Raw genomic sequence first — 115,343 nt, forward strand, 5'->3', positions numbered from 1 at the left:
TAAAAAACGGATTTTGATTGCTTTGAACATAAAGAAAGAGAGAACGAAGTTCGTCATCTCTAGGTGTTAGCTTTTCATCTACCCACTACAGTTGACAAAGAGCCGAAAAAACCTACCACATTAAGTGATAGGTTTTTATTTTGATTGGAAACTCTATTATTTAAGAGTAACTGAAGCGCCTGCTTCTTCCAATTTAGCTTTGATTTCTTCAGCTTCTGCAGTTGCAACGCCTTCTTTAACCATAGCTGGTGCACCGTCAACAAGCTCTTTAGCTTCTTTAAGACCAAGACCAGTGATTTCACGTACAACTTTGATAACGCCAACTTTTTTGTCACCAGCAGATGTCAATTCAACGTCGAATGAATCTTTAGCTTCTTCAGCAGCACCACCAGCTGCAGCAACAGCTACAGGAGCAGCCGCAGTTACACCAAATTCTTCTTCGATAGCTTTAACAAGGTCGTTAAGCTCAAGGATAGTAGCTTCTTTAATTTCAGCAATAATGTTTTCAATGTTCAATGCCATTGTGATTTTCCTCCAATTTAGGTTTTTAAATAGTTTGTAGCACTAAGCAGCTACGCTCTGACGCATTAAGCTGCGTCTTCTTTTTCTGCAACAGCTTTGACAGCGTATGCAACGTTGCGAACTGGCGCTTGAAGTACAGAAAGCAACATAGAAAGCATGCCTTCGCGGTTTGGCAATGTAGCAAGTGCTTCGATTTCTTCTTTAGAAGAAACTTTACCTTCTACAGCACCACCTTTGATTTCAAGAGCATCAGCAGTTTTCGCGAAATCGTAAATTGTTTTAGCTGGAGCAACTGCATCGTTTGAGAATGCAACTGCAGATGGACCTACAAACAATTCTGCAAGACCTTCAAGACCAGCTTGCTCAGCAGCACGACGCAAGATTGAGTTTTTGATAACTTTGTACTCAACTTCTGCACCACGCAAGTTACGACGAAGAACTGTATCTTGTTCTACTGTCAAACCACGAGCGTCTACAACAACGATAGATGTTGCAGCTTTCATTTGCTCAGCAACGGCATTTACTAATTCCGCTTTTTTAGCGATAATAGCTTCACTCATTTTTTTACCTCCGTTTTTATTTTGGGCTAGGCACAAAAAAAAATCGCACCTAAACCTAGACACGAAAGTACAAATACGTTTATCTCAATAATCGTTTTGTGCCTCGGTAGGATGTTTATGAGTCCAGCTCCCCTACTGTCTTAGGTCAGTTTTTTCAAACCTTAATTATCATAACACAGTATTTTCAATAATGCAAGACTTTTCTCCTATTTTTTTAATATTTTTTTCAAGCAGCATTGCCGTTTAGTTCGTTTTAGTTGTAGAGATCAGACTTGGAATGTGAAACACGAATTGCTGTGATTTGCTTCGCAAATCTTATCTCCAACCTTTTTACCTCGATTTTTTCATTTCTAAGCTCAGGATGAAACAGTTCACTGAACAGTTTCACTCCACTGGCCTGTTAAACCCAATCAACCACTGCACTGAGAAGTGACTTTGAACTTTTTGACCAGCCTCATTTAAAGTTGAAAATAAGGAAACGAAGTTTCCTCGCTTGTCGAAGTAAGCTAAGATAAACTAAACATGACTCTAAAAAACAACTGCCATTCCCTTGAGAATAGCAGTTTAATCTTATTTAATCTTGTCTTCTTCGTAGTCACCATTTGGACAGACAACTTGTTTACCACCACCACGAACTTTTTTCTCAACGAGATAGTGGTCGCATTTCGGACAAGAACGCCCGACTGGCTTGTCCCAAGAAGTAAATTCACACTCTGGGTAGCGATCGCAACCATAGAAAAGACGATTGCGTTTACTCTTGCGTTCAATCACTTGCCCTTTTTGGCAAACTGGACAAGTCACACCGATTTCTTTAGTGATTTGCTTGGTATTGCGACAGTCTGGGAAATTGCTACATGCATAGAATTTCCCAAAACGTCCTAATTTAATAACCATTTCATGTCCACAAACATCACAGTCAAAGCCAGCTGGTTCATCCTTAATTTGGATTTTTTCCATCTGTTCTTCTGCCTTAGATAATTCTACCTTGAATGGCTGATAGAAACCGTCAATGACCTTCTGCCACTGCTCTTTCCCGATTTCTACATCATCCAATTTTTGCTCCATATCAGCTGTAAATTTGACATTGACAATATCTGGGAAAAATTCAACAATCAGCTTATTAACAATTTCTCCGAGTTCAGTTGGTTCAAATCGCTTAGCCGCAAGCTTAACATAATAGCGTTTTTGAATGGTTTCAATCGTTGGTGCATAGGTTGACGGGCGACCTACACCATTCTCTTCTAATGTTTTAATTAAGGTTGCTTCAGAGTAGCGAGCTGGTGGCTGAGTAAAGTGTTGTTCTGGATTTGTTGACGCGCGCACCACCGTGTCACCTTGTTCCATATCTGGCAACATTTTATTTTTATCAGCGTCGTTATAGACAGCCATATAACCATCGAATTTTACTTGGCTACCATTAGCAGCAAAGACAATACCATTTTGACCCAAACGAACACTCATGGTATCAAAAACTGCTGCAGCCATCTGACTTGCGACAAAACGATTCCAAATCAGTGTATATAGTCGCAACTGGTCCTTGTCCAGATATTTTGCAATTGATTCAGGTGTTAAGTTAACATTTGATGGACGAATGGCTTCGTGGGCATCTTGTGCACCACTGGCATTTTTTACTTTATTACCATGCTTTGAATAGGTAGCACCAAAACGCTCCGTGATAAAGTCAGCAGCTTGTGCTTGTGCAACAGGGCTAATACGTGTTGAATCCGTACGCATATAGGTAATCAAACCTTGGGTACCACCTGTGCCAAGACTGACACCCTCATAAAGTTGTTGGGCAACCATCATGGTTTTACGAGTACGGAAATTGATTTTATTAGCCGCATCCATCTGCATAGTAGAAGTTGTGTAAGGCAGAGGTGCATTTCGTTTGCGTTCCTTACGCTCAACCTGTTCTACTAAGAAATCATCCCCATCAAGTCGGGCGAGAATTTCTTTAACCTGCTCATTGTTTTCAACCTTGACTTTTTTTCCATCTAAGCCATAAAAGCTGGCTTGGAATTTCTTAGTACCCTTTTTAAAGGTGGCATCGATAGTCCAATATTCCTCTGGCTTGAAATTGTTAATTTCATTTTCACGGTCAATGATGAGCTTGAGGGCAACGGATTGTACTCGCCCTGCTGACAGTCCTTTTTTGACTTTCTTCCAGAGAATGGGTGAAATCGAATATCCAACGATACGGTCTAAAACACGACGAGCCTGTTGGGCATCAACCAAATCATGATTAATAGCACGTGGTTCCTTGAAGGCATTTTTGACAGCATCTTTGGTGATTTCATTGAAAACAACACGGTTTTTATCTTTTTCATCTAGTCCCAAGATATGAGCCAAATGCCAAGAAATCGCTTCTCCTTCACGGTCCGGGTCACTTGCCAAAAAGACTTGTTTGGCATTTTTTGCCTCTTTCTTCAAGGAATTGATAAGCGGACCTTTTCCGCGGATATTGATATATTCAGGTGCGTAGTTGTTATCGAAGTCAATGGACATACTGGATTTTTTCAAATCACGGATATGACCTACTGAAGCAACAACTCGGTAGTTTTTACCAAGATACTTCTCAATGGTCTTTGCCTTAGCAGGCGACTCTACAATAACGAGATTTTTCTTGGTTGTCGTTTTTTTCTTACTAACTGTTTTTGTAGCCATTCTTATACCTTACAAATATTTTTAACCTCACAAAGAATATACTATTTTTCAGTCAGTGTCAAGATATTTATTTTCCTATAGGAAAACTTATTTTATAATTGATAGTCCGAAAGGATGTCTAAGCCCGATGTAATGCACTTTGCACCTTCTTGAATCAAATGATGACAACCATCTGATTTTCCATCTAAAATAGAACCTGGAATAGCATAAACTTCTCTTCCTTCTTCCAAGGCACGTTCGCAAGTAATCAAGCTACCAGACCGCATTTTTGCCTCGCAAACCACCAAACCTTCTACCAAACCAGCGATAATCCGATTCCGTTCAGGGAAATGGTATTTGAGTGGCTGGGCACCAGGTTCATACTCTGTCAGTACCAGATGGTGTTTGCCAATGTAGGTCTGCAAGTCCTTGTTTTCTTTCGGATAGACCTTATCCAAACCTGTTCCAATTACAGCAATGGTTTGGCCTCCATTTTTCAGACTGGCGATGTGGGCCGCTGTATCAATTCCTCTTGCTAAACCGCTGACAATGACAAAGCGATTATTGAGTTCTTTGATAATCTTCTGCACAGACTGAACGCCATTCTTGCTGGCATTTCGGGTACCAACAACTGCCAGCTTTGATTTTTCTAGCAATTCTAAATCCCCTTGATAAAACAAAAGTACAGGTGGATTGTAAATCTGTTTGAGCGCCAAAGGATAGATGTCATCTAAAATTGAAAATGATGGATACTTATTAAATTCCTCGCGACAGGCTTTTGTATCTAGATTCTTATAATTTTCCATAAATAACACTGGGTTTTTACATTCGGATACGACAGCGATATTTCGCAAGGTCAATTTTTTACTATGTAAATCTTGATAGGTCAAAACTTTATTAATATTTAGATTGGTCAGACCTGCTTTTTTCCATTTAAACAATTCAAAATTATTCATTTTCTTCACCTCATCTAGTCTATTCGCAAGGGAAAGAAAAAAATTCTCCCGAAGAAGAATTATTTTTTAGGTATTGTTTTGATAACACGCGCAGGATTGCCTGCTAAAACGACATTATCACCAAAAGACTTGGTCACAACGGAACCAGCACCAACAACCACATTGTTGCCCAAGGTCACGCCAGGTAAGATTGTCACACCACCACCAGCCCAGAAATTATCACCAATGGTAATAGGAGCTCCATATTCCAAACCAGAATTCCGTTCATCAGGGTCCAGTGGATGAAGAGGAGTTAGCAACTGTACATTTGGACCAAGCATGGCATTTTTCCCAATGGTAATGGGACAAACATCCAACATCGTACAGTTAAAATTTGCGTAAAAATCCTCACCAACATGAATATTGCTACCGTAGTCACAGTAGAAATTTGGCTCCATGTAGATGCGTTGGCCCGTAGTTCCAAACCAGTTTTTCAATTGCTCCGAACGAACCTTACCATCAAGTTCATCGTTAAATTTCTTCATCTGTTGGCGGGCAAAGGTTCGCATCTCTCTCAATTCAGCATCTGCTGCCATATAAAATTGCCCAGCTATCATCTTTTCTTTTTCTGTTGGCATACTTCTGCTCCTTTTTTCTTCTTAATACATATCATAGGATTTCTTATTCTAAAAGTCAATCTTTCTTGACAAGTCCAGCTAAGATTTGGTATCGTACTTATTAATTTAAACCAACGAAAGAGGGAATCATGCAAGAAAAACATGAACAAACTATAACTTTGACTGCTGCAGAATTGCTTGAGTTGATACAAACTGAATCGGTGCAATTACTAGATGTTCGCGACCCAGAAGAATATTCAGCTGGTCATATTGGTGGTGCTATTAATTGTCCCATGGATCGGATTGCCGCATTTGATGGACCAGTCGACCAACACTATCTCCTCATCTGTAAGAGCGGAAAACGTAGCAAGCTGGCCAGAGAAATCATGTCATCTAAGGGATTTAAGGCAAATGATATTGCAGGTGGCATGGATGCTTGGGACGGATTGATTGTGAAATAAGGGTATTTCGGAAAGGAAGCATCCTTTTTCTTTACTTTATTTTTTAAAAATTATATAATCTAGTTATCATTACTAGATAAAAGAGAGTAGATAATTATGAAACAGACCATCCCCTACTGGCATGAATTACCTGATTTAGATTTGTATTTGGACCAAGTTCTGCTGTATGTTAATCAAGTAGTCAATTCTCAGGAAAGCCTTGAACAGAATTGTTTATACTCAATGAAAATCAACAGTAGCCTAGGAAACGAAGCTGATGATAGAACTGGGGTTCATCAAGGCAAGTTGATAACGGATAATGTTGATTTTCGAAGAGTATTGACTGCTGCTATGATTAACAATTATGTCAAGCACAAGCAGCTTGAAAAACCTGTTAAGAAAAAATATCAAAAACAGCAAGTTGCCCGCTTGATTGCCTTGACTATCTTAAAAAATGTCTTTTCTATTCAAGAAATCAGTCATACATTACAACTTCTTCTCCAGACAAACAGTTCTGAAATACTATACAACCATTTTGTTGACTGCATGCGAAACGAGGAAAATGAAGAAACGCCTGAAATCATTCGTTATGCCTGTCAGTCTGTTAAACTATATTACAAAACCCGTCAACTCACTATGGAGTTAGAAAGGAGTCACCATGAATCCTAGTTTGAAATTAAGTCTAAAACTTTCATTTGGTGAAGAAGTCGCAAATAGTGTGACACATGCAGTTGGGGCCTTGCTTATGCTGATTTTACTCCCTATTACTGCTATTCATTCCTATCAAGATTATAACCTGACCGCTGTGATTGGTATGTCTATTTTTGTCATCAGCCTTTTTCTCATGTTTCTGTCATCCTCTATCTACCACTCCATGCCCTATGCTTCTACCCACAAATACATCCTAAGGATTATCGACCATAGCATGATTTACATTGCCATCGCTGGAAGTTACACACCTGTTGCCCTATCCTTAGTCGGTGGTTGGCTGGGCTATCTGATTGTAGGTTTGCAGTGGGGATTGACTATTTTCGGTATACTCTATAAAATTTTTGCGAAAAAAATAAATGAAAAATTCAGCCTATTTCTCTATCTCTTTATGGGCTGGTTGATTGTCTTGATCTTGCCAGCCATTCTTCAAAAAACTGGAATGGCATTTGGCATTCTCATGCTGGCTGGCGGATTATCTTATACTATTGGAGCCCTCTTCTACGCCAAGAAAAAGCCTTATTTCCACATGATTTGGCATCTCTTTATCCTATTGGCTTCAGCACTGCAGTACATCGCCATTGTCTACTTTATGTTATAAGAAAACAGCTTCTAGTCACCTAGAGGCTGTTTTTAATGCATTAAACTGATGATCACTCCGATCAGGTAAAGAACTGACACGATACTCAAAAACACCAAATGCGCCTTTCGGCTCATGACAACATAGCCTACAAATTCCCGAATGAAGGCATTGAGGCTAAAGTAAAATTTGGTTTTTGCGCCATAGCCGATACATTTGATTTTCAGTTTTCTGGCCAATAGCAGAGCTCTGAAAACATGATAGTAATTGGTTACAAGGGCAAATCGACTACCAGGTTTCATCAGGGCATAGGAAAATTTCAAATTTTCTTCTGTGTTGGTTGATTGGTTTTCGATGAGAATGTCTTCAGCAGGCACTCCTTTCTCCAAGGCATAATTTGCCATAGCTTGACCTTCAGCTATGAGTTCATCAGGTCCTTGTCCGCCTGACATGATGAGCTTACTGCCAGGATGTTTCTGGTAGATCGCTATGCCTTTTTCAATCCGCGAAGCCAAAAGTGGCGTCACCTTATCACCAATCAATCCAGCTCCAAGCACCACCACATAATCAAGCTTCCCAGGGAAAAGATTGACCAAATTGACAAAGCTAGATGTCGTATAAAGCATACTGATGATAATGGCATAGGACACTAAAAATCCAACATAGACAAACACCATATTGAAAAAACTGATACCAGAAAGGGTGCTTGCTACAGACGGAGCGATAAAGAGATAGAAAGTTAAGCCGATAGCCAATCCTAATGATAAAAAGTTATGAAAACGGACACCTTCTCGCTTCAAAATCCGAAAACCGTTCAGATAGAGGGTAATCAACAAGACAAATGGACCACTTAAGAATGCTAGAGCCAATACCATTGCCAGAGCGATTGCCAACAACCGCAAGATTTCATTGGTTTCTAAAATACCTGTTGAAACAATCCAAGCCAAAGCCCAGACAAGGATGTTCAAGGCAAATAGGGAGATAAAAATCGACCGTCGCTCCCAGAAATAAAGAAGGGCAAATAATCCGATGGAAGCTAGTAAAAGCCAGAAAAAGACTGTCAAGACTAGTTCCCCCCTGCTACCATAGACTTAATGGGCTCAAAGGTCTTACGGTGAATAGGCGTTATTCCTATATTGTTCAAACCGTCCAAATGCTCTGCTGTTCCGTAACCGGCATTCTTGGCAAAACCATAGCCAGAAAACTCCTTGTCATAGTCTGCCATCATCTTATCCCGCGTAACCTTGGCAACGATTGAGGCTGCTGCGATAGACAGACTATTGGCATCTCCCTTGATGATAGAAGTTTGCGGTAGGGGTGTATCCAACTTCATAGCGTCTATCAAAAGGTGTTCAGGCTCTTGGCTCAACTGCCCCAAAGCTTCCAACATGGCTAATTTGGTTGCCTCGTAGATGTTGACCTGATCGATGACAGCTGCATCTTTTATTCCCACTCCAACTGCCACCGCCCGCTCCATGACCTCTTGGTAGATTGACTCGTGCTTGGACTTGGCGATTTTCTTGGAGTCGTTGAGGTAGCGGATTTTACAGCCCTTGGGCAAGATCACTGCTGCTGCCACCACCGGACCTGCTAGAGGCCCCCGGCCGACTTCGTCGATACCAGCGATGAACTCCACCCCATTTTCATAAAGGGCTTTTTCGTAAGATAGCATAGCTTCTAAGCGAGCGTCTTCTGCTGCTTCTTTTTCCAACTCCTTTTGGCGTTTCTTAATGGCAGCCTGAACCCCTGCTCGCTCATCCTGAGCCAGTTGGCCCCAGACAGAACTGTCCAGACTGTCCACCTGAGCTAGCAGAGCAGTCACTTCCTTAATCGTTGCCATCTAAGTCACTCACCCTGTCTAATGTATAAGTGCCTAAACGACCATCTCGAACGTCCTTGACAAAGAGATTGTAAAAACGGTCATAATCATCACGGAAACCTAGTTTTCTTGTCCAGTCCATGATGAGTTCAGGCGTTTCCTGATCTAAATCCATACCCTTAAATCGCTCTTCTAGACGTTCTGGGTAGTTGGCTTTGAAGTAGTCCAAACCAAAAATGGTCACTTCATCCATTGGCAAGAGCTGATCCTTAATGGCTCCTGTCAGAGCCAACTTGAGACCGACTTCCTGGTCCTCAAATTTAGGCCAGAGAATACCTGGTGTATCAAGGATTTCAAGATCTTTATTGGATTTGAGCCACTGTTGACCTTTCGTCACACCTGGTTTGTTGCCAACAACGGCAATTTTCTTTCCAGCCAGACGATTCATAAGAGTGGATTTTCCAGCGTTTGGAATACCGATAATCATGGTCCGCAAGGTTTCTTTTTGAATACCTCTCTCGCGGAGGCGTTCAATCTTCTCTTTCATGAGGCTCTTGGCTGCGTCGGTCACCTTTTTCACCGTCGCTTGCTCTTTTGAGTTGATGGCAAGGGTGCGAATTCCCTGACCTTCAAAGTAGCTCTGCCATTCTTTTGTACGAACAGGGTCTGCCAAATCAACCTTATTTAAAATCATAAGCTTGGGCTTGTCGCCGACAATCTTGGTCAGCATAGGGTTTTGGCTGGATAGGGGCAGACGGGCATCGACCAAAATGGTCACGAAATCAACGTGCTTGATGTTCTCCTGCACCTGCCTGCGAGCTTTTGACATGTGGCCCGGAAACCATTGAATAATTGCCATGGGATTAAAACTCCTTTACTTTGGGCTTTTGTGAGCCTAACTTGATATTATTTATAAGAAATGGGCAGTTATTGGGCAAAATCAAGCTTATTAAAATAAGTTGTGATTGCTTGAACTGATTTTTCCTGAGTCCCAACTTCAAGATGTGTATATCCATTAGTTGTCTCTACTTCAACGTGTCCAACTCTTAATTGAATTTCTTTTAAAGGTACATCATTATTATTTCTCAAAGCTGAAATGTGAATATGACGAAAACTATGTGGAACCACGTTTTTATTCCATTTAAAACCATACCGAGCTTCGCAGTTTTTTCGTAAATCTTTATTGATTCGTGTCAGTATCGCTCGAAAACTTTGCGAGGTAATTGGTGAACCGTACTCCGTCTTAAAAAGATAATCATTTTCCCAAAATGCCTCTGATGGATGGGTGGTCATATGTGTTTGAAAATCTTTATTACGAATGGAAACTCGTTGAATTGCCTCCATAACAAAATCTGGTAGCAAGATTGTCCGCTCACCAGCTGTAGTTTTTGTTGAATCATCATAAAAATCTTCAACTTTCAAGTCATGAGATTGAAGTGACTTTGAAATTTCAACACTTTGTTTATCAAAATCAAAATCTGTTTCACGCAACGCGGAGGCTTCACCAATTCGACAACCTGAACCAACAAGAAAAATTGCTAAATCAAAGTAATTTTTATTCCTTCGCTTATTTAGTTCTGTAAATAGAACTTGTACTTCTGCTTCTGTCAAAAACTTTGCTTCTTTACGTTCTTTTCGTTCTTTCTTATCTGAAATTGAAGCATAAAGTTTAATTACCCTAGATGGTGAATAAGGAACAACTGAATGCAACACTCCGTAATCGAAAATTTTATTTAAGGTTGATTTAATATGTTGCATCGTTGAATGACTAGCATTATATTTAACTCGATATTCTTCTAAACTATTTCTTATTAAAAGTGGAGTAATAACTTCTAAAAGTATGTCGTTAGGAAGCATCTCGGAAAGTCTGTTTAATACCAATCTTTCACGTTTAACGGTGTTAGGTTTGACAGTTGTAGACCAAGTTGAAAACCAATGTTCAATTAATTCCCCGAAAGTTATTATTTTTTTTGATTTATATTTTGATTCAGAATCATTTATGATTTTCTCAATCTTGTCCAATAGTTCGCGTTCTGCTTGTCGAATAGCTTTGGGATTATTCTGTTTAAATGAGACGGAAGCTCTTTTTGTCTTATTTGTAAATGGATCTTTATACCGTTCTATTACTACATAAGTTTCATTGCCATTTTTATCTATTCTCGTTTCTAAATACATATTTTTTCCTTTCGTTAAAAACGATAAAATAGATAGCTAACTCATCTATTCTACCATTTTTTTTAATTTTCGTCTTCATTGTTTAATTTTCTTTTTGTCCTTATATCTTAGAAATTCTTCAAATCGGTCAATTTGAACAAACAATGTTTTATGGGATGGATTAATAACTGCATCTCGAAATTTTTTACTCTTCTTCATTTCACGTAGCCATCTGTTCAAAGTATGTATAGACAACCCAGACCAAATTTTCAAAATGGTTTTCTTATCACCCCAGCCACTTTCGATACCAAAATTCATATCATTGCGATACTTACTATTTTTTGAATTCATAAACTGATCCACTTTCTTAACTCAAAAATAGTATGCCACAATCGCAGTGAAATTTAGACAAAAAATAACAATAAGTCTTTTTTCTGATGAAAAAAAGTTACATAGAAGTGATTAAATAAAGATTAATAGATGATATAAAATGCTTCAATTGGCAGTGATTCTTATTATTTATATATAGACAAAAAATAAACTTACAGACGAAAATCACTGATTCTACACAGGGCAAATATATTATAGTCCTCAGAACTTGAAGTCAATTTCCATAAAGTTAAATCAGTAATCTTAAGTATTACAAAATATAGAACCTTAAAACTAAAGAAAAAGGATTTAATCCCATGCTTTACAGAACTAAATCCTTGAGTAGTTATTTATTAAATTTTTTTGTAATTAGAGAAACATCTCCTTTTGAGCAGATCCTATAAAAATCGAATAATATTCCATAGAATTCCTCCAAATAAAACATCCCAAAAATAAATCATATTTCCGCTTGCAATTTTACTAGATATTGGTCCGTGTAAAAGATAAATTGTATAGATAAATATTGCAACGAAATCAATTGCAAAACAAGTAAATTTAACAGAAGTCTTTGCAATGAAAAAGAAAAGACAAATTGCTGCAACAATATTTTAAGCTAAATAAGGAAAATTCGAAAGACCATCGTGACCATTATTTTATGTTCAATGTGGAACCTTCACGAGATAATAATCTAGTTAGGCTATACTGTTACGATTCAACGATGACACATATTTCAAAAAACAGGCCAAAATAATTGGTCTGTTATTTGTTATTATTGCTCTCTCGCCTAACTTGTTAAAAGTCAATTCAATCTGAATCCCTTTTCAGGTCAGGTGTATCTCTTCTGCGGAGGTCGAAAAGACCGATTCAAAGCTCTTTCTGGGATGGACAAGGATTTTGGTTGCTTTATAAACGCTTTGGAAAAGAAAATTGACCCGGTCAAGCAATGAAGAGGAGGTAAAGACCCTGACTTCCGAGCAAGTAGACTGGTTCTTGATAGGATTTTCGATCATTCCAAAAATAAATGTTTCAAAAAGTTGTGAGGCTGGGAAAAACTAGCTTCTCGCGTAAAAAACGAGCAGTTCCAATTCGGAGTTGCTCGTTTTCCATCCCATGCTTTATAGTAAATAAGTGTAACCACCCAAAAATATATTAACATATATAATAAATCTATCTTACAATCTTTTGCTTAGTGATTTTACCTAGCATTAAAATAAAGATTGAAACGATTAAAACTCCTAAACTAAGCCATAAGTTCCCATTTGATTGTAAAATCGGAATAGGGAAAAGATGTGCAAATGGAAGCCAAAATTGCCTACTCACAACTGATACGCCAGCGAGAAGGTAAATAAATAATGTGGTTATAGTTGAATCTCTCACTAAGGATATCAAATAGCTTTGAACAAAAAACATAAAAATACTCGCAACGATGAAGAAAGTTAATAATGATAAAAGCAAATCATTCATAGAATAAACAACATATTCTTGATCTACATTCAAAAACATGGGATACGTAAACAGATTTGATTTCACAATTAGGAGAGAATATAAGGCAGTAAATATCACAATAAAAATAGTTGGTAGCAAATAAAAGAGTTGAACAGTATAGAGTAGTTCAGTCCTGACCTCTCCCAAAATATTAATAGGTATAATTTCAAACAGAGATTGATGAGAAAGCTTCCTGTTGAAGTATGAACCTGTTAATAAACAAAACAGAATTAGTCCTCCACCACAACCCAAAAATAAAATGATTCTTGCTAAAAATGGACCCTGAGTTTTGTAAACAACATAATCTTTCTTGTAATCAACCAGATAACGTAAAATCTTGACTTCATTTTGAACATAGGATTTATCTATCAAATATGTCTGATAGTCTGCTGGCAAAATCCCCTCTAAGCCCTCCAATAATTCTATCCTTTCTTCATAAATGGGCAATAAATCATCAGTAGCCTCATTCATAATGTAAATCGTATTTTCCTTGCCCAAATTCATTAACAGTTCATATATTTGGTCTTTTATCTTTTCTTTCTCCCCATCATCCAAGGTTGAATCATCTTTATAAATAAGGGATAGATAATCCAATGTTTCATACTGTTGATCAAGAATTTCTTTCGGAGCTGGATTCGGATACAAAAGGGAATAGCTGACAAAAAGTAAAAATAGGGTTCCTATGGAAAAAAAGAGTTTGATAATATAATGCTTGGAGCATAGGTATTTCCAATCTATCTTCGTAATGCCCATACAAACCTCCTATTCTGAGACCACCTATCTCTCAAAATCATAAACAAACAAGTTAGGATTAAAAAGAATAGACTACTTACTATCAAGACCACAACCCCTTTTTCAAATGTGAAGCTACCATACTTGAAAAATTGCTCTTTCAAACCGTGAAGAACTGGTCCAAAACTAATATAGCTGGTTGGTAAACTATCTGAAAATATCGGATTAACCTGTAAAAAACGCAAAATTGGCTCTAGAAAAAGAACAAAAACACCAATTAAGAAAGACAAAGGCTTGCTTGAAAATAGGAAATTGGTCAAACTTAATAAAGTAGTTAAGAAGAAATTAATAAGCAAGAAAAATAATCCAGCTTTTCCATAAAACTCCAACTGGGAAATCATCAATTCTTCTTCTCCATTGAATATTAAAATATTCAAAGACAAATCTCCTAAGCCAAATTTGAAAGAAACACCGAATAAAATAATTCCCAAAATCATTAGCTCAAATCCAGTTATAATAATCCAATAACTTAAGACTTTATCCAATAAATACTTATATGGACTTATAGGCTTAATTTCCAAAAGACTTTTATGCTTTTTATCGTCTAAGAAAATTGGACTCGCAAATAATAAGGTGATTACAAAGAACAGAGGGACGTAAAAAATACCAGGAGTTGAATAGTCTAACCAAGAAAATAAAACGTCTGTTGAAGTCGTTCTAGTGACTTCAGAATCTGTAATGTCACGTGAAAGTTCTAAAAGCTGCTGAGAGTGGAAAACACTTTGCTTTTCAGAACGCCACAGTAATAATTCCTCATTCCTGCTATCTTGAGCTACATAACGATTAAAAATGTCTGAGTAATAAGTTAGAACTTTTCTCTTATCAAGAGACCTGTTATCATATAGGTTGTATATTCATTTAGATAGGACCTATAATTCCTATGTTTAAGATAATCTAAACTTAAGTTAAATGCATCAACTCCTTGATTTTCAAGGACTGCTCGCTCATCAAATTTATCAATGTTAGCATCATTCCATTTTTTGACATAATTTACATCTTGAGCCTGTGCCTCTAAATCTACCAATAGTTGATTTGATCTTTCAGATAAATTTGTATGAATGGATAATATGAGAAGAGGTAACAAAAATAGTAGGCCTAAAGCCTGGATTCTCACTAAGCGATTATTAAGAATGAGTAATAGCTGACTTTTAAGTGTCCGCATAAAAATCCTCCTAATCAACGATTTATTTCCCTGCCAAATTAACATTGCTTACATTAAGATTTAATCATTTTTCCATAAAGTTCTAGTCCTATTAATTGCAAATTGGAAAGTATCCTCACTCACACTTGTCTATGTCATTTACCAAATGAATAAGCAATCAAAAGTAAGCGTTTTCAAAAAGCGACAAAATTCTGCTTTATCTCATTACATTTAAGCATAAATTTGGTCTAAAATTAATAATTAATTGTAAAGTTCTTTATAGAGTTGATAACTTCCCTTTTTGCCAACCTTTATTTCTTGTAAGTCTGTTAAATGTCCTGAAACCCAAGCCAATAGATTGACTAATTTCTCTTCAGACTCCCCAATTTCTACCAAAATTTGCCTATTTTCCCTGTCGACATTTATACCGTCACCATATTCAGCAACGAAATCCCTCATGAGACTGTTTGAATGAAAGGTAAGTAACATGGTTTCCAAATCTTGATTTTGAGGCTGATAAATAATCGGGAAACGACAGTCCTTAATAAAGTATATTTTATCTGCAATGCTGTCCAAATTATCCAATAAGTGTGAAGCGATAATCATAGTCTTGCCTTGCTTCTTCAACTCTATTAAAATATCTGAAATTAACTGAACATTATCAGGATCTAAGCCATTCATTACCTCATCCAAGAGCATAAAGTTAGCTTGGGTAACAAGTACCAGGGCAAAACAAAGTCGCTGACGCATCCCCAATGAGTAGGTGCCAACCTTTTTCTTTATATACCCTTCCATATGCAAGAGACCAACCACTGTTTCTACATAAGTAGAAGCAATACCCCACATAGCTGCATAGTAGTCTAGATGATGTAAACCAGATAACTCATCATATAAATCAGACTGGTCAGGCATTTTGACAATCTGTTGACGCATATATTGGGTGTCTTTTGAATAACTTTTCCCATTGCAAGTTACTTGCGTACCACCTGACTGAATATGACCGGAAATAATTCGCACTAATGTTGATTTTCCTGTCCCATTAGGTGCAATCAAACCAATAATTTGTGAATGATTCAACTCCAGATGAATATCCTTTAAGATAGTTCTCTCGCCATAAGAAAATTGGGTAATCTTTACTTCCAACATCTATTTCCTCCTCATATTATTGTTCTTGATTGTCATCATATACAGTTGTAAACTCTTATTTGATGCAATTTCTTATAATTTGCAAATACTAGTACAATATATCTTTTTATATTATACTACTTTTTAAAACGCTAGTAAAATTATATTCAAAAATACCAGGCCGTACGCATGGAAAAATTAAAGTTGATAATCTTTTAGTATACATAAGATAATATGTTATATATTCATGCAAAGCAAAATCATATAGATTCAATGTCTTAGGATTTACGCGTTTTTCTATTTATCTATTTTTATTTATTCGGCTTTTTTGAGAATTTTTTTCAAATTGCTCTGTATTTTCTACTAGCTTGTTGTTAATTGTGCTAGTAATAGATTACAGAATCAGGACCATCTGAGTAATCATCAAATCCATGTTTTTGAACAGCATCAAGTAGTGAACTATTTTTTGCATCATACAAAAATGTTTTCCATTTACCTAACATGAGCTGTTTCATCAAAATTTCAATTTGAATTTCAATATCCTCTTTATCCAAGTGTGTTTCAATCTTCTCAACTAACTGGTTTTCTACACTCACATGGCATTCTTGATTTTCAATTCGGATTGTCAATTTATCATTATTTCTTGAAAAACAAATTGTAGCAAATTCTTCTTCAGTGTAATAATAATCACTGATTACATCAATACAATATCCTTTTAATACCAGGAATTTCTTACACATCATTTCGACATCAACAATAATTGATACTATTTTTTCAATGAGAATTTCATCAATCATAATACTTTTCTCCTTTTCTTTTTTCCCGTTATGTATTTAGAAAATATTTTATTCCATAGACTAACCTCCAATCTGATTCATTATTAGTATGCCACTTTTTCCAGAACAAAAAAAAAATCGTGTGAGAGTCCTTACAAGTTAGCAAAGGATATCTACACGTTTTTTTATTTTTTTGAAAAAGAGACATAATACTATTGAAAAAAATTGAATTACTAGAGGAAGAAGGTGGTAATGTCATTATCATTTGAGTGCCGCACTGGGCTCGGTGAAAAAATAGGTTTCCAAATGATGTGAACTTCTCTCGTTTTGGATGTCATTGACCAAGATGAGAGTGTGAAAAAATAGTGAAATAAATGGTTATTCTACGGAATGAAATGACGTACAGAATAACCATTTATCAAGAAAAATAGTACAAAAATAAGTGTTTAATAGTAATAAAAAGTAATAAGTAAATTTGAAAAATAACCAATCCAATGACAAAGAAAAATACATTAGATAAGAAAACGGTGATTACTGAATCTTACTTAAAACGTTAGTCCTAACAGGCAGCCTCAACGTGTATTTTTCCGAGCATACCCAGCTCATCAAAAAGGGTGTGAGGCAGTTTACCAATAATAAGCAAAAAATGAAAGGAGAAAGAAAATGCCACGAAAGAGGAATTCATTAAAGCACGATATCTTCGTCGCAGCAACAAAAGATGTTACAAATAATACTTCACGAACTTCTTACAAAAGATCCGCAACACGTTTTGTAAAATGGGCTAAGGTAAATGGAATAAAGAAAATTTCTGATATTACAGAAGAAGTTCTTCAAGCATATCACGACGATTTAAAAAATGATCCAAAAGGATATACCGCAGCAACAATTCATACATACCTTGCACCAATTTGTAAAGCAGCAGGAATTAATTTAAACCGAATTCGAAAACAAAAAAGGACAAGCGATAAAATTGTTCGTGGACGAAAACCCGAGTCAAACGAACAAGGGAAAAGACAAGAATTGAACTCTCGCTTCTCTCGCATCGTACAATTTCAGAAAGTAGTTGGAATTCGTAGGAACGAACTAAAAAATCTAAAAGGTCAAGATTTAAAATATGATGAATATGGCAATTGTTATATTTTCGTGAAACGTGGTAAAGGCGGAAAAAAACAAATGCAATATATTCTGCCGAATGACATCGTGCTCGTAAAACAGACTTTTGCTGGGATAGGAGAAAATGAGCCAGTTTTTTCAGATGAAGAGATGAAAAATCAGATCAATCTACATGGATTACGCGCGCAGCATGCGCGCGATAGCTATTTCTTTTATCTAGAAAAAATTCAAGCTAATCCAAGAATGAGATACGCACTCTCACATTTATTAATTACACGTTGGGAAGAAGGCCATCAGAAATTAAAACAAGAATCGCCAAAACAATACGACAGGCAGCGTAGAAATTTTATTTATGATCTACGCGATGAATTATATATTCTACGCGGCACAAACAAATCCAAAGCAATAGCGTCCGGAATGCCAATTGTATATAACAGACTTGCCCTCATGGCTGTATCAGTATTAAACTTATCTCACTGGCGTTTATCAGTCACGGTCACTAATTACATTTTATAATGAACAATAAATAATATTTTGGAATAATCAGATGATATACATATAATCTACCAAAAATACTCTTTACGATGTCATATTCTGTCATAATATACTTTGAGAAAAGAAAAGAGTAAACTATGTTTAATAATATTTCAGAAAAATATACTAGGAATGAAACAATCATCAGACAATGTTTTCAAGAAAATCCTGGATTTTTAGGTATAGATGGAATTGACATAAAATTTGAGACGGAAGTCACTAACGTCGATAGTATTTCGATTACTACTTTTGCTGATAACTTTTTTGAATTAGATATCAATTCATCTTATAATAAAGATGGCAGAATAAAAGAAATTGAAATACTATCTCCAAATTTTGGGAAAATTGTTTTTCGTTTTAATAATTCTAATTTTGATATGAAGTGCAAATGTTTCGTTCGACTTATTTTAGGTGACTTAAATGTAAAAACTTCTACAATGAAACAAATAATGTCAAAATTAAAAAACGTATTAACCTGTATAACCATCTTTTCAAATATTGACATTATACATCCAACTGAAGAAGATATCATAATTCAAGGAATTGAGATTGCATACACCTTTTCTACGTTAGAAAAAATTTCATATCAAACAAGACTACTTCTACTAAGAATATTCTCAAAAGTTGAACAGCCAAATAAATCTAGGTATGCGGGAATAGAAGACGATCCATTTGATCATCACATCATTTCAGCAAAATTAGGATACAACTATTCGATAGTTTTATATGATAAATCAGCAAAAGCACAATCGGACAATCAATTAGAGAATATTAAAAATCATGGTTATAGAATTTATAGACTTGAGTTTGTAATTAAGAAAGGGAAAATTACTGAATTGCTTGGTTCACGAATCCTATCTGATATTACAGACGAAACCATAAAAAATTTTTTTAATGAGCAGATCAATCTAGCTGTTATCAATCTCATTCATGAAATAAAAAAATCTGTACAATTAACTGACAGCACATTGAATTACTATTTTAAAGAGTTTGGCAATCGTGATTATATTCATCGTTTTTTCTCTGGTATTCTAACTCCTGCATTAGAAAAATCAATGGCAATTGCTTTAGATGAGGAAATTTTTTGTCATTTAAAACTACCGTTTATAAAATCTCCTAAAAATAAAAGTAGGATTAGAAGACAATTGATTAATGAATGCATTATTCAAAGTAAAGACAAGAAGTACATACTTTCAAAAATGATAACGTGGCAAACCTTAATAATATTAAAAATTATGAACTGCTACATCTACTGTGACGAAATTCAATCAACAACTGCCAATCAAAATTTCAATGATGTGGGAATGAAAGTAATATCTCTAAAACCATTTAACAGCAAGACAAGGATAGCTATCTATAACGACCTTCTCTCTTCGAGAACTAAAAGCACTACCATTGAAAAAATAATACTCGATAGATGGAAAAAAATAGATCATAAAAAGTATATAATTTATAAATTTACTGAATAGGTTAAGTATGATGTATTGCAGTTTTCAATACATCATTTATTTTAATCTTCAATTGGGCAAAATTTTGGGCAAATATTGATTATCATTGCACATTATTGCATAGCAAAGAAAAATATCATAAAAAATAGAATTGTATTAAAAATTAGAAAAAGCCTTATTAATCAAGGCTTTACATGGTTAGCAACTCTATTTTATCGTTGATTTACTTTTTCACTCAAACCATGGTAATAATTCAACCATTGAATAGTTGCCATGGGGTCCTCCTAAATATGATTCATTGAAAAAAGCCGTAAAAACGGCTTGTTTTTTTATTATTATAGCAGAAAATCAATATTTTGTCTTACTTGTTCCTCTTAAATTCTCTCCCGTAACTTTTCGACAAAGAGATAGGCTGCGGGACAAATCAGAGTATTTTTTATTGTTAAATTGTTGATTTGATAAATCTTCTTGCGGTCAGTATGCGGAAATTCTCGACAGGCTTTGGGGCGAGCATCATAGATACTACATAGATTATCGCCTCCAAGGAAGGGACAGGGCATGGATTGAAATACCTTATCTCCGTCCTCATCCACACGCAAATACATATCCTCAAAAACTGGAAGTTTCATGCGCAAATGCTTGGCAATTCGGGTAATATCTGCTTCTGTAAAGAGTGGTCCCAATGTTTTACAACAGCTGGCACACTCTGTACAGTCGATTTCAGAAAATACTTCGGCATGAATATCTTGAACAATTCTATCCAAATTTTTAGGTGCTTTTTTCTTCAAATTTGCTAGAAATTTTCGGTGTTCTCCTTGCTTCTGCTGGGCCAATTGCTTGTATCTTTCAATGTCGACGGTCATAAACTCTCCTTTTCGACCACTATTATACCACAAACTAGCTATTGAGCTTTGCTATTTTTCAAAACCTTCTTCAGAAAAAATCCTGCGGGAAACTTCGGCCACAGGTAGACCAATAATGGTGTGAATATCCCCAGAAATACCTGCTACAAAGCGTGGGTCAAGCTCCTGAATACCGTAGGCACCAGCCTTGTCGAGTGGCTGCTTTTCACGGATATATGATTGAATAACCTCTTCAAGGGCTGGATAATAGTCGACAAAATCAATTTGTGCAACCGTATAAAAAACATCCAGTGAGTGTCTTGTCCGTAGGCAGACAGATGTTACAACGTGATGACTCTTTCCAAAATAGGAACGTAACATGGTTTCAGCTTCTGTCAAATCTTGAGGCTTGTTAAAAATTTGCCCATCTGACACGACGATTGTATCCGCAGAAATGTAGAGATGACCAGTTACCAAATCCATGTCCGATTTGGCTTTGGAAATTTCACAACAGGTTTTTGCAGCTCGAGTGAGAAAATCGTCTGTAGCGAATTGTTTCATAAAATGTTCTTCGATACCACGCTCATCCACTTCAACTGATGCGATTTGTGGTTGTAAAAATCCCAATAATTGTTTACGACGCGGGGAGTTGCTAAGTAGAACGTAAGAACTAATCTGCTCACGATCCCCCTCTTTTTGATATTGAAATACAGTTTGCATGTTTCCTCCAGTCAAAAACAGAGTCCGAAGACCCTGTTTTCAGATGATTGATTAATTTTCTTTTCTACGACCTACTGCCATGGCCAGTCCTGCAAGACCTAAACCAAACAGGCTGAGCGTCAGATTCATCTGATCACCAGTATTTGGCAAGACTCCTGCTTTTGTAGTTTTTGCTGGACTTGCTACTTCTGTTTTTTTATCTCCTACTTTTGGAGAATCAACTGGGGCCTTCTTGTCCGTTGCTGAAGTATTTTGTACTTGATTAGATGGTGAATCCGTATTTTCGGCTGGAACAGTTTCTGGATTTGAGGCTGGATTTTCTGGATCAGTATCCAATAAAATTTCGATAAAGTCTGGGTAGCCATCTTCATCCGTATCAATGCTTGAATTTACAGGAATGATACGTGAATATGGGTTGACAACCTCATAAGCTGATAAGTCAGCTGTCTTTAGGTATTCAGCAAAGACGCTGTCCATTGAAGGACCTTCTTCACGTGCTCCTCCAAGCATTGTGTAGCCATCACCACCAGCAGCAAGGAAGTCATTTGTTGCTAAATAGTACGTTTTTTCAAGATCCAAGGCGTCATATTCGCCAGTCTCTGGATTAAGAATACCGATAAGAAGAACACGTTCTTCTACAGGAAGAGTTGGATCGTAGAATACATTTGCTCCTGAAATGTGTAGGAATCCACCACTAGCTTCAAAGAGCGGCATGCCATTTTCATCTAAAAGCATCTCGCCAGTTTCTGGATTCACTTGCAATGTAGATGATAAAGACTTGGTAAACATATCATAAATTTGCTGACCAGTCACAGTGATTTGAGAAACAATGTTACCAAATGGCAAGACTGCAATAATATCACCTTTTGTAACAGGCTGATTTTTAGCAATTGTTGCACGTAGACCACCACCGTTAGTCACAGCAAGGCTAGTTTTGTTTGAAAATCCTGTTTGACCATAGGCATAGATCGCATCCGTCACTGCATTCCCCAAGTTGGTTTCACGAACACGCACATTTGAGCGGTCTCCGTTTAATTCCACTGGGTTATTTTCGATAACTACTTGAGCATTTTCAGCTTCATATTTTGCTTTAATTTCATCAACCAAGGCTGCGATTTTAGCATTTGGTGTCACGTTTTTAGTATCCGCAGCAGAAATCAAGCTAGCTTCACCCAATAATTTATCGGATTTCAAGGTTACTTTACCGATATTGTTCAAGTAAGAGCCTGTTTGATTATAAGTAACGTTATCTCCATAGGTAGTCGCCTCTACCGTGTGAGAATGACCGTCGATAACAATAACACGTTTACCAGCTAATTTACTATTTTTAGAAAGTGCTTCAGCAAGAGTTGAACCTCTCCATTCAACAGGCGTTGTAGAATCGACACCTAGGTGAGCTAGAATGATATAGTTCTTGTAAACACGATTATCTGCTAGAGCACGTGCTTCCACTTCGTCAATCACTTTATTGACTTCTGTGACCGGGTCGGTAAACGTTACTCCCTCAACATTTTTCGGATGGGTTTTTGTAGCAGTTTCAGGTGTTGTTACACCGATAACTACAAATTCATCGCCTACAACAGTTGGAGTTTTATCGACAATAGTTGAAGCTTCAAAAACACGAGCACCATTAACGTAAGTGTTAGCACTCAATAGCGGGAAGTTCAAGGTTTCCTTGTACTTGATTGCTTGATCCATCCCAAAGTCAAATTCATGGTTACCAACAGCCATTGCATCATAGCCGACTTGGTTCATGATATTGGCGCGGTCTTCACCTTTTGTAGAGTTGGAAATTGGAAGCCCTTGGAAGGCATCACCAGCATCTACTACAATTGTATTTTCTACTTTGGCACGTTCTTCTTCAATGACTGCCGCAGCCTTAGCGTCACCGATGACATTCTTTTCTTCAAGAATGCGACCGTGAACGTCATTTGTGTGGATAATGACTGCCTCTACTGTTTCTTCCGCAGCAGGAACAACAGTTTCCTCCGTTGCTACGTTTTCAACTGACATTGCTGGTACCGTAGCAGTTGCATCAGTCGTTGCTGGCTGATTGGTTGTGGTAGCTGCAGTCGTTGTCTCAGCAGCTTGTACTTGTTGAGCTAAAACAAATGGAGCCAACAAGAGTGTGGACATTACAGGCAACAAGATTTTTTTCTTTTTCATAAACAGACCTTTCTTCGGCATTTTTTATATCTCTATTATACACTTTTTATCAAAAAACAAAAACATTAAAATCGCTTACATGTCAAAAAGGTTCGAAATAAGCGAATTAGCTATCTAATCCGCTCATTTCCTATTTACCAAATACTATTTGTCCATTTGCAATGGTGTAAAGGACCTGTCCTTTCAGACTATCACCAACAAACGGAGAATTTGCAGACTTCGAGGCAAAATCCGCTGTGACCAACCGATTTGCATTTGGGTCAAAAATAACAAGATCAGCTGGGCCATTTTCAGCAAGATAGCCAGCATCAAGACCATAGAGCTTGGCTGGATTAATAGTCATTTTCTCCAACAATTGCACGAGTGTCAGATGCCCTTCTTCCACCAGATGCGTCAAACCAAGTGAAAGCGAAGTTTCCAAACCTGTCATTCCTGAAGGAGCTTGCGTAAGATCCTCTACATTTTTCTCATCTGCATGATGAGGTGCATGGTCCGTCGCAATGACAGAGATAACACCAGATTTCAACCCATCAATCACAGCCAAGCGATCACTTTCTAATCGTAGAGGCGGATTCATTTTAGCATTGGCACCTTTTGTTAGAAGTAAGTCCTCAGTCCGTGAAAAATGTTGTGGTGCTACTTCTGCCGTGACGTTTGCTCCGAGACCTTGAACAAATTCAACCACCTTGACCGACTCGGCTTTGGATAGATGCTGGATATGAACACGCGCACCCGTTTCATAGGCAATCATGACATCGCGAGCGACCATGCTGTATTCTGCTACGCCAGTTGCTCCACAAACATGAAAATGTTTTTCAGCTACTTGCTCGTTGAGTCCCAAGACACCATTCAGGTCAGGGTCTTCTTCATGCAGACTGATGAGACAGCCCTGCTCTTTGGCTAATTTCATAGCTTTTCTAACCACGCCAGCATTTGTCAAAGGAATACCATCGTCCGAAAAGGCCACCGCTCCAGCTTCTAGCAAAGCAGGAAAATCGGTCAGATTTTGCCCATCGAAATGATCTGTAATGGTTGCCACACTATAAATGTGAATAGCTTCTTTTTTAGCAGAATCCAATACTTCTTTTAAGGTTTCAACATTTGAAATCATCGGATTAGTGTTTGCCATCATGACAACAGAAGTAAAACCACCCGCTGCTGCAGAAAGAGCTCCTGTATGAATATCTTCTTTATGGGTCTGACCTGGCTCCCGAAAATGCACATGAACATCGACCAAACCAGGAGCAACGACTAATCCTGTCGCATCAATCACTTCTTGCTCAACATCTTCTGAAATAGACTCCGCAATCTTAACAATCTTACTTCCGTCCATCAAGATGTCGCAAACCTTGTCTAAACCGGATTGCGGATCCAATACTCGACCATTTTTCACTAATAACATTCATATTCTCCTTTGTAGTACCAAAGCCATTGCCATCTACTATCGCAGCCAATCAATTCCTGTTCTGCCTTGTGAAGTCAAGTAGGCATTTGCTTGTGAGAAGGGCTTGCTTCCAAAGAAACCTCGATAGGCTGAAAGAGGGCTTGGATGAGCAGATTCGATAACCAGATGTTTTGGATTGGTTATCAACGCCTTTTTCTTGCGAGCATAAGCACCCCAAAGAATATAGACAACAGGCTGGTCTAAGCTATTGACCACCTTAATAACAGCGTCCGTAAAAGGCTCCCAGATTTGCCCTGCATGTCCATTTGCCTGACCTGCTGGAACAGTTAAACAAGCATTGAGCAAAAGCACACCTTGTTCCGCCCATGCTGTCAAATCATGATCTTGTTTGACGCCAATATCATCCGTCAATTCTTTTAAGATGTTTTGAAGAGATGGCGGAGCTGGTACCGAGTTCGGAACAGAAAATGACAAGCCCTGTGCCTGACCAGGTCCGTGATAGGGATCCTGTCCCAAAATAACTACTTTAACCTCTTCCAAATCCGTTGTTTGAATGGCAGCAAATACCTTCTCACGAGGCGGATAAACGGTTCCACCAGCATAAACATGACCTAAAAACTGATTAATTTTACCAAAATAATGCTCTGGCAACTGTGCCTTTATCAATTCGTGCCAAGCTGAATGTTCCATAAACTGCTCCTAGTTTGAACTTTTCTCTTTAACAATATAAATCGGACGTTTCTTCGTTTCCAAGAAAACTTTTGCCAAATATTTACCGAGAATACCAATGGTCATCAACTGCAGACCTCCCAAAAATAGGATGATACAAATAGTCGACGGCCAGCCAATTGTAGGATCTCCGAACACCAAGGTTTTGAAAACCACAAAGACCATTAGAACTAGCGACAACAGGAAGGTGAAGAAACCTGTATAGGAGGCAATATTCAAAGGTGTATCTGAAAAATTGATGATTCCTTCAATAGAATAAGAAAGCAATTTCCAGAAAGACCAACTAGTTTCGCCAGCGACCCTCTCAACATTTTCATAGGGCAAGTATTCTGTTTCGAATCCAACCCAAGCAAAAATTCCTTTTGAAAAGCGATTGTATTCAGACACAGATAGAATGGCATCTACCATGTGACGACGCATGAGACGGAAATCACGGGCACCGTCTACTACCTCGACCTGGCTGATTTTATTCATCAATTTGTAGAATAATTTTGCAAAAAAGCTACGAATAGGAGGTTCACCATCACGACTGACACGACGGGTTCCAACGCAATCTAAATCTGGATTTCCATCCAACATAGCCTTCATTTCCATCAACATTTCAGGTGGATCTTGCAAATCAACATCCATGACAGTCACTAGCTCACCTTGCGCAGCTTGTAGACCTGCATAGAGAGCAGCTTCTTTCCCGAAATTCCTTGAAAAGGAAAGATAGAGAACAGCTCGGTCTTGACCAGACAATTGGCGTAAAACCGTTAATGTCCTATCTTTTGAACCATCATTGACAAAAATATACTCAAATTGTTCCCCCATCTCCTTACGAACTTTTTCCATAGCATCGTAAAAATAGGGAATTGCCTCTTCTTCATTAAAACAAGGCACGATAACTGAAATCATGTTCTTCTCCTCATACGGTCAATTATTGTATTCTCAAAATACGTTAAAGACTATTATACCATTTTACAGGATAAGTTCCCAGAAATCGTGCGTTGGCTCGTTTTAAATCTAGTCTTCCTGCCAAGTTTCTTGATTTTGACGGAACTTTTTAAGCAGATTCAAACCATCTGCATTGATATATCCCTGTACTTTTGCGACCTTGATTAACTCTGAATAATTGCTAAGCGTCACCAATTTCACACCAGCATTATCAAAATTACGATCTGCCTTTGGCAATTCATAGGTAAAGATTGCCACAACACCAATAACGTCAGCGCCTTCACGCTCAGCTGCTGCTACGGCATCTAGAACAGACCCTCCAGTAGAAATCAGGTCTTCAACGACAACCATTTTTTGTCCCTTGACGATGCGACCCTCTAATTGATTCCCTGCACCATGGTCTTTTGGTTTGCTACGGATATATGCAAATGGCAAATTCATCCTATCTGCAATGATAGCACCATGAGGAATACCTGCTGTGGCAGTTCCGGCAATCACCTCAACCTCAGGAAATTCTTCTTCGATACGCTGAACAAAGCCATCTTCAATCAAATTTCGAGTTTCAGGATAAGATAGTGTAATACGATTATCTGTATAGATAGGGGATTTGATACCTGATGCCCATGTAAATGGCTTTTCTGGACGCAGATGAACTGCCTTAATATCCAATAAGTGTGATGCGATTTCTGTTGCTAGTGTCATAATAGACCTCCTTCTAAATGCGTACCATTCCAACATGACCATCCCGCCGAATGGCCTGTCACTCCTAAAGTACTGGTTCAATCTATGAACCCTATAAAAAACTATATTTATCCCTGTTGAATTCTTACAGACTTCTCCTAGTCCACCATTTCAATCCATGAATCAAAATACTGTTCAATGAAATTGGTTTTCTCTTTTATTTCTGTCACGGTAAGTTTTTCATCAAGACCTGTCAGAACCCATTTATCCTCGACATCATCTCTGCGATGTATTATCGCGACCAATTTCCCCTCGAAAGCTGTCAAGGGCTGCCGAACAGCTTTGGAAATGATGTAAACATCTTGCTCTTCACCATCTCCAGCCAATAGATTTGGGACGTAGCCGTAATTAATGGGGTACTGGTTGCCAAATTTATCAATATACCCGATAGGTCTATCGATTATAATCTGATAAATCTTATCCACGATTCCACTCCTCTTTAATAGACAAATAGGTCTGGTAAGGATGTTCTGATTTTGTAATCGGGCGACCTACTACGATGTAATCACTACCGATTCGAGCAGCATCTGCTGGTGTCATAACTCGTTTCTGATCGCCTACTTCACCGCCAGTCGGACGAATCCCTGGCGTCAGGCACACAAAATCAGAACTCGTAGCATCTTTAATCAAAGCCACCTCATGCGCTGAACAAACCACCCCATCAAGACCAGCTTCTTGTGCTCTTTGAGCATAATGAACAACTGCTTCCTGCAAACTAGTCTGTATATTCTGGTCCGTTCTCATCTGCTCTTCTGAGGTAGAGGTCAACTGAGTGACCGCTATTAAAACAGCATCCTTACCCAATCCCCTTCGTGCTGCCCGCATCATCTCAACACCACCAGCAGCGTGAATGTTGGTCATATCCACACCGAGTTTTGCCAAGACTTTCATAGCAGACTCGACGGTATTAGGAATATCATGCAGTTTCAAATCTAGAAAAATACTGTGACCGCAGCCTTTCAAATAATTGATAATACCTGGTCCCTCCGCATAATACAACTCCATTCCAACCTTTACATAGAGTTTCTCATCTGGTGGGAACTGTTCCAGAAAAGACTGAACTTCTTCTTTACCTGCAAAGTCAAGGGCAATAATTGGTCTTGTTTCTTTCATAAAATCCTTTCATTTACACAAAAATCCCTGCCAAATCGGTCAGGGATGTGCACGAATTCAGCTTGAAAATCACCTTTCAAGCATATTACATGACACCTTCCTAGCCTCTCTGGACTTAATTAAAGGAGATATTTTCTTTATATTACTCTTTTATTTTACCTTTGTCAACGCTTACCCAAGCTATGTCTAATTTCTCGGCGTAAATTTTCTAGGGTGTCAATCCCATAAACATCCATGCGTTCGGGTAAATCCTTGATAATAGTTGGACAGGCAAATGGGTCTGTAAAATTGGCCGTTCCAACTCCAATCGCTGAAGCTCCTGCAATCATCATCTCTAAAGCCTTGTCAGCCGAATCCACACCACCCATGCCAATGATAGGAAGGTTGGTCATCTGAGCTACCTGACGAATGAGTTTGAGGGCAATAGGAAAGACTGCTGGACCTGACATTCCTCCTGTACCATTTGCCAAGATTGGCTGGCGATTTTTAAGATTGAAACGCATACCAACCAAGGTATTTATCATCGTCAAGCCAGTCGCTCCAGCATCCTCAGCAGCCTTGGCCAACAGGGTTATGTCTGCCACACTTGGTGTCAGCTTAACGTAAACAGGTACAGATGAGGCTTCAACTGCTGCTCTTACTGCTTGATAGGCTAATTCTGGCACCTGACCAATTAGCAAACCATTGTTGCCATGGTCCACATTGGGACAGGAAATATTTAGTTCAATGGCTTTTACATTTGGAGCCTTTGAAATTTTCCCTGATACATAGGCATATTCCTCATTGGAAAAGCCAGCTACATTGGCAATGATGGGCAAATCTGGGAAATGTTTCTCTAACCATGGTAATTTTTCGGATAAGACCGCCTCAACACCCGGATTTTGAAGTCCAATGGCATTGAGCATACCTGCTGGTGTCTCGGCTACACGGGGAGTCGCATTGCCATAACGAGGATGACGGGTAGTCGCCTTAATCATAATGGATCCAAGCTGGTTAAGGTCATAATAATCTGCATACTCCTGACCAAAACCGAAGCAACCAGAGGCTGGAATGATGGGATTTTTCAAGTCCAAGCCTGGTAAGGAAATCGCTAATCGTTTTGTCATTTCAACCTCCTATAAAATCAGACTACCAGTTGCAAAGACTGGACCTTCCTTGCAGACACGCTTGTTCTCGTGTTCTTGTCCCTCTTTGGGTTTGACAACACAGGCATAGCACGCCCCCATCCCGCAAGCCATCCTAGCCTCCAGTGAAATGTAGGCATGAGGATGTTCCTGAAAGCGTTGATCAACATAGTTCATCATAGCTGGCGCCCCACATGAGTAAATGGCTGCAAACTCGTTTGTCAGCTCTTCAACGACCGTTGCGACATTCCCCTTACGCCCATAGGAACCATCAGCCGTTGTGACATAAACTTGACCATACTTAGCTAATTCCTCTTCCAAAATGACGACTTCTTTGGTGGCAAAGCCAATGACTGACGTGACATTGACACCACGGAGCGCAGCCTGTTTGGCCACTTCCACCAAGGGAGGAACACCGATTCCTCCGCCAATGAGGAGAATGCGGTCACCTGCTTTAAGAAAGTCTACTTCAAATCCTTTCCCAAGCGGTCCCATAACATCCAAATACTGCCCAACAGTCATTTTCGAAAAGACTTCCGTCCCTTGACCTTCCACTCGGTAAATAATCCGACATTGAGACTTATTCCGATCAATCTCGGAAATAGAAATCGGTCTCCGCAAGAGCATGGAATCATCCGGCACACGAATATGGATAAATTGTCCCATTTTCATATCTTGGACCATATCACCCTGCAAGATCATAGCAAAAATTCGTGGTGCTAGTTGGACTTGATCCACCAGTAACATCTGTTCTTTTAAAATCATCTTTTCTCCTATTCTATATAACAATGACACAGAAAACAAGAAAGTCGATATAGAGAAAAAACCTTGCTGGCTAGCAAGGTTACACGAAAAGAAGGCAGTATTTGCCCTATTTATCACGTTCCCTTCTTCGCCTCTCTGGACTCAGTTAAAGGATATATTTTCAGCATTATACATTTTTTAGAATAATTTGTCAAATCATGTTACAATAGAGGTATGAGAATCCAACAATTATACTATATTATCAAAATTGCAGAAACAGGCAGTATGAATGAGGCTGCCAAACAACTCTTCATTACCCAACCCAGCCTTTCCAACGCTGTAAGAGACCTGGAAAAAGAAATGAAAATTAAAATCTTTTTCCGTAATTCTAAGGGCATTACCCTGACAAAGGATGGCATGGAGTTTCTTTCCTACGCTCGTCAAATTGTTGAGCAGACCGAACTATTGGAAGATCGCTATAAAAATCCTAATGCAAAACGCCAACTCTTCAGCGTATCTTCCCAACACTATGCCTTTGTGGTTAACGCCTTTGTCTCGCTTTTGAAAGAAACTGAGATGGAAGATTATGAACTCTTCCTACGTGAAACACGGACCTGGGAAATCATTGATGACGTTAAGAATTTTCGCTCAGAAATCGGAGTGCTTTTCCTCAACCATTTCAACCGTGATGTTCTGCTGAAACTTTTGGATGACAATCGACTATCCTATACAACTCTCTTCACTGCCAAACCACATGTATTTGTCAGCAAAACCAATCCTTTGGCACAAAGAAAGTCAATCACTCTCGATGATTTGGTAGATTTCCCCTATCTCAGCTACGAGCAAGGTATTCACAACTCCTTCTACTTTGCAGAAGAAATTCTAGCCCAGGAACACCATAAAAAATCGATTGTCGTATCTGACCGTGCCACACTCTTCAATCTCTTAATCGGTCTAGATGGCTATACAATCGCAACAGGTATCCTCAATTCAAATCTTAACGGAGATAATATTGTATCAATTCCTCTGGAATTTGATGATGAAATCGAATTGGTCTATATTCAACACGAAAAGGCATTGCTGTCCGATATGGGAGAAAAATTCATCAATTACCTACTTGAAGAGGTAAAATTCGACCAAAAATAAATACAATTTTATATAGACAAACAAAATACAATATGTTACGATACATTTATGAAAGACGTTGAAAAGAAAAATGAAAGTAATTCACTTTTCTTTGAGGAAACGCTTTCATTTTTTTGTATTCTATGCTATAATACATGTATCATATATATTAAGGAGTGGTTAGATGGCTCAAAATAAAATGTTAGCTATGATTCTTGCTGGTGGACGTGGAACACGCCTAGAAGGGTTGACAAAAAAAGTCGCCAAACCAGCGGTCGCATTTGGCGGAAAGTACCGCATTATTGACTTTCCTCTCAGTAACTGTGCAAACTCAGGTATTGATATTGTCGGAGTTTTGACTCAGTATGAGCCTGTTCTCTTGAACTCATACGTTGCACAGTCTCAACGTTGGGGACTTGATGTACAAGGATCTGGCGTCTTTGTATTACCACCGAGTGAAAAAATCGAAGGTTTCGGACTTTACAAAGGTACAGCCGACGCTATTACACAGAACATTGATTTCATTGATCTTCACGATCCAGAGTACGTATTGATTTTGTCTGGTGACCACATCTATAAGATGAACTACGACAAACTCCTTGATACACATATTCAGAAAAAAGCAGATGCCACGATTGCGGTTATCGAAGTTCCGATCAAAGAAGCTTCACGTTTTGGTATCATGAATACGGACGAAGATTACCGTATTGAAGAATTTGAAGAAAAACCAGAAAATCCTAAGAGCAATTTAGCATCAATGGGTATCTATATCTTCACTTGGAAGACCTTGAAAAAGTACCTTCAAGAAGATGACAAATTGGATACTTCATCTCACGATTTTGGGCACGACATCATTCCGAAATACTTAGAAGATGGCCGCACTCTCATTGCCCATCCATTCCGTGGTTATTGGAAAGACGTAGGTACCGTTAACAGCCTCTGGGAATCCAATATGGACTTGATTGATCACGCTGGAGATTTGGACCTTTCTGACCGCTCATGGAGAATCTATTCAGAAGACAAGGGCTCACCTGCTCAGGTGATCGGTGCAACTGCAACGGTTAAATCTGCCTATATTGATAAAGGGGCAATCATCGATGGTACTGTAGAACATTCTGTTATTTCAACAGATGTGCAAGTCAACCAAAATGCCGTAGTAAAAAATTCTGTCATCCTACCTGGTGCTATTATCGGCGAGGGGGTTGAACTTGACTACGTCATCGTCGCTGAAAATATTAAAATTGCCGACGGAGTTAAACTCACAGGAGACATCGACCATATCCTCTTGATTGACAAGAATGTGACCAAGTAAGAAAGGACTGCTATGCTAAGAAATACTCTCGGAATTGTAAATATTGAAGGAAACAACGTACATTTTGGTGACGTGATGAAGCACCGTGGCGTACAAGCTTTCGGTTTCTTAGGTCGTTATCGCCTAATCGACTTTGCTCTATCCAATATGTCAAACTCTGGAATTACAGAATTCCAAGTATACATGCCTGCCGAAATGCGTTCAACAATTCAGCACGTTGGTACAGGAAAACACTATAATATCAACAGCAAACGCGGTACCCTTCGCTTGCTCAATAGCGCAACAGACCCAAATAGTGTCTATCGTCACGATATTAATGCCTTCACAGAAAACATCCACTACATCGAAAATTCTACAAAAGATTATGTGCTAGTTGCTCCATCTTACTTCATCTATAGCCAGGATTTTTCAAAAGTCATGGATGACCATATCGCAACGGATGCTGATATTACCGTTCTTTATAAAAACGTTTCAGATGCTAAAGAAAATTTCATCGGCTGCCAAACTCTCAAATTTGGTGAAGACCGTCGTGTCGTAGCTTTTGAGGAAAACCACGGTAAATATAAAAACCGTCCCGTTTCCCTTGAAGCCTACATTATGAAACGGACTACATTTATCGACTTGATTAAACGTGCTAACAAAGTGTCGTCTCTCTACTGGTTAAAAGATATTTTACGTGATACAGTTGACCAGTACAAGATTATGGGCTATGCACATCGTGATTATGTCGCATGTATCAATACGACCGCTTCCTACTTCAATACTCAAATTGAATTGATTGACCAAGATACCCGCAAACTCCTCTTCAAACATGATTGGCCAATCCATACTCAAACAAGTGATAGCTCACCATGTTTGTATGGTCCATTGGCAGAAGTCAAACGTAGCCTGATTTCAAATGGAGCGAACATCAATGGTCAAGTCGAAAATTCAGTCATTGACCGCGATGTTATCATTGAAGAAGGTGTTGTTATCAAAAACTCAATCATTCTCAATGGCGTGACAATCAAGAGTGGGGCGAATATTGAAAATGCAATTATCGATAAAGCAACTAAAATTATTCACCCAATTGACATCAAGGGAAGCGAAACTTCGCCTTCATACTTGAAACCACACCAAATCATTTAGGAGCTAACATGACAAAAAAATCTGTTCTCTTTGTAGCATCCGAGGGACTTCCCTTCATCAAGACTGGCGGATTGGCTGATGTTATTGGCTCTTTACCCAAAGAATTGGTAAAACAGGGTTTAGATGTCCGAGTTGTTCTACCACTCTACAAAAAAATTGCAGTAAACAATCACTCTGATTTCGATTACGTATCAAGTTTTGATGTGCGGGCTGGCGACATCCAATCTATGGCAAATGTTTACAGTCAGGTTGTTGATGGAGTGACATTCTATTTTATTGAGCACCGCGATTTCTTTGAACGCGATGAACTATATGGGTACGACGATGATGCCATGCGTTTTGGCTATTTCCAACATGCTACATGTCGTCTGTTAGAAGCACTTCATTTCTTCCCGGATGTCATGCACACACATGACTGGCACACTGCTGCCCTTCCATTCCTTTGCCGTACTTTCTATAGCTACCGCGAAGAATTCCGCAATATCAAGCATGTATTCACTATTCATAACTTGGCTTTTCAAGGTATTTTCCACAAACAAGCACTTTGGTCAGCGCTTGGCATGGACTATAGCTACTATTTGGATGGCATTGCACGTTTTCATGATGAATGTATCAGCTTCATGAAGCTTGGTATCCTATACGCTGACAAGGTTACTACAGTTTCTGAAACTTATGCTCGCGAAATCCTAACGGAAGAATTCGGCGAAAACATGCAACATGTACTAGAGTTGCGCAAATATGACTTGGTTGGTATTGTCAATGGTATCGACTATGACAGTTGGGATAGTCAAACAGACCAGTACCTTGTGAGAAATTATAGTCTTGAAACTATTGAAAGTAAAAAGGCTAATAAACTGGCCCTGCAAGCACAATTTGCCCTTCCACAAGATGAGAATGTCCTATTGATAGGTATTGTCTCTCGTTTGACATGGCAAAAAGGGTTCTACCTCTTGACCGAGGTACTTGGCCATCTTCTTCAAGCCCATGTCCAATTTGTTATCTTAGGTAATGGTGAGGAAGACATTGAAAATGCCTTTAATCACTTTAAACACGCTTATCCTGATAAATTTGCATTCTACCGTGGTTACAATGAACCACTTGCCCACCAAATTTATGCAGCAAGTGATCTCTTCCTCATGCCTTCTATGTTTGAACCATGCGGCATTAGCCAGTTGATTTCAATGCACTACGGAACACTCCCTCTAGTGCGTGAAACAGGTGGCTTGGTTGATACTGTAGCACCATACAATATGTCTACCAAGGAAGGAACTGGTTTTAGCTTTGGAGGGCGTGACGCTTACAATATGCGACAAGTCTATGATTTAGCCCTTCAAACCTACTATGACCGTCCCGATGACTGGTATGCCATGGTTGAACAAGCTATGAAGCGTGATTTTAGTTGGACAGCTTCGGCAGAGAAATACATCTGGCTCTACCGTGAAATTAGTGGTTAGGAAATAAGATGAAAAAATAAACTGAATCGGAGTGTGACCCTAGTCCACTCCTTTTCGGCAATGGAGATTGCTATGACAGAATTTACTGACCTAGATTTATATTATATGAATGCTGGTGAGCATACCACTCTTTACGAAAAAATGGGTGCTCATATTATAAAAGAACGAAACAAAATTATCGGAACCCAATTTCGTGTCTATGCCCCAAATGCCAGAGAAGTATTCTTAGTTGGCAACTTTAACGAGTGGCAACGCAGTCACTCTATGGAGCGTGAAATTGATGGAGTATTTCAACTTTATGTAGACGGATTAAAATCCCTTGAAGATTATAAATACCTGATTATCACACACGATGGGCGTGAAATATATAAGGCTGACCCTTATGCATTTTTCAGCCAAGTTCGTCCAGACACTGCCTCTACAACCTACAATTCGCGTTATAAATTCAAAGATGACATCTGGATGTATAATCGTGTTAACTATGATTTTAAAGAACAGCCAGTATCCATCTACGAGGTGCACTTAGGTTCGTGGAAGCAAAAATTTGCTAATAAAAATGAAGAAGGAGCTCCTGTAGAAGCTTTCAATAGTTATAAGGAAATTACTCCACTTCTCATCGAACATATCAGGGAAAATAACTACACACATATTGAATTATTGCCAATTACCGAGCATCCTCTCGATGCGTCTTGGGGCTATCAGGTAACAGGCTACTACAGTCCAACTAGTCGCTATGGCAAGCCAGATGAACTTAAGTATTTAGTTGACCAATGTCACCAAGCAGGAATCGGAGTGATCCTTGACTGGGTACCACTTCATTTCTGTAAAGATGCTCACGGGCTCTACCAGTTTGATGGTAGTTGGCTATACGAATACTCCTACGAACAAGACCGTGAAAACCACCAGTGGGGGACTGCTAATTTTGACCTTGGAAAAGGACTGACTCGTTCTTTCCTTCTTTCTAATTTAAAATACTGGTTGGAATATTTCCATTTTGATGGCATCCGTGTTGATGCACTATCTTATCTCCTCTATTGGCGTGGTGAAACAGATGAAGATAAGATAAATCATGCCGCAATTGACTTTATCAAACGTGTCAATGCCATGGTCCATACCGACTATAAGGGAGTCCTGATGATTGCTGAAGACTCTTCAAGCTTCCCTAAAGTCACACATCCTCTAGAAGATGGCGGTATTGGATTTGATATGAAATGGGATCTGGGCTGGATGAATGATACACTAAAATTCGTGGAACGCCCTGCTATTTATCGAAAATATCACTCAAATGAAATCACTTTTGGTATGTACTATAACCAAAACGAGCAATTCTTACTACCACTTTCGCACGACGAAGTTGTTCATGGGAAGCACTCCATTATCGAGAAGATGAATGGCGACTACGAAGATAAGTTCCATCTGGCTCGAGTCTACTACAGCTTCTACTTTGCCCATCCTGGAAAGAAATTACTCTTCATGGGAAATGAATGGGGTCACATCCGTGAATGGCACGAATATACAGAAATGGACTGGGGACTACTACAATTTCCAATCCACCATTCTTTCTATCAAATGATGAAAACACTATCTACTTTCTATAAAGAACATGATGCTTTCTGGAAATATGACTACCAAGCCTATGAAAAAGGATTTAATTGGGTAAAAATAGATGAAGAAGCAAGCCTGTATGTTTTTTCTCGCACTAGTGATGAGCAAGAAATCTTGACTATTCATAACTTTAATGATCAAGAACTGTTTGATGTACACTTGGATTTGCCAGCTAACAGCGAATATAAACTTGTCTTCTCATCTAATGCTATTCCAATAGACACATTTAGCCTCTATCCCGATGAAAATGGAGCCAGAATTACTGTACCACGTTTGACCAGTTTCTATCTAGAGCGTGTGAAATAATTATCTGTAAAAAATGGAGTATTGAACCGACCCCAATTTTCTGTCTAACTTTTGGGGTGTGGCTCACTTACTCCATTCTTTTTGCATGCAAAAACAACCATCGTTTCCGATGATTGTTCGTTTCTCTTATTCAACACTTGTATATGTTGCAGCCTTCTCAAGGAAACTATCAAACTCACCACTTACTTTTACTTCTGCGATAACCTTGTCTATCGCAGTTTTTAATTCTGTACTACCTTTTGGCAAAGCAATGACTTTCGAATTCTCATCAATCGTTGGAAATTCAACGGATGCAACGACTAAATCTGAATTCTGTGAAACATAACCAGCAGCAACTGGAGAATCCATTAAAATAGCATCAACTTTTCCTGATTTGAGCTCATTTACAGCTTCACCCATCAAGGTTAAAGAAATTAGGTTAGCTTGGCTAATGTTTTCCTGTGCATAGGATTCTTGTGTTGAACCCTTTTGTACCGCGAGAGTTTTCCCGCTCATAGCATCAATTGAAGTGAGTGAATTGGCGCTATCTTTTTTGATAAGTAATACATCAGAAATTTGATAGTAACTTTCAGAGAAATCAAAAACTTTTGCACGCTCTTCCGAATAAGATAGACCAGCAATTGCAATATCAGCTTTGCCATTTTGAACGCTAGACAATACATTGTCAAAACTCATTGCTGAAACTTCAAGCTTGACCCCAAGTTCGTCGGCTATTTTTTGAGCCAACATGATATCTGCACCAACAACTTCATTCTTTCCATCAACTAGTGCCTGAAACTCGAATGGAGCATAGTCTGGACTAGTTGCCACTACCAATGTACCTTTTTCTTTAATTTTATCTAATGCGGATTGTGATGACGTCGAAGAACAAGCTGCCAATGTCAGTCCTGCTAAAACTGTTGCTGCTAATGCCAAGATTTTTTTCATATTTCCTAAATACCTTCTCTTTATTTTAATAAAATACTTATTCTAAAAAAACACAAGCGTATTGATTTTCATTGTATTTTCTTGCAATTTTTCAGAATGTATTCTCATTTTAATTCATTTTTATACATTTGTCAAGAAAATATTATTTTTATTCACTTTAATTGTATAAAATTTAATTGTTGGAAATGGATAATTCATAGGCTTCTTGAACAAATTGATCCATCTGTCCAGATTCCACTAGTTTTGTAATGACAGAGTCAACTTTTTCCTTTAAAGCCGTACTTCCTTTTGGCAAGGCAATAGCATAGGCATCTGAATAGCTACTTTTTATCTCAGTATCTAAAATAACCAAATCATCATTTTGGGCAACATAGGCTTTCGCAATCGGCTCTTCAAAAATAACTGCTTCTACCTTCTGTGATTTTAATTGATTAATTAGCTCGCCGTTCGAAGCTAGAGCAATAACCGTGGAGGACGGAAGCTGTTCTTTAATAATTTGTTCTTGAATAGAACCTTTTTGTGCTCCTATATTTGCCTCAGCTAGAGAATCAAGCGATGTATATTGTGCAAGATCCTCTTTATTTATAATAACTTTATTGGTCGAGGTGTAGTAAGGAATGGAAAAATCATACACTTTTGCACGCTCTTCAGTGGCTGAAATTCCTGAAATAGCAATATCCGATTGCCCTGACTGGACATTGTTCAAAACATTATCAAAACTCATCGCTGAAAATTCGACTTCTACACCCAATTCTTGACCAATGGCTTTTGCAAGCTCAATGTCAGCTCCAACGATTGTATCTTTGCCATCAACCAGTGTTCTAAACTCAAATGGTGGAAATTCTGGATTCAATGCAACAATTAGTTTTCCCTTTTCCTGAACATCCTTCAAAGAAGTATCTTCTTGAGTAACATTTCCACTACAAGCACTTAGGGTCATCGTTGCCAACAAAACCAATCCCGTCATAATATATTTTTTCATCATCATATTCTCCTTTAAAATAATCCTGTGCATACTTATACCGTTTTTTTATATAAAATATCGGAGTCTCATTGTAGCAAAATGCATATTTTTTCTCCTTTTTTGAAAGATAAAATCATTTTATGTTATTTTTATACATTTGTCAACTCATTTGTTGTATTTTTATTCAAATAACATAAAAAAGAAGCTATTTCTAGCTTCTACCTAAAATTCTTGTCCCACTCTCCATCGTCATTTTTTCTAGTATAAAAGAACTCGGACAAACCTGGCTCATCTATAACTTTTAAGATTTCAAGCAAGTCATAGGCCAAATCCATCTGAGGCAGGTCCGACTTCTTGACCCACCGAACTTCACCCTCTTCCGTTGAATGAAGCGTACCAGTAAACTCTATTGCCTTATAGAGAAATACAATGTAACGATGCCCTTCCTTATCCGGCCAATGTTTAAGACCAACCAAGCGAGCATCAGTGACTGTTAAACCCGTTTCTTCTTGCACTTCTCTAACAACCGAATCATGGAAATTCTCGCCTTCTTCAATATGTCCACCTGGAAAGGCAACACCAGACCAACGATAACGCTTGGGATCTCGAATCTGTACAACAACCTTCCCTTCCTTATCTTCAATTAGACACATATTGGTCAAAGTGACCATTTCTTTTCTAGCCATTTTCTCTCTCTTTCTGTTTAAAAATCATTCTATATTCTGTACGTTCTGCGCCTAAATTGACCGTTTTTTTGACACCATCAAATCGGAAGCCCACTTTTTCATAGAAGGCAATGGCACGCGCATTCCCCTCCAATACCCAGAGAGTAACGGTTTCGTAGCTCTGCAATTTTTCCAAAGCTGCCTGCATGAGCTGGTAGCCTATCTTCTGATCATAATAGTCCGCTAAGACATAGAGGGCGTAGAGCTCCCCTGCCCCTGGCAAATCCTCCTGACTAGACGAGCCGTAACAGGCAAAGCCAACCACCTTATCATCCATCACAGCTATCAAGATATTCTGAGGATACCGAACTGCCCAGTCTTGACAGCGTTCTAAAGTGTAAGTATTCTTTAAAAATTCCTGAGGTAACAAGTCAGCATAGGCCTCCTGCCATGATTTCCAATGAACATAGGCCTTGCCTAGCATTTCACTTTTCGTTTCCAATGGTTTAATCATCATCTAATGTACCTCCGAATTTTTTCCTTTAGTATACATTAAAAAACAAGTTGGCACAAGACCAACTTGTTAATGATTATTTAATTAAAAATCGACGTCCTGAAGTCATTTGTAGAGTTCATCAAGGCTTGATAAACTTTAACTTTGAGCGCATGAACACGACTATTGTTTAAGTTGAGGCTGTTAGCTTGGATATCTGCATCCATAGCTTCTTTCATCAAGGTTTGCAACTGTTCAAAGCTTGTAACCGTAACTTCCTTGGTTGAATCAGCAACACCTAATTCGTATTGCATGGTGAATGGTTTGAGCTGGCCAGCTGCTACTTTTGCCAAGCGTTCCGCAAACATTGCTTTCTTGAAGTCTGCCCATGTAGCATATTGACCTTGGTAGATATATTCAAGTACATGATCATCTGTAATCAAACCAGTGTCCTTTTTATTCCAAGTATCATAGATAATGGAACCATCAGCCATTGCGTAATCTGAAAGTTGCCCTGAAGCATACGGTACAAAGCCATCTGTATATCCCTTATCAGCAATCAATTCATAAGCCATGCGACGGAACATGATGTCACCTGGTGAACCGTTTGAGTTTGAAAGGGCTGAGAAGTTAGCCGCAAACATCGGAACGCTGACATAACTGTTTCGATCCCACTTCTTGCTTGTGTTGGTCGTGTTATTGACATACTGACGTTGAACAATAATGCTCTTATCAATCAAATCATTGAAAGTCTTCAAGTTCGCAACTTCATCATCTGTCAATGCACGCGCTGAGTTACCAGCATGGGTGTCTTTACCATTATTTTGAATATAGTAGTTTTCAATCTTACGCAACCATGCTTTCTTGTCAGCATCCGATTGATTCAAAATGTTGATACCTTCTAGGTAATCCAGCAAGTAAAGCACATCAAATTGGTTATGGTAGTATCCATTGAAATCAGCTTCGCTATTGAAACGTGCAACTGGGTCTCCGACATGGACACGGTTGGCATCATCGCTATTATAGACAGCATTGAAGCCGAGGTTCATCTCCGTCACATTAAAGACGTTTTGGAGAAGACCCTGTGCATAGACTTCCATACCTTGACCATTTCTACGACCGTATCCTTTCAGATAGATATCGCCATCTTGGTTGTGGACCATTTCGTGAGTATAAAGGGCTGTACCATAGTCTGACAGCATATCGTAAGTGATATAGTAGGTCTCACTTCCGTCCGCATAAGCAGTCTTGATAGATGGATGCTCACGATACCACTTGTTGATAGGACCGTAGAAGTCTTGAATAGCATCAACATCAGCAGTTAAGTTGCGGTAAGACTTGGTACCATCTGGACCATACATCAGGTAGCCTTCATTGTTGAGAACAGATCTGAAGAGCTTGTCACGGTTAGTTTCATCCAAAATCTTGTACCAGAAGTCTGCATTATCACGCTGACGTTCTGCCGCCAAATCAACCATCTGACGAACCTTATCACGATTTTCCACTGTCGAATAATCATCTACGTAGTGTTCGTATGAACCAATCGCAATGGTATTCATGTTGGTGATAATAAAGATATTCTCTTGTGGCAAGGTCAAGAGTGGCAAGAGCATGTGGTTGTACTTCCAAGTAGGGTTGGATACAGTATCATTCACAATCTTGCTATAAGCTCCAACATTGTACTTGCTATATGTATCTGTCGTTTCCTGCTTGGCAGCTACTTCTGGAATCAAGGATTTACCTTCAACAACATAAGCTTTGGTTGTTTGCTTGAACCATTCATTGTTAGTCATTTCTGGCAAGAAGAGCTGACGATAATCTTCCAGCATATCGAAAAGCTTGGTCTGATTATTTTGCTTGCCAATGATTGAAGCAAAGGTTGTTACGTTGTTATGCGCACGAAGAACATCATAGCCACCATTACCAATTGCGAGAATCATATCAAGGGCAGATGCTGCATCATTTCCGAAGAAGTCTAGTTCAAAGATGGTCAAGTCTTTGGTATTCATCTCTCCGAAATTGATATCGTACCAACGGTTCAAGTAGGTCAAACCAAGCACAAATGCTTCTTTGTTGTTGGTAATTTTCTCTTTGATATAGGTTTCAGAAGCCTGACCTTGACCATTTAGACTAGCAACCAAAATCTTACGAACATTACTTTCTAGGTTGGTCATCACTTGGTCATAGCTTTCACCAAAGTAGAAATCTTTTGCAGTACCTGTCTGAGTATCGGCATTCAAGGTTGTTGGATAATTGATAATCGCCTTCATAGCATCTGAGTCGAGGACAACCGTAGATAGGCTGCTTACCAAGTCATTGACAAGGGTACTTCTGTCATTCAAGAATGATTCTGGCGTGTAAATCAAGTCTGTACCTGAGATAGTGTACTCGACCACATGATTATTCTTGAAGTCTTCTAGATAAGAAACTGTCTTATATTCCACTGTGCCATCTGCATAGTGAAGCATAATCTTATTGATATTGGCCTTCTCAGCGTAGACATCTACAACAACATCCTTATCCTTCATTGGTACAACATCAAGCAGGCGAACTGTATTGAGCTTATCGTCTGTAGCAATCTTATTTCCATAGTAGACAAGAAGTTCCTTGTTGTAGAATGGAAGGATTTTCTCCATGTTGTAGTAGGCGATTTCATGGTCAGCCTGAGCCTTATCCACGGTTAGATAGTCTACTGAATATTGATTGAGATTAAGCGAAACAGAATCATCAATTGTCACTTGAATAGCCATAGCTTCTACTTTAGCTTGTGCATCTTCATCAGAGATAACAGTAACATTGGTCAAACTATCAGATGTTGTTGTAAATCCGTCTTTAATCTTGCCGGTTGGATTTGCTGCTTGACCGATAATACTTGTCGCACCTGTCATATCACTGATAACATTATTAACATTACCACTATATGGAGCGTAGGCACCCGTAACCTGGTTGGCACCGGCAATACCGCCGACTATACCACCTGTTTCTGTCGTCACTATAGAGCCTGTAGCGTAAGAATTATAGACACTTCCTGGTACATCGTAGACAAGCATGGTGCGTCCGACAATACCACCAGCTACTTGGTTTTCTGTCCCTGGGAGAGTAATAGTTGCATCAACCTTGGCATTTCCAACACTTGCCATTGTACCGTTACCCAAGATACCACCAGTTAGACTTGCATCGGTTCCGGTTACTTCGATACTACCCTTGAAGGATACATCCTTGATAGTCGTATTAGTTGCTGAATGAACTAAACCAGATACGTTTTGCGGTCCTTTAAGTGACGCTTCTACTGCTACGTTCGTGATAGTTGCATTGTTGGCATTAATCGCAATTGTAGCAAGTGGGTTCTTAGACGTTGTATTTAGACTGGCATTCTTGATGTCCAAGTTTTGAACTTTACCACCAAGGTTAAAGAACAATGGGGCTTTCAAGTTGCTGATTGAGAAGGCATAGCCGTCATTTACACCATCCAAGGTACCGCTAAATCCAGTCACATACGATGGAATATCTCCAACAGGGACTTCACTTGCGTCCAAATGTGCACCTAATTTGAAAGTACCACTTGGATTTGCCTTCATAGCGTCAATCAAAGCTTTGAAGGATGTGTAGGTATTTGCATCAGTCGCCATTTTAGGAATGTAGAATTCACGATTGGCAACGTATTGGGCATCCTTGTCCTGTACCAATTCATCAAAGGATGAAACTAGTTTGAAGACTGCCTTGCCATTCAAGGTAGTTTCTTCAATACTTGACACAGGTAGGTATACTTCCTTGAAGCGGTCTGAAGTCACCTTGATAAACAATTCATCTGTGGATGCTGGCAGTTCTTCCAAGAATTCTTGACCGATGTAGCTACCATTCTTACGACGGTAAACAGTCACCGCATCAATATCTTTGACTTCAATCTTCTTGTAGACCAAATCAAATTTGCGCATGCTTTCAAGAATAGCTTCTTGTTCTGAGCTTTGTTCCTGCTCTGCCATTGTGTAGAAAATCTTAGTCTTAACAGTGTAGTCTGTGTAGAAATCAAGATTTTCTAGGGTAATCTGACCATTTGGATCATCAATAGCTTGTTCCTTAACTAATGCACCTGTATTATCATAGAGGAGAGCAACAGCTCGTTGGAAATTAGCGGTTTCGTCTGTCAACTTGTAGCTAATTGTCGCTGACTTGGCATCGTCATTTTCAACCAAGTCTGTGATAATCACTTGTGGTACTTTTTCAACCTTTGTACCACGCGCAATGACTTGCTTGACTGGTTGCTTAGTAATTTCTTCTGTTACAGTAGGATTTTCCTGACGAACGCCCTTGATAGTCTGGTAAGTTGTTGTAACTGTCTTAGAGCCATTTACACCTGCTGTTACAACTTTGGTCTTACCTTCTAGCAGTGTCGGGTCATCAACATACTCTGTTTCAAAGGTAATTTCAACTTGGTTAGTTTCGGTTTCCGTACCCTCTATTGGTTTGGTTCCTTTGAGAACCTCTTTTGTTGTTGGCTCTTTAAGGACTTTCTCAGTCACTGTTGGGTTTGGTTGACGGACTCCGTTGATTGTCTGATAAGTAGTGGTAACTTCCTTAGAACCAACCTTACCTTCATTAACAACTTTTTCTTCTCCAACATAAAGTTCTTCTGTTTCTGTGATTGTCGTTTCAAACGGAAGCTCTTCTGTTGCGACAACGGTTTCAACTCCAATAACATCTGCTGTTTTCGTGCCTACTCTTACAACTTCTGTTACTGGTGCTTTTGTCACTACATCTGAAACTTGTTCGGATTTAATTAGCACACCATCAGCATAATAATTCTTAGTCTCGATTGTCCGAACACCAGCTTGTCCCTTCTGTTCAACTTCACGGCTGCCTTCTGCCAAGTTTGCATCATAGATTTCTTGCACATCAAAGGCAATAGCTTCTGTATGAGTAAGCGTTTCTTCTGTTAAAGAAATCGTTGGAACTTCATGGCTTGGTGCCGAATCTGGTACACTTGTGACTGGCTTTGTTCCAACATGGATAATCTGTGGAGCAGCAGGTTGGTTAATCGTTTCAGAGACAGTTTCTGTTTTTACTAAAATACCGTCGATGTAGGTTTTCTTTGTCTCAATTGTCTTTTGTCCAGCTTTACCTTCTTGCACAATCTGTCTTGTACCTTCTAGCAAGGTATCATCAGCAACTTCTTGTGTTTCAAAAGGAATAGACTCCGTGTAGGTAGATACTTCTTCTGTTGTCTGTAAGGTAGGTAACTCGTGACTAGGCGCTGTATCTGGTACTTCTGTAACAATATCATCGATTGCTTGTTTTGTACCAACTTCAACAATCTTTGGAACAGCAGTTTTTGTAACCGTCGAGGAAATCTCTTCTTCCGAAATAATTTGACCTTTTGAATGGACTTGTTTAATCGTTACAGTACGCTCCCCATCCTGTCCTTCCTGTACCACTCGCTCTGTCCCCGCAGATAATTGAGGATTTTCTACGGTTTGAATTTCGAATGGAATGGCCTCTGTCTTGTTGACAATGGTCTCTGTACGGATTCCTTCTGAAGCTGGGAATTCCGCTGTTTTTTCCTCTTCCGAAGTAGTTTGTTCAATAGCTTTGCTATCCTTCAAATATCCTACATAAACGTAGCCATCAATCTCAGCTGGGGCCGGTAACGCTTGTCCGGCAGATATTTCGATTGCATGGTTATATCGAGCCAAAATTTGACTCGTCAATGCGGAGCTAGTTGGACCGAAGAAGCTTGCTCCCGTAGCTGTCAAAAGGATGACACCCGCCAACTCCTTCTTACCTTTTTTACCAAATCTAACAGCTAATAACAGGAGAGACACTCCACCCGCCACCAATAGTCCGGTTTCTACAGAGCCAGTATTTGGCAAAACTTGAGACGTGCTTGTTGATGGAGTAGATGCTGTGCCAGTAGCTGGGCGATAGATCAGGTAATAATTTGCATCCGTTTCCTGAGCTAAACCAGGCAAGTCACGAATAATCAACTCCTTTTCTGCATCTGTCAATTCTTGCTCTGTCACATAGGAATAATTGATAGACTGAGCACTAACTGACGGTGCTGCTGCGACCGATGACGCAAAAAACAAACTTGCTACAGCTGCCGAGACAAGCCCAATTGACAGTTTCCGAAAACCGAACCGCTGTCGTTTTTCACCAAAAATATTTTTCATAAAAACTCCCTCTATTCCCTAAATAGTATAGAAATCATTATAACCTTTTATAGGGACAGGGACAAAAAATTTGTCCCTGTCCCTATAAAAGGTGGCAGGTCAATTTCTACCTGTCGCCTCTTGTAATTTCATTCTACTTAAATCACGGAACCTAGTAACTCTTACTACATATTCTTCAACTCGATGACCATATCACGAATCTGAGCAGCCAATTCAAAGTCCAGCACTTCTGCTGCTTCCTGCATTTGACCTTCCAGTTTCTTGATCATAGCCTTGCGTTCGTCTTTGTTGAGGGCATTGAAGTCCACCACTTCTTCCTTGTCCTGAGTGACAGCCTTGGTCACGCTAATCAGGTCACGGATTTCCTTCTTGATAGTTTGTGGAATGATACCATGTTCTTCATTATAAGCCATCTGGATTTGACGGCGGCGGGCTGTTTCGTCCATAGCCTTGCGCATGGACTCGGTGACCTTGTCCGCATACATAATGACATGACCCTCAGAGTTACGGGCCGCACGACCGATGGTCTGAATAAGCCCTCGTTCATTACGGAGGAATCCTTCCTTATCAGCATCCAAGATTGCCACCAGACTGACTTCTGGCACGTCAATCCCTTCACGCAAGAGGTTAATCCCTATCAAGACATCAAAGACACCCAAACGCAGATCACGGATAATCTCCGTACGCTCCAAGGTCTTGATGTCCGAGTGCATATACTTGACCTTGACGCCCATTTCTTTCAGGTAGTCGGTCAAGTCCTCTGCCATTTTCTTGGTCAGGGTAGTGATAAAAGTCCGCTCACCTTTCTCAACACGGGCATTAATTTCTCCCAAGAGGTCGTCCATTTGGCCCATGGTTGGACGGACTTCCACTTCTGGATCCAGAAGCCCAGTCGGCCGAATGATCTGCTCGACAACGGTCTCTGTCTGCTCCATTTCATAGTCACCCGGCGTCGCAGATACATAGACAATCTGGTGGACATGGCTCTCAAATTCTTCCCTGCGCAGCGGACGGTTGTCCAGTGCACTTGGGAGGCGGAAGCCATAGTTGACCAACATCTCCTTGCGTGAGCGGTCACCATTGTACATCCCCTTAATCTGCCCCATAGTCATGTGGCTCTCGTCAATCATAATCAGGTAGTCTTCAGGGAAAAAGTCCAGCAGTGTGTACGGAGGCTCGCCCTCGCTTCGCCCGTCCATGTGTCGTGAATAGTTCTCAACTCCGTTGGTGTAACCCATTTCCCGAAGCATTTCGATGTCGTAGTCGGTTCGTTGTTTCAATCGCTGAGCTTCTAAGAGTTTTCCTTCTGCCTCAAAGACCTTGAGCTGCTCTTCTAGTTCCGCCTGAATCTTAGCAATGGCCGTTTCCATATGGTCATCGTTGGTCACGAAGTGGGTGGCAGGGAAAATCGCCAAGTGGTCCACATCCCCCAAAACCTTACCTGTCAGGCTTTCAATCTCACGAATGCGGTCGATTTCATCCCCGAAAAACTCCACACGGAAGGCATGTTCATCACGAGAAGCCGGGAAAATCTCCACCACATCTCCACGTACACGGAAACGTCCCCGTTGGAAGTCGATGTCGTTGCGCTCAAACTGAATATCTACCAGAGAGTTGAGCAACTGATCACGGGAAATCTCCTGACCTGGGCGCAGACTGACCACGCTATCTGAATATTCCTTGGGTGAACCCAAACCGTAGATACAAGAAACAGAAGCCACGACAATAACATCGTTTCGCTCCAGCAGGGCTGAGGTCGCTGAGTGACGGAGTTTGTCAATCTCATCATTGACCGAACTGTCCTTCTCAATATAGGTATCGCTAGACGGTACATAAGCTTCTGGCTGGTAGTAATCATAGTAAGACACGAAGTATTCGACCGCATTTTCTGGAAAGAATTCCTTGAACTCACTGTAGAGCTGACCAGCTAGGGTCTTGTTGTGGGCGATGACTAGGGTCGGCTTATTGACACGGGCAATGACCTGGCTCATGGTGTAGGTCTTACCAGTACCTGTTGCCCCCATGAGAATCTGGGCTTTTTCGCCCCCCTCAATATTATCAACCAAGGTTTCAATAGCTTGGGGCTGGTCACCAGACGGTGCATATTTTGACACAAGTTTAAATTGGTTTTCAGTATTTCGATTAATCATACTCCTATTTTATCATAAGTTCGACTAATGGAGAAACATTCTAAACCATTCACAACTATGTCCAAAATATTAAATTTTCTCACATTTTAATGACTTTGCATGTCAGAAATTCTAACATTATAAAAACCTTGATTTTGCATTAATTTTCAGAATATGATATACTAGGACAGTTATTTTATAATAGAAGGAGTATGGAAATGAAGAAAAAATTACTCATGTTATTGGCAAGCATTTTGCCTGTATTCTTTATTTTTACTGGCGTTAAAGCTGACGATACTATTGATATCGTATTTGACAATGCTTACGCCCCATTCGAGTTTAAAGACTCAGATCAAATTTATAAAGGATTAGATGTTGACATCATCAACGAAGTAGCCAAGCGCTCAGGTTGGACCATGAATCAAAGCTTCCCAGGATTTGACGCTGCGGTTAATGCAGTTCAATCAGGTTCTGCAGATGCTTTGATGGCAGGTACAACTATCACCGAAGCGCGTAAGAAAGTATTTACTTTCTCAGACCCTTACTTCGACACCAAAATCGTTATCGCTACCACAAAGGCAAATACCATCTCTTCATATAAGGACCTTAAAGGCAAGACTGTCGGTGTCAAAAACGGTACCGCAGCCCAAAACTTCCTAGATGAAAACAAAGACAAGTACGGATACAACGTAAAAACTTTTGATACTGGCGATTTGATGTATAATAGCCTTTCTGCTGGTGCTGTTGATGCTGTTATGGATGACGAAGCAGTTATTCAATACGCTATCCAACAAGGTCAAGACCTTAGCATTGACATCGATGGCGAAGCAATCGGTTCATTTGGTTTCTCAGTTAAAAAAGGTAGCCAATATGAGTACCTCGTAGAAGACTTCAACAAAGCACTTGCTGCCATGAAAGAAGATGGCACTTACGAAGAAATTATGAATAAATGGTTGGGTTCATCTACTGCTTCTGCTGAAACTACTGACTACTCTTCACGTTTAAGCTTGACAGGAAACGCATCAGCTAAAGCAACACCTGTCAAATCAAGCTACACAATTGTGGCAGATTCTTCTTTTGCTCCATTTGAATACCAAGATGAATCAGGTAACTATGTCGGAATCGATATGGAATTAATCAAAGCAATCGCTGAAAACCAAGGATTTACCATTACCATTCAAAACCCTGGTTTCGACGCTGCACTAAATGCTGTTCAAGCTGGACAAGCTGATGCAGTTATTGCCGGTATGTCTATCACAGATGCTCGTAAGGAAATCTTTGACTTCTCAAACGCCTACTATACTTCAAACATCCTATTAGCTGTTAAAAATGGTAGCGACATCGCTTCTTACGAAGACTTAAAAGGGAAAACTGTTGGAGCTAAAAATGGTACTGCTTCATATAGTTTCTTAGAAGAAAACAAGGCAAAATATGGTTACACCCTAAAAGCCTTCGACGAAGCTTCAAGTATGTATGACAGTTTAAACTCTGGTTCTATTGATGCTCTTATGGATGACGAAGCGGTTCTTCTATATGCCATCCAACAAGGTCGCAACTTTTCAACACCAATTCCTGGCGAAAAATCAGGTGAGTACGGATTTGCCGTTAAAAAAGGTGCCAACCCAGAATTAATTGAAATGTTTAACAACGGCTTAGCTGCCCTAGTTGAATCAGGCAAGTATGATGAAATCCTTAATAAGTATTTCAACTCAACTGAAGAAGCAAGCAAATCGACTTCAACTGTTGATGAGACAACGATTGTTGGTCTTTTGAAAAACAACTACGGTCAGTTGCTCTCAGGTCTTGGTATCACAATTGGACTTGCCCTTCTATCGTTTGCTATTGCAATTGTGATTGGTATTATCTTCGGTATGTTTGCTGTCAGCCCAGTTAAAGCACTCCGTGTTACTTCATCTGTTTTTGTAGATGTTGTTCGTGGTATTCCGCTCATGATTGTCGCTGCATTCATCTTCTGGGGTATTCCAAACTTAATCGAATCTATTACTGGTCAACAATCTCCAATCAATGACTTTGTCGCTGGTACGATCGCCCTATCCCTCAACTCCGGTGCCTATATTGCTGAGATTGTTCGTGGCGGTATTCAGGCAGTTCCAGCTGGTCAGATGGAAGCATCTCGCAGTTTGGGTATTTCCTACGGAACAACCATGCGTAAGATTATCCTACCTCAAGCTGGTAAAATTATGTTACCTAACTTTATCAACCAGTTTGTTATTACTCTGAAAGATACTACTATCATTTCTGCGATTGGTTTGGTCGAACTCTTCCAAGCAGGTAAAATCATTATTGCACGTAACTACCAATCCTTCCGTATGTATGCAATTCTTGCCATCATTTACTTGGTAGTTATCACACTCTTGACTCGCTTAGCACGCAAACTCGAAAAAGGAGGCAAATAATGGCTCAATTAAAAATCAACGTCCATGACTTACACAAGTCTTATGGTAAAAACGAGGTCCTCAAAGGTATTACTGCTAAGTTCTATGAAGGCGATGTTGTTTGTATCATCGGTCCTTCTGGTTCAGGTAAATCGACCTTCCTTCGTACAATGAACTTACTTGAAACCATTACAAGTGGTCAAGTAACAGTCGATGGATATGACTTAACCGATCCTAAGACAGATGTTGATGCCTTCCGTGCCAATGTCGGAATGGTATTCCAACACTTCAACCTCTTCCCTCATATGTCTGTACTTGACAATATCACATTTGCGCCAATCGAACACAAATTGATGGACAAGTCTGAAGCTGAAAAAGTCGGCATGGAATTATTGGAAAAAGTTGGATTGGCAGACAAACGCGACGCTATGCCAGACAGCCTTTCAGGTGGTCAGAAGCAACGTGTTGCCATCGCTCGTGCCCTCGCTATGAACCCAGACATCATGCTCTTCGACGAACCAACTTCTGCCCTTGACCCTGAAATGGTTGGCGATGTACTCAACGTTATGAAAGACTTGGCTGAGCAAGGTATGACCATGTTAATCGTCACACACGAGATGGGCTTTGCCCGCAAGGTTGCTAATCGCGTTATCTTCACTGATGGCGGTGAGTTCCTTGAAGATGGTACACCAGAGCAAATCTTTGATAACCCACAACATCCACGTTTACAAGACTTCCTTGATAAGGTCTTGAACGTCTAAGCTAAACGAAAAGCCTTTGACTAGCAGTCAAGGCTTTTTTGGTATCTCAAAATTAATTTACAATATCATCTTATAGGACCAACCTTTCTTTGTCTTTTCAACAGCTTCAAAGCCACATTTCTCAAATAGTTTACGGGAGCCCGTATTCCAGTCATATATTTCTTCTACAAGTATTTCCACAAGACCCACTTCCCTTGCACGCTCGATCATTCGATGTAACACCTTAGTCCCAATTCCCTTTTTCCAATACCGCTTATCTCCAATGGCAATGGCAAAATCATCTGCAAACAGTGTCACATCACCAATTGGGATAAACTGATTGTCTTCAAAAATTTCAATAAAGTAACATTCGCCATTTTTAGACAAATAATCATACATACGATTGAGCAAGTCAAGACTATAACGTTCTTGATCACCATCAATCAGCCAGACCAATTCTAGATCTTGGTGCCATTCAAAAGCAAAATCATGCTGACCATCATACCGACGTAAACGGACTTGTTTGTCTATTTCTAAAATATCTGCTTGCTCAATTCCAGTGATTGCCATTTCGGATCCTCTCTCATTTACAATAAGTTCATTTTAACATATATCTCTATCGAAATCTATGAATATTATAGCACGCTGATTGACAAGCTTCTTCCGATATGCTATATTAAAATAAATAAAGTATGCGAGGTAAGGAGAAATGGACAATAACAAGTAAACTCAAACTAAGTTTTATGCTTATTTAGTAGTTTTCTTGCGTCCATTTTTCTGTTTCTCTGTTCCATGGAATAGGGTCTTTTTGAGCAGATTTCGACACACTACTAAATAGGTAGTGTGTTTTTTCTTGTAAAGGAGGCCTTATGCTACTAAGCACTCAACATTTATCTCTCGATCATCAAAAAGATTTGAGAAATCTGGTTCATGATCTAAACCTCATTGTCAACCCTGGCGATAAAATAGCCATCATCGGGGAAGAAGGAAATGGCAAATCCAGCCTACTACTAACCTTGATGGATGCAACTCTTGTCACAGACTACCTACTCCTATCAGGCAATATACAACGAAATTTTTGCTCACCAGTCTATATTCCCCAAAGTCTTCCACTGGAAATAGCAGAGCTGACCTTGAACGACTACTTCTTCGGAGATATGGACAGTGATATTGATTTCGGTCTACTCTACCTCTATGCTGACCAGCTCCAGTTTGACAGCGAGCGATTTGCCAGTCAACAATTGATTGGAAGCCTGTCAGGTGGCGAAAAATTAAAAATTCAGTTAATCAAATCTCTAGCAACTCCATCTGATATTATTTTTCTAGATGAACCATCTAATGATTTAGATTTGGATACCTTACTTTGGTTAGAAAACTATATCCTCACGAGCCCAAAGACCATCATATTTGTTTCTCACGATGAAGATTTCCTCAGCAAAACAGCTACAAAAATCATTCACCTAGAATCTGTTAAGAAGAAAACGCTGGCTAAAACAACTGTTCAAGAACTGAATTACAGCGATTATGCTCAACAGCGCCAACAAGCCTATCAGAAGCAGGTCCAACAAGCTCGGAACGACAAAAAAGAATTTGACAAAGCTATGAATAAGCACCTACGGCAAAAATCACAGGTTCGTCATACCTTGCTCAACACCCATGATGCCACACTAGGACGGCTCATAGCCAAGAAAATGAAAAATGTTCTCTCACGTGAAAAACGCTATGAAAAAATGAGGGAAAATCTCACAAAAGTTCCTTTTCATGAAGATGCCATTTCCCTCTTCTTCTCAGATATTTCACCACTAGCAGCTAGAAAACAAGTGCTTCACTTAGAAAACTTTCAATTAAAGGTTGACGAGCGACTACTCATTCAAAACATCCATTTCAACATAAATGGGCAAGATAAGATTGGTATCATTGGCCCGAATGGAATTGGTAAATCCAGTTTTCTAAAGATAGTCTATCAGAAACTCAGGCAACGAGCGGATATAAACTTGGGCTACATGCCCCAGCACTATACAGAAGTCCTTGATGAGTCTAAAACTCCTCTTGATTTTTTATTAGAAAATGGCAATCGTGAACAGGAACAACTTATCTTGACCCATCTAGCTAGCCTGCAGTTTACACGACAAGAAGTTCATCACAAGATCTGTGAACTTTCGGGGGGACAAAAAGCCAAGTTACTCTTGTTAAAAATGGTTCTTGAACAAGCCAATTTTCTCTTATTAGATGAACCCAGTCGAAACTTCTCTCCCACTTCTCAGCCATATATTCGTCAACTATTTGCCGATTATCCAGGTGGTTTGGTATGCGTATCACACGACAGACGCTTTTTGAAAGGAGTTTGTCAAAGAATCTACCGACTAACTGAGAATGGACTGGAAGAACTGGAACAGATATAAAAAAGGAAAATGGCACACACGCCAAATTTCCTTTTATTTATTCATAAAGAATGAAGCCATGCTATTCGATTCACAACCTATAATTTATCAAGAGCAAGTTGCAGATCTTCAATCAAATCATTGATATTTTCAAGACCAACAGATAGGCGGATTTGATTTGGTGTGACCCCAGCAGCAAGTAAATCTTCCGGAGCTAACTGAGCATGCGTGGTTGTAGCTGGATGAACTACTAGTGATTTAGCATCGGCAACGTTTGCTAAATTGGAAAAGATTTCCAAACTATCAATAACCTTACGCGCCTCTTCTGCTCCGCCTTTTACTTGGAAAGAGAAAATAGAGCCAACTCCCTTAGGCAGGTACTTATCCGCCAAAGGCTTATAAGGACTATCTGGGAGTGATGGATAATTGACCGACTCTACCTGAGGATGGCTAAGTAAAAAGTCAACAATTTTTTCAGCATTAGATACATGACGCTCTACACGGAGAGACAAGGTTTCTAACCCTTGCAAAAGCAAAAAGGCGTTGAATGGAGAAAGCGCAGCACCTGTATCACGAAGTAATTGTACACGAACTGCTACAATAAATGCTGCAGCACCAATATCACGAGTATAACTAATGTTATGATAGCTTGGATCTTCTTCAACAAATTGCGTAAACTTACCAGATGCCGCCCAATCAAACTTGCCACTATCGACAATCACACCGCCAATGGTCGTACCATGCCCACCGATAAACTTGGTTGCTGAATGGACGGCAATATCAACACCATGAGAAAATACATTAATCAAATATGGAGTTGCGAAGGTATTATCTGAAACAAGCGGGATGTGGTGGTTGTGTGCAATTTCTGCCAATTTTTCAAGATCAGGAATATTGATAACAGGATTTCCCAAGGTTTCAATAAATACCAGTTTTGTATTATCTTTAATCGCAGCTTCTACCGCTTCAAAATCATCAATATCTACAAAGCTTGTTGTAATACCATAGCGAGGAAGGGTTTCTTTGAATAGGTTAAAAGTCCCACCATAGAGTGTCGTTGCCGCCACAATGTGATCACCAGCATGCGCTAATGCTAGAATAGTGTATGTGATGGCTGCCATTCCTGAAGAAGTGGCCAAGGCACCAATACCACCTTCTAAAGCTGCTACACGATTTTCAAAAGTAGAGACCGTCGGATTAGTGATACGAGTATAGATATTCCCTGATTTACGCAAGGCAAATAAATCTTCTGCTTCTTGAGCATCTTCAAAAACATAGGAAGTGGTTTGATAGATGGGTACTGCACGTGATTTTGAAGCAGAATCAACTTCTTGTCCAGCATGGAGTTGAAGGGTTTCAAATGAAAATTCTCTAGTCATAAAGGTACTCCTTTGGTCTTTTTCTGTATTCTACCTCATTTTTACCATCTTGACTAATACTTAAACATTAGAGATATGTATAGTTAACAACTATAGCCATAGGATCCGTTATTTTAGAAAAAATAATATTCATTTTCCTTGAATAAAATAAGGACAAGATTTACAATAAGATTATGAATACCTTAATAGAATATATCGGTCCGATTATCCTCATAGTACTAATAATCTCTTATAGCATCTATCGCAGATGCCATCCTAATAATATGGACACTAAACAAGCGCTCAAATGTCCAAAATGTAAGTCAATAAAACTGCAAACTTACGTTCCAACACAAAAAAGATATTCTCGTAAAGCCGGTATGATTGGTCATGCAATCAATGGCATAGAGGGAGCTATGTTTGCAATGCTCTATGAAGCTGATCGGACTTATTATCATTGTCAACATTGCGGTTACCGATTTTCTAGAAAGGAGAATCGTTTTATTTCTAACATCGAATAACCTCCCTGATTTCAATAGCTATAATTCAAAAACATTCACTCCAATTTTTATTAGCTAAAATATAATCCTATAAACGCATCATTAGACTTCTTTCTTTAAGATTCTAAGCTGATGCGCTTTTTATTTATATGTTACTCCAATCAGCATGAGATGTTTTCCTACAACTGCATCAGTTAACTGACTAGCTTAAAAATTCCTGTCCAATTTAGAAATGCCTTTCGACGCATTTGTTCGATTTCACAGCGAAATAATCCTGCTAAGGTTGCTCTATTTAAAACAATATCATTCTTACGAGAAAGGCTAGTTACTTTATTTACAAGCGTCTCGACTTCTTCACCATCTCTAATTCCCATATCCCATAACTCTTGAAGTACCGATTTTTTATACATTTTCTCATATTCTGCCATACCTTGTAGAGTCCAGTAACGTTCATTATTCTCAACTTCTAACCATTGCCACACAATTTCTGTATCAGCTACATTAGGTTTTTCATGCTGACAGGATAGACATAGGACCATCTGATTAGCCAGGCTCGTATCCTTGCTCCATTTGCTTGATACAATCTGACACACTGCTACACCATGAGAACTTTTACATCTCCAGCATTTTCCTTCAAGCAATTCATCAGCGCTCAAAATTCCTCTTTCTATCAAAGTATCATTCCAATACTCTGCAACTTTCGATACTTCAGCTTTCTTATTCAACAAATTAAACATTGTCATTCTCCTACTATAATTACTTTTCTAATATCTGTGTCCGAACCATACTAGCCTGCAACATTGCTAACTCAACTACACAAGAATAATGACTCAAATCAAGATTTTCCAACAAACGATAAGATACAAATAACTTCGGTTGCAATCGTGTGAGAGGTTTTGACCATATTACCGCTTCTGACTGGAATTGTTTGAGTGCCTGAAAATAAATCTGATCGACTGTAAGATAGGCTCTACCATTTAGTAAATATGCGTAATCTTGTATTAAATCTCTACAAAACGAAGCTACCCAAATAGCTGCGGTCTTCTCAGAATCAGTATCGTAATCGGCTAATAAGTCCAGCGTAATTAGACTTCCTTTTCCAAAATCCTTCGATTTCTGATCTCGCAATTTTTTAGTATTTATCGGAGTCGTCAAACCAAAATGATTAGCATAGGTTTCCCACTCTTTATAAATATCATTCCAAGAAATCTCTGTCATCCTTTTCATTTGCGACTCCTATTTTTCTTTTTGTGAGATTATCATAACACCGTTTTGATTTTTTGTCAAACGTGTTAAACAAAATTTGCAAAAAATATTTTTTAATGGTATAATTAGTTAAACAGATAAGGAGACAACCATGATTTTAGGTGATATTTTAAAAGAGTACCGAAGCAAGAATAAATTATCAATGGATAAATTCGCTGAATTATCTGGTTTAACAAAAGGTTATATTTCTATGTTGGAAAAGAACCAGCATCCCAAAACCAAAAAAGCTCTCCTGCCAACGATGGATACGCTAGAAAAAGTCGCTAAGGGCATGGCTATATCGGTTGGTGAGCTAATCGAGCAACTAGATTCTAATCAGGATATTGCTTTAACGATTACTCCTTCCCAGTTTAAACTCTTTCAACAGCCTATTCATCCAGAGGTTCAAACCTTGGACAATGAATTAAAAGGTGATTTCCATGCACAATGGTTAACTTTTGGTCAAGAACAGTTAGCAGCTATGCAAACTGCCTCAGTTACTCCTTCTGCTTCTATTCTTCACTTGGATGACTATCGGGAGCGAATCGAATTACCTGTTCCTGGTAAGGTTTCTGCCGGTACAGGTTACTGGCAGGATACAGATATGAACAATCTTGTATCATTCTATAACGATGAGATTCCAGATAACCAATCTTATGATACAATCGCTCAGGTTGTGGGAGATTCTATGGCTCCGCATATCGAGGATGGAGACTATCTCTTCATTCGCCTAACTCCTCATATTCCTCTAAATACGATTGGAATTTTCTCAGTCAATGGGGAAAATTTTGTTAAAAAGTTCAAAGGTGACTATTTGCAATCACTCAATTCTGACTATGATGATATCTATTTTAGCCCAGAAGACGATATTCGACCTATTGGTCAAGTTGTAGATATTTATAGTCCAGATTGATTTCTAAGCCTAGTTAATCACTAGTTATATTGGCTACACCATCTAGTTTTGGAAAGTCTGTTCGTATAGCTGGAGTTTTTTCCTACTGAAAACAAACTGAAAAGCACAGTAAAAGGAGGCTATGACGGCCTCCTTTTTATATGTCAAATTGGAAAAGTCCATTACCAGATAGTTATTTGACAACAAGTTAATGATTAAATAATTATTCTGCTACCCTTATGTCTTTGATTGTCCTCTTACTATTTGTCTAAAGTGTGGAGATTGCTTATTATGATGAAAATCGCTAGAGGTTTTTGTGATTTTCTAAGGTTATGTTCAAAAGTTACAACATCTTGAACACATAGTAGTTACGACACGAATAATCTTAGCCTACTTCTGATTGAACCGGGTAGCAAGGCTAAATAATGAGTTAATGCTATGCATTTGACAATGGATATCACAAATAGATATAAAACAGGGATAACGGACTTTTCCCCTACTAGCATCCCTCTCTTTTTATTAGAGAAAGATGGCTAATAGTATATACACTTCTACGAACGCTAAAGAACTCCTTTCAGCAATTCAGATGGCGTTCAACATCTTAACTAACTATTTCCTTTTTTCAATTAGATTATACCACTATTGTAAAACGCTTTCAAATAATTATGTGCTCCAAAGTCAACTTTTTTGCTTTTCTTTTTCCTTGATAAAGTTTTCCCACATTTTTTGTTGCGGCTTAGCAAATGGGTAGGTAGGAAAATCTTCTACAGAAACCCATTTCAATTCTTTTGATTCTGGAAGGTTAAGTGTTTCTGCCACACCTTCTACCATTTCTATCTGCCATTTGCGGTGACTAAAAATGTGCTGGACGATGCCAAATTCTTGCTCTTGCCAATCAACAGTCAGACCATAAAGTTCCGTAAAGCTCTGCCGAATATCTGGCTGAACAACTTCTTCTGCAACTTCAAAAAGAGAGACTTGTTTGTCAACGATTGCTCCTTTTTCCAAAAGCGGAAAAGACCAGAAACCTGAAAGAAGACCTGCTTCATTATTTTTTTCCAATAAAAATTGATTGTCTTTATTCCTGATTAGAAATCCTTGGTAGGCCACGGGAATCGGCTTTTTCTTTGGTGCTTTGATTGGATACTTATCCATTGTACCGTTTAAGTAGGCTGCGCTAAAGGCTTTGACTGGGCTGTCCTGGGGACGTGGATTAGCTGGCGATTCAATATCCGACCCTAGATCCATCAGGGCTTGGTTGAAATCGCCCGGTCGCTCTGGATCAATCAATAGCTCCATCATCGCTTGGAAAATCTTGCGATTGGCAGGAAGACCAATGTCATAATCAACCTCAAACAAGCGACTGAGAACCCGCATCACATTGCCATCTACCGCTGGTTCTGGCAAATTAAAAGCAATACTGGAAATTGCTCCAGCAGTATAGGGACCAATACCCTTTAGGCTTGAAATGGCTGCATGCGTGGTCGGAAATTGCCCATCAAAATCTTCTACCATTTGCTGCGCAGCCTTTTGCATATTCCGCACGCGCGAATAATAGCCCAATCCCTCCCAGAGTTTGAGAATGACCTCCTCTGGTGCTTGTGCTAAATCACTAATCGTAGGCAAGTGATGGAGAAAACGTTCATAATAAGGAATGACCGTGTCTACTCTTGTCTGTTGAAGCATGATTTCAGAAACCCATATAGCATACGGATCCTTGGTCCGTCTCCAAGGCAAATCACGTTTATTGGCATCATACCAATCTAAGAGTGCCTTGCGAAAAGCTTGAATCTTTTCCTCCGGCCACATTTCGATTCCATATTCTTTCAAATCTAACATACATCTAGTATAACACAAAGAAAGGGAGCCAGCTTTAGCCAACTCCCTTATATCGTTTATAATCAAAATCAAACTAGCTCCAAAGGTTTAGGGAACCTTTGGAGGTTGGAGATAGAGCGAACGAAGTTCGTTTCTACAAAGGTTTTGGGAAACTTGGGAGGTTGGAAATAGAGCGAACGAAGTTTTTTTCTCTCAATCTAGCCAAGACTGTTTGTTTTTGATGTTCGTTGAGTATTATTCTACTTTACCTGTTACAAACATGGTAAAGCTTGCTGAAGCAAGTAACTGTTTATCTTGATTTTCTATCTTCACTTCAACGACCTTTGTTCTACTTCCATCATGTGTGCAAGAGCCTATTACTGATAAGGTATCACCAAGTTTTGCCGCCTTCATATAATGGATATTGGACTGCAGGGTGACAGAATAAGAACCCCCTGCCACTGTTGTCAATCCTGCTACTGAATCTGCTAAAGTAAAGAGGAAGCCTCCATGTGCCATACCGTATGGATTGAGAGATTTTTCCGTCACCTTTGTAGTCAGTAGCACCTCTTTCTCACTGAGCATTGTAGCTTGATAGTCATCTAAAACCGTAATCGGTTGTAAGTTTAATTTATCTAACACTTTCATCCTCCTCTGTCTGCTGACTTGTTTGCATTTGATAATAAACGCCTTGTTCAGCCATCAACGCTTCATGATTCCCTTGTTCAACAATTTTTCCATCCACCATGACCAAAATCAAGTCAGCTGATTGAATGGTTGATAGGCGATGAGCAATAATAAAACTGGTCCGTCCTTCCATCAATTTGGCAAATGCTTCCTGTACTAAAATTTCTGTCCGTGTATCAATAGAGGAAGTCGCCTCATCTAAAATCAGGATTTTAGGTATCTTGACAAAGACACGCGCAATAGACAAAAGCTGACGTTGTCCCTGGGATAAGCCTTCTCCTCCATCTGCCAAAACCGTATCGTAACCCTGCGGAAGTTGTCGAATAAAGAAGTCTGCATTGGCTGCCTTAGCTGCCTCAATGACCAATTCCCGCGTAGCATTTGGATAGCCATAGGCAATATTATCATGAATGGTACCAGATTTGATCCATGTCTCCTGTAAAACCATCCCAATCTGTCTGCGAAGTTCCTCACGACTGTACTGGTTAATCGGAACCCCATCTAAAAGAATCTGACCAGCCGTCACATCGTAGAAACGCATGAGGAGGTTTATCATGGTAGATTTTCCTGCTCCCGTCGGCCCAACGATGGCTACCTTTTGTCCAGATTTGACATCAATGTTCAACTGTTCTATCAGAGAACGGTCAGATCTATAGGAGAAAGACACATTTTCGAAGCAAATAGCTCCCTTCAGCTCCTCAGAGTCAATTTTCCGCTCAGCCTGATCGTCAATGCTACCTAGAGCCAAGATAGCAAACAGCCTGTCTGCACAAGCTAAGGCGCTCTGCAATTCCGATAGGACCGAGGAAATATCATTAAAAGGCTTGCTGTACTGACTAGCATAATTGAGAAAAGTTGTCAGGGATCCCACTGTAAAATTTCCTGCCATAATTCTCAGCGCTCCAAGTCCAGCTAGTAGGGCATAAATAATAGCATTGATAAACCGCGTACTTGGATTGACCGTTGAAGAGGCAAAGATGGCCTGTTGGGAATAGGTCGCATACTGTTCATTCACAACTTGAAAACCATGCGCAAATTGCTCTTGAGCATTGAAAGATTGAACCAGTGTCAATTGACTGATGGATTCTTCCAAAAGCTGAGATTGCTTCCCACGTGCCTGAGTCTGTTGCCTATAATAACCATAGGATTTCTTAGCGATATAGCGTGCCACAAGCAGAGAAACTGGAGTCAATGCCACAACCAGCAACATCATCGTCAAGTCAAGCCTAGCCATAGTGAAAATGGTTAGGAAAATGGTCAAGATACCAATGAAAAATTGATTGAAAATCATCAAGAGACCATTTGTTAATTGCTCACTATCACTTGAAAAACGAGCTACTAAATCACCAACTGAATGACGATCAAGATAAGATAGGGGCATCTGGTGCAGCTTCACATAGACCTGTTCACGCAAGTCGGCCACCATTCCATAAACCAAGCGATTGGTTACCAAAGGTAAGTACCATTGCATCAGCGTATTAAGCAAGATAACCATCACCATTTTGCCTAAGATACCGAGCAAGACCTGACCATTTGCTATCAATACTGCATCAACTGCCTGACCAATCAAGATAGGCAGATAAACTGTCAGAAGGACTTGCACCAAAGTTCCCACCAACATCAAGGACATTCGAAGGGGCTGGTGTAAAACCAATCTGACCAGTTCCTTAAAACTAGATTGTCTCATAGCTATCCTCCTCTCCTTGTTGTTGCGATTGGTGAATTTCTTGATAAATAGCAGAGCTTCTCAGCAAGTCCTCATGGCGACCAAGTCCAACTTGACGCCCTTGTTCCAAGACTAAAATCTGATCAGCTGTCCGTAAACTATTGGTTCTTTGTGACACCATGATTAAGTTTTGACCTGGTAATTCCTGGCGAATAGCCACTAATAACCGACTCTCCGTCAAATAATCCAGAGCAGAGGTCGCATCATCCAAGATTAAAATCGGTGCTTTCTGTAAAATAGCGCGTGCAATGGTCAAACGTTGACGCTGTCCACCAGAAAAATTCTTCCCAAAGGCTTCGACAGGGCTATCCAAACCACCTTTATCCTCTATGAAAGATTTAGCCTGTGCAATTTCTAAAGCAGACCATAGGTCACTATCAGATATTTCTTCCAATCCTAAAGATAAATTAGAACGAATAGTTCCAGCAAAAAGCTGAGCCTGTTGCGGAACAATGGCAATTTGCTGCCGCCACTCTTTTAAATTCTTAGGACTTTTTCCATCAATGAAGAGAGAGAGCTGATTTGTTGACACTGAATAGAGTGCCTGCAATATATCTACTAGGGTGGACTTACCTGACCCAGTTCCCCCGATAATTCCCATAAACTGTCCCTTACGTAAGTCAAAAGCAATGTCAGACAGGGACTCCTCAGCAGATTTTGGATAAGAAAAGGAAAGATGACGCACAGAAAAGATAATCTCCTTATCCTCACTAACCACTTTTGGCAAACTAGACTCTACATCCTCAGATGTTTGGTCAAAAACCTCTTGAATACGTTGCGCTGAAATATAGGTCTGATTGAGAGTAGACACGACCATAATCATCTTGACCAATTCGACTAAAATTTGAAGAAGGTAGTTGATAAGAGCGACCAACATCCCCTGTTCCAACAAATTGTGTGAAATGGCTATATTTCCCCGCCAGATGAGAATGAGTAAGGTTCCGTTAACCACTAAAAATGTCAATGGCGATAAAAGGCTAGACCAAAAACCAGCCTGCAATTGTTGCTTCTTATAAATCTGATTTATGCCTTGAAAAGCCTTAATTTCCCGCTCTCTTTGTCCAAATGCACGAATCACTCGCCAACCAGTCACTGTCTCACGGACCTGCCCCACCAAACCATCTAATTCTTTTCGCATTGATTGATAAATACGGCTGGTCATAACAGAAATGACTGTCACTATAAAAATCAATAGGATAATCATTCCTAGAAAATAGGCAGATAGACTTGGGCTAATATAGAATGCCATGATGAGCGAACCAAATACGACAATTGGAGCACGTAAAAACAAACGAAGAAAAGTATTAATACCCGTTTGAATTTGTAAAGTGTCGCTGGTCAATCGTGTCAGCAAACTGGATGAGGAAAGAATATCTCGGCTAGACTTGGGAAGGGAAAGAACCTTCTGATACAAGTCATTCGTCAGCTCTTTAGTCACTCCAACTGCTGCTTTAGCTGAATAATATTGCGCTATTAGTGAAACAATAATTCCAATACATGCTAGACCAACCAGTAAAAAAAGCATAGCAACCAGGTTTCCCTGGCTGCCATTTGGAATAATTGTATCAACGATATAGGCGATAATTAATGGTACCAAAAGCTCAAAACAAGCTTCCAATAGTTTAAAAACTGGACCTAATATGGATTCCTTAATATAGTCCTTAAAATATCGTGATAAAAATTTCATATTAACGGTGCTCCAAAGCCTGAACCGCAGTAATCAAGGTCAAGTTGTAAACATCATCAGGGTTACAACCACGAGACAAGTCGTTTACAGGCTGATTCAAACCTTGTAAAACAGGACCTACCGCTGCAAATCCTCCCATACGTTCGGCAATTTTATAACCAATATTACCAGCTGAGATACCTGGGAAGATAAATACAGTCGCTTGACCAGCAACACTCGAACCTGGTGCTTTTAATTTACCTGTAGTAGGGACAAAGGCAGCATCAAATTGCAATTCACCGTCCAAATCCAACTCCGGACGCAATTTTTGAGCAATTTTAGTTGCTTCAACCACCTTATCAACTTTAGGACCTGAGCCAGATCCTTTTGTTGAATAGCTGAGCATTGCAACTTTTGGATCAATACCAAACATTTTAGCAGTACGTGCTGAGTTGATAGCGATTTCTGCCAAGGTTTGAGCATCTGGATCAATGTTGATAGCACAGTCACCAAAAATATAACGCTCTTCACCTTTTACCATCAAGAAGGCACCTGATGTTTTCGATACACCTGGCTCTGTTTTAATGATTTGAAGAGCTGGACGAACTGTTGAAGCAGTTGAATGAATCGCACCAGATACCATACCTTCTACTACGCCCATATATACCAACATAACACCAAAGTAGTTAACATCTTTCAGCAACTCATGTGCCTGCTCTTCTGATACCTTACCTTTACGGCGCTCTACCAAAGCAGCTACCATCTCATCATATCTATCATAATGAGCTGGGTCAATAATTTCAAAACCTTCTGTAATCCCTTCAATGTCAAGGTAAATCTTAATACGATCTGGGTTTCCAAGCAAGACGGGTACTACATCCGACTCATTTACCAAACGTTTTGTCGCCTGCAAGATACGTGGTTCTTCACCTTCTGGCAATACGATACGTACTTTTTTACCCTCTAGCTTTGTAGCTAATTGCTCAAAAATTTTCATGAACAAACTCCTTAAATTTATTTACTTATTAACTGATTGATAACAGCCTGAAAATCCTCAGGAAGCGGTGCTTCCAAATCAATCCTTTCGGCTGAAAAAGGATTGTCGAAGGCCAAATTATGACAATGTAAGGCTTGACGTTCTATCCCACATTCCAAACTTCCACCATACATATCATCTCCTAACAATGGAAATCCAATGTGAGAAAAATGAACACGAATCTGATGAGTCCGCCCAGTATGTAGTTGAATATCTACCAAATGAATATCTCCCCACGATTGCACAACACGATAGGAAGTATGAGCATATTTTCCATTCTTTGTTACACAACGGGTAATGATGCTGTCTTCTGGACGACCGATAGGGGCAATAATATCCCCTGTCTCTTCTAGCTGCCCATTCCCCTTCACCAAAGCATAATAACGTTTATGAATAAGCTTGGCCTGTAACTGCTTATCGAGTCGTGCATGAGCGTAGCCGTGCTTGGCAAACAGCATGACGCCTGATGTATCCCTATCCAGACGAGTCACAATATGAACCTGCTTATTCTCATAGTTCTGCTCAATAAGATAACCTTTTACAAAATTTGCGATTGTGGATGAATGCAAGGCAGAAGGAATGGATGCGTAGCCAACCGGCTTATTTATCGCCAGAAAATGATCATCTTCATAGACGATATCCAGTGGATAAGAAATCGGTTTCAAACTACCAGTCAAATCCTCTTCAGCAGGTATGTCAATTGTAACCCTATCTCCAATATCAAGCAAGTAAGTTGCATTTTGCTCAATATCGTTGACCCAGATATTGCCGCCGGTATACTTAATCTTCGCTAATAGGCCTTTAGAGACACCATGTTTTTTAAGGAAAGTCTTTATTTTCGTATGCTGGTCAGCAATGAATTCAAACCGCATTACTCCACCTCTCCAATAAAGGCGTCCTTAACCCGATTCCAAAAACTAGTATGACTCGGTGTTGCAACAAAATGAATCTTACTATTGTCTATCTGATACTCTATACTTTCAATACTATCATAGACAAAAGTCTTATTGTCTACCGCAATCGAGTAACGGTCACTATGCTTTGGTTCAATCACAATCTTGTCTTTTTTAGGAACAACAACGGATGAACCCAAGGTGCGGTAAACACGATTGTTCAAACTTGCCACTTCTGCAATCTGCAATGCCTCGATTGTTGGATGTAAAACAGCACCACCTAATGACTTGTTATAGGCTGTTGAGCCTGTCGGCGTTGAAACCGAAATTCCATCCCCTCTAAAGCGTTCGAAGGGCACATTGTTAATAATAATATCTGCGACCATGGTCTTAGAAAGACGTTTTACTGTCGCCTCATTTAAGGCACGCGCCTCGACAATGCGACCATCTGTCATCTTGACCTTAACATTTAAAATCGGATACGATACTCTAGCACCTGTATCAAGCTTAAGATTTTCAATCAGCTTGTCCACTTCAAAATCGCGATAATCTGTATAAAACCCCAAATGACCCGTGTGAATTCCTACAAAACGTACACGATCAATCAACTTTTCATATTTGTGAAAAGCAGATAAAAGCATCCCATCTCCACCGATAGAAATGACAATATCTGGATTTTTAGGAGTCAAAATAAAATTTGCTTCTTTTAACTTTGTCCATAATTCTTTGGACACCGCTTCACTCTTAGGATTTCGACTAGCGAGCAGAGCGATTTTTTTTCTACCTGTATTCTTCATCTGTATCATCACTGTTGCCCACACCGTCATTCAGTTTGCGATAGGCAGGATCAAATAAGGCCTGCGCTTCTTGAATGTCGTTGCGGATTTTTCGCATCTCCTCATCTAATTCATAGGCAATTTTTGCTGTAACTTCCAAGCGTTTCTTGATTTCTTCTGGAAAATTCCCCTTATATTTATAATTCAGAGAATGTTCAATTGTAGCCCAGAAATTCATGGAAAGGGTTCGAATCTGGATTTCTGCCAGAACCGTCTCGTTGCCATTTATAGTATCCACAGGATACTCAATCACCACATGATATGAACGGTAGCCAGAGGCTTTCATATTATTGATATAATCCCGTTCATGCACAATTTGCATATCCTTGCGTTTCCGCAAAATAGCTAATACTTCTTCAATGTCGTCCACAAATTGAACCATAATCCGAAGACCGGCAATATCTTGCATATCTTGAGCAAGATTTTCCAATTTGATATGTCGCAGGGCCATCTTTTCTTTAATGGATTCAATCGGTTTTACCCGTCCTGTGACAAACTCAATTGGAGAATGCCGATTAGCCTTGCGATACTGCTTGCGAATCCCCCGCAGTTTGATTTTCAATTCACCAACTGTCTGAATATAGGGGTCTAAAAATTCTTCCCAGTTAAAGTCCATACGGCCCCTTTCTTGTCAAAACTTTTAAATTGTATTAGAATAACACAAAGACTAATCTATTATAACACATTGAAAGGGTTTACTGCATGAAAAACCACCTTGAAATTGAGTATAAAACCTTACTGACCAAATCCGAATACAAACGCCTGCTTACTGACTTTTCAGATGTGAGCCCAATTCTTCAAACAAACCACTACATTGATACCCCAGACCTAGATATGAAGAATCACCGCTTTTCACTCCGTATTCGTACATTTGAGGACTCAGCAGAACTAACCTTAAAAATTCCACAAGAAGTCGGAAATCAAGAATATAACCAAGTTCTAGACATCCAAACTGCTCATCATTTACTGGAAAATTTTCAACTACCAGCCGGACAAATTTCTGATATTATTTCTGCAACCGAAATTCCACTTGATAAACTTGCTGTCTGGGGGAGCCTCACAACAAAACGCTATGAGAAACAGACATCTATAGGTCTTATGGCCCTCGATGAAAATGATTATGTGGGACAAAAAGATTACGAATTAGAAGTCGAAGTGACCGATGCAGATGCAGGGAAAATTCTTTTTGATGAATTCCTTAAGAAGAAATCAATTCAATTCAAATATGCTAGTAGTAAGGTTGCACGAACAGCTGCCCACATGAAATAACTATAAAAAATCAGCCAAATAAGGTTGATTTTTTAGTTTCACTACTGAAAATTTTTCATTTTTTTGATAGAATAGAACTATCTATTGTAAAAAATACTTTTATGTCATCATAAAAGCTCAGTGTGTAAAAGGAGTTACTTTAAAATGGTACAACCACTCGGTGAACATAACATTAAATTATTCTCACTCAATAGCAACCGTGATATTGCTGAAAAAATTGCTGATTCTGCTGGAATTCCTCTTGGAAAGCTGTCTTCTCGTCAGTTTTCTGATGGTGAGATTCAAATTAACATTGAAGAATCTGTACGTGGCGTAGACGTCTACATTATCCAATCAACAAGCTATCCGGTCAATAATCACTTGTGGGAATTATTGATTATGATCGATGCTTGTAAACGTGCTAGTGCCAACACCATTACAGCGGTCATCCCTTATTTCGGCTATGCTCGTCAAGACCGTACCGCTTCTCCACGCGAACCAATTACAGCTAAATTAGTTGCAAATATGCTGGTTAAAGCTGGTGTCGACCGTGTATTGACTCTTGATTTACACGCTTCACAAATTCAAGGTTTCTTTGATATTCCAGTAGACAATCTCCTTACAGAACCACTTTTTGCAGCCTACTACATGGAAAAAGGACTCTGCGGAGAAGATGTCGTCATTGTGAGTCCTAAAAATTCTGGTATCAAACGCGCGCGTAATATCGCTGAATTTCTAAATGCACCGATTGCGATTATCGACTACGCTCAAGATGATTCTGAGCGTTCTGAAGGCTATATTATCGGTGATGTTGCTGGTAAAAAAGCTATTTTGGTGGACGATATTCTCAATACTGGTCGCACTTTCTCACAAGCTTCAAAAATTGTCCAAGAAGGTGGTGCTACTGAAATTTATGCAGTTGCCAGCCATGGTCTCTTTGCAGGAACTGCAGCCCAACTCTTAGATGAAGCACCAATCAAAGAAATATTAGTTACCGATTCTGTTGCAAGCAAAGAACAGCATCCTAAAAATATCGCCTTCCTAACAGCTAGTGACTTGATTGCAGATGCCATCCACCGCATCCAAGAACATCAGCCACTCAGCCCACTTTTCAAATTTACTAGTCCTGAAAAAGAAAACTAGGAGTAACTCTTTGATTTATTTAGATAATGCAGCAACCACTGCTCTATCTCCTACTGCACTCCAACGGATGATGGAAGTGGCTCAAGAAAATTATGGAAACCCCTCCAGTATTCATCAAAGCGGTCGGAAAGCCAATCAATATCTTAGACAAAGTCGTCAAGAGATTGCTCAGATTCTCTCCGCCTCTCCTGAACAAATTATTTTCACATCTGGAGGCTCCGAAGCTGATGCTTTAGCTATTCAAGGCTATGCACTTGCGCATCAATCCAAAGGAAAACACCTGATTACTACGGCTATCGAACACCATGCTGTGCTCCATACCATGCAGTATCTAGAGGATCGGTTTGGGTTCGAGGTAACCTATATCCAACCAGTCAATCAAGTAATCACCGCTCAACAAATTCAGGATGCCCTTCGACCAGATACTATTTTAGTCAGCGTCATGTTTGCTAACAATGAGACCGGTCAGCTACTCCCCATCAAGGAAATTGGAGAGCTCCTAGCCGATCATCAGGCCGTCTTTCATGTAGATGCTGTCCAAGCAATTGGAAAAATTACAATTTCTCCCTCTGACTACGGAATTGACTTGCTCGCGGCCTCTGCCCATAAATTCCATGGTCCAAAGGGGACGGGATTCCTGTATAGTAAAGTTCATAAATTTGATTCCTTGATTCACGGCGGAAAGCAGGAACAGCAACATCGAGCAGGTACTGAGAATCTCCCTGCTATTGCTGCTATGGCGACTGCCCTAACAGAACAATATGAGTCCTTAGATACGCATCATAAGCATGTCAGTGAACTGCGACAACATATTATTGAGGGATTATCTGGCTTAGATTATTATCTCAATCAGGCTGGACCTCATCTCCCTCATGTCCTTAATATCGGTTTTCCTGGTAAACTTAATGAACAACTACTCATGCAACTAGATTTGGCAGGTATTGCTGTTTCTAGCGGTTCTGCATGTACGGCAGGTGTTGTCCAAAATAGCCATGTTTTAGAAGCTATGTATGGAAAAGACTCCCATCGTCTGAAAGAATCCATTCGTATCAGCCTATCTGAAATCAATACAAAAGAAGAGATAGATACTCTTATCATCGAACTAAAGAAAATACTTGGAGGTTAAAATGGCATTCCAACAATCAGTTACCTTAAAAGATTGTAATTTTACTTATCACATTAGCCCTGCTATCAAAAAATATACACTCCGTGATAACACCTTTGAACAAACCAAAGCAGGTCACTATCAGCTTACACGTCTTCTGGAAGAAATTCCAAATTCAAACCAAGGATTCCTCTTGAAAATTATTATCAATCAAGACCTAACTGGTTTTAAAATTAACATTACCGACAAGTCTGGTCTTCATCTGGTAAACATTTTTAAGCCAGAAAGTAACAAGGTTATTCAAGAAAAATTCTATTTCCTCATGGATAGCTTGATTGACCGTGACATCTTTACAAAAGAGGCTTAGTATGATTGAAATTCACTATCTTGACGCTTACAAGCAAGAACGTATCCAAACATTTGAGAATAAGGATGCAGCCATTCTGGCTTTTTCCGGTTGCTTAACCCTCCCAGACTATTATCCAGTTACCAGCATTACACAAGACGGACAAGCTCTGGATTACAAAGGGACAATCGGAGATCTCTATCGCTATTTACAAACACTAGATTAGACAGTTTCCTGTTTAATCTTTTTTTAAAATCAATCTGTTGATTTTTTCACAAACTTGGACTAGAATAGAATAAAGAACTGTTTAATATATAAATAATCGATAAAGCGTATTCTATCGAAATAAAGGAGTCTAAAGTGAAAAACGATAAAAAATCTGATATTCCACGCGCTACTGCCAAACGTCTATCCCTCTATTATCGCATTTTTAAACGTTTCTATGCAGGAAATATTGAAAAAGCTAGTTCAAAAGAAATTGCTGAAGCTATCGGAATCGATTCGGCTACCGTCCGCCGAGATTTTTCCTATTTTGGAGAGCTTGGGCGTCGTGGCTTTGGCTACAATGTCAAAGAGTTGATGGATTTCTTTGCGGATATTCTAAATGATACCTCCATCACCAATGTTATGCTTGTTGGAGTCGGGAATATGGGGCGGGCCTTGCTACACTATCGCTTCCACGAACGAAATAAAATGAAAATAGTCATGGCTTTTGAAGCAGATGATAATCCAGCTGTTGGAACGACAGATGAAAATATCCCAATCCACGCAATCTCAGAAATCAAGGAACGTATCAGCGAAGCAAACTCTCAGACAGCCATTCTAACGGTACCCAGCGTCAAGGCACAAGAAGTGACCGATATTCTTGTTGAAGCTGGTGTCAAGGGAATTCTGAGCTTTTCACCAGTTAACTTGTCTGTCCCAAAAGATGTCGTTGTCCAGTATGTTGATTTGACTAGTGAATTACAGACACTACTCTACTTTATGCGAAAAGGATAAGCAATGAAAAAACCAGTTATTGGTATTTCTGGAAATGAATATAAAACAGGGGATCATACAGAACCCCTGCTTTCTTATACCCAGACTTGCCTCGTACAAGCTATTGAAGATGCTGGCGGGCTCCCACTCATCCTTCCAGCTACAGAGCCAGATTTGGCAAAATATTATATCCATCTTATTGACAAACTCATCCTAACAGGAGGACAAAATGTCCAGCCAAGTTACTATCACGAAGAAAGAACTATTGACAGCGATAATTATCTACCAAAGCGTGACGAGTTTGAATTAGCCCTCATAAGGGCTGCCCAAGAAAATCAGAAACCTATCTTCGGTATCTGCCGAGGTCTACAGCTCTACAATGTAGCTCAAGGTGGTAGCCTTCATCAATCAATTTCTGAACATTGGCAAGACATAGACGGACAAGAAGTCAGTCAAACGATTCAACTGACTCAAAATAGTCCACTTTACGACATATATAAGTCCGATCCGAGTGTGAACTCATTTCACCGTCAGGCTATCAAAGACTTAGCCCCTGATTTAGAAATCATTGCACTATCAGATAATCAACAGATTATTGAAGCAGTTCATTCAGCCTACCCAACTAAATTTTTAGGGGTTCAATGGCATCCTGAACTACTCTACGGTAAACGTGAGATTGAAAAAGAACTCTTCCACTATATTGTCAATAAACTTTAAAATAACTCACTTTCTTCTCTAAAAGAATAGTAATCCTTGTTTCCAACAATTAAATGATCTAATAATACCAGTCCTAGCTTTTCGCAGGACTCTTTTAAATTCTCCGTAAATAGCAAATCATTCCTACTAGGTTGTACTGAACCCGACGGGTGGTTATGAACGATGATAATCGATGTTGCCATACATTTTACTGCGTAATGCAAAATTTCACGTGGTTCTGCAATGCTACGATTAACACTCCCAATAAAAATCGTTTTTTGACTGATAATCTGGTTCTGGGTATTGAGATAAAGTGCAACTAGATGCTCCTGCTTCTTATGCCCGATTTCATGAATCATCTTACGTCCCAACTTCTCACTTCCCAAAATTCTCTCATTTAAGAGCAACTCTGATTGATTGATACGTTTTCCAAGTTCAATCATAGCCTTAATTTCAATCGCCTTGACGCGCCCAATTCCAGTCAAACTTTGCAATTCTTCAATTGATAGTTCTCTTAGAGCCGCTAAACTCTCCAAACGATTCAATAATTTATTGGAGAGAATAGAAACAGGTTCTTTTTTTGTCCCAGTTCTGATAAAAATTGCTAGTAGTTCTTGATTACTGAGACGCTCAGCTCCAACTTCTACTAAACGTTCTCTAGGTAGAATGGCCTCTTCTTTAAATTCAATTTGATACATAATTTCCTCCTCACCTATCTATTCGTAAAATCTTGCAAAAAAAGAAGCCATATAAAACCAAAGAATATCTCCCCAGTCTTATACCACTTCTTTATCCTTAATATATAGATGTTTTATTGTCCATAATCATACTGATTATAACTCTTATTGAAGGAATCTAAGATGTCTTTTGCAGTTTCATTATATGGAGTTGTTGATTCAAGAACTCCTTTTACAATGATACGTTGCGTCGCATTATAGTCCGTACATGTTACCAACGTAACTTCTGTACGTCCTTCTACATCATCAATGACATAGACACTTTCAGGCGAAACAATTTCCACACTATCAATAACGTAGGTGTAAACATTGGTCTTGTCAGTAATATAGATTTTCATGCCATTTTTAGCACGATCAAGCGGTGAAAAGAGAACATCTGCCGCACCAGTTACACCAAAAATATGGTGGCTGGCCAACGCATAATTTCCTTTCCCCATCTCTTGGTTTTCCTTCATAGTACCAGCTCCATACATGAGCGAAGTATTGAAGACCCCTTTAAAAATAGGAAGGTTGATACCAAGCTCGGGAACCGCAATTCCACCAATTACAGGTAAGCGTTGTGCATCCCACTGAGCTGCTAAAATAGCCTCTGTAGAAATAGACTGAACCTGATCGAAATCAAATGTTGTTTCAGCCTGTTTATTCTTTTCGATATCCTCTGTCGTAACATTGCTAATCTGGTATTTATTCGTATTCCAGCCGATAATAAAATTACGGATAGAGGTGTTGAATATCAACGCTAGGGAAATCAGTATCAATACAACTGTTAAAAGATTGCGCCAAAAAGAACCTTTACGCTTCTTCTTGTTTTCACGTTTTGACATGACTATTTATTCCTTTTCTTCTTTAATTTCGGCAGCATCTACCAAGGCAAAGGTCATGATTTTCGCTTCATCATTCAAGCGCATCACTTTTACCCCCATGGTTGAACGACCAGTTTGAGAGATATTCGCAACACTTGTACGAATAATCACACCAGTATCGGTAATAACCATAATATCTTCATCACCAGATACCGTTGTCAAACCTGCCAGAGAACCATTCTTCTCAGCAACTTTAAGAGTCTTGATACCCTTACCACCACGACCTTTGGTTGGATACTCACTGGCTGGTGTACGTTTACCAAAACCTTTTTCCGTCAATACGAGTACTTCTTGGTCATCAGAAATCATAGTAGCGCCAACTAACTGGTCTCCCTCGCGTAAATTGATACCACGAACACCTGTTGCTGTACGGCCCATATTACGAACATCTGTTTCAGTGAAACGTACAGAATAACCGAACCTAGTCCCCATAATAATGTCTGCTTGACCATTTGTTAAGAAAACATTGATGAGTTCATCGTCTTCTTTCAAATTCAAAGCTTTCAGACCGCTCTGGCGAATATTGGCAAATTCTGACACACTAGTCCGTTTTACAACACCTTGTCGGGTTGCAAAGAAGAGATAGCTATCTGCCTCCTGGTCCTTAGTTACATTGATAATGGTTTGAATTGCCTCGTTTTCTTCCAATTTAAGCAAATTGACCACTGGAAGTCCCTTTGCAGTGCGACCATATTCTGGGATTTCATAGCCTTTGAGACGGTAAACACGTCCCTTATTAGTGAAGAAAAGCAAGCGATCATGAGTGCTTGTAGAGACTAATTCTCGTACAAAATCATCATCCTTGACACCAGTTCCTTGAACCCCACGTCCTCCACGCTTCTGAGCTTGAAACTCATCCTGTGCCAAACGCTTGATGTAGCCTTGGTTTGACAAGGTGATTAAAACATCCGTTTCTTCAATCAAGTCCTCATCTTCAAGGGAAAGAACTTCACCAACAATCAATTCTGTACGGCGTGGGTCAGCATATTTACGTTTGACTTCTTCTAATTCGTCTTTAATAATCTGAACAACACGCTCAGGCTTAGCTAGAATGTCAGCCAAATCTGCAATCAAGGCCACTAACTCATCATATTCTGATTGAATCTTGTCCCGTTCCAAACCTGTCAAACGACGAAGACGCATATCAAGAATAGCCTGACTCTGACGTTCAGAAAGGTCAAATTTCTCCATCAATTCAGCTTGAGCAATAGCATCAGTTTCTGAATTACGGATAATACGAATGACTTCATCAATATGGTCAAGAGCAATCAGCAAGCCTTCTAAGATATGAGCACGCGCCTCAGCCTTTTCTTTATCAAATCGTGTACGACGAGTGACTACTTCTTTTTGGTGTTCAATATAAGACTCTAGAATCTGACGTACAGAAAGGATTTTCGGTACACCATTTTGGATGGCCAACATGTTGAAACTAAAGTTGGTTTGAAGCTGTGTTTGCTTGAATAGGTTATTCAAAATAACGTTAGCAGAAGCATCACGACGAACTTCGATAACAAATCGTACACCCTCACGGTTGGATTCGTCTCGAACAGCAGTGATTCCTTCAATACGTTTTTCTTGGACTAATTTAACAATATGTTCTTGAACCTTGGACTTGTTAACCATGTATGGAAACTCAGTAACGACAATACGCTCACGGCCGTTTCCATACTCTTCGATTTCTGTACGTGAACGAAGGGTAATAGAGCCATTACCTGTCTCATAGGCACGGTGGATACCTGATTTCCCCATGACCAAGGCACCAGTTGGAAAGTCTGGCCCAGGAAGGACTTCCATGATTTCCCGAGTTGTTACCTCTGGATTGTCCATCACCAGCTTCACAGCTTCGATGGTTTCGCCCAAGTTATGTGGCGGAATGTTGGTCGCCATACCAACGGCAATACCAGTCGTACCATTAACCAAAAGATTAGGGAAGCGAGCCGGTAGAACTTCTGGCTCACGCTCACTAGCATCATAGTTGTCCGCATAGTTTACCGTATTCTTGTTAATATCACGGAGCATTTCCAAAGCAATCTTGCTCATACGAGCCTCTGTATAACGCTGGGCAGCAGCTCCATCACCATCCATAGAACCGAAGTTTCCGTGGCCATCAACTAGCATATGGCGATAGCTCCACCACTGCGCCATACGAACCATGGCGTCATAAATGGCCTTATCCCCGTGCGGATGGTATTTACCCATAACATCCCCTGTGATACGGGCAGATTTCTTATGGGGTTTATCTGGTGTAATCCCTAACTCATTCATTCCGTACAAAATACGGCGATGAACAGGCTTGAGACCATCTCGCACATCTGGCAAAGCACGCGAAACGATTACACTCATCGCATAGTCGATGAAGGATGATTTCATCTCGTTGGTAAGATTCACCGTTACTAAGTTTTTATCTTGCATCTTATGCCTCTTTCAACAGTCATTGTGCCTCTATTATACCATATTTTACGACAAAACTCTTTATTGAAAACTATCATGTAAACATTTTCAAAGTCCCTTTCACAAGTGACAAAACACCTAAAAAGTGCTAGAATGGTAGATGGTTGGGATGAGGTCATCCCCAAATAAAACTAAGGAGATGTTTAGCAATGACTGCAACTAAACAACACAAAAAAGTTATCCTTGTCGGTGATGGTGCCGTAGGTTCTGCTTATGCTTATGCACTTGTTAACCAAGGTATTGGTCAAGAATTGGGTATAATCGATATCAACAAAGACCGTACACAAGGTGACGCAGAAGACTTGAGCCACGCATTGGCCTTTACTTTCCCTAAAAAAATCTATTCTGCTGAGTATTCAGATGCTCACGATGCAGACTTGGTTGTTTTGACAGCTGGTTTGCCACAAAAACCAGGTGAAACACGCCTTGAATTGGTTGAGAAAAACCTTCGTATTAACCAACAAATCGTTACTGAAATTGTTAAATCTGGTTTCAACGGTATCTTCCTTGTTGCCGCAAACCCTGTTGACGTATTGACTTACTCAACTTGGAAATTCTCAGGTTTCCCTAAAGAACGCGTTATCGGTTCTGGTACTTCTCTTGACTCAGCTCGTTTCCGTCAAGCATTGGCTGAGAAAATTGGCATCGACGCACGTTCAGTACACGCCTACATCATGGGTGAGCACGGTGATTCTGAATTCGCAGTTTGGTCACACGCTAACGTTGCAGGTGTGAAATTGTACGACTGGTTGCAAGATAACCGCGATATCGATGAGCAAGGTCTTGTTGACTTGTTTGTATCTGTTCGTGATGCAGCTTACTCAATCATCAACAAAAAAGGTGCAACATACTACGGTATCGGTGTCGCTCTTGCTCGTATTACTAAAGCAATCTTTGATGATGAAAATGCAGTTCTTCCATTGTCTGTATACCAAGCAGGTCAATACGAAGGTGTTGAAGATGTCTTCATCGGTCAACCAGCTATTATCGGTGCACACGGTATCGTTCGTCCAGTAAACATCCCATTGAATGATGCTGAATTGCAAAAAATGCAAGCTTCTGCTAAGCAATTGAAAGACATCATTGACGATGCTTTCGCCAACCCAGAAATTGCTGCTGGTGTTAAAAACTAAGTAGACTAAAAAGGTGAACCATTGGTCCACCTTTTTTTATTTTCGTATATCATACCGTAACATGGCAATGCCATCGGTTACTGTAGACTCTACTAAAATCAATTTCTGCTCTTTGGTCAGGCCATCAAAAAGTGAAATACCCTCACCTAAGATTATTGGAATAATCCCAATAATGAAATGGTCAATTACTCCAGCTTCTAGACAGGTTTGAACCAAGCTAGCTCCACCAAAAAGCCAGATATCACCACCTTCTTCTGCTCGCAATTGCTCGATTTCTGCAACAATGTCCTTTACAAATCGTACATTGTTATAGTTAGCATATTCCGAACGACTGGCAATAATAAACTGCTTTTCCTGATATCCCTCAATCATCTCCAGAGGGCAATCTTCCAATGATTTTCGCCCCATGATGACCGTATCACAGCTACTGAAAAATGCAGGATTATCGAATTGCAAGGTCGTGTCATATTGATCTGTACCATGCCCCTCTATCCAATCATAACTCCCGTCTGTTCGAGCGATATAACCGTCTAAACTCATTGCAATATTCAAAACTAGGCGTCTAGCCATAACTTTCCTCCTCACATATTCTCGAGTAACCAAGTATAACATAAAAATCTATAGTAGGCAGAAGATGAATTTTAATTTCGAGCAAAAAGTATCACCTATGCTGCCAGACTAGTTTGCCTTCTGATATTCAAGCTCATGATAAAAAGGTCCACTGGACCTTTTTATTACTTAGATTTAATATAGTTAACGCCGTCGGCTTTTGGTGCGACTGCTTTTCCGAAGAAGGCAGAGAGGGCAACGACTGTGATTAGATAAGGCGCAATTTGGAGATATACTGTTGGAATATCTTTCAAACCTGGAAGCTGGCTTCCAACTACTGCTAAACTTTGTGATAGACCAAAGAAGAGGCTGGCTAACATGGCACCAATTGGATTCCACTTACCAAAGATTACTGCGGCCAAAGCGATGAAACCTGAACCAACGATGGTTGTTGCTGAGAAGTTAATGTTTACGGATTGGGCACTTACTGCACCACCAACACCACCAAGGAAACCAGCAATCAGTACACCTGCATAACGCATAGCATAAACATTGATACCAAGTGTATCAGCTGCTTGTGGGTGCTCACCAACTGAGCGAAGACGAAGGCCAAACTTAGTCTTATATAGAATGAACCATGCCAGGAATGCCGTTGCAATAGCAACATAACCCATCAAACTCGTATTCTTAAAGAAAATATCTCCAATAACCGGAATATCAGCCAATACTGGGAATGAAAACTTACCGAATGACTGAGTGATGCTGTCAGTTTGTCCCTTGTTATAGATAACTTTGACAAGGAAGACACCCAAGGCTGGAGCTAGAAGGTTCAACACTGTACCAGATACGACGTGGTCTGCACGGAAGTTAATGGTAGCCATGGCATGAACTGCTGCAAATAAGACACCTGCTAAACCACCAACTAGGATTGCTAACAAAGGAGTTGCTTTACCAAAGGTTTCAGCAAATTCAATGTTGAAGACAACGCCAGCAAAGGCACCGATAACCATAATTCCCTCCAAACCAACGTTTACGATACCGCCACGTTCAGAGAAGACACCACCAAGACTTGTAAAAATAAGGGGTGCTGAGTAAATTAACATCTGCGAAATGAGTAAGGCAAGAATGGAAATATTCATCTTATTTCGCTCCTTTCGCTTTATTTTTGGCTTTAAGCAATTGCTCAAAGATAAATTTCACACCGATAAAGAAGATGATGGACGCTGTAACAACGTTAATCAATTCAGGTGGAATCTGGGCACGAACCATCCCTGGTGCCCCAACAGAGAGAACACCGAATAGGAAGGCTGCCAATGGGATACCGAGTGGTGAGTTTGAAGCCAAGAGGGCAACAGACATACCGTTGAAACCAATATCCAAGTTACCACTTTGAATGTAGACATTTTGGAAGGTACCAAGACCCTGAATAGCACCAGCAAGACCCGCAAGGGCACCTGAGATAACCATTGAAAGAATGATGGTACGTTTAGCTGACATACCTGCGTAGTCGGATGCCGTTGGGTTCAAACCAACTGAGCGGATTTCAAAACCGAGAGTTGTTTTAGTTAACAAGAACCAGATGACCAAGACAGCTATAATTGCAAAGAAGATACCCAGGTTCATACGCGAATTATCAGTCAAAGCGCGGAGCCATTCTGTCTGGTAAGAAGCATTGGCTGAAACGTTGATGGTCGAATCCGTATTCTTCATCAAATCATCAGCAAACACTTCACGTATGATATAGTTACATGAGTAAAGCAAGATGTAGTTCATCATGATCGTGACGATAACTTCACTGGTACCAAGATAGGCACGCAAGATACCTGGAATAGAACCAGCTATACCACCAGCAATCATGGCAATAACTACTGTCGCTAAAATAAGAACTGGACGCGGCAAATCTGGATTTGACAAGGCAAACCAGCCTGCGAATACCCAGCCCACATAGGCTTGACCAGGCAAACCGACGTTGAAGAAACCAGCACGGCTAGCCACTGCGAAACCTAAAGCGGTAAAAATCAGTGGTGCCATAGCACGGAAAATTTCACCGATTGATTTTACATTACCAAAAGCTGAATAGAATAGTTCTTCGTAGCCCCAAATTGGGTCATAACCGAAGACAAGCATGATAATGGCACCTAACAACAGACCAGAAAATACTGCCAAAAATGGAAGGGCCACATTGTGATATTTCTTAGGCATGACTTTCTCCCTTCTCTAATTTTCCACCTGCCATCAAGACACCCAACTCCTGCTTGTTTGTCGTCGCAGGATCGACGATACCATGGATAGTACCGTCATGGATAACAGCAATGCGGTCTGAAACATCCAAAATTTCATCTAATTCAAAGCTGACAACAAGAACTGCCTTGCCCTTGTCACGCTCTGCAATCAAACGTTTACGAATGTACTCGATAGCACCAACGTCCAAACCACGAGTTGGTTGGCTAACGATGAGAAGATCTGGGTTACGGTCAATTTCACGGGCGATAATGGCTTTCTGCTGGTTACCACCTGACAAGGCCTTAGAAGGAACTAACTCACTGGCACCACGCACATCGAACTCTTCCATTAGCTGACGCGCCTTTTCATTGATAATATTGTAATTCAGAATACCATTCTTAGAGTTTGGCTCTTTATAGTATGTCTGCAAAGCAATATTTTCTGCAACAGACATTTGCAATACCAAGCCATCACGGTGACGGTCTTCAGGAACGTGGCTAACCTGCATCTCAGTGATTTTACGAGGTGTTTTACCAACAACTTCCTCACCCTTGATGGTAATGGAACCTGATTTTACCTTACGCAAACCTGTAATGGCTTGGATAAGCTCGCTCTGTCCATTTCCATCGATACCAGCAATACCAACTACTTCTCCAGCTCGCACTTCAAGATTAAGGCCTTTAACTGCCGGAATACCACGGTTTTCGTTAACTACTAAATCCTTGATAGACAGAATAACTTCCTTAGGATTTGAGGCGATTTTTTCTGTTTTGAAAGATACAGAACGTCCAACCATCCACTCAGCCAAGTCTTCATTGGTTGCACCCGCGACATCAACTGTTTCAATGGATTTACCACGACGAATAACGGTTACACGATCCGCAACAGCACGAATTTCATCCAGTTTGTGAGTGATCAGAATGATAGACTTGCCTTCTTCAATCAATTTCTTCATGATTTTGAGAAGCTCGGCAATCTCCGCAGGAGTCAAAACTGCCGTTGGCTCGTCAAAAATCAAGAGGTCTGCACCACGATAGAGGGTCTTCAAAATCTCTACGCGCTGTTGAGCTCCGACAGAAATATCTGCTACTTTAGCTGTCGGATCAACTTCTAGGCCGTAACGCTCTGACAATTCCTTGATTTCAGCAATGGCTTTTTTGAGGTCAATCACACCTGCCTTTGTTGTTTCAGAACCAAGAATGATATTTTCAGCAACTGTGAAAGCATCAACCAGCATAAAGTGCTGGTGCACCATACCAATACCTAAATGGGCAGCTTTAGAAGGTGAGTCAATGGATACAACCTCACCGTTAATTGCAATTTCTCCGCTGGTAGGTTCCAAAAGACCTGCCAACATATTCATAAGAGTTGATTTACCAGCGCCATTTTCACCAAGAAGGGCGTGGATTTCACCTCGTCTGACATGTAAGTTGATGTGGTCATTTGCTACAAATTCACCAAAAATCTTGGTAATATTGCGCATTTCAATGACATTATCCCTAGTCATAATCTTCTTCCTTTCTGACTATCATTTTTGTCAGTAAAACCTACCAGCTTCTGATAGGCTTTACTGAGAAAAATTCTCAGCTCCGAAAAGGGCGACCGATTTCAGCCGCCGCTTCGGAAAATTCTAATTCAAAAGATTAGTTTTCTGGAGTTTCTGGAACTTCAACCTTACCATCGATGATTGCTTGTTTCGCTTCAGCGATAGCTTTTGAAGCATCTTCTGAAAGGTTGGTTTCAGCCAATTCTACACCTTTATCCGCAAGCGAGAATTGAACTACAGTACCACCAGGGAATTCTCCTGCAACAGCTTTTGTTGCGATATCTTTAACAGCAGTACCAACCTCTTTGATTGTAGAAGCCAATACGAAGTTAGAAGCTTTACCATCTTTAGATGTGTACTCACCCTCTGCAGATTGGTCACGGTCAACACCGATTACCCAAACTTTATCAGCTTCGTTACGAGTTTCATTTTCAGCTTTTGCAGCAGCAAATACACCGTTACCTGTACCACCTGATGCGTGGAAGATTACGTCAGCACCTGCAGCGTATTGAGCAGCAGCAAGTGTTTGACCCTTAGCAGCATCACCAAATGAGCCAGCGTAGTCAACTGTTACTTTGATAGATGGGTTAACAGATTTGGCACCCGCTACGAAACCAGCTTCAAAGCGGTCGATTACGACACCTTCCATACCACCGATGAAACCAACGTGGTTAGATTTTGTTGATTTAGCAGCTGCAACACCTGCCAAGTATGATGCTTGGTGGTCAGCAAAACCAACGCTAACAACGTTGTCAAGGTCTGGTACAACAGAGTCAACGATTACATAATGAGTATCTGTGTTGTTTGGAGCAACTTCAGCAATTGCAGATTCCAAGGCAAAACCGATACCAAATACAAGGTTGTATCCACCTGAAACAGCTGAATCAAGGTTCGTTACATAGTCAGATTCGCTAGCTGATTGGAAGTAGTCATAGCCATTACCTTTTTCAAGACCAGCTTCTTTACCCCATGCAGTCAAACCTTCCCAAGCTGATTGGTTGAATGAACGGTCATCAACACCACCGATATCAGTAACGATCGCAGCTTTTACTGATGACTCAGCAGTTTCGCTACTTGATGAGCTATTTGATGTACGGCTACCGCAGGCAGCAAGAGTAAGTGCTGCAAGTGATACAACACCCAAACCAACAAGTTTCTTGTTCATTTCTGAACCCTCCTAAAAAATTCTTTGGCAACATTTCGTTGCAATGATAAATGGTTTCAGTCTAACGACTGGCTTACAAACTTAGGTCAAGTCTGTAAAAGAATATGGAAGTAATTCCCCGACTGTCATCTCGACTGTCGATTTATCTTTAGCGACCAAGGTCACTTTTAGATCCTGTTCAAAAAATTCTGCCATCACTTGACGACAAGCCCCACAAGGGGAGATTGGCTTTTCTGTTTCACCATAAATGACAATCTCAGAAAAATCAAGAACTCCCTCAGAAACAGCCTTAAAGATTGCTGTTCTCTCCGCACAATTGGTAAGACCAAAGCTGGCGTTTTCGATATTTACTCCTGTAAATATTTGACCATCTTTAGCAACCAAGACTGCACTTACTGGAAAGTGGGAATAGGGAACATAGGCCTGACGGCTATTTTCTACAACCAAATCAATCAGTTTAGTAGTCGCCATCCGCCTTTTCTCCCTTCATGATTGCAACACCTGATGAAGCACCAATACGAGTTGCACCTGCTTCAATGAAGGCAATTGCATCTTCATAAGAACGAGCACCACCAGAAGCCTTGACACCCATATCTGGTCCAACCGTTTTTCTCATAAGTGCAACGTCTTCAACAGTTGCACCACCTGTTGAGAAGCCTGTTGAAGTTTTGACAAAATCTGCACCCGCTTCTTTTGACAATTGGCAAGCTTTTACTTTTTCCTCTTCTGTCAAGAGGCAGGTTTCGATAATCACTTTGACCAGCTTATCACCGCTAGCAGCCACTACAGCCTGAATATCTTCGAAGACCAATTCATCATTTTTAGACTTCAAAGCACCGATATTGATGACCATATCAATTTCATCAGCACCGTTTTCAATAGCATCCTTGGTTTCAAAGGCTTTAACAGCTGGTGTGTTTGCACCCAAAGGGAAACCGATGACGGTACAAACTTTTACGTCACTATCCTTCAATTCTTGGGCTGCGTAGGCTACCCAAGTTGGATTGACACAGATACTAGCAAAGTCATGTTCTTTGGCTTCTGCCAAAATCTGAGCAACCTGTTCTTTAGTGGTTTCTGGCTTTAAAATGGTATGATCGATATATTTATTAAGTTTCATACTTTCTCCGTACATTAAGAAATAATCTCGATGATTTCTTTCGTTTTTACACTTACTTTATCTATTTTAACATTTTTCTTGAAATTTGTAAGCAAATTTTCCGAAATATTTTCATTTGCGTAAATTGTTGCGATTTTTTCACCCTTGGCAATCGCTTCTCCGACTTTCTTATGGAAGACAATTCCTGTTTCATAGTCCAAATCGTCTGTCTTAACAGCCCGACCAGCACCAATTCTCATAGCAAATAGTCCGAATTCCAAAGCAGGAAGTCCAACGATGTAACCATCTTCGTCAGAGAGTACCTCAACCTGATTAGAAACTTGAACCGGACGGTACAAGTCTTCCAAGTCACCACCTTGAGCTACAACCATCTCTTCAAATTTCTTGAGGGCTGCACCGTTTTCAATATGCTGGCGAACTTCTTCAACCGTTTTTTCAACGTTTGCTAAACTGAGCATGATTTGAGCCAATTCACAGATAAATTCTGTCACATCTGCTCTGCCATTTCCCTGTAAAATTTCCAAGGCTTCCAAAATTTCCAAGCGATTACCAATTGAGGTACCTACTGGCTGGGACATATCTGTCAAGACAGCTACTGTCTTGCGACCAACAGCTTTTCCAAGGTCAACCATGGTTCGTGCCAGAACACGCGCATCTTCGATGTTCTTCATGAAAGCACCTTCGCCAACCGTTACATCGAGAAGAATGGCATCCGCGCCTGCCGCAATCTTTTTAGACATGACCGAACTTGCAATCAGAGGAATAATATCCACAGTTGCCGTCACATCACGCAGGGCATAGAGCAACTTATCTGCCTTCACCAGATTGTCCGATTGACCGATAACAGCTACTCCTGTATCCTGTACTTGCTTGATAAAGTCATCTTGGCCCACTTCGATTTGGTAGCCTTTGATTGATTCTAGTTTATCAAGTGTGCCACCTGTGTGGCCCAGACCTCGACCGCTCATCTTTGCAACGGGAACACCAAAACTTGCCACAAGCGGTGCCAAAATCAAGGTAACCTTATCACCTACACCACCTGTTGAGTGCTTATCAACCTTAACACCTGCAATCGCTGAAAGGTCAATTTCCTCACCCGAATGCACCATAGCCATGGTCAAATCTGAAATCTCTCGTGTGGACATTCCTTTAAAGTAGATTGCCATAGCCAAAGCTGACATTTGGTAATCTGGTACACTGCCATCCACATAGCTATCAATCAACCACTGGATTTCCTCAGTGGTCAACTCTAAACCATCACGTTTTTTCTGAATTAAATCAACTGCTCTCATTCTTTCACACTTTCAAGTATATAGTATCCCTTATCCTTTTTAATAATCTGGCAATTTCCAAATACTTCTTCCATTCGTTTCTTAGCGCTCGGTGCCCCCTGTTTCTTCTGGATGACAATAGTTAAGCTACCACCGTCAACCAAATGTTCCTTGGCACCTGTAATCACTTCATGCACAACTGATTTGCCAGCTCGAATGGGAGGGTTAGAAATCACATAATCAAAACTACCCTCAACTGCTTCATAGACATCGGATTGGAAAATAGTCGCAGAAACACCATTTTTCTCAGCATTTTTCTTGGCTAGCTCTAAAGCTCTGCTATTGACATCAATCATGGTAACATTTAGGTCATAGACTTTTGCTAAGGTCAATCCCAGAGGTCCGTAGCCACATCCTACATCCAAGAGAGTTTTTCCCTTCGCTAGTTCCAGGGAATTCAAAAGCACCTGACTTCCATAATCAACCATTTTCTTACTAAATACACCAGCATCTGTTAAGAAAGTCATAGGAGTATCCAGCAAGCTGACACGGAGTTCATGAATATCATGTGCTGCACTTGGATTCTTTTCATAATACATATTAGACATACTCCGATTATACCATTTCTTAAAAACGTTTTCAAGAGTTTTGCAAGATTGGAAAATATGATAAAATGTAAGTATTATGTAAAACGCTTACTTCTATTAGAAAGAATAAACTATGAAGAATGAATTTTTAAATTTTGAAGAAATCGACCGGAAAACCTGGCAACAGCTTCATCGGAAGACCACTATTCCCCTGAGCCAAAAAGAGCTCAATTCAATCAAGAGTTTCAATGACCGTATCCAACTGCATGAAGTATCGGACATCTATCTGCCCCTTATCAACCTTATTCATATTTATCGGAAGGCTCGAAAGGACCTCAATTTCACCAAGAGCCTCTTCCTGCAAAAATCCATCAAACCTCAGCCTTTTATTATCGGTGTTTCTGGTAGTGTGGCCGTAGGAAAATCCACCACTAGCCGCCTGCTTCAAATCCTAATCGCCCGCACCTTTAAACACGCCAAGGTTGAATTGGTCACAACAGATGGCTTCCTCTATCCAAATGCCATTCTGGAAGAGCGCCAGATACTGAACAAAAAAGGATTTCCAGAGTCCTATGATATGGAAAAATTGATTGATTTCCTAGATAAAATAAAAAATGGTTACGATTGTCAAATCCCTGTCTATTCTCATGAGATTTATGACATCGTACCGGATCAGCTTCAGGAAATTAAGGCCCCTGACTTTCTGATTGTGGAGGGTATCAATGTGTTTCAAAATCCACAAAACCAGCGCCTCTATGTCAGTGATTATTTCGACTTGTCTATATACGTTGATGCCGATGTGGAACATATTGAAACCTGGTACCTAGAACGTTTCCAAAAATTATTAACTCTGGCAAAGAATGACCCCAACAACTACTACCATCGTTTTACTCAGATGACCTATCCAGAAATCATTACCATTGCCCAAAATACTTGGAAAAATATAAACCTAGCTAATTTGGAAAAGTTCATCGAACCTACCCGAAACCGTGCAGACATTATTCTCCATAAGGCTGATAACCATGAGATTGATAAAATTTATCTAAAAAAATAAATTTCACTTGTCAAAACCTATCTTTTCAGATATAATGGTATAGTTAGTACAAGAAAGGGTGGAGGTGAAACCATTGGCAAACATTAAGTCAGCTATCAAACGCGCTGAATTGAACGTTAAACAAAACGAAAAAAACTCAGCACAAAAATCAGCTATGCGTACTGCAATCAAAGCATTTGAAGCTAACCCATCTGAAGAGCTTTTCCGCGCTGCTAGCTCAGCAATCGATAAAGCAGAAACTAAAGGTTTGATTCACAAAAACAAAGCAAGCCGCGACAAAGCACGTCTTGCATCAAAACTTGCTTAATAAAAAAAGAAACCTTCGGGTTTCCTTTTTTTATCCTCTCATTCTTACCAGCCAGTCACTTCAAACGTATAGGTCTGGTTATTATAATAGTACTGATAGGTATAGACATAACCCAGGGCATCAAAGAGGGAATTATTGTCGCTTCCTGCCAGGTTCACCATTTCCTGCAAGGCTTGCTGATTTGAAAATTGCAGAAAAATCCTCTCTGCTCCCTGCTCTTTCTGCTGACGAACACTTTCTAAGATAGCTAGCTCATCAAAGCTTGGGAAATAGGCACCCATCTGCATGTAATAATTAAGGGAATTGTCTTGAGCAGATGGATAGGCCAAGGGCCTTGACTGAAAAGGGTATTCCTTGCCCCAGTAAGTCAGTAAATCACTATCGGCCTTTCTACTTCTATTTAAAAATTCATCCGTAACACAGAGATAGTCATAAGAAATATCTGATTTCGCTTGACCACCCATAGCTTCTTCAAAGACAGGATCACCCCAGGTCGTGTCAATACCATAGTACTGACCATCAATCTGAACCAGGTTCCATGCATGGCCGATTTGGTTTCCCTGCTCACTATTGGCCATTCCACTCACATAGATACAATCCATACCAGCTAATTTACATAAATACTGAAAGGTTCGGCTATAGCCTGCACATACAGATTTCCGTTCAAGAAGAACACTAGTAATGCCCTGTTCTTTCCAAGAAAGACTGTCATTGGACAGGGCCTCTAAATCATAGTCAGTTTGTTTGATAATAGTTTCGTAGAAAAACTTGACCATCTCATAATCTGAACCCTTGGGAGCCTGTTCGAGAATAGATTGGGCGACTTTTTTCAATTGCAAACTAACTTGCTCAACATCATCAGGATAGATAGGATTTGATAAGTCTGAAAAACCAATCCCATCAACCATGGCATCCGTTAACCAATAGTATTCCGGGAAATCATTGGCAACAGAAAAATAGACACGAGTATAGTTTTCCTGATTGACCGAATCAATCTCAATCCTGCTTTCTCTTTTTCTCAAGCCATTAACAAATTGGAGATAGACACGCCGTTCCCTGTCTGTATCCAACTCTTGAAAATAAAAATTCCCCGCAACTTCTTCCCTTAGCGCAGACAATTCTGCCTCACGTTCTTTTTTCTCCTGAACAAATTCAAATTGCAGGTCTTTTAGTTTGTCTGCTACTTGATTAGTTGAACAAGCAGTCAAAGTGATTGCCGAAAGACTGAGGAGGCAAATAAGGGGTAATTTTCGGGTATAGAAATACTCTTTCATGGTTCACTCCTAACAACTATTGGCTCTTGAACTAGCAAAAAGACAGATTCCAGAGCTCTTACAAATTAGTATATCACACTTGACAAAAAAGAGGAGTAGGGAAACCTGTTTAAAGGTTCCCCTACTCCTCCTAGTTTATCTCATTTATTCAAGAACCAATCTTGCTTGTATTATTTAGGAAGATGGACTTCAAAAATACTCCCTTTGGGTTGATTATCTTTGACAAGAATTTGACCATCGAGAGATTTGATAATCTGTTGAGCCAAAGAAAGTCCCAGACCAAAACCACCTTTTTGGCGTGTCCGTGCCTTATCAACCCTATAAAAGCGGTCAAAGATTTTCTTCTTGTCTGCATCTGAGATACCTAGACCATTATCAGCTACAGCGATGGAAACATGGCGCTCCTTCATAGTAGCCGTAATGCGAATATCACCATTCTCATCCGTGTATTTCATTGCATTATCAAATAATATCGTTAATAATTGCTTCAACAGAACCCTGTCCGTTCGGAAGGACTTTTGAATGAGATTGTTACACTTAAATTTCTTGCCATTTTCCTCAGCAATGATACGGTAGTTTTCAAACACTTCATCCAAGTAGGCAGGGCTCACCTCTACCATATCTAGCTTAAATCCATCATCACGCCGAGCAAGATTGAGCAGATTGGTCGTCAGTAGGCGCATATTTCGTACTTCTTCCAGACTAGAACCAATACTCTCACTACTGTCCAAAATCGTTGCTTCTGGATGACGGAATAGACTTTCCAAGCGATTTTGCAATACTGCTAGTGGTGTACGCAATTCGTGGCTAGCATTCTCAACAAAATCCTTTTGCTTTTGATAGCTAATTAAAATAGGTTTCATGCTGAGATTAGCCAAGTAAATACTAGCGACAATCGAAATTAACCAAGCTGAAATCATAACTACAGCTACGGTTGATTCATAAGTTCCAATAGAAGACTTTATCTGGCTGACATTGACCAAAATCGTTGCGCAGGTAATGTCATAGTTAGAATAATAGCCCAAATCCTCTGCGGATAATTCAACAGTGATATAGCGGTAATGTTCCTCAGAACCAAATGGAGTTTCAACCGTCAACTCCTTGATTTCCCCCAAATTTTCTTTATCGACTTTCAAATCGGATAAACCTGTAAAATTATCCGGGTTCAAAAGCGCACCACTCTTGCTATAGAGCAAAACATGAGTATTGGTTCCTAACCTCATGGGTTGATCACCTTTCTTATCCTTTGGCGGTGGATCCTCCGATGAAGCAGTCGTTGAGGAGGAATTTGTTGCAGAAGGTTGCCCACTTTCATCATGGATAATAAATTCAGAATCTGGCTCATAGGTCCGCGCAATTGCAAAACCAACCATCATAGAGGGTTCATCCTTAATCCGACTTAGTGTATCATCTGTCGTCTGATACATAGTGGAACGCATGAGCTGAAAGATGATGGCTGTCATCAAACCAAATATCAGGGTAAATACAGCAAAATAGCGAATGAAGAAGGAAAAACTTTCCGTATTGACAATCTTTTTATATCTCTTAAACATTCTTTAGAATGTAGCCGACACTGCGAAGGGTTTGCAGATTTTCTCCGAAGGCCGTTCCTTTCAATTTTTTACGAACTTTTGACACATAAACTTCCACTACTGAAATGGTCGTATCGCTGTCAAATCCCCACAAGCGATCGAAAATCTGTGTCTTAGGTAGGATAACATTTTGATTTTGTAGGAAATAGACCAATAGTTCAAACTCTTTGCCCAGTAGTTCAACTTCTTTACCATCTACCTTTGTGGAATTAGTCGCAAGATCAACTGTCACATCACCGTAGGTCAATTGATTGTCGTTGAATTTACCTGAACGTTTAAGGAGGGCTTGAATACGCATTTTCAACTCTTCCAAATAGAAAGGCTTGGTCAAATAATCGTCCGCACCCAATTCAAATCCGTGACCTTTATCTTCAAGACTTTCCTTGGCTGTTGTAATCAGAACAGGGGTTGTCACTCCTTTTTCACGCAATTCTTTCAAGACTTGGAAGCCATCCTTCTCAGGCAACATCAAGTCCAAGAGAATAAGGTCATATACACCTGACTCAGCCTCGTAAATTCCTTCTTCTCCATCAAAAACCTGCATGACATCTGCAAAGTCATCCAGGAAATCAAAAACGGAGTTAGATAGACTTAAATCATCTTCTACCAACAAAATCTTTATCATATTTTTCACCTTTTTCTACTATGTAAAATCGTTCAAGGAACTAAGGAAGAACTTGAACTTTGATTTTCTGTCACTTTTATCGAGTTCACTCTGTATGACCAACAAAGCTGGGTCAATTATACTACTTTTTTCTTATTTTTCCTATTGGTTTGATGTTACGGAACTACCTGAAATTTGTGCTTTTATTTCTTTATTTTTCTCTTTTAGGGCATTGACTTCATCAGAGGAAGTATTCGACTGACTAGAACCACTTGTAACATCGGGTGGTATTGTAGCTTGATTAGGTGACATTCTATTAGTATTAGCATTGTGATCGGACGGCACTCCTCGCATTGCTCCATTTTTTCCAGGAGGCATACCTCGTAAACGACCATTAGGTGCTGGAGGTGTTTGGTTTCCAAGGATTGAATGATCTTGGTTTTGCGCCAAAGTGGCTTGGCTTTGACTAGTCGCATTTCCTACACTTTTTGCAACTGACATCCCACCAGCAAATCCTACAGTGGCCGCAGTTATAGCAACCGCTGCCAATACTGTTTTCGATTGCGACTTTAATAGATTGATGATTGACATGAAATCCCTCTTTTCAATTTATATTTATCAGAATAATGGTAACCATCTGATGATAAAAATAGTATAAAATGAAAAACTTAAAGCAAACTAAAGATTGGTAGCACATTCTTATTCCATACAAAAAGAAGTCCTTTCGGACTTCCGTTTTACAATTCTGTAATGTCGCCTGTACGTAAGTAAACAACCCACTCACAGATATTCTTAGCATAATCACCAACACGTTCCAAATAAGTCAACACTTGGAAATAGTCACGACCAGCAACCAAAGAATCTGGATTTTTCTTGATTTCTTCAGTTGTCAATTCTTGGATAGTTGAGTAAAATTCATTGACAACTTCGTCATGAGCTGCCACTTCATAAGCACGCTCCATATCCGCATCACCAAGATAAAGCTCCAAGGTTTGCTCTACTAATTGACGAACTTCGCGACCCATTTTCTTGATTTCTTCTTCAACAACTGGAATACGAACTTCGCCCTTCATGCGAATAGCAGCTTTTGCAACTGAAACAGCATGGTCACCCATACGTTCCAAGTCACTCGTTGCCTTCAACACAGTGATAACACGACGAAGGTCTGTGGAAACCGGTTGTTGCAATGCAATGATTTCAAGTGATTTTTTCTCTAATTTCACTTCGAAGGCATTGATTTTCTTGTCCGCTTCAATGACTTCTTTAGCCAACTCACGATCATGAGTCGTAAAGGCACGAACAGCATTGTTGATTTGTGCCAATACTTCATTCCCCATAGCGTAAAATTGGTTATGAAGTTTGCCTAATTCTTCTTCAAACTGAGCTCTTAACATATGAACCTCTTTCTTTTTCTTACGGTCTAACCGAACTTACCTGTGATATAGTCCTCTGTTTCTTTATGTTTCGGACTGAGGAACATTTCTTTGGTCAAGTCATACTCAATCAAATCTCCGTCCAAGAAGAAACCAGTTCTATCTGAAATACGAGACGCTTGTTGCATGGAACGTGTTACCAATACCATGGTGTACTTATCCTTCAAACCATAAAGCGTGTCTTCAATCTTACCTGCTGAGATGGGGTCGAGGGCTGATGTTGGCTCATCCAACAAGATAATCTTTGGACTGGTCGCCAATACACGCGCCACACAGACACGCTGCTGCTGACCACCAGACAAACCAACTGCTGAATCATGCAAACGATCCTTAACTTCGTTCCAAATGGAAGCGCCAATCAGAGAGCTCTCTACTGCTTCATCCAGAATTTGCTTATCCTTGATACCGTTGATACGAAGGCCGTAAACAACATTCTCATAGATGGACATCGGGAATGGGTTTGGTTGTTGGAAAACCATCCCGATTTCCTTACGAAGGTCTACAGTATCCGTACGAGGACTGTAAATATTTTTACCATTGTAATCAATAGCACCTGTCAAGGTTACTTCTGGGTTCAAATCGCCCATGCGGTTAATAGCACGCAAGAGCGTTGACTTACCAGAACCTGACGGACCAATCAAGGCTGTAATTTCATTTGGATAGAAATCTATTGAAACATTATTCAAAGCCTTTTTCTTATTGTAGTAAACAGACAAATCTTTTACTTGTAAAATAGGTGATGTCATTGTTTCCCTTTCTATCCAAAGTGTCCTGAAACGTAGTCGTTCGTAGACTTGAGTTTGGCATTTTGGAAGATATTTGCTGTTTTATCATACTCAATCAAGTCACCAAGATAGAAGAAAGCGGTATAATCACTTGCACGGGCTGCCTGTTGCATATTGTGCGTAACGATGATAATGGTATAGTCTTTCTTCAACTCAAACATGGTTTCTTCCAACTGCATGGTTGCAATTGGGTCCAAGGCTGAGGCTGGTTCATCCATGAGCAAGATTTGAGGTTTAACAGAAATCGCACGAGCGATACACAAACGTTGCTGTTGACCACCTGACAAGGTAAAGGCTGACTTGTGTAAATCGTCTTTTACCTGATCCCAGAGGGCTGCTTGTTTCAAGGATGTTTCAACAATCTCATCCAACACTTGCTTATCTTTTACACCCGCACGCTCGTGGGCAAAGGTGATGTTGCGATAAATCGATTTTGCAAATGGGTTAGGACGTTGGAAAACCATTCCGATATGCTTACGAATTTCGTAAACGTTCATATCTGGTCTGTTAATGTCGATTCCTTCATAAAGGATTTGACCTGTTACCTTAGCAATATCGATCGTATCATTCATACGATTGAGACTGCGAAGATAGGTTGATTTACCACAGCCTGAAGGACCAATCAAGGCTGTAATTTTATTTTTCTCGAACTGCATATCAATGCCCTTGATGGCTTCATTTTTACCATAGTAAACATGAACATCTTTTGTTGAAAGGGCAATTTTTTCCTCTGGGAAAGTGATGATATGGCGTTCATTCCAGTTGTAATCTGCCATTTTTTCTCCTTAATAGTCAGACTTCTAAGCTGCTGAAGTCATTTTCGCATGAAGTTTCTTACCGATATAACGGGCAGAAAGGTTGAAAATCAAGATGAAGACCAAGAGGATTGCTGCTGAACCAGCAGAAACTTGGGTTGCATCTGGAATTGTACCTTCACTGTTTACCTTCCAAATATGAACCGCAAGGGTTTCTGATTGACGGAAGATAGAAATCGGACTGGTAACACTTAATGGATTCCAGTTTGACCAATCAAGTGCTGGTGCTGATTGACCTGCTGTATAGATAAGGGCCGCTGCTTCACCAAAGATACGACCAGATGCCAAGACGATACCTGTGACAATCCCTGGAAGTGCTTCTGGAATAACAACATGAAGAACAGTTTCCCAACGTGAAAGACCAAGAGCCAAACCAGCCTCACGTTGCGTATGGTGAACGTGGCGAAGACTATCTTCTACGTTACGTGTCATCTGTGGCAAGTTAAAGACCGTAAGGGCCAAGGCACCTGACAAGATAGAGAATCCATACTCAAACTGAACAACGAAAATCAAGTAACCAAACAAACCAACGACAACGGATGGTAGGGATGACAAGATTTCAATACAGGTACGAATGAAGTTTGTCAAAGGACCTTTTTTAGCATATTCTGCCAAGTAAATCCCTGCCCCTGTTGACAAGGGCACAGAAATCAAGAGCGTCACAACCAATAAGAAGAATGAGTTGTAGAGCTGAATACCGATACCACCACCAGCTTTATAAGAGGATGATTTGCTGGTCAAGAAATGCCAGTTAACATGTGGCAAGCCACGGAGCAAGATGTAGAGAATGAGTGATGTCAAGATGACAACAATCACCGTAGCGATGGAGTAAAGAATACCAGTCGCCAATTTATCGAATTTTTTAGCGTGCATAGTTTTTCTTACCCTCTCTCGTAATAAATTTCATAATCATGTTAAAGATAAGGCTCATCAAGAGCAAGACAAGGGCCAATGACCAGAGAACGTTGTTTTGAACTGTTCCCATAACCGTATTACCGATACCCATGGTCAAAACAGAAGTCAAAGTCGCTGCTGGCGTTGTCAATGAAGTTGGAATCACTGCTGAGTTACCAACCACCATCTGAATAGCCAAGGCTTCACCGAAGGCACGAGCCATACCGAAGATAACTGCTGTAAAAATTCCTGGCTTGGCAGCATTCAAGATAACACGCCAGATGGTTTGCCAGCGAGTTGCCCCCATAGCCAAACTTGCTTCACGATAGTGACGAGGCACTGCACGCAAGCTATCCACTGTCATAAAGGTCACTGTAGGTAAAATCATGACAAAGAGTACAAATACACCTGACAAGATACCAAAACCAGTACCACCGAAGATAGAACGCACGAATGGCACAACCACTTGCAAGCCAATGAAACCATATACAACGGATGGGATACCGACCAAAAGCTCGATAACCGGTTGCAAGATTTTAGCACCACGCTTTGGTGAGATTTCCGTCATAAAGACTGCTGCTCCGATAGCGATTGGCGTTGCTACAATGGCAGACAAAATCGTCACGATGAAAGAGCCTGAAATCATCGGCAAGGCACCAAAGATTTTAGAACTTGGTTCCCACTTGCTACCAAATAGGAAATCAACAATGCTAACACCGTCTACAAAGAAGGTAGACAAGCCACGTTGCGCAACGAAAATCAAAATCATGGCAACGATAAAGACAATCAATGACAGGCAGAGGAAAGTAATAACCTTACCAAATTTCTCCAAACGGGAATTTTTAGACGGAGAAGATAATTCTTTTGCTAATTGTTCGTTTTTCATGCTTACTCCTTCTCAGTCACCGTGCCATCAGCACTCTTTTCAACCTGCATATCATGAATAGAAATATAGCCCATACTTTCAACGATACCATTTTGAACTTCATCAGACATCATGTAGGTTAGAAACTCTTCTGTCAATTCAGTAGGCGCTCCCTTGGTATACATGTGCTCGTATGACCAAATTGGCCAAGCATTGGTTGCTACGTTTTCAGCTGTTGGTTCCGCGCCATTCAGCTTAATTGTTTTTACAGAATCATCCAGATAAGCAAATGACAAGTAAGAAATAGCACCTGGTGTTTGAGCTACAATAGACTTAACCATACCGTTTGAGTCTTGTTCTTGACTCTGAGCGGCTGTTTGCCCATCCATAATGATACTATCAAATGTCGCACGAGAACCAGAACTTGCTGCACGGTTGATGATTGAAATCTCCAGATCCTTACCACCAAGCTCTTTCCAGTTTGTAATTTCACCTGTGAAAATCTTACGAAGATCTTCTGTGGTAATATCCCCAACTGTCACCTTTTCATTGACAATAACAGCTAGACCAGCCACGGCAACCTGATGGTCTACTAGCTTGCTAGCATCGATACCGTCCTTCTCTTCCGCGAACACGTCCGAGTTACCAATCTGAACTGCTCCAGACTGGACCTGTGACAAACCAGTACCTGAACCACCACCTTGAACATTGATAGACTTACCGATATTGACACTACCGAATTCGTCTGCCGCCGCTTCAACCAACGGCTGAAGAGCTGTAGAACCTACTGCAGTGATAGACTCTCCGCGATCAATCCATGAGGAACAACCTGAAAGAGCTACACTACTCAAAAGAAACAAAGCTGCAATTCCAAGCTTCTGCTTTTTTTTCATTTCGTTTTTTCCTTTACATTTTTCAGTGGAATCTCCTTATGATTTCCTTGTATTTTACAAGGAATTTACAAGTTATTTCCACTCATCCACTATATCATATAAAAAGACAAGTTGCAAAAAAAATCTGCTTAATTCAACTAAAATCTCAAGCCCTTAGGAAAGGCATTTTTAAGGGTACCAGAAACAATTTTCGCAAATCCTAGACCATTTCCCTGAACTGCAACCTGATACCAACCATTAGGTAGGGCCTTAGAAACTGCAACAGTCTGTCCAGCCACATATGCTACAAAGTCATCTGAACTGATGTCTACTCTATGCTTGACTTCTGAACTGTGAAGCGCCAGACCCAAGGCGAAACTGGGTTCAAAGCGTTTTTTCTTGAAAGTGCCTAAATGAAGTCCATTCCGTGCAATCTTAACTTTAGACAAATCTGGCAATCCATCAGGCAAGAGATAGAGATTCTCTCCAAAAACCTGTAACAGACCGGTCAATTGAACAGTTAAATGCTTCTGCTCAAATTCTTTCCAGAGAGCTTGTTGCTCTCTATTTAAGTTTGATTTTCCTGGCTTCAGTTTTTTCTGCTTAGTTTCTCCTAAGAATTTGAATTTAGCTACAAACTGCCCCTCTCCTGCAAAATGATGGGGGTACATGCGAGCCGTTTGTGGGTAGCCAATCCCTTCTGCCATGCCATTGATTTTGGGAATATCAACCAACTCTAACTCAAAATTCTCCAATAGCCAAGCTACGATTTCTTCATTTTCCTCTGGTGACCAAGTACAGGTCGAGTAAATCAATTTTCCACCTGGCGCTAACATATCCAAGGCAAATTCTAAAATCTCTCTCTGCAGGCTGGCACATTGAGCTGGATAATCTTTTGACCAGTACTGAATAGCAGCAGGATCCTTTCTGAACATCCCTTCCCCGGAACAAGGGGCATCTAAGACAATCATGTCAAAATAAGCTGGAAAAACCTTTGCCAAGCGGTCGGCGGACTCATTGGTCACGACTACATTTCTTGCCCCAAAGCGTTCAATGTTTTCAGCCAATATTTTTGCCCGTTTGCTTGAAATTTCATTACTCACTAACAGTCCGGTATTGTCCAGATAAGAAAGCAGGTGGGTTGATTTTCCACCCGGTGCAGCAGCCAGATCCAAGACCTTCATGCCCTTTTCAGGACTAGCAACCTGTCCTACTACTTGGGCAGCTGGTTCTTGTGAATAGACCAAACCAGTCACGTGTTCTGGCGATTTGCCTGAAACTTTACCATAGTAAGACCAAGGCACATCTGGAATTGGTTGGTCAAAAGTGACTTGATGTTCCTTCAAGGGATTTGTCCGAAAACCTGAAATAGCTGGCTCATCAAAACTCTCAAAAAATGCTTGGGCTTCTGGACCAAGCAAATCACTATATTTATCAATAAAATCCTGTGGTAATTGCATTAAAATAAATACCTCTTCACTTCTTCTAAGTGCTGATTGGCAACGAGGACAACATGCTCTCTCTTATCAAATGAGGGAACTTCTGCTTCCAAACTCAGCAAACTAAATCCCAATCCTTGACCTAAGATACTAGCTGCAGCATAATCCCATGGATACAAATAGGAAGAATAGGCAAATAACCTTCCTTCTAAAACATGGGTGAAACCAATACCTGCACTGCCAACTGAACGTGTGCCTAAAGTCTGATTTGCTAGGTCAGCCAAGCCATATTGGTTGGCTGCGTAGAGTTGAGCATTCAATCCCATCAGACTTTGCTGGAGGGGAGCAAATGTCTGTTGCTTTAATGGCTCTTCGTTGCAGCATACTAGAAAGTTTCCACCTCCGTGAAACAACTTGTCCTGTATCACATCATAAATCAGACCAAACTGTCCAACTCCGTTTTCAAAATAGGCGACCATAATGGCAAAGTCATTCTTCTGTGCAATAAAATTGCTGGTTCCATCAATCGGATCGACGACCCATACATTTCCCTGTGAAATAGAACTGACGTCGCCACCTTCTTCACCAAAAATGAAGTCATTGGGATAATTTGTTTTAAGTTTATTAGTAAGGTAATCTTGAACTTCCTTGTCCAAGTGGGTCACCAAATCCCTGGCACTAGCCTTTTCTTCAATTTCCAATCGATCATCTAAATGCTGACGTATGAAATCCCCTGCAGCCAAAACAAGCGATTGGGCTAAGCGATACTTAGTTTCCAAGACGGACAACCCCTTTCCCTTTCTCCTTAGCAGCCTTGATAACTTGATAGGTAGAATAGCCAGATACTTCTTCAAATTCGCGATCAATCTGGCGCTCCTGCCCCTTACTCTTTACAACATCCTTAAATTCTTTATAGCTGGTAAGGATAGCACTTGCATCCGCACCTTTTTCATAGGCTGCCTCCACCTGATTTAAAAAAGAAAGCACGGAGGAAATCTCCTCTGTGCTCCACGAAAAATCAAGTGGATATGAATAATTTTTGTTCATATCTTCTAAATCTATCTTTCTTATCCGATTTCTGCCCTCAATGTAGCATTTTTTAGTTCTTGCTTGCGGTATTTGCGTGGTAAGAATGCACGAATTTCATCTTCATTGAAACCGATCTGCATCCGTTTCTCGTCCAAAATAATGGGACGGCGCAAAAGACTTGGGTAAAGCTCAATCAGCTCTATCAACTGCTTAATGGACAACTCATCTACATCAACATTCAGCTTTTGAAAAACCTTGGAACGAGTAGAAATCAAGTCATCTGTCCCATTTTCTGTCAATGCTAAAATGTTCTTCAATTCCTCAGCAGTTAGAGGGCTAGTCATAATATTGTGCTCAATAAAAGGGACTTCGTGACTTGTCAGCCAAGCACGAGCTTTACGACAACTGGTACAACTCGGTGACAAAAATAAAGTAATCATGTCTTCCATCCCCTCTAAAAACATTTTTCTTCTCATATTATACTCTAACTTAAAAGAGTTTTCAATAGTAAATCTAATCTCTTCCCTGTAATTTTTCCAAAGATTCTATTTTTTTCTCTAAGCGTAGCAATATTTCATTTTGTTCATCAATTTTTGCCATCAAGGTATCCAACTTCGTTTCACGCTCTGTTTCAGAGAAAAAACGAGTTATCGTGGAGGTAACCATACCAAAAGTACAAATACCAACCAACATCAAGAGGATGGCAATTACTTTTGAAATGGTATCTTGGGGAACAATATCCCCATAACCCACGGTTGTCATCGTTACAATGGACCACCAAAGTGCATCGAAGAATGATTTCCCTTCAATCACTGATAATAAGACACTTGCAACTAGCACCGCTGAGATATTTAACATCAACACTTTGGATAAACTGTTGGTATGCAAAAGCTTGTTGATTGTATCCCAGAATCGATTAGACAGGGCAAATATTCTCGTTACTTTGACCAATCTGAAGAGTCGTGCAAGTCTTCCCAAGCGAAGAAAACTGAAGAATGAATCAAATGGAATAATGGCAATTAATTCCAAGATATGGCCCTGTACATATTCAAGTATGTCATCCGCATAATAAAGCTGAGCAAAATAATCGCAGACAAAAACAAACCATAAGAGCAAGTCTAGTACCCGATACCCACTAGAATTAGCAATACTAGCATCCATCAATTCAAGTACGATAAGAAATACATAGACTACAGCTATGTAGGTCATAGCCTTCTCATAAAAAGGATGACGAATCAATCGTTTAAGCATATTTCCCCCATTGCAAGGCAAATTCCTCATCAGATTTCATCTGCTCCATCAAACCTTCAATCCCATCAAATTTGACCATATCTCGAATTTTTTCAAGCCAAAAAATAGTTATTTTTTCTCCGTAGATAAAGCGGTCAAACCCAAAAATATGGGCTTCAATCCGCATTTCGGTTCCGTCAAAGGTCACATTTTTCCCAACGCTTGTCATAGCTCGATAGCGTTTTCCATCTACTTCGACATCAGCGACGTAGACTCCCTCAGATGGTAAATGGACACGGTCAAATGGAGCGAGATTTGCTGTTGGATATCCGATTGTGCGGCCTCTGGCATCTCCATGCACCACAATACCTTCTGTCATAAATGGATAACCTAAAAGTTGATTAGCTAGAGAGACATCCCCTGACTGGATAGCCTGACGAATGCGAGTTGAAGAAACTTTCTCTCCGCCCAGGCTCACTTCACTTACAATTTCTACCTGACCATCAAATAACTCTGTCAAGTCTGTCACATCTGCTCTGCAATTTCCGAAATGATAATCGAAACCTGCGACCAAAATCTGGGCATTGAGACCTTTAATATAGCGCTCCAAAAACTGCTGAGGAGTATTGGTGGCAAATTCACTGGTAAAGTTGGTCAAAACCAGCTGGTCCACACCGTATGTTTCTAGGAGGCGATAGCGTTCCTCTTGACTGGTCAAATGAAGCAAGAGCTCTGGAGCAAAACGAGCAAAGGCTAGGCGAGGGGACTCTGGAAAGGTCAGTACGGTCACCGACAAACCCTTTTCATCCGCCACCTTCCTAGCTCGGTCCAAGAGTGCCTTGTGCCCCATATGAATGCCATCAAAATAACCTAATACCAAAACAGTCGGCTCTTCCTGATGGAGTTCTTGATAATTTTTAATCGTTCTAATCTTCATAGTGTTTATTTTATCACAACTAGGCTAAAACTTCTTCAAGAAAAACCTTCCGAGGCTTATAGACTTGGTCACGTTTTTCTAGGATAGCCACCAGTTTCTCCTTATGAAAACCTGCCAACAAATTCGCCTGACTATCTAAGCTTATAAAACGACCAAATCTGGCATCAATAACTTGCTCAATCGTCAAATCAACAATAGGCAAATCACCAATTCCTTGTTCAATTGGACGAAGGAAAGAATAATCTTCTTGCGACACCTTATCAGCGATCTCTTCGATTGTCAGGGCATCAGCCAAGCTCATGCCTGCGGATCCTGTCCGCTCCAGCTTGGACATATGGCTAGCGTAGCCTAGTGTAGCTCCCAAGTCAACAGACAGGGTACGGACATAGGTTCCCTTGCCACAGCGAACTCGAAAGGTAAAACGGGCACAGTCATCTGCTAACTCAATCGGGCTGGTTCGCTCAAAACTGTATATGTCAATTTGGCGTTGAGGACGTTCGACTTCTTCGCCAGCCCGTGCGTATTCGTAGAGTTTGCGGCCATTTACTTTGACGGCAGAGTACATGGGTGGAATTTGGGTAATGGTCCCTACAAAGCTAGCCATGGCCTCATCAACTGCCTGCTCTGCTATGTCCAAAACCGGTGTCTGCTCAACAATCTCACCAGAAGCATCTTCTGTCGTGGTAGAGTAACCAATGGTAATCTCCCCCTCGTAAATCTTGCCCTCTTCCTGCATATACTCAATCATGCGCGTAGCCTTGCCGACTGCGATGGGCAGAACACCTGTCACATCTGGATCCAAGGTCCCACCGTGGCCAATCTTCTTCTCCTGCAAAATCTTGCGGAGCTTAAAAACAACATCGTGCGAGGTCATGCCGGCCTCTTTTTTTACATTAATAATTCCTGAAATCATGTTCTCATTATAACACAAAGGACCGCTCTTGTGGGCGGTCCGATACGATTTAGATATCCCGATGAAAATCGCTACCAATCTCAAAAAATGGTTGAATATCCTGAACATACTCCAATACGCCTTGAAACTCTCCTTGGTTATCACGCACTGCCTTATAGACCACATAGATAAACTTGCCCATGCTGTCGGACTTAAACCACATGGTCACCTGGTCTTTTTGCCCTGTGCGGAGCAGTTCAAAAATCTTCTTGACCTTGTCCACTATTTTGGGAGGATGGCAGAGCTCCACATGGCGTCCAATCTGGCTTGGTGTTCGTTTGAAAATCATGTCTTCGACAGGGTGGCTGTCATTGTAATATTGGAAAATGTCATCCTTGTTGACAAAGGTTAATTCCAACGGTAAATGATTGAGTATGAGATTGGCCTGCTCGACAGACAAGTAACCATTACCAAAGGCCTGCGGACTAGTTCTATCCTGAACAGTTTCCGACTGTTTCTTGGGTGTGAAGGTAATGGTAAACTGGCCTTCTGGCGTGTCAATAATCTGCTGATTTGGTCCTGCTGGCTGCGGAGAAATGCTATCTGTTGCCTGCTCTGCTATTTCTCCAAAAACCTCCCGATGAGGCACCCACTTAGCTGTCGGCTTAACAATGGCGTAGCCGTAAGCGTCGCTGTCCTCTGCCACTTGGAGCCAGTCATCCTGAGTGAATGTCTCCAATAGAATCATGAGAAGTATGGCCTCTTCCTTGAAAATCATCTCCTCGAACTCCTTGGCGAAGTTTTCAAAGTGAGCGCGTGTCTCAGCTAGGTCGCCTGTTGCAAGGGTTTTACGGGCCGTCTTGAAGAGATCGCGAATCTCGTCGTCCACACCCCACATGACCTTGGGCGGTGCATCATGACCGTACCGCTCCATAATCGGAAAGAAGACTTTTTCCTTGCGAGTGTAGTGGTTTTCAAACTGACCGAGGAGGCCAAACTGGCATGTCAAACCTTGCAGGAGCTGGTCTTTCAGCTCCGCATCCTCTGTCTGTTCATACTGGTCAATGATACGGCGAATGCGTAAGAGAGCTGCCCGCAGGGCCAGGTTTTCCTGCTTGAAGACATAGACTGGGTGCCCTTCCCGATCCATATCCGCCACTTCCACATCCGCAATAGCTCCTTTGAAGAGGTTAGCGTGGATATTGCAAAGGCTCATGACATCTTCAAAAGTGATACCCGTGTCGCTGGACATGAGTTCATGCTCCATCATGGAGATTTCAAGGGCAGAAACTCCCGTGAAATGCTGATTAAACTGCTCTTGAACAGACTCTGGGCTGGCACCATTGTGCAGGTCCAAGAGAATATTCTTCAAAATGTCAATCCGTTGGTCTGTCATGCTTCTCCTCCAATCACTTCGTAACCGTTACATTCCAAGACCTGTTGAATACGGTCTAGTGGAATTTTGGTCATCTTGGAGCCTGTCTTCAGACTTGTTACCTTACCAACTGTGTTCAGCATGGCTGGATTTGCCAAGGGCTTGAAACCAAGCTCTACCAGAATGTCCTTGACTTCTGGGTGCTGGTTGATAATCTCTGCAACAGGCAGATTTAGGTCGATGGTGTTCATTTTACTTTTCCTCTATAATTTTTTTGTAAAATACAAGGCCAATTCATCATCGTTATGGGCTTTGGCACCTACTGGCAAAGAGCTCCCTCGGTACCAGACACCGCTTCCGTCTGGTATGAAACCATATTTTACATAGAGCCGTTGAGCCTTGCCATAATTTGCATTCAAACCAACTCCAATACCTACTATATCCGTGAATTCTGAGGTAAGCTGACAGATAGCATCTAATAATTGCCAACCTATCCCCTGATTTTGAAAGTCTTCAAAAACATTGAAATCAGCAATTTCAGGTATTCCAGATTGGTAAAACGGCCCCTCCTTCACTTGCTTTATCAAGGTGATATAACCTTTACAAACTCCCGTTTCTTCAGCAACTAGAACGATACGTTCTCCCTTTTCTTGTTCCCTCAGATAGTTGGTTAAAATCTCTTTGCGGGAGGGCCAACCTTGCTTCTGGAAGGCCTCATCAAGTTGAAGTATATGCTCAAATTGTAACGGAACAATCATCTCACTCCTCCCTCAAGGCCTCAAACTTCGCCTTCATCGTAGGGTTATTGCGGGTCAGTTTTTTGACGGAGACATCTTCCAGCTTGTTGTTAGCCAGTCGCAGCTGGTTTTCGCTGGTAGTTAGGGCTGCTTTGACAGCCTCCATTCGCTTGATTGCCTTGTCGATTTCATCAATAGCCTTTTGGAAATTGGTGCTGGCTGACTGGTAGTTCTTGGCAAAGGCTGTTTTGAAGGTCGCCAAATCTTCTTCAAAATGGGTAATATCGATATGCTGTTCTCTGACCAAGGCCAACTCCTGCTTGTACTTCAAACTGTTGAGCGCAGCATTTCGCAAAAGCCCTATCAACTGAATAAAGAACTGGGGACGGACCACGTACATCTTCTCGTACTTGTGGCTGACATCCACGATACCCGTGTTGTAGTAGTCGTTGTCCGCCTCCAACATGGTCACCAAAACAGCATACTCGCAGTCCTTCTCTCGACGGTCCTTATCCAGTTCCTTGAAAAAGTCCTCGTTCTTGTGCTTCTTGACCGTATCGTCCGCCTCGTTCTTCATCTCAAACATAATGGAGATGATTTCCACCCCATTCTCGTCCAGTTCCCGATAGATATAGTCGCCCTTGGACCCACGCGCCGACACCTGATTATCCTTCTCAAAGTAGGCATTGGGAAAGGCCAACTGCCGCACCTTATTGAACTCCGCCTCAGCATAGAGCTCCAAACTCTCACCGATCGCCTTGGTCGATTGCTGGGCCTTGAAATTCTTGTAAAATTCCACCTGCTCATCCGCCGCCTTGAGCCGCACCTCGTACTCCTGACGGGTGGTCGCCAGAGCCAATTCCTGCTTCTGCTCCTGCATAGCCAAAGCATTCTGAGCCGCGTCACGCTCCTTCTCCACCTGAGCCACCGCCTGCTGCAACTCCAAGTCCTTGGCTAGCTCGACTTGCCCCAATTGAGCCTTGAGTTCTTGGATTTCTTGGTCTTTTTTGGAAATAGCAGAGCTGATTTCAAATTCTGTCTGACTAGCCAACTTGTCCAAGCGTGCAGTCAGATCAAGAATTTCCTTGTCCTTGTCACCCAGTTTGGCCTGTAAATCATTTTCAGCCTTCTGGGACAATAATTCCCGTTCCCGCTCCAAGCGGTCGTGGATTTCCTTATCAAACTCCGCACCACGCACCTGGGCCAAAAGTTGACTGTATTCTGTTTCATTGACCGTAAAAACGGTAGCGCAATGAGGGCAAGTAATATTGTGCATAATTTTTCCTTTCAATTACATTCATATATCACGTGTGCAAACAATAATGTCGCTTACTCGTTGTTTCACTTCCTGCGTATCAACCTTATCAAATTATAACAACCATATACAAGTCCAAGGACAAAAATAAAATAGAAGAAGCGAAAAATATTTCGTGGTTCTAGCCAAAACAGTCGATATAGGACACAAATAGCCACGACTAGAAACCACCGCCAGCCCCAGGTCATTTTTCTTTTTATGAACCACTCTAACCAATCCTCACCTGAATTGTACCGTGTTTCATAATATTCTTCTCGTATTTGAGCCCACCATCTCTTCATTTGATGCACCTCATTTTCTACAACTTCAATTCCTTTTCTAAGAAAGCCAACCATTTTTCCTTTAATGGTTGACGTGCAGGCAGGTCCTGACCTGCTAAGAGGTTTTTGATACATTCATTCTGCACCAGCCAACCTGTCATATCTTTTTCGGCATCCGCAAATTCATTGCCAAAATCAACTGGGATTTCTTCCTCAAAGACAATCAACGTTCCTTGTTCCTGCTGGCTCAAGCCGAAAGAAACTTTGGCAGTGTCCCAAGTGTAAGCAATTTTTTCCTGTGGTTGATAGGCCAGCAAGTCCATGGTTTCACGGAAGTCTTCCATTTCAAATATCAACTTGTCACCTTCGACCCTCAACTGAGGAAACCAGCGGGCAAAACCGCTATCCGTCGCCAACAAATCCCATGCCTCCGCCAAATTAGCTGGAACAGAATAGCAAATGTTGAGCAGATATTTCTCTGCCTCTTTCTTCACACTAATCTTCATATCATGCTCCTATTCTATCCTTCTATTATACCAAAAAACACCGGTCTATAACCGATGTTCTCCATTGTCTATAATTTTTTAATCATCAGCAAGCAGGGATTCCATTCATCCCAGAGGGTCGGAAATACCTCTAACTTGACAAAACCGCAGGATTTATAAAAAGCAATGGTCTGGTCGTATTCCTTATAATGCCCTTCATCCACTGTCTTGACTTGCAAGTAGGCATAGTCCTTCCGAGCCTCTTCCTCCAAGGCTTGCATGAGCAAACGCCCAATTCCCTGGCGATGATAGGCTTTCTTGATGCCCATACAATGAACATCTCCGCAAGCCTCCGAAGAATTAGTCAGGGTCACAAAACCAACAGCTTCATCAGCATCATAGGCAGCCCACAACGGCAAGGCAGAACCGTCTTTGATATACTCTTTGGTACTCTCAGGCAAACCAAACCATTCTGGCAAGTCCGCCAACACCTCCTCGATAATCCTTGCTTTATCAGCGGCAGTCGATACAGTTACAATCTTCATTTTTACTCCTTTTGGGAGATTAGTTTCTGATAACCTCCCCTTGATTCATTTTTTCTACAGCAATTCTATTTTTTAATACTTTCATCTCAATCGCCCCCTTTCTATTTTATAGCATTTCTTTTAGTATTTCAATCCGTCCTCTCCCGATTTGTGCTATACTAGATGTATTGGAAACAAGGAGGAATATATGATTAAACTTATCGCCCTTGATATGGACGGAACGCTCTTGAATGAGCAAAAAGAGTTGAAACAGCCACAGATTGATGCTATTCATCAAGCTGTTGAGGCTGGGGTCAAAATTGTTCTCTGTACAGGACGGCCCTTGGTTGGCGTTAAGCCCTTTGTAGAGCAACTCGGCTTTGACACCGAGGAAGAATTTATTATTGTCAATAATGGTTGTTCAACGCATTCGACAAAGGATTGGGCCCTGATTGACTGGGAAGAGCTATCCGCTGAGGATGTCCGCTATCTTGCTGGATTTACTGAAAATGATGATGTGCAAATTTCCCTCTTCGATGAGGAAGACTATTTCGTTCTTGCGGAAAAAGCCAATGACCGAGTGAACTTGGATGCTAGTTTAGTCGGTATGACACCGCAGCCAATTGACTTGGACGAGGCAACGTCTGGTAAACACCGCTTCTTTGAAGCTATGTTTGTCGGTGAAAAAGAGCATATCGATATCTTTGAAAACCAACATAACTCTGTACTCAGTCAACACTATTCCACCGTTCGTTCACAAGACTATCTTTTAGAAATCCTGCCAAATGGTGCCAGCAAGGCCTCTGGTTTAAAAAAATTGGCAGACCGCCTGGGTATTTTACCTGAGGAAATCATGGCAATGGGAGATGCCAACAACGACCTTGAAATGATTGAATTTGCTGGTTTGGGAATTGCCATGGGCAACGCCAACGAGCAGGTCAAGGCTATCGCCCAAGACATCACAGACACCAATGAGAACAACGGCGTTGCCAAGGCCATTGAAAAACATATTTTGAACAAATAAGGAGATATTATGAAATACCCAACACTCTTAGACCGCTTTTTAGTCTATGTAAAAGAAAACACCCGTTCAGACGAGCACTCAACCACCACACCTTCTACTCAAAACCAAGTTGAGTTCGCACAGAATATCCTTCTGCCTGAAATGAAACGCATCGGCTTACAGAATGTCCACTACCTGCCAAATGGTTTTGCAGTGGGAACACTCCCTGCCAACGACCCGAGTTTGACCCGTAAGATTGGCTTCATCGCCCATATGGATACGGCTGATTTCAACGCAGAAGGTGTCAATCCGCAAATCATCGAAAACTACGACGGCAATCCAATTGCTTTGGGAACTTCTGGCTATGAATTGCATCCAAAAGACTTCCCACAACTGGCCAACTATCACGGGCAAACCCTGATTACCACAGATGGTACGACCTTGCTAGGTTCTGATGACAAGTCCGGAATTGCAGAAATCATGACGGCTATCGAGTACCTAGTCCAAAATCCCGACATCAAACATTGCGAAATCCGTGTCGGTTTTGGTCCTGACGAAGAAATCGGTGTCGGTGCAGACAAGTTTGATGTGGAAGACTTTGATGTGGACTTTGCCTACACCATGGACGGTGGACCTCTTGGCGAACTCCAGTACGAAACCTTCTCAGCAGCAGGTGCCAAAATTGACTTCCTTGGACGCAATGTTCACCCTGGTTCTGCCAAAGACCAGATGATTAACGCCTTCCAGATGGCTATTGATTTCCACAATGCTCTTCCTGAAGCAGACCGTCCTGAAAAAACTGAAGGTTACGAAGGTTTCTTCCACTTGATGAACATGGAAGGTAGTGTTGATACTGCTACTACCACCTACATCATCCGTGACTTTGAGGAAGAGGATTTCCTTGCCCGCAAGCAACTTATGCTGGACATTGCTGAAAAGATGAATGCCAATTTTGATACGCCACGTGTCATCGTCAACCTGCATGACCAGTACTACAACATGAAGAAAATCATCGAAAAAGACATGACCCCAATCAACATCGCAAAAGAGGTCATGGAAAATCTGGCTATCAAGCCACTAATTGAGCCTGTCCGCGGAGGAACAGACGGCTCTAAGATTTCCTTCATGGGCATTCCAACGCCAAACATCTTCGCTGGTGGTGAAAACATGCACGGCCGCTTCGAGTTCGTCAGCCTGCAAACCATGGAAAAAGCTGTTGATGTGATTTTAGGTATTGTAGCTTACAAATAAGAAAGAAAAGTAGGTTTTCTGAAAAAATCTACTTTTTTTGAAAATTGTCCAACATAACTATTGTATTATTTAAATAATACTGTTATAATAGAACCATCAAAAAGAAATGGAGTTTTATTATGACAGAAGAAACATTTGCACAAGGTATTTTAGTTGGGCTTTGGGGAGCCGGTATGATTTTTTCACTCATTTGGTATGTCCTCGTAACTATTTCCAACTTCATCCTCTTTAAAAAAGCTGGCTATGCTGGTTGGAAATCTCTCATTCCTTTCTACAACCTATACGTCCAACAATGTATCGCCTTTGGCTATGAAAAAAGATGGTTCATTCTATTCTTACTGATTCCACTAGCAGGACCATTATATGGCATCTATCTCGTTTACAATTTTGGTCGTAGCTTCGGTTTATCAGCTGTACAAGCTATCTTCTATGTTCTTCTTACACCTATCTTTAACCTCTACATCGCCTTTAATGATGGAAGTCGTTACCAAGGTCCACAAGAATTCTTTATTGATTAATGTACAATCAAGCCCCCGCACACGCGGAGGCTTTTTTAAACGAATAGAAAAATAAGAAGAACCATCATGACTAGGCTGACCAAAATAGATAAGGAGTTAACATTGGCAGGTTCAGCTGAGCGACTCCCTAACTTTAATGCATAAATTGGGGACATGACTGAAATCGGAGAGACTAGACAGATCAGCAACATGATTTTCATCGTTTTATCAATAGGTAGAAGAAAATAAATGACTCCTGCTATTAGAATATTCGCACCCAGCCTCAAAGAGAGAAGATAGACCAATCGACTAATTTCTTGCCAATTCAATTTTAAATCAAGCAAGATTCCCAACATGAGCATGGCTAAAAAAGGATTGGCGTTACTGGCTATCGTCAGCGCAGAGATAAGTTCGCGTGGAAGTTTGATAGAGCAGACTGCTAACGATAGGCTAACTAGATAGACTACTAGTGGAACTGAGCGTGAAAGATTCTTTATAAAAGTTGCAACGGTCATTCTTTCCTGCTCTTCATCCACACCAGCTGCGATACTGTAATTCCCACCTAGAACCATGATTGCATTCCCCGCATCAAATACGATGACGCTTATGAGACTAGATAGCGGAAAAAAAGCTTGCACAAATGGGAGTGTAAAGGTTCCGATATTATAGCCTGATAACTGCATAAGACCGACGGAAGTCTGTTGACCAGACTTCTTTGCTTCCCAGTATCCCACCATATCCAAAAAAAGATTACAAAGAATCCCTAATATGAAGGGAACGTATAAATCTATAGATACTTGGGCTGTCGCTGAAGCTACAAGGAGAGAAGCTGGTAGCGTAACATTCATCACTAAGCTAGAAAAGATTCTTGCATCTTCCCTTCTAACAATCCCTTTGACTTTTAATGTATAACCTAAACCGATAACAAAGATAAAACCGAGAGCACGGGCTAATAATTCAAGTTCATTCATGAAACTAGTATAGCATATAGAAAAGAATTTTGATGATATATAAAAATTTTATATAATTGCTTGATTTTGCTAAACAATAGGTATATAATTTATATATAAAATAATTACATAAAGATAAAGAGGTGAGTTTATGTACTACCCCGTATCCTCTATCTTGATAGAATTTCTGGTATTAGCCATCGTGGAAAAGCAGGATTCCTACGGCTATGAAATCAGTCAAACCATCAAGATAGTTGCTGATATAAAGGAATCCACACTCTACCCTATTTTGAAAAAATTGGAAAAGGCTGGCTATGTCACCACCTACACCCGAGAATTTCAAGGGAGAAAGCGCAAATACTATACCATCACCCCTGCTGGACGTGAACACCTCCCCTTCCTGCAAGGTGAATGGAATAGCTACAAAGACCATATTGACGGAATTATAGAAGGGAGCTTACGAAAATGACACGCGCAGATTATTTGAACCAACTGGAACAAGCATTATTTCAACTTCATCCAAGTGCCAGACAGGAGGCTTTAGACTACTTCAATGAATACTTTGACGAAAAGGATAACGACGAGGAAGCTATTATAGAGCTAGGAACACCTGATGAAGCAGCAAAAGAAATCATTGCCAATCTACCTGAAGATGCCCTAATCACCGAGAAAGACCAAGCAAGTCCACATTCATCTAAACCATTTGATTTCAACTTTGATTTTGATTTTCAATTTGACTGGGAGAATTTTTTCAACAATTTCAAACATTCAGCCTATCAAGCTAGGGAAAGAATTAAATTGACGGCGAAAATCGAAGAATTACCTGAGTTTTCAAATCTACAGATTTCGCTCGAAGATCAGGCCCTTAGTGTTCAAAGTTACGACGGAGAAGCTGTCTTATTGCACAATCCTATTTCAGAAGATGGTAGCTACCAGGCTTTTGACTATCAACTAGTCCAAGATAGTTTGTACATATCTAGCAAGCCTACCCCTAATCACCTCTACTTCTCAAACAATCAAACCAGCTCTGCTATTCTCAAAATCCCTAAAAAACTCCTGCCCCTTACTAGTCTCAATCTGAAAACAACAGATAGCAGTCTAACAATAGTGGACGTGCAAGTATGCGATCAGATGGTCGTTAATGCAAAAGATAGCAGTATCAGCATGACGAAAGTGAGCTGCCCAAGCTCTGCTCTACGGTTAGAAGACTCTACACTAACTATCTCAGATGGACAGCTGAGCGAGTTAAAATTGGAAGCCAGCGATGCTGTTATCACTCTCTCAAGCATGAGCCTTTCAGATGCAAGGATAACATTAGAAGACTGTGTCTGGAAGTTGAAGGATTTTGTCCTTGAAAAGAGCCTTAACTGCCAGGCTGAAGATTCTGTCTTAACCTATAAACCAAGTACAGACATCAGTTTGGACATCTGGGAGGAAGATTCTAGCCTTAAACTTCCAAAGGATAAGGCGTTTACAATGATGAAAGAGGGTGACATTACTCATCTCAGCTACAAGCAAGAAAATAGCCCTGCTCAGCTAGTTATTCATTGTCAAGACTGCCAGCTTAGTGTTGGATAAAGGAGGTTTCCATGAATCGCAAGGAATATTTACAGAATCTCGAGAAATATCTCAAAAACCTATCAAAAGAAGATTTTCAAGATACCTTGGACTATTTCAATGAATATTTTGACGAAAAGGAAAACGATGAGCAAGCTATTCAAGAGCTAGGCAGTCCAAAAGAAGCAGCCCATGAAATCCTAGCCAATCTCTATGATAAAGAGAAGACTGAGGATAAGCCAAATACCCGCAATATGGTCTGGCTGACCATCCTCTCTATCCTTGCCGCCCCAATCGGCGTCCCCCTAGCAATCACCTTGGTCGCCCTCTTCATCACCCTTCTCCTAATCATCTTTAGCCTCTTTCTGCTCCTTATCTCACTCTGGATTGTCCTCCTCAGTCTGGCAATCGCCCAGCTACTCCTCGCCTTTGACCTCTTCACACTATCATGGTCTACCTCCCTCCTCTTCACAGGCCTGGCCCTCATCTGCTTGGCCTTCACTCTATTGGGTAGTAAATTCACTCTAGACCTTGGAAACAAAACCTTCTTGCTTGTTTTACATTGGGTACAAAAAAAGATTCGCAAAGGAGGCTATTATGAAACAGCTTAAACCATTTACGAAAATCAGTCTGGGCCTGTTAACCATGGGGACCATTCTCAGCCTCATCGGCTACTTTGCTGGTGGTTGGACAAATATGAAAACTGTTGCAGAAAACTATTTTCAGCCCCAAACGGCAAGCTTTACGGATATTCGTTCTATAGAGGTCAATGAAAAACTGTCCATTATGCCCTCGCCTGACAACCAATTCCACCTCCACTACTATCGAAATCAGCATAAAGACATCGACCTCCTCAGCCACCAAGTCCAAGATGGAAAATTAACCATTTCTAGTGCCTATCAAGGCATCGTTACTTATGATGGTTTACTCGAACCTATCTTAAATCTTGTCAATGACCAGAATGTTGCCTACTACCAACCTGTCTTACAGGTCCCTAAAAATAGCACAATCGAAACACTCTCAGGCAACCTTCAAGGAGACCTTTATCTGGATAAAGTAACTATTCAAAATCTTGAACTCACTGTAGAAGATGGGGATATGTTGATTGAAAACAGTCAACTCAGCTTTGCTCATTTGTCACACCTCAATGGAGAAGTAGCAATCAATCATTCCACATTAATAAGTCCGAAAGACATTTCCGATACTGTTGGCAGTAGCTTAACGATTGAGGATGGGGATTTTAAAGCTGAAAACCTAAAACTAGAAGGAAGACATAGTATCAGTAATTACGGTGGTTCAATCGACATTTCTCTTCATTCCAAAACAAAAACTGACATCCATATAGATGCCAGTCAAAATAATCTGGGAATTGACCTTCCAACCTATTCCAATCCCCAAGCCACTAATTACCTCTATATCTCTACACTAGATGGAGAACTGAATATTCAGTAATTGCAAAAAGCCCTCCTCACGGAAGGCTTTTTAACTTATTTAAACAACAAAATAGAAATCAAGGCCAAGATAGCTGGTCCACCTTGGGTTAAGATGATTTTTGGACTTGCTGTAATAGCACCATAAGCTGCTGCAGCAATAACATATAGAACAAAAATGCTTGTAATTTCTAAATTACCAGTAAAAATACCGTAGAACAAGAAAACCGCCAACAAGCCATTATAAATTCCTTGATTCTTGAACAAGGCAGTCACAGACTTACGTTGTAATTCTTCCTTCTCCATATTGAATACACGACTAGTAGAGTCTGAATGGGTCGCAAAGGTTTCCAAATACATGATATATAGGTGCTCAATAGCTACGATACTAGCTAGAATAGTGGTAAAAATAGACATAATGTCTCCTCTCAAAAAATTATATAGGTAGATTTTGCAAGCCAATCAATAGTTTATCAAGAGTGGCTAGGAATTGCTCGCTCTCCTCAACAGTTAGAATCTGATTCATCGAAGTTTTGATAGCTTGGTGGTGGGCAGAAGGATTCGTGATTAGCGCTTCTCTAGCCTGCTCAGTTGGCCAGACAAGTACTTCTCTCTGATTGTCAGGATTTCGCTTGCGAATAATATAGCCGCTCACTTCCAACAATTTGAGATGACGCGTAACCGCTGCGCGGTCTATCTGAAGCCGCTCCTGCAAAGCCAACTGATGCAGGGGTGCATCTTTTAGTAATGTTTGCAATATTGAATAGCGTGTCAAACTGATTCCCAACTGCTTTTCAAAAAGATTGGAAATCGTCTCATCTGCCACTTTCAATCTGTATAACAAATCTTCCATTTCTTGCATTATCTACCTCTTTTGATTGATTAATCAATCATTGATAAGTCAATTATACTACAATCCGAACAATTTTCAACTATTTTGCCTATCTATTAAAAAAATATGTTGCCTACACCTATATTTTGTTATAATTAAGAAAATAACTAGCAGAGGGATGGGACTTACTTATGGAAAACACTCCTAGACTAAACTTGGTCATAGACGTGCTCATGCTCGCTGGTGCGATTTTGGCACAAAGCGGTGCAGAAATTCACCGAGTTGAAGATACCATGATTCGGATTGCACATTCACAAGGAATTGAACAGGCCAATGTCCTTGCCATCCCTGCTGCTATCTTTTTCTCCATCGACCATACGAATATTTCGCGTATGAAACGCATTGTCAATTCAAATTACGATATGCAGAAAGTTTGTGACGTCAACCAAATCTCCCGTTCCCTAGCCAATGAAGAAATCAGCCTAGAAGAAGCTTGGAGCCAATTAAATGCAATCAAACTACAAAAGCCACCTTATAACAATATCCAAATAACCTTGGCTGCCGTAGTAGCCGCACCTTTTTTTACCATCATGTTCGGAGGTTCTCTTTTAGATGCAGCAGGTGCTGTCCTCGCAACAGCTTTAGCTTTCCCTATCTCACTAATTGTCGAGCGCTATATTGGAATTGATTTTGTCACCACCTTCGTTGGCGCCTTTGTCTTCTCACTCACCTCTTATTTATTAAGCGCAACCACTACTCTCCCCATTAATCCTAACCTGATTAATGCGGGGGCAGTCATGCCTTTTGTACCAGGGATTGCTTTTACAAATGCTGTAAGAGACCTCATGACCAATCATATCAATACAGGGATGACCAAATTTTTCCAAACTGCGCTTATTATCTTATCGCTCGGTGCAGGTACAACTGTGGCCTTTATGCTTGTGAGGTAATCTATGACACCAGTTCACTTCTTATTACAGGCACTCGCCTCTTATATCGCTATTGCAGCCTTCTTAATTGTTCTCAATGTTCAAAGAAAAATGCTGGTCCCTGGTGGACTCCTAGGCATGCTTGTTTGGCTTATTTATCTTTTACTATTGGAACCAACAAATGTCTTGATTGCTACCTTTTTCGCGGCAATTATCGGATCCTGTGTCAGTCAAATCATGAGTATTTGGTTAAAAACACCCTCCGTCATCTTTTCATTGGCTATA

117 protein-coding genes, 1 pseudogene and 1 other annotated feature (1 of these 119 running past the window's edge) are annotated in these 115,343 nt (G+C 40.3%); of the genes and pseudogenes, 36 read left to right on the forward strand and 82 right to left on the reverse strand.

What is annotated here, in order from left to right; genetic code table 11:
• Positions 1 to 156: 156 nt before the first annotated feature.
• The 5 genes from rplL to NOL38_RS03215 form a co-directional block, all read right to left on the reverse strand.
• A complete protein-coding gene (gene rplL / locus NOL38_RS03195) occupies positions 157 to 522 on the reverse strand; it encodes a 50S ribosomal protein L7/L12 (protein ID WP_002936483.1) in 366 nt (121 codons plus the stop codon).
• 65 nt (positions 523 to 587) lie between these two features.
• Positions 588 to 1,082 (reverse strand): 50S ribosomal protein L10, encoded by a 495-nt coding sequence (rplJ, locus tag NOL38_RS03200; RefSeq protein WP_002936486.1) that lies wholly within the window; start codon positions 1,080 to 1,082, stop codon positions 588 to 590.
• Between the two features lie 28 nt (positions 1,083 to 1,110).
• Positions 1,111 to 1,245, reverse strand: a sequence feature (ribosomal protein L10 leader region).
• 407 nt (positions 1,246 to 1,652) lie between these two features.
• Positions 1,653 to 3,746 carry a type I DNA topoisomerase gene (gene topA, locus NOL38_RS03205; RefSeq protein ID WP_277941349.1) on the reverse strand — a complete coding sequence of 698 codons (2,094 nt, stop codon included), beginning with the start codon at positions 3,744 to 3,746 and terminating at the stop codon, positions 1,653 to 1,655.
• A 92-nt stretch (positions 3,747 to 3,838) separates the two neighbouring features.
• Positions 3,839 to 4,681, reverse strand: a complete 843-nt coding sequence (gene dprA, locus NOL38_RS03210) for a DNA-processing protein DprA (protein WP_277941350.1) — start codon at positions 4,679 to 4,681, stop codon at positions 3,839 to 3,841.
• Between the two features lie 59 nt (positions 4,682 to 4,740).
• Positions 4,741 to 5,298 (reverse strand): sugar O-acetyltransferase, encoded by a 558-nt coding sequence (locus tag NOL38_RS03215; protein ID WP_277941351.1) that lies wholly within the window; start codon positions 5,296 to 5,298, stop codon positions 4,741 to 4,743.
• A 128-nt stretch (positions 5,299 to 5,426) separates the two neighbouring features.
• Here NOL38_RS03215 and NOL38_RS03220 point away from each other — a divergent pair, with 128 nt between their 5' ends.
• The 3 genes from NOL38_RS03220 (at position 5,427) to trhA (ending at position 7,026) form a co-directional block, all read left to right on the forward strand.
• The gene (locus NOL38_RS03220) at positions 5,427 to 5,738 is read left to right on the forward strand and encodes a rhodanese-like domain-containing protein (protein WP_024395839.1); all 312 of its coding nucleotides are present in this window, start codon (positions 5,427 to 5,429) and stop codon (positions 5,736 to 5,738) included.
• A gap of 96 nt (positions 5,739 to 5,834) precedes the next feature.
• Positions 5,835 to 6,386, forward strand: coding sequence for a DUF1836 domain-containing protein (locus NOL38_RS03225; protein WP_277941352.1), 552 nt, complete (start codon positions 5,835 to 5,837; stop codon positions 6,384 to 6,386).
• Positions 6,376 to 7,026, forward strand: coding sequence for a PAQR family membrane homeostasis protein TrhA (trhA, locus tag NOL38_RS03230; RefSeq protein WP_208582085.1), 651 nt, complete (start codon positions 6,376 to 6,378; stop codon positions 7,024 to 7,026). Before NOL38_RS03225 ends, trhA begins: the two co-directional genes overlap by 11 nt.
• Positions 7,027 to 7,058: 32 nt before the next feature.
• Here trhA and NOL38_RS03235 read toward each other — a convergent pair whose 3' ends face one another.
• The 5 genes from NOL38_RS03235 to NOL38_RS03255 form a co-directional block, all read right to left on the reverse strand.
• Positions 7,059 to 8,069 carry a YdcF family protein gene (locus tag NOL38_RS03235; protein WP_277941353.1) on the reverse strand — a complete coding sequence of 337 codons (1,011 nt, stop codon included), beginning with the start codon at positions 8,067 to 8,069 and terminating at the stop codon, positions 7,059 to 7,061.
• A 2-nt stretch (positions 8,070 to 8,071) separates the two neighbouring features.
• A complete protein-coding gene (rnhB, locus tag NOL38_RS03240) occupies positions 8,072 to 8,845 on the reverse strand; it encodes a ribonuclease HII (protein ID WP_248018442.1) in 774 nt (257 codons plus the stop codon).
• Positions 8,832 to 9,683, reverse strand: coding sequence for a ribosome biogenesis GTPase YlqF (gene ylqF / locus NOL38_RS03245; protein WP_277941354.1), 852 nt, complete (start codon positions 9,681 to 9,683; stop codon positions 8,832 to 8,834). Before ylqF ends, rnhB begins: the two co-directional genes overlap by 14 nt.
• A gap of 68 nt (positions 9,684 to 9,751) precedes the next feature.
• Entirely contained in the window at positions 9,752 to 10,999 is a 1,248-nt protein-coding gene (locus NOL38_RS03250; RefSeq protein ID WP_277941355.1) for a tyrosine-type recombinase/integrase, read from the reverse strand.
• A gap of 75 nt (positions 11,000 to 11,074) precedes the next feature.
• Complete coding sequence (locus tag NOL38_RS03255; protein WP_228477244.1) at positions 11,075 to 11,329, reverse strand: DNA-binding protein; 255 nt, start codon at positions 11,327 to 11,329, stop codon at positions 11,075 to 11,077.
• A gap of 607 nt (positions 11,330 to 11,936) precedes the next feature.
• Here NOL38_RS03255 and NOL38_RS03260 point away from each other — a divergent pair.
• Both NOL38_RS03260 and NOL38_RS03265 read left to right on the forward strand, forming a co-directional pair.
• Positions 11,937 to 12,098: pseudogene (locus tag NOL38_RS03260) on the forward strand (DUF5960 family protein); the annotation flags it as partial.
• A 79-nt stretch (positions 12,099 to 12,177) separates the two neighbouring features.
• Positions 12,178 to 12,294 carry a hypothetical protein gene (locus NOL38_RS03265; protein ID WP_277941357.1) on the forward strand — a complete coding sequence of 39 codons (117 nt, stop codon included), beginning with the start codon at positions 12,178 to 12,180 and terminating at the stop codon, positions 12,292 to 12,294.
• 220 nt (positions 12,295 to 12,514) lie between these two features.
• Here NOL38_RS03265 and NOL38_RS03270 read toward each other — a convergent pair whose 3' ends face one another.
• The 5 genes from NOL38_RS03270 to NOL38_RS03290 all read right to left on the reverse strand — a co-directional run bounded on the left by NOL38_RS03270 (position 12,515) and on the right by NOL38_RS03290 (position 16,687).
• Complete coding sequence (locus NOL38_RS03270) at positions 12,515 to 13,585, reverse strand: hypothetical protein (protein WP_277941358.1); 1,071 nt, start codon at positions 13,583 to 13,585, stop codon at positions 12,515 to 12,517.
• Positions 13,567 to 14,145 (reverse strand): hypothetical protein, encoded by a 579-nt coding sequence (locus NOL38_RS03275; RefSeq protein WP_277941359.1) that lies wholly within the window; start codon positions 14,143 to 14,145, stop codon positions 13,567 to 13,569. The genes NOL38_RS03270 and NOL38_RS03275 overlap by 19 nt, the downstream gene beginning before the upstream one ends.
• Positions 14,146 to 14,429: 284 nt before the next feature.
• Entirely contained in the window at positions 14,430 to 14,786 is a 357-nt protein-coding gene (locus NOL38_RS03280; protein WP_277941360.1) for a hypothetical protein, read from the reverse strand.
• 240 nt (positions 14,787 to 15,026) lie between these two features.
• Complete coding sequence (locus NOL38_RS03285; protein ID WP_277941361.1) at positions 15,027 to 15,911, reverse strand: ABC transporter ATP-binding protein; 885 nt, start codon at positions 15,909 to 15,911, stop codon at positions 15,027 to 15,029.
• 362 nt (positions 15,912 to 16,273) lie between these two features.
• Positions 16,274 to 16,687 (reverse strand): hypothetical protein, encoded by a 414-nt coding sequence (locus NOL38_RS03290; protein WP_277941362.1) that lies wholly within the window; start codon positions 16,685 to 16,687, stop codon positions 16,274 to 16,276.
• 642 nt (positions 16,688 to 17,329) lie between these two features.
• Here NOL38_RS03290 and NOL38_RS03295 point away from each other — a divergent pair.
• Together NOL38_RS03295 and NOL38_RS03300 are read left to right on the forward strand one after the other, a co-directional pair.
• Positions 17,330 to 18,295 carry a site-specific integrase gene (locus tag NOL38_RS03295; RefSeq protein ID WP_277941363.1) on the forward strand — a complete coding sequence of 322 codons (966 nt, stop codon included), beginning with the start codon at positions 17,330 to 17,332 and terminating at the stop codon, positions 18,293 to 18,295.
• A gap of 116 nt (positions 18,296 to 18,411) precedes the next feature.
• Positions 18,412 to 19,782 (forward strand): hypothetical protein, encoded by a 1,371-nt coding sequence (locus NOL38_RS03300; protein WP_277941364.1) that lies wholly within the window; start codon positions 18,412 to 18,414, stop codon positions 19,780 to 19,782.
• Between the two features lie 353 nt (positions 19,783 to 20,135).
• Here the strand turns inward: NOL38_RS03300 and NOL38_RS03305 are convergent, their stop codons facing one another.
• From NOL38_RS03305 to NOL38_RS03355, 11 genes are all read right to left on the reverse strand, one after another.
• Positions 20,136 to 20,624, reverse strand: a complete 489-nt coding sequence (locus NOL38_RS03305; protein ID WP_277941365.1) for a YkgJ family cysteine cluster protein — start codon at positions 20,622 to 20,624, stop codon at positions 20,136 to 20,138.
• A 51-nt stretch (positions 20,625 to 20,675) separates the two neighbouring features.
• Positions 20,676 to 21,323: a Maf family protein gene (locus NOL38_RS03310; protein WP_015646813.1), complete on the reverse strand. Its 648-nt coding sequence runs from the start codon at positions 21,321 to 21,323 to the stop codon at positions 20,676 to 20,678.
• Between the two features lie 51 nt (positions 21,324 to 21,374).
• Positions 21,375 to 23,489 (reverse strand): cell surface ecto-5'-nucleotidase Nt5e, encoded by a 2,115-nt coding sequence (gene nt5e / locus NOL38_RS03315; RefSeq protein WP_277941366.1) that lies wholly within the window; start codon positions 23,487 to 23,489, stop codon positions 21,375 to 21,377.
• A gap of 130 nt (positions 23,490 to 23,619) precedes the next feature.
• Positions 23,620 to 24,891: a dihydroorotase gene (locus NOL38_RS03320; protein ID WP_277941367.1), complete on the reverse strand. Its 1,272-nt coding sequence runs from the start codon at positions 24,889 to 24,891 to the stop codon at positions 23,620 to 23,622.
• Positions 24,892 to 24,930: 39 nt separating this feature from the next.
• A complete protein-coding gene (locus NOL38_RS03325) occupies positions 24,931 to 25,584 on the reverse strand; it encodes a uracil-DNA glycosylase (RefSeq protein ID WP_277941368.1) in 654 nt (217 codons plus the stop codon).
• A 9-nt stretch (positions 25,585 to 25,593) separates the two neighbouring features.
• A complete protein-coding gene (locus NOL38_RS03330; protein ID WP_277941369.1) occupies positions 25,594 to 26,520 on the reverse strand; it encodes a glycosyltransferase family 2 protein in 927 nt (308 codons plus the stop codon).
• Between the two features lie 108 nt (positions 26,521 to 26,628).
• Entirely contained in the window at positions 26,629 to 27,261 is a 633-nt protein-coding gene (gene pyrE / locus NOL38_RS03335) for an orotate phosphoribosyltransferase (protein WP_014637891.1), read from the reverse strand.
• A gap of 137 nt (positions 27,262 to 27,398) precedes the next feature.
• On the reverse strand, positions 27,399 to 27,725 hold the full coding sequence (locus tag NOL38_RS03340) for an inorganic diphosphatase (RefSeq protein ID WP_014637009.1): 327 nt from the start codon (positions 27,723 to 27,725) through the stop codon (positions 27,399 to 27,401).
• Positions 27,718 to 28,413 carry an orotidine-5'-phosphate decarboxylase gene (pyrF, locus tag NOL38_RS03345; protein ID WP_172101375.1) on the reverse strand — a complete coding sequence of 232 codons (696 nt, stop codon included), beginning with the start codon at positions 28,411 to 28,413 and terminating at the stop codon, positions 27,718 to 27,720. The genes NOL38_RS03340 and pyrF overlap by 8 nt, the downstream gene beginning before the upstream one ends.
• Before the next feature lie 164 nt (positions 28,414 to 28,577).
• A complete protein-coding gene (locus NOL38_RS03350) occupies positions 28,578 to 29,519 on the reverse strand; it encodes a dihydroorotate dehydrogenase (protein WP_277941370.1) in 942 nt (313 codons plus the stop codon).
• A 9-nt stretch (positions 29,520 to 29,528) separates the two neighbouring features.
• The gene (locus NOL38_RS03355) at positions 29,529 to 30,341 is read right to left on the reverse strand and encodes a dihydroorotate dehydrogenase electron transfer subunit (protein WP_425244230.1); all 813 of its coding nucleotides are present in this window, start codon (positions 30,339 to 30,341) and stop codon (positions 29,529 to 29,531) included.
• 174 nt (positions 30,342 to 30,515) lie between these two features.
• Here NOL38_RS03355 and NOL38_RS03360 point away from each other — a divergent pair, with 174 nt between their 5' ends.
• From NOL38_RS03360 to glgB, 5 genes are all read left to right on the forward strand, one after another.
• Positions 30,516 to 31,427, forward strand: coding sequence for a LysR family transcriptional regulator (locus NOL38_RS03360; RefSeq protein ID WP_012775137.1), 912 nt, complete (start codon positions 30,516 to 30,518; stop codon positions 31,425 to 31,427).
• A 163-nt stretch (positions 31,428 to 31,590) separates the two neighbouring features.
• On the forward strand, positions 31,591 to 32,718 hold the full coding sequence (locus NOL38_RS03365; protein WP_013730373.1) for a glucose-1-phosphate adenylyltransferase: 1,128 nt from the start codon (positions 31,591 to 31,593) through the stop codon (positions 32,716 to 32,718).
• A gap of 12 nt (positions 32,719 to 32,730) precedes the next feature.
• Entirely contained in the window at positions 32,731 to 33,846 is a 1,116-nt protein-coding gene (gene glgD / locus NOL38_RS03370; RefSeq protein WP_011922501.1) for a glucose-1-phosphate adenylyltransferase subunit GlgD, read from the forward strand.
• An 8-nt stretch (positions 33,847 to 33,854) separates the two neighbouring features.
• On the forward strand, positions 33,855 to 35,300 hold the full coding sequence (glgA, locus tag NOL38_RS03375; RefSeq protein WP_009909891.1) for a glycogen synthase GlgA: 1,446 nt from the start codon (positions 33,855 to 33,857) through the stop codon (positions 35,298 to 35,300).
• A 72-nt stretch (positions 35,301 to 35,372) separates the two neighbouring features.
• Positions 35,373 to 37,211 carry a 1,4-alpha-glucan branching protein GlgB gene (gene glgB, locus NOL38_RS03380; protein WP_277941371.1) on the forward strand — a complete coding sequence of 613 codons (1,839 nt, stop codon included), beginning with the start codon at positions 35,373 to 35,375 and terminating at the stop codon, positions 37,209 to 37,211.
• 126 nt (positions 37,212 to 37,337) lie between these two features.
• Here the strand turns inward: glgB and NOL38_RS03385 are convergent, their stop codons facing one another.
• The 6 genes from NOL38_RS03385 to uvrB form a co-directional block, all read right to left on the reverse strand.
• Positions 37,338 to 38,138: a transporter substrate-binding domain-containing protein gene (locus NOL38_RS03385; RefSeq protein WP_277941372.1), complete on the reverse strand. Its 801-nt coding sequence runs from the start codon at positions 38,136 to 38,138 to the stop codon at positions 37,338 to 37,340.
• 172 nt (positions 38,139 to 38,310) lie between these two features.
• Complete coding sequence (locus tag NOL38_RS03390) at positions 38,311 to 39,120, reverse strand: transporter substrate-binding domain-containing protein (RefSeq protein ID WP_425244229.1); 810 nt, start codon at positions 39,118 to 39,120, stop codon at positions 38,311 to 38,313.
• A gap of 200 nt (positions 39,121 to 39,320) precedes the next feature.
• Positions 39,321 to 39,788, reverse strand: a complete 468-nt coding sequence (locus tag NOL38_RS03395; protein ID WP_277941374.1) for an 8-oxo-dGTP diphosphatase — start codon at positions 39,786 to 39,788, stop codon at positions 39,321 to 39,323.
• Entirely contained in the window at positions 39,781 to 40,284 is a 504-nt protein-coding gene (locus tag NOL38_RS03400; protein ID WP_172081212.1) for a GNAT family N-acetyltransferase, read from the reverse strand. Before NOL38_RS03400 ends, NOL38_RS03395 begins: the two co-directional genes overlap by 8 nt.
• Positions 40,285 to 40,361: 77 nt before the next feature.
• Positions 40,362 to 46,427, reverse strand: coding sequence for a ZmpA/ZmpB/ZmpC family metallo-endopeptidase (locus NOL38_RS03405; RefSeq protein WP_277941375.1), 6,066 nt, complete (start codon positions 46,425 to 46,427; stop codon positions 40,362 to 40,364).
• Between the two features lie 164 nt (positions 46,428 to 46,591).
• On the reverse strand, positions 46,592 to 48,577 hold the full coding sequence (uvrB, locus tag NOL38_RS03410) for an excinuclease ABC subunit UvrB (protein WP_024385746.1): 1,986 nt from the start codon (positions 48,575 to 48,577) through the stop codon (positions 46,592 to 46,594).
• 197 nt (positions 48,578 to 48,774) lie between these two features.
• On the opposite strand from uvrB, the gene NOL38_RS03415 reads away from it, so the two are divergent.
• Both NOL38_RS03415 and NOL38_RS03420 read left to right on the forward strand, forming a co-directional pair.
• Entirely contained in the window at positions 48,775 to 50,973 is a 2,199-nt protein-coding gene (locus tag NOL38_RS03415) for an ABC transporter substrate-binding protein/permease (RefSeq protein WP_277941376.1), read from the forward strand.
• Complete coding sequence (locus NOL38_RS03420) at positions 50,973 to 51,713, forward strand: amino acid ABC transporter ATP-binding protein (RefSeq protein WP_029173653.1); 741 nt, start codon at positions 50,973 to 50,975, stop codon at positions 51,711 to 51,713. The genes NOL38_RS03415 and NOL38_RS03420 overlap by 1 nt, the downstream gene beginning before the upstream one ends.
• 57 nt (positions 51,714 to 51,770) lie before the next feature.
• Here the strand turns inward: NOL38_RS03420 and NOL38_RS03425 are convergent, their stop codons facing one another.
• Positions 51,771 to 52,262 (reverse strand): GNAT family N-acetyltransferase, encoded by a 492-nt coding sequence (locus tag NOL38_RS03425; RefSeq protein ID WP_277941377.1) that lies wholly within the window; start codon positions 52,260 to 52,262, stop codon positions 51,771 to 51,773.
• A 299-nt stretch (positions 52,263 to 52,561) separates the two neighbouring features.
• On the opposite strand from NOL38_RS03425, the gene NOL38_RS03430 reads away from it, so the two are divergent.
• Positions 52,562 to 54,094: an ATP-binding cassette domain-containing protein gene (locus tag NOL38_RS03430; RefSeq protein ID WP_277941378.1), complete on the forward strand. Its 1,533-nt coding sequence runs from the start codon at positions 52,562 to 52,564 to the stop codon at positions 54,092 to 54,094.
• 77 nt (positions 54,095 to 54,171) lie between these two features.
• Here the strand turns inward: NOL38_RS03430 and NOL38_RS03435 are convergent, their stop codons facing one another.
• Positions 54,172 to 55,452 (reverse strand): O-acetylhomoserine aminocarboxypropyltransferase/cysteine synthase family protein, encoded by a 1,281-nt coding sequence (locus NOL38_RS03435; RefSeq protein ID WP_277941379.1) that lies wholly within the window; start codon positions 55,450 to 55,452, stop codon positions 54,172 to 54,174.
• Between the two features lie 263 nt (positions 55,453 to 55,715).
• Here NOL38_RS03435 and NOL38_RS03440 point away from each other — a divergent pair, with 263 nt between their 5' ends.
• The gene (locus NOL38_RS03440) at positions 55,716 to 55,952 is read left to right on the forward strand and encodes a hypothetical protein (RefSeq protein WP_162564049.1); all 237 of its coding nucleotides are present in this window, start codon (positions 55,716 to 55,718) and stop codon (positions 55,950 to 55,952) included.
• Positions 55,953 to 56,125: 173 nt separating this feature from the next.
• On the opposite strand, the gene NOL38_RS03445 is transcribed toward NOL38_RS03440, so the two are convergent.
• Positions 56,126 to 56,668, reverse strand: a complete 543-nt coding sequence (locus NOL38_RS03445; RefSeq protein ID WP_024383424.1) for a hypothetical protein — start codon at positions 56,666 to 56,668, stop codon at positions 56,126 to 56,128.
• 19 nt (positions 56,669 to 56,687) lie between these two features.
• Complete coding sequence (locus NOL38_RS03450) at positions 56,688 to 57,158, reverse strand: hypothetical protein (RefSeq protein ID WP_277941380.1); 471 nt, start codon at positions 57,156 to 57,158, stop codon at positions 56,688 to 56,690.
• A gap of 130 nt (positions 57,159 to 57,288) precedes the next feature.
• Here NOL38_RS03450 and NOL38_RS03455 point away from each other — a divergent pair, with 130 nt between their 5' ends.
• Positions 57,289 to 58,089, forward strand: a complete 801-nt coding sequence (locus tag NOL38_RS03455) for a helix-turn-helix domain-containing protein (RefSeq protein WP_024383594.1) — start codon at positions 57,289 to 57,291, stop codon at positions 58,087 to 58,089.
• Positions 58,090 to 58,746: 657 nt separating this feature from the next.
• On the opposite strand, the gene mutY is transcribed toward NOL38_RS03455, so the two are convergent.
• The 8 genes from mutY to yjbM all read right to left on the reverse strand — a co-directional run bounded on the left by mutY (position 58,747) and on the right by yjbM (position 67,346).
• Positions 58,747 to 59,907, reverse strand: coding sequence for an A/G-specific adenine glycosylase (gene mutY, locus NOL38_RS03460; RefSeq protein WP_277941381.1), 1,161 nt, complete (start codon positions 59,905 to 59,907; stop codon positions 58,747 to 58,749).
• A 234-nt stretch (positions 59,908 to 60,141) separates the two neighbouring features.
• Positions 60,142 to 60,534, reverse strand: a complete 393-nt coding sequence (locus tag NOL38_RS03465; protein WP_185731041.1) for a PaaI family thioesterase — start codon at positions 60,532 to 60,534, stop codon at positions 60,142 to 60,144.
• On the reverse strand, positions 60,518 to 62,260 hold the full coding sequence (locus NOL38_RS03470; protein WP_277941382.1) for an ABC transporter ATP-binding protein: 1,743 nt from the start codon (positions 62,258 to 62,260) through the stop codon (positions 60,518 to 60,520). Before NOL38_RS03470 ends, NOL38_RS03465 begins: the two co-directional genes overlap by 17 nt.
• Complete coding sequence (locus tag NOL38_RS03475) at positions 62,247 to 63,986, reverse strand: ABC transporter ATP-binding protein (RefSeq protein WP_277941383.1); 1,740 nt, start codon at positions 63,984 to 63,986, stop codon at positions 62,247 to 62,249. The genes NOL38_RS03470 and NOL38_RS03475 overlap by 14 nt, the downstream gene beginning before the upstream one ends.
• 1 nt (position 63,987) lies before the next feature.
• Positions 63,988 to 64,962 carry a phosphate acetyltransferase gene (gene pta, locus NOL38_RS03480; protein ID WP_029176800.1) on the reverse strand — a complete coding sequence of 325 codons (975 nt, stop codon included), beginning with the start codon at positions 64,960 to 64,962 and terminating at the stop codon, positions 63,988 to 63,990.
• A gap of 17 nt (positions 64,963 to 64,979) precedes the next feature.
• Positions 64,980 to 65,873: an RluA family pseudouridine synthase gene (locus NOL38_RS03485; RefSeq protein ID WP_002940727.1), complete on the reverse strand. Its 894-nt coding sequence runs from the start codon at positions 65,871 to 65,873 to the stop codon at positions 64,980 to 64,982.
• Positions 65,873 to 66,691 (reverse strand): NAD kinase, encoded by an 819-nt coding sequence (locus NOL38_RS03490; RefSeq protein WP_002935241.1) that lies wholly within the window; start codon positions 66,689 to 66,691, stop codon positions 65,873 to 65,875. The genes NOL38_RS03485 and NOL38_RS03490 overlap by 1 nt, the downstream gene beginning before the upstream one ends.
• Positions 66,675 to 67,346 (reverse strand): GTP diphosphokinase, encoded by a 672-nt coding sequence (yjbM, locus tag NOL38_RS03495; protein ID WP_002935242.1) that lies wholly within the window; start codon positions 67,344 to 67,346, stop codon positions 66,675 to 66,677. Before yjbM ends, NOL38_RS03490 begins: the two co-directional genes overlap by 17 nt.
• 86 nt (positions 67,347 to 67,432) lie before the next feature.
• Here yjbM and NOL38_RS03500 point away from each other — a divergent pair, with 86 nt between their 5' ends.
• The 7 genes from NOL38_RS03500 to NOL38_RS03530 all read left to right on the forward strand — a co-directional run bounded on the left by NOL38_RS03500 (position 67,433) and on the right by NOL38_RS03530 (position 72,267).
• Positions 67,433 to 67,999, forward strand: a complete 567-nt coding sequence (locus NOL38_RS03500) for a CYTH domain-containing protein (protein ID WP_002940728.1) — start codon at positions 67,433 to 67,435, stop codon at positions 67,997 to 67,999.
• Between the two features lie 144 nt (positions 68,000 to 68,143).
• Positions 68,144 to 69,121, forward strand: coding sequence for a ribose-phosphate diphosphokinase (locus NOL38_RS03505; protein ID WP_012775438.1), 978 nt, complete (start codon positions 68,144 to 68,146; stop codon positions 69,119 to 69,121).
• Between the two features lie 10 nt (positions 69,122 to 69,131).
• Positions 69,132 to 70,247 carry a cysteine desulfurase family protein gene (locus NOL38_RS03510; protein WP_277941384.1) on the forward strand — a complete coding sequence of 372 codons (1,116 nt, stop codon included), beginning with the start codon at positions 69,132 to 69,134 and terminating at the stop codon, positions 70,245 to 70,247.
• Position 70,248: 1 nt separating this feature from the next.
• The gene (locus NOL38_RS03515) at positions 70,249 to 70,593 is read left to right on the forward strand and encodes a DUF1831 domain-containing protein (protein WP_002940732.1); all 345 of its coding nucleotides are present in this window, start codon (positions 70,249 to 70,251) and stop codon (positions 70,591 to 70,593) included.
• Position 70,594: 1 nt separating this feature from the next.
• Positions 70,595 to 70,798, forward strand: coding sequence for a DUF4649 family protein (locus NOL38_RS03520; protein ID WP_024378702.1), 204 nt, complete (start codon positions 70,595 to 70,597; stop codon positions 70,796 to 70,798).
• 134 nt (positions 70,799 to 70,932) lie between these two features.
• Complete coding sequence (locus NOL38_RS03525; RefSeq protein ID WP_002935251.1) at positions 70,933 to 71,571, forward strand: redox-sensing transcriptional repressor Rex; 639 nt, start codon at positions 70,933 to 70,935, stop codon at positions 71,569 to 71,571.
• A gap of 3 nt (positions 71,572 to 71,574) precedes the next feature.
• Complete coding sequence (locus NOL38_RS03530; protein WP_024378703.1) at positions 71,575 to 72,267, forward strand: gamma-glutamyl-gamma-aminobutyrate hydrolase family protein; 693 nt, start codon at positions 71,575 to 71,577, stop codon at positions 72,265 to 72,267.
• Here the strand turns inward: NOL38_RS03530 and radC are convergent.
• From radC to gyrA, 3 genes are all read right to left on the reverse strand, one after another.
• Positions 72,264 to 72,944 (reverse strand): RadC family protein, encoded by a 681-nt coding sequence (radC, locus tag NOL38_RS03535; RefSeq protein WP_002935253.1) that lies wholly within the window; start codon positions 72,942 to 72,944, stop codon positions 72,264 to 72,266. The two genes, NOL38_RS03530 and radC, sit on opposite strands and share 4 nt — an antisense overlap.
• 113 nt (positions 72,945 to 73,057) lie before the next feature.
• On the reverse strand, positions 73,058 to 73,807 hold the full coding sequence (locus tag NOL38_RS03540) for a class A sortase (RefSeq protein WP_002940809.1): 750 nt from the start codon (positions 73,805 to 73,807) through the stop codon (positions 73,058 to 73,060).
• A gap of 6 nt (positions 73,808 to 73,813) precedes the next feature.
• The gene (gene gyrA, locus NOL38_RS03545; protein ID WP_277941385.1) at positions 73,814 to 76,258 is read right to left on the reverse strand and encodes a DNA gyrase subunit A; all 2,445 of its coding nucleotides are present in this window, start codon (positions 76,256 to 76,258) and stop codon (positions 73,814 to 73,816) included.
• Positions 76,259 to 76,446: 188 nt separating this feature from the next.
• Here gyrA and NOL38_RS03550 point away from each other — a divergent pair, with 188 nt between their 5' ends.
• Positions 76,447 to 77,430, forward strand: a complete 984-nt coding sequence (locus NOL38_RS03550; protein WP_024378725.1) for an L-lactate dehydrogenase — start codon at positions 76,447 to 76,449, stop codon at positions 77,428 to 77,430.
• A 36-nt stretch (positions 77,431 to 77,466) separates the two neighbouring features.
• Here NOL38_RS03550 and NOL38_RS03555 read toward each other — a convergent pair whose 3' ends face one another.
• The 9 genes from NOL38_RS03555 to NOL38_RS03595 all read right to left on the reverse strand — a co-directional run bounded on the left by NOL38_RS03555 (position 77,467) and on the right by NOL38_RS03595 (position 85,912).
• Positions 77,467 to 78,000, reverse strand: a complete 534-nt coding sequence (locus tag NOL38_RS03555; protein ID WP_105210389.1) for a dihydrofolate reductase family protein — start codon at positions 77,998 to 78,000, stop codon at positions 77,467 to 77,469.
• A 164-nt stretch (positions 78,001 to 78,164) separates the two neighbouring features.
• The gene (locus NOL38_RS03560; RefSeq protein WP_105117933.1) at positions 78,165 to 79,118 is read right to left on the reverse strand and encodes an ABC transporter permease; all 954 of its coding nucleotides are present in this window, start codon (positions 79,116 to 79,118) and stop codon (positions 78,165 to 78,167) included.
• Between the two features lies 1 nt (position 79,119).
• Positions 79,120 to 80,181, reverse strand: coding sequence for an ABC transporter permease (locus NOL38_RS03565; RefSeq protein ID WP_105109423.1), 1,062 nt, complete (start codon positions 80,179 to 80,181; stop codon positions 79,120 to 79,122).
• Positions 80,174 to 81,709, reverse strand: coding sequence for an ABC transporter ATP-binding protein (locus tag NOL38_RS03570; protein ID WP_248032937.1), 1,536 nt, complete (start codon positions 81,707 to 81,709; stop codon positions 80,174 to 80,176). Before NOL38_RS03570 ends, NOL38_RS03565 begins: the two co-directional genes overlap by 8 nt.
• Positions 81,710 to 81,845: 136 nt before the next feature.
• Complete coding sequence (locus NOL38_RS03575; protein WP_172091498.1) at positions 81,846 to 82,913, reverse strand: BMP family lipoprotein; 1,068 nt, start codon at positions 82,911 to 82,913, stop codon at positions 81,846 to 81,848.
• Between the two features lie 81 nt (positions 82,914 to 82,994).
• Entirely contained in the window at positions 82,995 to 83,384 is a 390-nt protein-coding gene (locus tag NOL38_RS03580) for a cytidine deaminase (RefSeq protein ID WP_105117936.1), read from the reverse strand.
• Positions 83,371 to 84,033, reverse strand: a complete 663-nt coding sequence (gene deoC, locus NOL38_RS03585) for a deoxyribose-phosphate aldolase (RefSeq protein WP_277941386.1) — start codon at positions 84,031 to 84,033, stop codon at positions 83,371 to 83,373. The genes NOL38_RS03580 and deoC overlap by 14 nt, the downstream gene beginning before the upstream one ends.
• Positions 84,034 to 84,047: 14 nt before the next feature.
• The gene (locus tag NOL38_RS03590; RefSeq protein WP_277941387.1) at positions 84,048 to 85,325 is read right to left on the reverse strand and encodes a pyrimidine-nucleoside phosphorylase; all 1,278 of its coding nucleotides are present in this window, start codon (positions 85,323 to 85,325) and stop codon (positions 84,048 to 84,050) included.
• Positions 85,322 to 85,912 carry a class I SAM-dependent methyltransferase gene (locus NOL38_RS03595; RefSeq protein ID WP_277941388.1) on the reverse strand — a complete coding sequence of 197 codons (591 nt, stop codon included), beginning with the start codon at positions 85,910 to 85,912 and terminating at the stop codon, positions 85,322 to 85,324. The genes NOL38_RS03590 and NOL38_RS03595 overlap by 4 nt, the downstream gene beginning before the upstream one ends.
• Before the next feature lie 112 nt (positions 85,913 to 86,024).
• Here NOL38_RS03595 and coaA point away from each other — a divergent pair, with 112 nt between their 5' ends.
• On the forward strand, positions 86,025 to 86,945 hold the full coding sequence (gene coaA / locus NOL38_RS03600) for a type I pantothenate kinase (protein ID WP_277941389.1): 921 nt from the start codon (positions 86,025 to 86,027) through the stop codon (positions 86,943 to 86,945).
• Positions 86,946 to 87,003: 58 nt separating this feature from the next.
• Entirely contained in the window at positions 87,004 to 87,252 is a 249-nt protein-coding gene (gene rpsT / locus NOL38_RS03605) for a 30S ribosomal protein S20 (protein ID WP_012027069.1), read from the forward strand.
• 44 nt (positions 87,253 to 87,296) lie between these two features.
• Here the strand turns inward: rpsT and NOL38_RS03610 are convergent, their stop codons facing one another.
• From NOL38_RS03610 to NOL38_RS03720, 23 genes are all read right to left on the reverse strand, one after another.
• Entirely contained in the window at positions 87,297 to 88,526 is a 1,230-nt protein-coding gene (locus tag NOL38_RS03610; RefSeq protein WP_277941390.1) for a transglutaminase domain-containing protein, read from the reverse strand.
• Between the two features lie 170 nt (positions 88,527 to 88,696).
• Positions 88,697 to 90,079 (reverse strand): sensor histidine kinase, encoded by a 1,383-nt coding sequence (locus NOL38_RS03615; protein ID WP_277941391.1) that lies wholly within the window; start codon positions 90,077 to 90,079, stop codon positions 88,697 to 88,699.
• Entirely contained in the window at positions 90,072 to 90,743 is a 672-nt protein-coding gene (locus tag NOL38_RS03620) for a response regulator transcription factor (protein WP_105117942.1), read from the reverse strand. Before NOL38_RS03620 ends, NOL38_RS03615 begins: the two co-directional genes overlap by 8 nt.
• 141 nt (positions 90,744 to 90,884) lie before the next feature.
• Positions 90,885 to 91,313 (reverse strand): hypothetical protein, encoded by a 429-nt coding sequence (locus tag NOL38_RS03625; protein WP_105117943.1) that lies wholly within the window; start codon positions 91,311 to 91,313, stop codon positions 90,885 to 90,887.
• A gap of 146 nt (positions 91,314 to 91,459) precedes the next feature.
• Complete coding sequence (phoU, locus tag NOL38_RS03630) at positions 91,460 to 92,116, reverse strand: phosphate signaling complex protein PhoU (RefSeq protein WP_171998852.1); 657 nt, start codon at positions 92,114 to 92,116, stop codon at positions 91,460 to 91,462.
• 26 nt (positions 92,117 to 92,142) lie between these two features.
• Positions 92,143 to 92,901, reverse strand: a complete 759-nt coding sequence (gene pstB / locus NOL38_RS03635; RefSeq protein WP_105210379.1) for a phosphate ABC transporter ATP-binding protein PstB — start codon at positions 92,899 to 92,901, stop codon at positions 92,143 to 92,145.
• A gap of 11 nt (positions 92,902 to 92,912) precedes the next feature.
• Positions 92,913 to 93,716, reverse strand: coding sequence for a phosphate ABC transporter ATP-binding protein PstB (pstB, locus tag NOL38_RS03640; RefSeq protein WP_172002517.1), 804 nt, complete (start codon positions 93,714 to 93,716; stop codon positions 92,913 to 92,915).
• A 24-nt stretch (positions 93,717 to 93,740) separates the two neighbouring features.
• Positions 93,741 to 94,628, reverse strand: a complete 888-nt coding sequence (pstA, locus tag NOL38_RS03645) for a phosphate ABC transporter permease PstA (RefSeq protein WP_105114825.1) — start codon at positions 94,626 to 94,628, stop codon at positions 93,741 to 93,743.
• Positions 94,618 to 95,535 carry a phosphate ABC transporter permease subunit PstC gene (pstC, locus tag NOL38_RS03650; RefSeq protein ID WP_105114826.1) on the reverse strand — a complete coding sequence of 306 codons (918 nt, stop codon included), beginning with the start codon at positions 95,533 to 95,535 and terminating at the stop codon, positions 94,618 to 94,620. Before pstC ends, pstA begins: the two co-directional genes overlap by 11 nt.
• Positions 95,536 to 95,537: 2 nt before the next feature.
• On the reverse strand, positions 95,538 to 96,407 hold the full coding sequence (locus NOL38_RS03655; RefSeq protein ID WP_277941392.1) for a phosphate ABC transporter substrate-binding protein PstS family protein: 870 nt from the start codon (positions 96,405 to 96,407) through the stop codon (positions 95,538 to 95,540).
• 137 nt (positions 96,408 to 96,544) lie between these two features.
• Positions 96,545 to 97,846, reverse strand: a complete 1,302-nt coding sequence (locus tag NOL38_RS03660) for an RsmF rRNA methyltransferase first C-terminal domain-containing protein (RefSeq protein WP_277941393.1) — start codon at positions 97,844 to 97,846, stop codon at positions 96,545 to 96,547.
• A complete protein-coding gene (locus tag NOL38_RS03665) occupies positions 97,846 to 98,604 on the reverse strand; it encodes an inositol monophosphatase family protein (RefSeq protein ID WP_277941394.1) in 759 nt (252 codons plus the stop codon). Before NOL38_RS03665 ends, NOL38_RS03660 begins: the two co-directional genes overlap by 1 nt.
• Complete coding sequence (locus NOL38_RS03670; RefSeq protein ID WP_105117949.1) at positions 98,594 to 98,872, reverse strand: UPF0223 family protein; 279 nt, start codon at positions 98,870 to 98,872, stop codon at positions 98,594 to 98,596. Before NOL38_RS03670 ends, NOL38_RS03665 begins: the two co-directional genes overlap by 11 nt.
• A 20-nt stretch (positions 98,873 to 98,892) precedes the next feature.
• Positions 98,893 to 99,294, reverse strand: coding sequence for a Spx/MgsR family RNA polymerase-binding regulatory protein (locus tag NOL38_RS03675; protein ID WP_277941395.1), 402 nt, complete (start codon positions 99,292 to 99,294; stop codon positions 98,893 to 98,895).
• Between the two features lie 73 nt (positions 99,295 to 99,367).
• Positions 99,368 to 100,105 (reverse strand): potassium channel family protein, encoded by a 738-nt coding sequence (locus tag NOL38_RS03680; protein WP_277941396.1) that lies wholly within the window; start codon positions 100,103 to 100,105, stop codon positions 99,368 to 99,370.
• Entirely contained in the window at positions 100,098 to 101,021 is a 924-nt protein-coding gene (locus tag NOL38_RS03685) for a bifunctional riboflavin kinase/FAD synthetase (protein ID WP_277941397.1), read from the reverse strand. Before NOL38_RS03685 ends, NOL38_RS03680 begins: the two co-directional genes overlap by 8 nt.
• Positions 101,022 to 101,040: 19 nt before the next feature.
• Positions 101,041 to 101,931 carry a tRNA pseudouridine(55) synthase TruB gene (truB, locus tag NOL38_RS03690; protein ID WP_277941410.1) on the reverse strand — a complete coding sequence of 297 codons (891 nt, stop codon included), beginning with the start codon at positions 101,929 to 101,931 and terminating at the stop codon, positions 101,041 to 101,043.
• 52 nt (positions 101,932 to 101,983) lie between these two features.
• Positions 101,984 to 103,309 (reverse strand): DUF438 domain-containing protein, encoded by a 1,326-nt coding sequence (locus NOL38_RS03695; protein WP_277941398.1) that lies wholly within the window; start codon positions 103,307 to 103,309, stop codon positions 101,984 to 101,986.
• Positions 103,306 to 103,539 carry a DUF1858 domain-containing protein gene (locus tag NOL38_RS03700; RefSeq protein WP_012027094.1) on the reverse strand — a complete coding sequence of 78 codons (234 nt, stop codon included), beginning with the start codon at positions 103,537 to 103,539 and terminating at the stop codon, positions 103,306 to 103,308. The genes NOL38_RS03695 and NOL38_RS03700 overlap by 4 nt, the downstream gene beginning before the upstream one ends.
• Positions 103,540 to 103,551: 12 nt before the next feature.
• Complete coding sequence (locus NOL38_RS03705) at positions 103,552 to 104,046, reverse strand: GNAT family N-acetyltransferase (RefSeq protein ID WP_277941399.1); 495 nt, start codon at positions 104,044 to 104,046, stop codon at positions 103,552 to 103,554.
• Between the two features lies 1 nt (position 104,047).
• A complete protein-coding gene (locus tag NOL38_RS03710; protein ID WP_277941400.1) occupies positions 104,048 to 105,301 on the reverse strand; it encodes a DUF2130 domain-containing protein in 1,254 nt (417 codons plus the stop codon).
• 337 nt (positions 105,302 to 105,638) lie between these two features.
• Positions 105,639 to 106,106: an SRPBCC family protein gene (locus tag NOL38_RS03715; RefSeq protein WP_277941401.1), complete on the reverse strand. Its 468-nt coding sequence runs from the start codon at positions 106,104 to 106,106 to the stop codon at positions 105,639 to 105,641.
• A 68-nt stretch (positions 106,107 to 106,174) separates the two neighbouring features.
• A complete protein-coding gene (locus tag NOL38_RS03720) occupies positions 106,175 to 106,630 on the reverse strand; it encodes a GNAT family N-acetyltransferase (protein ID WP_277941402.1) in 456 nt (151 codons plus the stop codon).
• Positions 106,631 to 106,817: 187 nt separating this feature from the next.
• Here NOL38_RS03720 and NOL38_RS03725 point away from each other — a divergent pair, with 187 nt between their 5' ends.
• The 3 genes from NOL38_RS03725 (at position 106,818) to NOL38_RS03735 (ending at position 109,381) form a co-directional block, all read left to right on the forward strand.
• Positions 106,818 to 107,633, forward strand: coding sequence for a Cof-type HAD-IIB family hydrolase (locus tag NOL38_RS03725; RefSeq protein WP_277941403.1), 816 nt, complete (start codon positions 106,818 to 106,820; stop codon positions 107,631 to 107,633).
• A 9-nt stretch (positions 107,634 to 107,642) separates the two neighbouring features.
• The gene (pepT, locus tag NOL38_RS03730; protein ID WP_248043492.1) at positions 107,643 to 108,863 is read left to right on the forward strand and encodes a peptidase T; all 1,221 of its coding nucleotides are present in this window, start codon (positions 107,643 to 107,645) and stop codon (positions 108,861 to 108,863) included.
• Positions 108,864 to 108,982: 119 nt separating this feature from the next.
• A complete protein-coding gene (locus tag NOL38_RS03735; protein WP_277941404.1) occupies positions 108,983 to 109,381 on the forward strand; it encodes a DUF5684 domain-containing protein in 399 nt (132 codons plus the stop codon).
• 35 nt (positions 109,382 to 109,416) lie between these two features.
• Here the strand turns inward: NOL38_RS03735 and NOL38_RS03740 are convergent, their stop codons facing one another.
• Positions 109,417 to 110,331, reverse strand: coding sequence for an AEC family transporter (locus NOL38_RS03740; RefSeq protein ID WP_277941405.1), 915 nt, complete (start codon positions 110,329 to 110,331; stop codon positions 109,417 to 109,419).
• Positions 110,332 to 110,461: 130 nt separating this feature from the next.
• Between NOL38_RS03740 and NOL38_RS03745 the strand changes: the two genes are divergently transcribed.
• The 4 genes from NOL38_RS03745 to NOL38_RS03760 are packed head-to-tail and all read left to right on the forward strand — an operon-like array spanning position 110,462 to position 113,319.
• The gene (locus NOL38_RS03745) at positions 110,462 to 110,779 is read left to right on the forward strand and encodes a PadR family transcriptional regulator (RefSeq protein ID WP_024413738.1); all 318 of its coding nucleotides are present in this window, start codon (positions 110,462 to 110,464) and stop codon (positions 110,777 to 110,779) included.
• On the forward strand, positions 110,776 to 111,888 hold the full coding sequence (locus NOL38_RS03750) for a DUF4097 family beta strand repeat-containing protein (protein ID WP_277941406.1): 1,113 nt from the start codon (positions 110,776 to 110,778) through the stop codon (positions 111,886 to 111,888). The genes NOL38_RS03745 and NOL38_RS03750 overlap by 4 nt, the downstream gene beginning before the upstream one ends.
• An 11-nt stretch (positions 111,889 to 111,899) precedes the next feature.
• Complete coding sequence (locus tag NOL38_RS03755) at positions 111,900 to 112,478, forward strand: DUF1700 domain-containing protein (RefSeq protein WP_044692592.1); 579 nt, start codon at positions 111,900 to 111,902, stop codon at positions 112,476 to 112,478.
• Entirely contained in the window at positions 112,465 to 113,319 is an 855-nt protein-coding gene (locus NOL38_RS03760; protein ID WP_277941407.1) for a DUF4097 family beta strand repeat-containing protein, read from the forward strand. Before NOL38_RS03755 ends, NOL38_RS03760 begins: the two co-directional genes overlap by 14 nt.
• Positions 113,320 to 113,354: 35 nt before the next feature.
• On the opposite strand, the gene NOL38_RS03765 is transcribed toward NOL38_RS03760, so the two are convergent.
• Positions 113,355 to 113,714: a DUF1304 domain-containing protein gene (locus NOL38_RS03765; RefSeq protein WP_014637833.1), complete on the reverse strand. Its 360-nt coding sequence runs from the start codon at positions 113,712 to 113,714 to the stop codon at positions 113,355 to 113,357.
• A gap of 19 nt (positions 113,715 to 113,733) precedes the next feature.
• Positions 113,734 to 114,159, reverse strand: coding sequence for a MarR family winged helix-turn-helix transcriptional regulator (locus tag NOL38_RS03770; RefSeq protein WP_014636005.1), 426 nt, complete (start codon positions 114,157 to 114,159; stop codon positions 113,734 to 113,736).
• Positions 114,160 to 114,320: 161 nt separating this feature from the next.
• Here NOL38_RS03770 and NOL38_RS03775 point away from each other — a divergent pair, with 161 nt between their 5' ends.
• Complete coding sequence (locus NOL38_RS03775) at positions 114,321 to 115,079, forward strand: threonine/serine exporter family protein (protein ID WP_044675040.1); 759 nt, start codon at positions 114,321 to 114,323, stop codon at positions 115,077 to 115,079.
• A gap of 3 nt (positions 115,080 to 115,082) precedes the next feature.
• Positions 115,083 to 115,343, forward strand: the 5' portion of a protein-coding gene (locus NOL38_RS03780; protein WP_002937711.1) for a threonine/serine exporter family protein. The gene runs 192 nt beyond the window's last position; the window shows 261 of its 453 coding nt (coding positions 1-261); it begins with the start codon at positions 115,083 to 115,085; its stop codon lies off the right edge, out of view.

Origin of the sequence: Streptococcus suis (assembly GCF_029616525.1) — a bacterium.
GTDB classification, from domain to species: domain Bacteria; phylum Bacillota; class Bacilli; order Lactobacillales; family Streptococcaceae; genus Streptococcus; species Streptococcus suis_AF.

Excerpts from the sequence above, each read along its gene's own strand:
- NOL38_RS03415 (WP_277941376.1), top strand. The coding sequence starts at position 48,775 with ATGAAGAAAAAATTACTCATGTTATTGGCAAGCATTTTGCCTGTATTC.
- glgB (WP_277941371.1), top strand. The coding sequence starts at position 35,373 with ATGACAGAATTTACTGACCTAGATTTATATTATATGAATGCTGGTGAG.
- NOL38_RS03300 (WP_277941364.1), top strand. The coding sequence starts at position 18,412 with ATGTTTAATAATATTTCAGAAAAATATACTAGGAATGAAACAATCATC.
- NOL38_RS03270 (WP_277941358.1), bottom strand. The coding sequence starts at position 13,585 with ATGGGCATTACGAAGATAGATTGGAAATACCTATGCTCCAAGCATTAT.
- NOL38_RS03770 (WP_014636005.1), bottom strand. The coding sequence starts at position 114,159 with ATGCAAGAAATGGAAGATTTGTTATACAGATTGAAAGTGGCAGATGAG.
- NOL38_RS03455 (WP_024383594.1), top strand. The coding sequence starts at position 57,289 with ATGATTTTAGGTGATATTTTAAAAGAGTACCGAAGCAAGAATAAATTA.
- NOL38_RS03625 (WP_105117943.1), bottom strand. The coding sequence starts at position 91,313 with ATGTCAATCATCAATCTATTAAAGTCGCAATCGAAAACAGTATTGGCA.
- NOL38_RS03715 (WP_277941401.1), bottom strand. The coding sequence starts at position 106,106 with ATGAAGATTAGTGTGAAGAAAGAGGCAGAGAAATATCTGCTCAACATT.
- pstB (WP_172002517.1), bottom strand. The coding sequence starts at position 93,716 with ATGGCAGATTACAACTGGAATGAACGCCATATCATCACTTTCCCAGAG.
- NOL38_RS03505 (WP_012775438.1), top strand. The coding sequence starts at position 68,144 with ATGGTACAACCACTCGGTGAACATAACATTAAATTATTCTCACTCAAT.
- NOL38_RS03530 (WP_024378703.1), top strand. The coding sequence starts at position 71,575 with ATGAAAAAACCAGTTATTGGTATTTCTGGAAATGAATATAAAACAGGG.
- deoC (WP_277941386.1), bottom strand. The coding sequence starts at position 84,033 with ATGAAACTTAATAAATATATCGATCATACCATTTTAAAGCCAGAAACC.
- pstC (WP_105114826.1), bottom strand. The coding sequence starts at position 95,535 with ATGAAAAACGAACAATTAGCAAAAGAATTATCTTCTCCGTCTAAAAAT.
- coaA (WP_277941389.1), top strand. The coding sequence starts at position 86,025 with ATGAAGAATGAATTTTTAAATTTTGAAGAAATCGACCGGAAAACCTGG.
- NOL38_RS03305 (WP_277941365.1), bottom strand. The coding sequence starts at position 20,624 with ATGACCGTCGACATTGAAAGATACAAGCAATTGGCCCAGCAGAAGCAA.
- NOL38_RS03425 (WP_277941377.1), bottom strand. The coding sequence starts at position 52,262 with ATGGCAATCACTGGAATTGAGCAAGCAGATATTTTAGAAATAGACAAA.
- NOL38_RS03360 (WP_012775137.1), top strand. The coding sequence starts at position 30,516 with ATGAGAATCCAACAATTATACTATATTATCAAAATTGCAGAAACAGGC.
- NOL38_RS03615 (WP_277941391.1), bottom strand. The coding sequence starts at position 90,079 with ATGTTTAAGAGATATAAAAAGATTGTCAATACGGAAAGTTTTTCCTTC.
- pyrE (WP_014637891.1), bottom strand. The coding sequence starts at position 27,261 with ATGACACTAGCAACAGAAATCGCATCACACTTATTGGATATTAAGGCA.
- rplJ (WP_002936486.1), bottom strand. The coding sequence starts at position 1,082 with ATGAGTGAAGCTATTATCGCTAAAAAAGCGGAATTAGTAAATGCCGTT.
- rnhB (WP_248018442.1), bottom strand. The coding sequence starts at position 8,845 with ATGGCAACGATTAAGGAAGTGACTGCTCTGCTAGCTCAGGTGGACAGT.
- NOL38_RS03750 (WP_277941406.1), top strand. The coding sequence starts at position 110,776 with ATGACACGCGCAGATTATTTGAACCAACTGGAACAAGCATTATTTCAA.
- NOL38_RS03740 (WP_277941405.1), bottom strand. The coding sequence starts at position 110,331 with ATGAATGAACTTGAATTATTAGCCCGTGCTCTCGGTTTTATCTTTGTT.
- NOL38_RS03255 (WP_228477244.1), bottom strand. The coding sequence starts at position 11,329 with ATGAATTCAAAAAATAGTAAGTATCGCAATGATATGAATTTTGGTATC.
- pstA (WP_105114825.1), bottom strand. The coding sequence starts at position 94,628 with ATGCACGCTAAAAAATTCGATAAATTGGCGACTGGTATTCTTTACTCC.
- NOL38_RS03395 (WP_277941374.1), bottom strand. The coding sequence starts at position 39,788 with ATGGCTAGAAAAGAAATGGTCACTTTGACCAATATGTGTCTAATTGAA.
- NOL38_RS03610 (WP_277941390.1), bottom strand. The coding sequence starts at position 88,526 with ATGAAAGAGTATTTCTATACCCGAAAATTACCCCTTATTTGCCTCCTC.
- ylqF (WP_277941354.1), bottom strand. The coding sequence starts at position 9,683 with ATGGCAATTATTCAATGGTTTCCGGGCCACATGTCAAAAGCTCGCAGG.
- NOL38_RS03565 (WP_105109423.1), bottom strand. The coding sequence starts at position 80,181 with ATGCCTAAGAAATATCACAATGTGGCCCTTCCATTTTTGGCAGTATTT.
- phoU (WP_171998852.1), bottom strand. The coding sequence starts at position 92,116 with ATGTTAAGAGCTCAGTTTGAAGAAGAATTAGGCAAACTTCATAACCAA.
- NOL38_RS03250 (WP_277941355.1), bottom strand. The coding sequence starts at position 10,999 with ATGTATTTAGAAACGAGAATAGATAAAAATGGCAATGAAACTTATGTA.
- NOL38_RS03560 (WP_105117933.1), bottom strand. The coding sequence starts at position 79,118 with ATGAATATTTCCATTCTTGCCTTACTCATTTCGCAGATGTTAATTTAC.
- NOL38_RS03555 (WP_105210389.1), bottom strand. The coding sequence starts at position 78,000 with ATGGCTAGACGCCTAGTTTTGAATATTGCAATGAGTTTAGACGGTTAT.
- trhA (WP_208582085.1), top strand. The coding sequence starts at position 6,376 with ATGAATCCTAGTTTGAAATTAAGTCTAAAACTTTCATTTGGTGAAGAA.
- pstB (WP_105210379.1), bottom strand. The coding sequence starts at position 92,901 with ATGACATCACCTATTTTACAAGTAAAAGATTTGTCTGTTTACTACAAT.
- NOL38_RS03385 (WP_277941372.1), bottom strand. The coding sequence starts at position 38,138 with ATGAAAAAAATCTTGGCATTAGCAGCAACAGTTTTAGCAGGACTGACA.
- NOL38_RS03735 (WP_277941404.1), top strand. The coding sequence starts at position 108,983 with ATGACAGAAGAAACATTTGCACAAGGTATTTTAGTTGGGCTTTGGGGA.
- NOL38_RS03725 (WP_277941403.1), top strand. The coding sequence starts at position 106,818 with ATGATTAAACTTATCGCCCTTGATATGGACGGAACGCTCTTGAATGAG.
- NOL38_RS03430 (WP_277941378.1), top strand. The coding sequence starts at position 52,562 with ATGCTACTAAGCACTCAACATTTATCTCTCGATCATCAAAAAGATTTG.
- NOL38_RS03320 (WP_277941367.1), bottom strand. The coding sequence starts at position 24,891 with ATGTTATTAGTGAAAAATGGTCGAGTATTGGATCCGCAATCCGGTTTA.
- NOL38_RS03710 (WP_277941400.1), bottom strand. The coding sequence starts at position 105,301 with ATGCACAATATTACTTGCCCTCATTGCGCTACCGTTTTTACGGTCAAT.
- glgA (WP_009909891.1), top strand. The coding sequence starts at position 33,855 with ATGACAAAAAAATCTGTTCTCTTTGTAGCATCCGAGGGACTTCCCTTC.
- pta (WP_029176800.1), bottom strand. The coding sequence starts at position 64,962 with ATGAAAATTTTTGAGCAATTAGCTACAAAGCTAGAGGGTAAAAAAGTA.
- NOL38_RS03440 (WP_162564049.1), top strand. The coding sequence starts at position 55,716 with ATGGACACTAAACAAGCGCTCAAATGTCCAAAATGTAAGTCAATAAAA.
- NOL38_RS03680 (WP_277941396.1), bottom strand. The coding sequence starts at position 100,105 with ATGCTTAAACGATTGATTCGTCATCCTTTTTATGAGAAGGCTATGACC.
- NOL38_RS03280 (WP_277941360.1), bottom strand. The coding sequence starts at position 14,786 with ATGCGGACACTTAAAAGTCAGCTATTACTCATTCTTAATAATCGCTTA.
- rplL (WP_002936483.1), bottom strand. The coding sequence starts at position 522 with ATGGCATTGAACATTGAAAACATTATTGCTGAAATTAAAGAAGCTACT.
- NOL38_RS03285 (WP_277941361.1), bottom strand. The coding sequence starts at position 15,911 with ATGTTGGAAGTAAAGATTACCCAATTTTCTTATGGCGAGAGAACTATC.
- NOL38_RS03420 (WP_029173653.1), top strand. The coding sequence starts at position 50,973 with ATGGCTCAATTAAAAATCAACGTCCATGACTTACACAAGTCTTATGGT.
- yjbM (WP_002935242.1), bottom strand. The coding sequence starts at position 67,346 with ATGGACTTTAACTGGGAAGAATTTTTAGACCCCTATATTCAGACAGTT.
- NOL38_RS03540 (WP_002940809.1), bottom strand. The coding sequence starts at position 73,807 with ATGTCAAAACGTGAAAACAAGAAGAAGCGTAAAGGTTCTTTTTGGCGC.
- NOL38_RS03515 (WP_002940732.1), top strand. The coding sequence starts at position 70,249 with ATGGCATTCCAACAATCAGTTACCTTAAAAGATTGTAATTTTACTTAT.
- NOL38_RS03485 (WP_002940727.1), bottom strand. The coding sequence starts at position 65,873 with ATGCGGTTTGAATTCATTGCTGACCAGCATACGAAAATAAAGACTTTC.
- glgD (WP_011922501.1), top strand. The coding sequence starts at position 32,731 with ATGCTAAGAAATACTCTCGGAATTGTAAATATTGAAGGAAACAACGTA.
- NOL38_RS03470 (WP_277941382.1), bottom strand. The coding sequence starts at position 62,260 with ATGAGACAATCTAGTTTTAAGGAACTGGTCAGATTGGTTTTACACCAG.
- mutY (WP_277941381.1), bottom strand. The coding sequence starts at position 59,907 with ATGTTAGATTTGAAAGAATATGGAATCGAAATGTGGCCGGAGGAAAAG.
- NOL38_RS03215 (WP_277941351.1), bottom strand. The coding sequence starts at position 5,298 with ATGCCAACAGAAAAAGAAAAGATGATAGCTGGGCAATTTTATATGGCA.
- NOL38_RS03685 (WP_277941397.1), bottom strand. The coding sequence starts at position 101,021 with ATGAAGATTAGAACGATTAAAAATTATCAAGAACTCCATCAGGAAGAG.
- NOL38_RS03475 (WP_277941383.1), bottom strand. The coding sequence starts at position 63,986 with ATGAAATTTTTATCACGATATTTTAAGGACTATATTAAGGAATCCATA.
- nt5e (WP_277941366.1), bottom strand. The coding sequence starts at position 23,489 with ATGAAAAAGAAAAAAATCTTGTTGCCTGTAATGTCCACACTCTTGTTG.
- NOL38_RS03330 (WP_277941369.1), bottom strand. The coding sequence starts at position 26,520 with ATGATTTCAGTTATCGTGCCTTGTTTTAATGAAGAAGAGGCAATTCCC.
- NOL38_RS03365 (WP_013730373.1), top strand. The coding sequence starts at position 31,591 with ATGGCTCAAAATAAAATGTTAGCTATGATTCTTGCTGGTGGACGTGGA.
- NOL38_RS03405 (WP_277941375.1), bottom strand. The coding sequence starts at position 46,427 with ATGAAAAATATTTTTGGTGAAAAACGACAGCGGTTCGGTTTTCGGAAA.
- NOL38_RS03465 (WP_185731041.1), bottom strand. The coding sequence starts at position 60,534 with ATGAAAGTGTTAGATAAATTAAACTTACAACCGATTACGGTTTTAGAT.
- NOL38_RS03765 (WP_014637833.1), bottom strand. The coding sequence starts at position 113,714 with ATGTCTATTTTTACCACTATTCTAGCTAGTATCGTAGCTATTGAGCAC.
- NOL38_RS03325 (WP_277941368.1), bottom strand. The coding sequence starts at position 25,584 with ATGGAACATTCAGCTTGGCACGAATTGATAAAGGCACAGTTGCCAGAG.
- NOL38_RS03755 (WP_044692592.1), top strand. The coding sequence starts at position 111,900 with ATGAATCGCAAGGAATATTTACAGAATCTCGAGAAATATCTCAAAAAC.
- NOL38_RS03620 (WP_105117942.1), bottom strand. The coding sequence starts at position 90,743 with ATGATAAAGATTTTGTTGGTAGAAGATGATTTAAGTCTATCTAACTCC.
- NOL38_RS03550 (WP_024378725.1), top strand. The coding sequence starts at position 76,447 with ATGACTGCAACTAAACAACACAAAAAAGTTATCCTTGTCGGTGATGGT.
- NOL38_RS03775 (WP_044675040.1), top strand. The coding sequence starts at position 114,321 with ATGGAAAACACTCCTAGACTAAACTTGGTCATAGACGTGCTCATGCTC.
- NOL38_RS03575 (WP_172091498.1), bottom strand. The coding sequence starts at position 82,913 with ATGAACAAGAAACTTGTTGGTTTGGGTGTTGTATCACTTGCAGCACTT.
- NOL38_RS03655 (WP_277941392.1), bottom strand. The coding sequence starts at position 96,407 with ATGAAAAAAAAGCAGAAGCTTGGAATTGCAGCTTTGTTTCTTTTGAGT.
- NOL38_RS03700 (WP_012027094.1), bottom strand. The coding sequence starts at position 103,539 with ATGAACACCATCGACCTAAATCTGCCTGTTGCAGAGATTATCAACCAG.
- NOL38_RS03720 (WP_277941402.1), bottom strand. The coding sequence starts at position 106,630 with ATGAAGATTGTAACTGTATCGACTGCCGCTGATAAAGCAAGGATTATC.
- NOL38_RS03450 (WP_277941380.1), bottom strand. The coding sequence starts at position 57,158 with ATGAAAAGGATGACAGAGATTTCTTGGAATGATATTTATAAAGAGTGG.
- NOL38_RS03675 (WP_277941395.1), bottom strand. The coding sequence starts at position 99,294 with ATGATTACTTTATTTTTGTCACCGAGTTGTACCAGTTGTCGTAAAGCT.
- NOL38_RS03695 (WP_277941398.1), bottom strand. The coding sequence starts at position 103,309 with ATGACAGACCAACGGATTGACATTTTGAAGAATATTCTCTTGGACCTG.
- NOL38_RS03290 (WP_277941362.1), bottom strand. The coding sequence starts at position 16,687 with ATGATTGATGAAATTCTCATTGAAAAAATAGTATCAATTATTGTTGAT.
- NOL38_RS03445 (WP_024383424.1), bottom strand. The coding sequence starts at position 56,668 with ATGTTTAATTTGTTGAATAAGAAAGCTGAAGTATCGAAAGTTGCAGAG.
- NOL38_RS03590 (WP_277941387.1), bottom strand. The coding sequence starts at position 85,325 with ATGAGAGCAGTTGATTTAATTCAGAAAAAACGTGATGGTTTAGAGTTG.
- gyrA (WP_277941385.1), bottom strand. The coding sequence starts at position 76,258 with ATGCAAGATAAAAACTTAGTAACGGTGAATCTTACCAACGAGATGAAA.
- NOL38_RS03705 (WP_277941399.1), bottom strand. The coding sequence starts at position 104,046 with ATGATTGTTCCGTTACAATTTGAGCATATACTTCAACTTGATGAGGCC.
- NOL38_RS03295 (WP_277941363.1), top strand. The coding sequence starts at position 17,330 with ATGCCACGAAAGAGGAATTCATTAAAGCACGATATCTTCGTCGCAGCA.
- NOL38_RS03745 (WP_024413738.1), top strand. The coding sequence starts at position 110,462 with ATGTACTACCCCGTATCCTCTATCTTGATAGAATTTCTGGTATTAGCC.
- dprA (WP_277941350.1), bottom strand. The coding sequence starts at position 4,681 with ATGAATAATTTTGAATTGTTTAAATGGAAAAAAGCAGGTCTGACCAAT.
- radC (WP_002935253.1), bottom strand. The coding sequence starts at position 72,944 with ATGTATCAAATTGAATTTAAAGAAGAGGCCATTCTACCTAGAGAACGT.
- pyrF (WP_172101375.1), bottom strand. The coding sequence starts at position 28,413 with ATGAAAGAAACAAGACCAATTATTGCCCTTGACTTTGCAGGTAAAGAA.
- NOL38_RS03220 (WP_024395839.1), top strand. The coding sequence starts at position 5,427 with ATGCAAGAAAAACATGAACAAACTATAACTTTGACTGCTGCAGAATTG.
- NOL38_RS03500 (WP_002940728.1), top strand. The coding sequence starts at position 67,433 with ATGAAAAACCACCTTGAAATTGAGTATAAAACCTTACTGACCAAATCC.
- NOL38_RS03660 (WP_277941393.1), bottom strand. The coding sequence starts at position 97,846 with ATGCAATTACCACAGGATTTTATTGATAAATATAGTGATTTGCTTGGT.
- uvrB (WP_024385746.1), bottom strand. The coding sequence starts at position 48,577 with ATGATTAATCGAAATACTGAAAACCAATTTAAACTTGTGTCAAAATAT.
- NOL38_RS03580 (WP_105117936.1), bottom strand. The coding sequence starts at position 83,384 with ATGGCGACTACTAAACTGATTGATTTGGTTGTAGAAAATAGCCGTCAG.
- NOL38_RS03760 (WP_277941407.1), top strand. The coding sequence starts at position 112,465 with ATGAAACAGCTTAAACCATTTACGAAAATCAGTCTGGGCCTGTTAACC.
- topA (WP_277941349.1), bottom strand. The coding sequence starts at position 3,746 with ATGGCTACAAAAACAGTTAGTAAGAAAAAAACGACAACCAAGAAAAAT.
- NOL38_RS03490 (WP_002935241.1), bottom strand. The coding sequence starts at position 66,691 with ATGAAGAATACAGGTAGAAAAAAAATCGCTCTGCTCGCTAGTCGAAAT.
- NOL38_RS03400 (WP_172081212.1), bottom strand. The coding sequence starts at position 40,284 with ATGATGATTAAACCATTGGAAACGAAAAGTGAAATGCTAGGCAAGGCC.
- NOL38_RS03350 (WP_277941370.1), bottom strand. The coding sequence starts at position 29,519 with ATGACAAAACGATTAGCGATTTCCTTACCAGGCTTGGACTTGAAAAAT.
- NOL38_RS03670 (WP_105117949.1), bottom strand. The coding sequence starts at position 98,872 with ATGAACAAAAATTATTCATATCCACTTGATTTTTCGTGGAGCACAGAG.
- NOL38_RS03520 (WP_024378702.1), top strand. The coding sequence starts at position 70,595 with ATGATTGAAATTCACTATCTTGACGCTTACAAGCAAGAACGTATCCAA.
- pepT (WP_248043492.1), top strand. The coding sequence starts at position 107,643 with ATGAAATACCCAACACTCTTAGACCGCTTTTTAGTCTATGTAAAAGAA.
- NOL38_RS03595 (WP_277941388.1), bottom strand. The coding sequence starts at position 85,912 with ATGTCTAATATGTATTATGAAAAGAATCCAAGTGCAGCACATGATATT.
- NOL38_RS03570 (WP_248032937.1), bottom strand. The coding sequence starts at position 81,709 with ATGACTAGGGATAATGTCATTGAAATGCGCAATATTACCAAGATTTTT.
- NOL38_RS03390 (WP_425244229.1), bottom strand. The coding sequence starts at position 39,120 with ATGAAAAAATATATTATGACGGGATTGGTTTTGTTGGCAACGATGACC.
- NOL38_RS03310 (WP_015646813.1), bottom strand. The coding sequence starts at position 21,323 with ATGCAAACTGTATTTCAATATCAAAAAGAGGGGGATCGTGAGCAGATT.
- NOL38_RS03225 (WP_277941352.1), top strand. The coding sequence starts at position 5,835 with ATGAAACAGACCATCCCCTACTGGCATGAATTACCTGATTTAGATTTG.
- NOL38_RS03435 (WP_277941379.1), bottom strand. The coding sequence starts at position 55,452 with ATGACTAGAGAATTTTCATTTGAAACCCTTCAACTCCATGCTGGACAA.